The organism is Bacillus sp. M5A3_1b, assembly GCF_053345335.1.
In genome coordinates this window covers 115,344-230,686 of record NZ_JBKEZY010000001.1, presented here as the reverse complement: position 1 = coordinate 230,686, position 115,343 = coordinate 115,344, and the positions used below count along the sequence as shown (strand labels likewise).

The window sequence follows — 115,343 nt, the reverse complement described above, 5'->3', positions numbered from 1 at the left end:
AGTTTCTGCCTAAAGAGGTGGTGTTTATGGGTAATGAAGAAAACGCCTGATTTTATTCTCATCATCGTTACACTTGCGTTGTTAACAATCGGAATGGTTATGGTGTATAGTGCGAGTGCGGTTTGGGCCTCTTATAAAATGGGGGACTCATTCTTTTTTGCAAAAAGGCAATTGCTATTTGCAAGTATTGGTGTAGTGGCTATGTTTTTAATTATGAAAATTGATTATTGGGTGTGGCGTACGTATTCAAAAGTAATTTTGCTAGTTTGCTTCATTCTTCTTATTCTTGTTCTTATTCCTGGGGTAGGACTTGTTCGAGGAGGAGCGCGAAGTTGGATTGGAATCGGGGCATTTTCCATTCAACCGTCAGAATTTATGAAATTTGCGATGATTATTTTCTTAGCAAAATTTTTAGCGGAACGACAAAAATTAATTACCTCTTTTAAACGTGGTTTACTACCAGCTCTTAGTTTTGTATTTCTTGCTTTTGGGATGATTATGTTACAGCCAGATCTTGGCACAGGAACTGTAATGGTTGGGACATGTATTATTATGATATTTATCTCGGGAGCAAGGGTATTTCACTTTGCAATGTTTGGTTTGCTTGGTGTAGCAGGATTTGTAGGGCTAATTGCATCAGCACCGTATCGAATGAAACGTATTACATCATATTTAGATCCGTGGTCAGATCCGCTTGGAAGTGGATTTCAAATTATTCAATCGTTACTCGCAATTGGACCTGGTGGATTATTCGGGCTTGGACTTGGACAAAGTAGACAAAAGTTTCTTTATTTACCTGAACCGCAAACAGACTTTATATTTGCGATCTTATCCGAGGAATTAGGTTTTATTGGTGGTTCATTTGTGTTATTATTATTTAGTCTATTATTATGGCGTGGGATTCGTATAGCTTTAGGAGCGCCAGATTTATATGGTACGTTTTTAGCAGTAGGTATTGTGGCGATGATTGCGATTCAAGTAATGATTAATGTTGGTGTTGTAACAGGATTGATGCCTGTAACAGGTATTACTTTGCCGTTTTTAAGTTATGGTGGATCAAGTTTGACATTAATGTTAATGGCAGTAGGTGTATTATTAAATATAAGTCGCCATTCTCGCTACTAAACCCTGTTTTATAAGACAGGGTTTTTCGTATGTGCGCGAAGAAACATGATGTATATAGAAATAAATACGACTGAAATAAGAAAAGAGAAGCGGAGGAGTTAGTAGTGCGTGTATTAGTAAGTGGTGGGGGCACTGGAGGTCATATTTATCCGGCTCTTGCTCTAATAAGAGAAATAAAAAAATTAAATCCGGAAGCAAGGTTTTTATATATTGGTACGGAGAGTGGATTAGAGAGCACAATCGTTCCAAAAGCAGGCATACCGTTTCAATCTATTGTTATAAGTGGATTTAAGCGTAAAATATCGTTAGATAACGTGAAAACGGTGATGCGTTTCCTAAAGGGTGTACAAGATAGTAAACGATATATTCGCCGTTTTAATCCTGATATTGTGATTGGAACGGGTGGATATGTATGTGGACCAGTTGTATATGCTGCAGCAAAATTAGGTATTCCAACCATTGTACATGAACAAAATAGTGTACCTGGTGTAACGAATAAATTTTTAAGCCGCTATGTTGATAAAGTTGCGGTTTGTTTTGAAGCGGCTGCAGAACATTTTCCACAGTCAAAAGTGGTGATGACAGGGAATCCAAGAGCATCAGAAGTAATGGATCAGAATGGAATGAAAGGAAAACGTTCAGTAGGTTTATCTCTTCCTAAAAAATCGGTACTTATTTTTGGTGGAAGTCGTGGGGCTAGACCGATTAACGATGCTTTCGTAGAGGCAATTGAACAGTTTGGAAATAAAAGTTACGAAATATTGTATGTAACAGGTGAAGTTCATTATGACAAAGTGATGGAAGCAGTGAAGCAAAAAGGGAATCCGAATAATGTTATTATTAAACCTTTCATTCATAATATGCCAGAGGTACTTACAGGTGTAGATCTTGTTGTTTCAAGAGCGGGGGCAACAACACTTGCAGAATTAACCGCGTTAGGTAAGCCAAGTGTGTTAATACCGAGTCCTTACGTAACAAATAACCATCAGGAAAAGAATGCACGTTCCGTTGTCGATAAAGGAGCAGCAAAAATGTTGCTTGAAAAAGATTTAACAGCAGAAACGCTTATTCGTGATATTGATGAGATTTTATTAGATGCACAAACATTACAAAATATGAAGCTGGCTGCGGGGCAATTAGGTATTCCCGATGCAGCAAATAAGCTGTATGAAGTAATGAATAAGCTTGTAAAAAAATAACGTTAGGTGAACGCCCTGCATACTACTGTAATAAGGATACTTAGTATGGGGGAGATTGTTTATGGAGCAATTAGTAAATGAGCTTATAGAAGCAAATGTTGGTCGCGTGTTAGTGAATGAAGCGTTAGCGCGTTATACCACTATGAAAATAGGTGGACCAGCTGATATTTTAATTGTGCCAAAGCATGTTGCCAGTATTGAAAAAACGTTGCAGTTAGTAAAAAAATATAAAACAAAGTGGACTGTAATTGGTCGAGGTTCGAACCTTCTTGTATCTGATTTAGGTATAGAAGGTGTCGTTATTCGTTTAGGAGAAGGATTAGACCACTTAGAAGTCGAAAAACATAGAGTAAGAGTTGGTGGTGGGTATCCCCTTATTAAATTATCAACTTTACTTAGTCGTCAAGGGTTATCCGGCCTGGAATTTGCCAGTGGTATTCCAGGAAGTGTTGGTGGTGCAGTGTATATGAATGCAGGAGCACATAAATCGGATATATCAAACATATTATCAAAAGCTCTTATTTTGTTTGAAAACGGAACAATTGATTGGTTAACACATGAAGAAATGGAGTTTTCCTATCGTACTTCTGTATTGCAAACGAAACGTCCTGGTATTGTTTTGGAAGCTGAGTTTCAATTGCAGGTAGGGGAGCGTGAGGGAATCGTAAGCGTCATGCAAAAGAATAAAGACTACCGTCGTGAAACACAGCCGTGGAATCATCCTTGTGCAGGAAGCATATTTCGGAATCCAATCCCATACTTTGCAGGAGACTTAATAGAAAAGGCGGGGCTTCGTGGTTATCAAATAGGCGGAGCTCAAATTTCTGAAATGCATGGGAATTTTATTATTAATACTGGGGGAGCCAGTGCGCAAGATGTCTTATCTTTAATTGCATTAATAAAACAAACAATTGAGGATAAATTTGGCGTAGAAATGCATACAGAAGTAGAAATCATTGGAAGATAACGGTTATTCGTTCCGCTCATTATCATTTATGTTATAATAAGAAGATAAGAACGGCATGAGGAACATGCCGTTTTTTATGTTACGTAGGGGGATCGTACATGAAAAATAGTAAAGTGATTAAACTACAGGATCGTGTACCAAAGTTAAAAAATCAACAGAAGAAAAACAAGAAAAATGTTAATCATCGGTTGATTTTATACATATCAATTTTATTTTTATTAGTGCTCTTTTTAATTTATTTTCGGTCTCCGCTAAGCAATATCAAAAAGATAAGTGTGTTTGGAAATCATTATATGACAGATGAACAAGTGATGAAGGAATCAGGTGTGACGTATGATACAAGTTATTTCCGAGTGACGGCACATAAAGCAGAAGAAAACCTAACGAAACGAAAAGAAATTAAAGCAGTAAATGTAAAAAAACGTTTTCCAAATAAAATTGATGTTCATATTGAAGAATATTTAACGATTGGTTATATAAACAAAGATGGGAAATTACAACCGTTACTAGAGAACGGGAAAACACTTGATGTACTTCCGAACGGAAAACTTCCTGTTGCAGCACCAATTTTTGAACCTTTTAAAGAGGAAAAAATGAAGGAGTTAATTGCTGAGCTTGAAAAATTAACACCAACTATTTTAAGGTCTATTTCTGAAATTCGTTATTCACCGACGAATGCGAATGAAGATCATCTTACTTTATATATGAACGAAGGGTACGAAGTGAGCACTACGATTCAAAATTTCGCAAAGCGTATGGAAGCTTATCCGCTTATCTTAAAAACAATTGAGCCGGGTAAAAAGGTATTAATTGATTTAGAAGTAGGGGCATATACGAAAGAATTAGGAGCGGAAGAAAAAAAAGAATAGAACGATAGTTTTTACTACGTTCCTGTAGAAAAAACGAAACGAATGTTCTATTGAATGCATCTGAATTTACAAGAATGGTTCATTTGATGAAAAAGATGTAAAAATTCTTAGATTCATACTAGGATTGGTACAAGTTTCACTTTTCTATGAGTACATCTTAGTGTAGACTTATACTTGGCGGTAATCTTTACACTTGAAATAGAATTATTTCAAGATAAGCAGTTATTCAAAGTTTACTGCGATATTCTTAAATGAATGTTAAATAAAAATAAGAAAAATATAGGGTTAAAAAAGGGAAACGTATAAAGACGTTGAATATTTTTCTTATAAATAGTAAAGTTGCGATTGTTGTTCCATATATTGAGTTGTATGGTATAAATAAAGAAGGAGGTGCCAAAGAATGAACAGCAATGAAATATATGTTAGTCTTGACATCGGTACATCCAATGTTAAAGTCATCATTGGTGAAATGGTTAATGACAGCTTAAACATTATTGGTGTTGGAAATGTAAAATCAAATGGTTTAAAGAAGGGATCGATAGTTGATATAGACGAGACTGTTCGATCAATTAAAAAAGCAATTGAACAAGCTGAGCGCATGGTGGGAATCCACATTGAGCAAGTTGTAGTAGGTGTCAATGCAAACCAGGTACAGCTACTTCCTTGTCACGGAGTAGTCGCTGTTTCAAATGAAGATCGTGAAATCGGGAATGAAGATGTCTTACGCGTTCTAGATGCAGCACAAGTTGTGTCAATTGCTCCAGAGCGTGAGTTTATTGATGTGGTACCTCGACAGTTCATCGTAGACGGTCTTGACGAGATTAACGATCCACGCGGGATGATCGGTGTAAGATTAGAAATGGAAGGTACACTTATAACAGGCTCGAGAACTTTACTACATAACCTACTTCGTTGTGTAGAAAAAGCAGGTCTTGAAATAGTTGATATTTGTCTTCAACCTTTAGCGGCTGCAACAGTTGCTATATCTTCAGATGAAAAAAATAGAGGAGTAGCCCTTGTTGATATGGGGGGAGGATCTACAACTTTATCTATTTTTAAAGATGGAGAGTTACAAGCGACGAGCGTATTACCGTTAGGTGGAGACCATATAACGAAGGATATTGCGATTGGGTTGAAAACTTCAACAGACAATGCAGATCAAATAAAGTTGAAATATGGACATGCTTTTTATGATACAGCATCTGAAGAAGAGATGTTTACGGTTCCTATTATGGGAAGCGATCAAACAGAACAATATTCTCAGTTGGAATTATCGGATATAATAGAGGCTCGTGTAGAGGAAATTTTAATGTTTGTTCAAGATGAAGTGCGTAAGTTAGGAGTAAAGCAAGTAGCTTCTGGCTATGTACTAACTGGTGGAATTGCTTCTATGCCGGGTGTTCTTGATCTTGCATATGATATTTTACATGAAAATGTTCGTATAGCGACTCCTGATTATATTGGTGTGCGTGAGCCACAATATACAAGTGGAGTAGGATTAATTAAACATTCTTATCAAAAAGCTAAATTACGTGGAAAAAATGTGCAGGAAAAGCAAGAACATTTTGAACCAGTACCAGCACCAGCACCAACGCCGGTACAACAGCAACCTGCGAAACAAAAAACTCGTAATCAAAACAATAATAATCAAAATGATGAACGTATGATGTCAAAAGTAAAACGTGTATTCCGTTATTTATGGGATTAAAATTGGACACGAAAAATGAGGTTCTAGGGGGATTTCGACATGTTAGAGTTTGATACTACTCAAGATCAATTAGCGAATATAAAAGTTATCGGTGTCGGCGGTGGCGGAAACAATGCTGTAAACCGTATGATCGAACACGGTGTACAAGGTGTAGACTTTATCGCTGTGAATACTGATGCACAAGCATTAAATCTATCAAAAGCTGAAACAAAAATGCAAATTGGTGGAAAATTAACACGTGGACTTGGTGCAGGTGCAAACCCTGAAGTAGGGAAAAAAGCTGCAGAAGAAAGTAAAGAACAGATCCAAGAAGCACTTCGTGGTGCGGATATGGTCTTCGTAACTGCTGGTATGGGCGGCGGAACTGGAACTGGTGCAGCTCCAGTTGTTGCTCAAGTTGCAAAAGAATTAGGTGCATTAACAGTTGGTGTTGTGACACGTCCATTTACATTTGAAGGACGTAAACGTGCAACGCAAGCAGCATCTGGTATTGCGGCATTTAAAGAAAATGTAGATACACTTATTGTAATTCCAAACGATCGCTTATTAGAGATTGTTGATAAAAATACGCCGATGTTAGAAGCATTCCGTGAAGCAGATAACGTATTACGTCAAGGTGTTCAAGGTATTTCTGATTTAATTGCAACACCAGGTTTAATTAACTTAGACTTCGCAGACGTAAAGACAATTATGTCTAATAGAGGTTCTGCTTTAATGGGTATTGGTTCTGGTAATGGAGAAAATCGTGCTGCTGAAGCTGCGAAAAAAGCGATTTCTAGTCCATTATTAGAAACATCTATTGATGGAGCTCAAGGTGTTATCATGAACATTACGGGTGGAGCTAACTTAAGCTTATATGAAGTACAAGAAGCGGCAGACATTGTAGCTTCAGCTTCAGATCCAGAAGTAAATATGATCTTCGGTTCTGTTATTAATGAAGGATTAAAAGATGATATCGTTGTAACTGTAATTGCAACTGGTTTTGATGATAGTGCTTCGACGCAGCCACCAAAACCAATTATCCGTCCGACTGCGAATCACACGCAACAACAGCAACAGCAAGTAGCTCAACCTTCAAAACAACGTGAAGTTAAGCGTGAAATGAAACGTGAAGAGCCGGTTGTGCATGAGCGTCATACAGATTCAGATGACATCGATATTCCAGCATTCTTACGTAACCGTCGTAGACGATAAAAGAAAAGGGGCTTTTATGCTCCTTTTTTGTTTTGTACAGGGAAAAGATCTGCTAAGCAGGTCTTTTTTTATTTTATATATTTCGATTTATCCCGCTATTTGCTGGGCGCCTGATTGGTGCGGGGGGATTAAAGTTTCACTTAATATATAAGTAAAAAGATATAGTATTCTATGAAACATATACTTTTATTTTTTACCGACAGATTTTGTCTAGAAAGCACAAAATAACAAAAAAACACCTCCGCAAATTGACACACTTTCCTATTGGATATGCATTATACTAGTCTCAACTTAAAAAAAGAGGTGAATTGTTTGGTTGTTTACGCCGACGTTGTTTGGTTGTTAAACGCCTGCATTGATTTTCTTTTACTTTTATTAACAGCAACCGTGTTAAAAAAGAAGATCAAAAGATGGAGGCTTGTGTTAGGGGCATTTATAGGTTCAACCATTGTTATTTTTGCCTTTACTCCTTTTGCTTCTATGATGACACATCCAATTATGAAACTACTGTACTCGTTACTTATTGTGTATACAGCATTTGGGTTTACAACGTTTAGAAACTATGCACAAACTGTTTTTACTTTTTATTTTGTAACCTTTATGGTTGGCGGAGGGTTAATTGGGACTCATTTCTTTTTGCAAACGAATGAAATGGTAAATGGATTGGTTCAATCTCAATCAATTTCTTACGGTGATCCAATTAGCTGGTTGTTTGTTGTTTTTGGTTTTCCAGTAATTTATTATTTTTCTAAAAAGCGTATTGAAAGCGTAGAGGTTACAAAAATACACTATGACCAAATTGTGAAATTGAAAATTCAATTAGCTGAAGAGGAACTAGAACTCTCAGGTTTAATTGATAGTGGGAACCAACTTTACGACCCGTTAACAAAAACACCCGTTATGATTATGCATATTTCATCATTAGAGCATTGCTTGCCAGCTTGGTTAACAGAACAAATTTATTCCAAAACAGAGATTCCTCAAATACCAGAAAATGATTCTGGCTGGGCGACAAAATTACGCTTAATTCCTTTCAGAGCAGTAGGAGTAGAGAATCAATTTTTATGGGCAATTAAGCCAGACAGTGTGCAAATTTATCATGAAGGTAGTTCTATTGTAGTCAGCAAAGTATTGATTGGAATAAATACACAACAGTTGTCAACCAATGGAGAGTATCAATGTATTGTGCATCCGAAAATGTTAATTTCTCAAAAAATGGTAATTGCTTAATAATGGGAGGCGGGATAATATGATGAAATTAAAATTTTATTTAGTATACCTTTGGTATAAAGTATTGTTGAAATTAGGAATTAAGACCGATGAAATTTATTATATCGGTGGAAGTGAAGCGTTGCCACCACCGTTAACGAAAGAAGAAGAGGAAGTTCTTTTGAATAAATTGCCAAAAGGAGATCAGGCAGCAAGATCGTTACTGATTGAACGCAACTTACGGTTAGTTGTATATATAGCAAGAAAGTTTGAAAATACAGGGATAAATATTGAAGACTTGATTAGTATAGGAACAATTGGCCTTATTAAAGCAGTGAATACATTTAATCCGGAAAAGAAAATAAAATTAGCGACATATGCCTCACGTTGTATAGAAAATGAAATTTTAATGCATTTGCGTCGGAATAATAAAAATCGTTCAGAAGTTTCTTTTGACGAACCGCTTAACATCGATTGGGATGGGAATGAACTTTTGTTATCAGATGTATTAGGTACAGATGATGATATTATTACAAAAGATTTAGAAGCTACTGTAGATCGTCATCTTCTAATGAAAGCATTGCATCAATTAAATGATCGTGAAAAACAAATTATGGAACTTCGGTTTGGGCTTGCTGGAGAAGAGGAAAAGACGCAAAAAGATGTGGCGGATATGCTTGGGATTTCACAGTCATACATTTCGCGTTTAGAAAAAAGAATCATAAAAAGATTACGAAAAGAATTTAATAAAATGGTGTAAAGAATAAGACCAGCCGTTATCTAGGCTGGTCTTATTCTCTTTCGTTGTAGGAGAAGAGACAACGAAAATGAGAAATGAAGAGAAAACCGCATGCATAAAATCCCCTTCAAAGGAAATACTTTACACTGTACAGCAACTCCCGATAGGAGGGAACACTTTGACGAGAAACAAAGTAGAAATTTGCGGTGTTGATACAGCTAAACTTCCCGTACTAAAAAATGATGAAATGCGTAAATTATTTCGTGAAATGCAAAGTGGAGAGATAAGCGCAAGAGAGAAATTAGTGAATGGAAACTTACGTCTTGTACTGAGCGTCATCCAAAGATTTAATAACAGAGGAGAATATGTTGACGATTTATTTCAAGTTGGTTGCATCGGACTTATGAAATCCATTGATAACTTTGATTTAGGCCAAAATGTAAAATTTTCAACGTATGCTGTGCCGATGATTATTGGGGAAATACGCAGATATTTGCGTGATAATAATCCGATTCGCGTATCTCGATCATTAAGAGATATTGCGTATAAAGCGTTACAAGTAAGAGAGAAATTGATTGCAGAAAATTCAAAAGAACCAACAGCAATGGATATTGCAAAAGTGCTTGAAGTGACTCATGAAGAAATTGTTTTTGCATTAGATGCGATTCAAGATCCAGTTTCATTATTTGAACCGATTTATAACGATGGGGGAGATCCTATCTTTGTTATGGATCAGTTAAGTGATGAAAAACAAAAGGACGAGCAGTGGGTTGAAGAGCTAGCACTGAAAGAAGGGATGAAGCGTTTAAATGATCGTGAGAAAATGATTATTCGAAAACGTTTCTTTCAAGGAAAGACACAAATGGAAGTTGCAGAAGAAATTGGGATTTCTCAAGCACAAGTGTCACGTTTAGAGAAATCAGCTATTAAACAAATGAATAAGACGATTCAAGGATAAGGTTTCACCATTTATGGTGAAACCTTTTTATATGTAATATAGTTTGTCTTCGCTCATAGTAGGGAAGTTGTGCTCATATAATGAAAATAATATGGGATTAGTAGAGGGTACTTCCTGTTAATTTGAAAAACAGTGTTTTTTCAATTCGTCATATATAAGGGAGAGGATGAAAATGATAAAAATTTCGGAGTTGCAGATGAAAGAGATAATAAATGTTTCAGATGGAAAAAGGCTTGGGAATATTGGAGATATTGAAATTGATATGAACACAGGGAAGATCGGGTCTATTATTATTTCCAAACAGGCACGTATGTTAGGGATCTTTGGGAAGGATGTAGAAATTGTAATTCCTTGGGAGGAAATTATGAAAATTGGGGAAGATGTCATACTTGTTAGAGTAAATCCTGTTAATTCTGTAACAGAATCAATACAAACACCGACAATTTCATAAAGAATATTACAAATTCCTCTTTTTTTTCTGTTGGCATTATGAAAAAATAAAAGTATGGTAAAATAGACAGGAAGTACCATGCTTTTTTATGTTATTTTAATTAAAAGGAGTCACTTTATGAGACAACCATTTAAATATGTGGACGGTATACTGTATTTACAAGCGTGGAAAGAACTTGGAAACATTACTGCTGGATTTACGACAAAAGATGGTGGGGTAAGTACGGGCTCCTTTCATGCGATGAATTTAGGATTACATGTGAATGATATCGTGGAGAACGTTCATGAAAACAGACGCATTTTAGCAAATAAGTTACAAAAACCATTAGAAAACTGGATTTGCTCTGAACAAGTTCATGATCATCATGTTGAAAAAGTAGGACAACAGGAAAAAGGAAGTGGCGTCTATTCATATGAAGACGGCATTTCAAAAACAGATGGCATTTATACGACTAATAATGATGTTCTTCTAACATCATGTTACGCGGATTGTGTTCCACTCTATTTTTATGCACCATCACATGGTATGATAGGACTTGCGCATGCTGGATGGAAAGGGACTGTAAAAGAGATTGCAAAGGAAATGATTCAAAAATGGAATGCAGAAGGGATTTCAAGTGATGAAATTCATGTTGCAATTGGACCAGCAATTGGATCTTGTTGTTACGTTGTTGATGATCGAGTGTTAACAGCAGCAGAACAAGTAGTAAACGGCTCTGTCCCTTATAAAAAAATTTCTGATGGGCAGTACGCAATTAATTTAAAAGAAATTAATCGTATATTATGTGTACAATCAGGCATAAAAGAAGAGAATATTGTAATGTCATCTCTTTGTACAAGCTGTGAAGAACAACTATTTTTCTCTCATCGTCGTGATCAAGGTAAGACAGGAAGAATGTTGAGTTTCATAGGTTTTAAGGAGGAAGAAAGCAAGTGACAGTACAAAAAAATTTAACAACTGTAAATGAAGCAATTAAACAATCTTGCGTACGAGCGGGACGTTCGTTGCAAGATATTAAACTCGTTGCGGTTACAAAAACGGTAGGAATTGAAAAAACAAACGAAGTAATTGAAGCTGGAATTATCGATTTAGGTGAAAATAGAAATGAAAGTTTCTTACAGAAGTACGAACATTTCGGTTCAAAAGTGAATTGGCATTTTATTGGATCATTACAAACGAGAAAAGTAAAAGAAATCATTAATGAAATTGATTATTTACATTCGTTAGATCGTCTTTCACTTGCAAAAGAAATTCAAAAACGTGCTGATAAGAAAGTGAAATGTTTTATTCAAGTGAAAACATCATCTGAAGAATCAAAGCAAGGATTGGCAATAGAAGAAACCGTTTCTTTTATTCAAAGTTTGCAAGAATTGGATAAGATTGAAGTGGTGGGACTAATGACAATGGCTCCGTTTACAGAAGAAGAGGAAGAAATCAGACGCTGTTTTAAGGAGCTGTGTATGCTACAAACAGAGGTGCAGGAGCTAGAATTATTACATGCGCCATGTAAAGAATTATCAATGGGAATGTCTAATGATTACACGATTGCAATTGAAGAAGGTGCTACATATATTCGTTTGGGGACGATTTTAGTAGGAAAAGCGTAAAAGGAAGGAGAATCTTATTATGAGTTGGTCAAAAGTAAAATACTTCTTTTTTGATACACCGGAAGAAAAAGAAGCAGCTCAATATAGTTATGAAAAGGAGCAAACAGACATGAAGAAGCAGCAAGATCCGCCAGAACAACAAGATGTTGCGTTTCCAAAAGCGCAACCGAAACAAAATGTTGTGAGCATTGAAACGGCAAAGCAATCTTCAAAAGTTGTTTTATTAGAACCACGCACATATTCGGAAGCACAAGGGATTTCGGACCATTTAAAAGGTAGACGAGCTGTTGTGATTAATTTACAACGAATGTCTACTGATCAAGCTGTACGTATCGTTGACTTTTTAAGTGGTACTGTATACGCTATAGGCGGGGACATTCAAAAAATAGGACCGAAAACATTTATGTGTACCCCTGAAAATGTAGATATTGTTGGTGCAATTTCAGAGTTATTCGGTGAAGAAGAAGACACAAATATAAAGAGGTGGTAATACGCCATGGTAACAGTTTTAAACGTTTTAATTACTGCTATCGAGATTTACTCGTGGGCACTTATTATTTACATTCTTCTATCATGGTTCCCTGGTGCAAAGGAATCAACTTTTGGAGAAATTCTTGCGCGTATTTGTGAACCGTATTTAGAACCATTTCGCAGATTTATTCCGCCGCTTGGTATGATTGATATCTCTCCACTCGTTGCGATTTTCACGTTAAAGCTTGCTACGAATGGTTTAATAAGTATATTCAACTATTTCTTATAGTAAGAGGTTAAATACATGAGCATCTATGAACATTTCAGACCCGATGAAGAGGTCTTTGTGGATAAGGTGTTAGAGTGGAAGCGAGCAGCGGAGTACCATCAAGTGAAGTTAACAGACTTCCTTGATCCAAGACAACAACAAATTGTCACTATGGTAATAGGACAAGGGGATGTTGCTGTACAGTTTGATGGTGCAACGCCTCATGCAGAGCGTAAGAGAGCACTCATTTATCCGGACTATCTAGTAGTGAATGAAGAGGAATTTCAAGTAGAAGTATTGGAAATTGACTATCCTTCCAAGTTTTATACGCTAGAACATAGGCAAATATTAGGTACATTTATGTCTCTTGGTTTAACGAGAGAAAAATGTGGTGATATTTTGCTTCAAGAAGATCGTGCCCAAATTGTAGTCGCGAAAGAAGTTGTACCTTATATTGAGATGAACTTACAATCTATAGGGAAAGTGAAAGTCTCCTTATCACCAGTGCAAGGAGAAAAAATTCTACAGATGCAAGAAACGTGGGGAGAGAAATCTGGAACGGTTTCTTCACTTCGTTTAGATGTTATGTTAGCTGAAATGTTACATATATCCAGACAAAAAGTACAACCTTTCATAAAAAATGGTTTAGTAAAAGTTAATTGGAAAACAGTGGAGCAAACTTCTTATGAATGTTATCCAGGAGATGTTTTTTCAGTGAGAGGATATGGACGAAGTAAATTGTTTTCTGTAGAAGGTAGAACAAAGCGCGACAAATGGAGAATTTTGTATGGTATACTAAAATGATTGGTTTTTTAGAAGGAAATCCTCCTATTTTGTCGAAGAAAAGATATAATTGAAATAGGAAATTTAGATAACTACTTGGAGGTGGCGTTGTGCCGTTAACACCATTAGATATTCATAACAAAGAATTTGGTCGCGGATTCCGTGGCTATGATGAAGATCAAGTAAATGAGTTTCTTGATCAAATTATCAAAGATTATGAATTAGTCATTCGTGAGAAAAAAGCTTTAGAAGAAAAAGTTGCGCAATTAGAAGGGAAGTTAGATCATTTCTCTAATATTGAAGATACGTTAAACAAATCTATCATCGTTGCACAAGAAGCAGCGGAAGAAGTAAAACGTAATGCGCAAAAAGAAGCAAAATTAATCGTACGTGAAGCTGAAAAGAATGCAGATCGTATTATTAACGAAGCGTTAGTAAAATCAAGAAAAGTTGCCTTTGATATTGAAGAGCTAAAGAAACAAGCGAAAGTATTCCGCACTCGTTTCCGTATGTTATTAGAAACACAGCTTGAAATGTTAAACAACGATGATTGGGATAAACTAATTGAGTTAGAAGACGAAGTAGATGAACTGTTGAAAAAAGAAGAAACAGTGTAAGCTTGACGTTTTTCTCATTATTACATATAATTTTAAACAACATATTTATTAAGAAAAACGAAGATAGGGATAAGTACCTTTTTCATACCTTATATAGCGAACTGAGGATGGTGTAAGCTCAGGATAAGGAGATAATGGGAATATCACCCTGGAGTTCCGCGCTGAACAAATAGAGTAAGCGTAGGCGTATATTCGCGTTAAGAATATAAAGAGGATTGTATACATACGTATAGGATCTACTAGGGTGGTACCGCGGGAGACTTTCTCGTCCCTTTTTGGGATGAGAAGGTCTCTTTTTTATTTCGTTTTTTAAGTGTTTCTTTTATACATGTAAGGAGGAATTGAGCATGGAGTACAAAAATACATTACTAATGCCAAAAACAGAGTTCCCAATGCGTGGGAATTTACCAAAACGTGAGCCTGCAATGCAAGAACAGTGGGCTGAAATGAATATTTATGAAAAGGTACAAGAACATACGAAAGGTCGTCCTTTATTTGTACTGCATGATGGACCTCCATATGCGAATGGTGACATTCATATGGGGCATGCATTAAATAAAGTGTTAAAAGACTTTATTGTTCGTTATAAATCAATGACTGGTTACTGCGCACCATATGTACCGGGTTGGGATACACACGGTTTACCAATTGAGCAAGCTTTAACAAATAAAGGTGTAAAGCGTAAAGAAATGACAGTTGCTGAGTTCCGTAAGTTATGTGCAGAGTATGCATATGAACAAGTAGAACGTCAACGTGAACAATTTAAGCGTTTAGGTGTACGTGCAGATTGGGATAACCCATATATTACTTTAGAGCCGGCTTATGAAGCGCAACAAATTAAAGTGTTCGGTGATATGGCGAAAAAAGGTTATATCTATAAAGGGCAGAAACCAGTTTACTGGTCTCCAACGAGTGAATCGGCTTTAGCAGAAGCTGAAATTGAATACCAAGATAAAAAATCAGCATCTATTTACGTAGCATTCCCTGTAAAAGACGGAAAGAACGTATTAGAAGGTGATGAGAAATTCATTATCTGGACAACAACACCTTGGACGTTACCTGCAAACTTAGGTATTTCTGTTCACCCAGAACTTGAATACGCTATTGTAAAAGTAAATGATGAAAAATATATTATTGCTTCTGAACTATTTGAGACAGTTGCAAAAACGTTAGAGTGGGAAAATGCTGAAGTTGTGAAAACGGTAAAAGGTAGCGAACTTGAGTATACAGTTGCAAAACATCCATTCTACGATCGTGATTCATTAGTTATGCTAGGAGATCACGTAACAACAGATGCAGGTACAGGTTGTGTTCATACAGCACCAGGACACGGGGAAGATGACTTCGTTGTTGGTAAAAAGTATGGATTAGAAGTACTTTGCCCAGTTGATGATAAAGGTGTATTAACAAATGAAGCACCTGGATTTGAAGGCTTATTCTATGATAAAGCTAACAAGCCAATTACAGAAAAATTAGAAGAAGTAGGCGCGTTACTGAAGCTAGCATTCATTACGCATTCATACCCACATGATTGGAGAACGAAAAAACCAATTATTTTCCGTGCGACAGCACAGTGGTTTGCATCTATTGAAGCGTTCCGTAAAGAATTATTGGAAGCTGTTGCGGAAACAAAATGGGTACCAGCATGGGGAGAAACTCGTCTTCATAATATGGTTCGTGACCGTGGTGACTGGTGTATTTCTCGTCAGCGTGCATGGGGTGTGCCAATCCCTGTATTCTATGCAGAGAATGGTGATCCAATTATTACAGATGAAACAATTAACCATGTAGCAGATTTATTCCGTGAGCACGGTTCTAACGTATGGTTTGAGCGTGAAGCGAGAGATCTATTACCAGAAGGATTTACACATACAGGTAGCCCAAATGGTGAATTCCGTAAAGAAACAGACATCATGGATGTATGGTTCGATTCAGGTTCTTCTCACCAAGCAGTATTAGAAGAGCGCGAAGACTTACAACGTCCAGCTGATTTATATTTAGAAGGATCGGACCAGTATCGTGGTTGGTTTAACTCTTCATTATCAACAGCAGTTGCTGTAACAGGTAAAGCTCCATATAAAGGCGTACTAAGCCATGGTTTCGTATTAGATGGTGAAGGGCGTAAAATGAGTAAGTCGATTGGAAACATCGTCGTACCGAAGAAAATTATGGATCAATTAGGTGGAGATATTTTACGCTTATGGGTATCTTCTGTTGACTATCAATCTGATGTACGTATTTCAGATGATATTTTAAAACAAGTAGCAGAAGTGTATCGTAAAATCCGTAACACATTCCGTTTCTTATTAGGAAACTTAGATGACTTTAAGCCAAGTGAAAATACAGTAGCTGTAGCTGAACTTCGTGAAGTAGATCGTTACATGTTAGTGAAATTAAATGACTTAATTACAAAAGTAAAAGAAGCATATGAAACATACGACTTCGCTGCTGTGTATCATGCAATTCATAACTTCTGTACAATTGATTTAAGTTCATTCTACTTAGACTTTGCAAAAGACATTTTATACATTGAAGGTGAAAACCATGAAGATCGTCGTGCAATTCAAACTGTATTATATGATGTTCTTGTTGCATTGACGAAACTTGTAACACCAATCTTACCGCATACAGCTGATGAAGTATGGCCATACATTCCGGGTGTAACAGAAGAAAGTGTACAATTAACTAATATGCCAGAAGCTGTACAATTAGATGGTGCGGAAGCATTAAAAACAAAATGGGATGCATTTATGACGTTGCGTGATGACGTATTAAAAGCGTTAGAAGTAGCTCGTAATGAGAAAGTAATCGGTAAGTCATTAAATGCAAGTATTACGCTATATCCGACTGTAGAAATGAAAACTATGTTAGAGTCTATTAGCGAAGACTTAAAGCAATTATTCATCGTTTCTGAGTATAAACTTGGTGGTATGATGGAAGAAGCGCCAGCAGATGCGCCGAAGTATGAGCATACAGCGGTTGTTGTTGCTCAAGCAACTGGTGAAACATGTGAACGTTGTTGGGTAGTTTCAGAAACAATTGGTAAAGACGCTGAACATGAAACATTATGTGAGCGTTGTGCAACAGTTGTTAAAGAAAACTATGTAAAATAATAAAAAAACTGACTGTGCGTAAGTACAGTCAGTTTTTTTTGTTGATGATATATTAAAATAACTTTCACTCTCTTTCCTATGAAGGAAAAATGTGTGTGAGGTAAGCATAGAAATTTCGGACACACTAATCGTACATTGCAGCTGGGAGGAATGTACACGTGAATGAAATGTATATGGAAATCAAAGAAGAATTGCAATTGATGCGAAAAGAGTTACAAGAGAGGCTAGCTAAAGAGGTCATGCACAAATATGATACAGAGTTTAGCGAAGAGCTTGGATATGAAATTAAGGAAGAGATAAAGAAAAAACTCCTATTACATGATATAAAAGAGGATTTAAAAGATGTAGAACGTGCATTATTTAAAATGGAAATAGATATGTATGGTATTTGTGAAGAAACGGGGAGAGCAATTTCGGTAAAACAAATGAAGACGATGCCGACTGCCCGTACCATTCATGAATTTTTCTATGAAAAAGTAAATGTATGAATGCGCACAACGATATTATATTACCTTTTTTTAATTTATTTTATTCTTCTATAAAGGTTCATTGTGAAAAGGTTGCAGCTATGCTAAAATTTTGAGGTACACTGTCTTTGTGGGGGAAATGAAAATGATATATTATGTAATAGCGTTATTTGTCATTGCCATCGATCAAATATCGAAATGGCTAATTGTAAAGAACATGGAATTGGGTACGAGCATTCCGATTATCGATAATGTATTATACATAACATCACATCGAAATAGAGGAGCTGCCTGGGGGATTTTAGAAAATAAAATGTGGTTTTTCTACATTATTACAGTCGTTTTTGTAGTATTTATCGTAATTTATATGCAAAAATATGCGAAAACAGACAAACTTCTAGGGATTTCATTAGGTCTAATATTAGGCGGAGCAATTGGTAATTTCATTGATCGTGTATTTAGACAAGAAGTAGTGGATTTCATTCACGTGTATATTTTCTCGTACAACTATCCAGTATTCAATATAGCTGATTCAGCATTATGTATTGGTGTTGTATTAATTATTATTCAAACATTATTAGAAGGCAAGAAAACGAAGGAGTAATTGAATGAGTGAAGTAGTACAAGTAACAGTTGCAGAAGAACAAAAAAGTGAGCGAATTGATAAATTCGTTGCAGAAATAAACAGTGAATGGTCACGTTCACAAGTACAACAATGGATTAAAGATGATGTCGTTACAGTTAATGGAAAATCGGTAAAAGTGAATTATAAAGTTAAAGAAAACGATGAAATTAAAGTAACGATTCCTGATCCAGAAGAGTTAGATATCCAAGCAGAAGATATGGGCTTAGAAATTTATTATGAAGATGCAGATGTACTCGTTGTAAATAAGCCACGTGGTATGGTTGTACATCCAGCTCCAGGGCATACAAGCGGTACGCTTGTAAACGGACTTATGCACCATTGTACAGACCTGTCAGGTATTAACGGTGTAATGCGTCCTGGTATTGTGCATCGTATTGATAAAGATACATCTGGACTATTAATGGTTGCTAAAAATGATGTGGCGCATGAGTCACTTGTAAATCAACTTGTAGCAAAAACAGTAACAAGACGTTACAAAGCGATTGTACACGGTGTGATTCCGCATGATAAAGGAACGATCGATGCGCCAATTGGTCGCGATAAGAAAGAACGTCAAAGCATGACAGTTGATGAAAATGGTAAGAATGCTGTTACACACTTCCAGGTGTTAGAACGCTTTAAAGATTTTACACTTGTAGAATGTCGCTTAGAAACGGGACGTACGCACCAAATTCGTGTTCATATGAAATATATTGGCTATCCACTTGCAGGAGATCCGAAGTATGGTCCGAAGAAAACATTAGACATGAATGGACAAGCACTTCACGCAGGTATTTTAGGGTTTGACCATCCTCGTACTGGTGAATATATTCAGTTTGAGGCACCGATTCCAGAAGTGTTTGAAGACGCATTAAATATTTTACGGAAATAGTATTGACAAATCATAAGAAAACTGAGATACTGACAACAGTTAAATAATGATCCTTTAACACAGCCCCGTGAGGTTGAGAAGGTAACGGTTTGAAATACATAGGGTATGCTGTACCCTTTTTTCAAAAGTCCTCTCGCACACGCTGAGAGGACTTTTTTTATACCATTACTCTCACGCAAGAAAAAAGCTTGGAGGTGTAGAGCATGCAAGAGAAAGCTGTCGTTTTAGATGACCAAATGATTCGCCGCGCTTTAACACGAATTAGTCATGAAATCGTGGAACGAAATAAAGGTGTCGATAATTGTGTTCTTGTCGGAATTAAAACTCGTGGAATTTTTATTGCACAACGTTTGGCAGAACGAATTGGTCAAATTGAAGGAAAAGAAATGGAAGTTGGAGAGCTAGATATTACGTTATATCGTGATGATCTAACACTACAATCGAAAAATGAAGAACCACTTGTAAAAGGTTCTGATATCCCTGTAGATATTACGAAGAAAAAAGTTATCCTTGTGGATGATGTATTATATACAGGAAGAACAGTTCGAGCAGCAATGGATGCTCTTATGGATTTAGGTAGACCATCACAAATCCAACTGGCGGTTCTTGTTGATAGAGGTCATCGTGAACTACCAATTCGCGCTGATTATGTAGGAAAGAACATTCCAACATCAAGTGAAGAGCGTATCGAAGTTGATTTGCAAGAGACAGATCAACAAGATCGAGTAAGCATATACGATAAGTAAAGCCCTTTTAAATGTAGTCCTGTGAGGCTGCCAAAGGGTCTTGGCTTTCATATGTCAAATTTGGCATACGAAAGTGTAGGACTCTTTGTGCACAGGCACAAAGAGTTTTTTTATTGCAAAGATTTAAACTGAAGGAGGATGTAACAATGGAACAAAAGCCAGTGTTAGACGTTAATGAAGTACCAAAACCGGGAAAATGGTTATTTTTAAGTATACAACATTTGTTCGCGATGTTTGGATCAACAGTGCTTGTTCCGTTTTTAACAGGATTGAATCCGTCAGTAGCATTAATATCAAGTGGATTAGGAACGCTAGCGTTTCTTCTTATAACGAAAGGTCAAGTACCTGCCTATCTAGGATCATCATTCGCCTTTATCGCACCGATTATAACAGCGAAAACAGCAGGTGGACCTGGAGCAGCAATGCTTGGTGGTTTGTTTGCAGGACTTGTGTACATCTTAATCTCACTCGGAATTAAGAAGTCAGGATCAGAGTGGATTATGAAATTACTTCCGCCAATCGTAGTTGGTCCAGTCGTAATGGTAATCGGTCTAGCTTTAGCACATACAGCAGTTAACATGGCGATGAACGGTGCGGATGGCAAATATAGCTTTACACACTTTTCAGTAGCATTAGTAACATTAGCAATTACAATTATCTGCTCTATATTCGGAAGAGGGTTTTTCAGTATCATACCAGTGTTACTGGGCATTGTCGGCGGATATATCTTTGCTTACTTCCAAGGGCTAGTAAACTTAAAGCCGGTAGCTGAGGCAAAATGGTTTGTTGTACCAGATTTCACAGTACCGTTTGTAACATATACTCCGGAGTTTTCGTGGAAGATTGTACTCTTGATGGTACCAGTAGCATTAGTAACAATTTCAGAACATATCGGACATCAAATTGTACTAGGAAATGTTATTAAAAGAGATTTAATTGAAAAACCAGGTTTACATCGCTCAATCTTCGGTGATGGAATAGCAACATTGATTGCATCACTAATAGGTGGACCACCGAATACAACGTATGGTGAAAACATCGGTGTGTTAGCAATTACGAGAGCATACAGTGTATACTTATTCATCGGCTCAGCAGTGTTTGCAATCATGTTCGGATTTGTCGGTAAGATTTCTGCACTGATTCATTCGATCCCAACACCAGTTATGGGTGGTGTATCAATCTTACTATTCGGTGTAATTGCATCAAGCGGATTACGCATGATGGTAGATGATAAAACAGACCTAAGTGACAAACGAAACTTAATGATTGCATCAGTAATACTAGTAATCGGTATTGGTGGAGCGGTACTCCACGTAGGAGAATCGTTCCAAGTAGAAGGAATGGCACTAGCAGCAATTGTAGGTGTACTATTAAATCTACTACTACCAGAAACGAAACAAATAAAACAATCTAAGCAGATTGCTTCATAATAATAACCTTTTAATTCAGTCCTGTGAGACCGGAAAGGGTGGCTTCTTCCTTGCACCCTAGTCTCAAACGACTAGGGTATTTTTATGCAAAAGTTGTTATAAAAATACAAAAGTGGTAACATAAAAATCAGAAAGATGAGGGATGACGATGAGCCATTTGTTAACGATGAGTGAATTATCGGAAGTAGAAATTTCAGAAATCCTAAAAGACGCAGAAGATTTCGCGAATGGAAAAGAGAGCAAAACGACAGAGCAAACTTTTGTTGCGAACTTGTTCTTTGAGAATAGTACGAGAACGAGATTTAGCTTTGAAGTTGCTGAGAAGAGATTAGGACTTGAAGTTTTAAACTTTTCAGCGGATGCATCAAGCGTACAAAAAGGAGAAACTTTATACGATACGATAAGAACACTAGAATCAATCGGAACAAAAGCGGTGATCGTCCGCCATGAGCAAGATCGCTACTTCGATGAACTAAAAGAACAGGTAAATATCCCAATCTTAAACGCTGGAGATGGATGTGGAAATCATCCAACGCAGTGCCTACTCGATCTTCTTACAATTAAACAAGAGTTTGGAAGATTTGAAGGATTAAAGATTGCGATAGTAGGAGATATTCGTCATAGCCGAGTAGCACGTTCTAATGCAGAAGCATTAACGAAACTGGGTGCAACAATTTACTTTGCAAGTCCAGAAGAGTGGAAAGATGAAGACAGCACGTTTGGAACATACAAACCATTAGATGAACTTGTTCCAGAAGTGGATGTAATGATGTTACTTCGTGTACAACATGAGCGTCATGATCATTATGAAACAGACATTATGAAAGAGTATCATGAGAAACACGGATTAACAGTGGAAAGAGAAAAGCGTATGAAAGAAGGAAGCATTATTATGCATCCAGCTCCTGTAAACCGTGATGTTGAAATTGCAAGTGAACTTGTTGAGTGTGAGCGTTCACGCATATTTAAACAAATGGAAAATGGAGTTTACGTAAGAATGGCTGTACTAAAACGCGCCTTACCAAATGTATTAGGAGGAATGAAACATGAATTACTTGTTTAAAAATGGTCGTTATATGAATGAAGAAGGAAAAATCGTAGCAACAGATCTTCTCGTACAAGACGGTAAAATCGCTAAGGTAGCAGAAAATATTACGGCAGATAATGCTGAAGTAATCGATGTGAACGGAAAGTTAATCGCACCTGGATTAGTAGATGTACACGTACATCTTCGTGAACCAGGTGGTGAACATAAAGAAACAATTGAAACAGGTACACTAGCAGCGGCAAAAGGTGGGTTCACTACAATTTGTGCAATGCCAAATACACGCCCAGTACCAGATTGCAGAGAACATATGGAAGACTTGCAAAATCGTATTAAAGAAAAAGCGCATGTCAACGTACTACCATACGGAGCAATTACAGTACGCCAAGCTGGTTCTGAAATGACAGATTTCGAAACATTAAAAGAACTTGGAGCATTTGCCTTCACTGATGACGGTGTAGGCGTACAAGATGCTAGCATGATGTTAGCTGCTATGAAGCGTGCAGCGAAATTAAATATGGCAGTAGTTGCGCATTGTGAAGAGAATACTCTTATTAATAAAGGTTGTGTACATGAAGGGAAGTTTTCTGAGAAACACGGATTAAACGGTATCCCATCAGTATGTGAATCTGTACATATTGCAAGGGATATACTGCTTGCTGAAGCGGCAGATTGTCACTATCACGTATGTCACGTAAGTACGAAAGGTTCTGTACGCGTAATTCGAGATGCGAAACGCGCTGGAATTAAAGTAACAGCAGAAGTAACACCTCATCATTTAGTGTTATGTGAAGATGATATCCCATCAGCTGATCCTAACTTTAAAATGAACCCGCCGCTTCGTGGAAAAGAAGATCACGCAGCACTAATTGAAGGTTTATTAGATGGAACAATTGATATGATCGCAACTGATCATGCACCGCATACAGCGGAAGAGAAAGCGCAAGGAATTGAAAGAGCACCATTCGGAATTACTGGTTTTGAAACAGCATTCCCACTTCTATACACAAACCTTGTGAAAAAAGGAATTATTACATTAGAGCAGTTAATTCAATTCTTAACAGAAAAACCAGCTGATACATTCGGCTTAGAAGCAGGTCGCCTGAAAGAAGGTAGAACAGCTGATATTACAATCATTGATTTAGAACAAGAAGAAGAGATTGACCCAACAACATTCTTATCAAAAGGAAAAAATACACCATTCGCAGGTTGGAAATGCCAAGGATGGCCGGTAATGACAATCGTTGGTGGTAAGATCGCATGGCAAAAGGAGAGTGCATTAGTATGAAAAGACAACTTATCTTAGAAGATGGAACAGTATTAATTGGAAAAGGTTTCGGAGGAGAAATCGAAAAGTCAGGTGAGGTTGTATTTACAACAGGAATGACTGGATATCAAGAAACATTATCTGATCCATCATATTGCGGTCAAATCGTAACATTCACGTACCCATTAATCGGAAACTACGGCATCAACCGTGATGATTTTGAATCAATTCACCCATCTGTAAATGGTTTAATCGTAAACGAAATTTGTGATCATCCATCAAACTTCCGTAATGAAATTTCGTTAAATGATTACTTAAAAGAAAGAAATATCCCAGGGTTAGCAGGAATTGATACAAGAAAATTAACGAGAAAAATTCGTCAATACGGTACATTACGTGGACGTATATGTAACATGGATGCAGATGTAGAATACATCGTGAGCCAATTAAAAGCGACAGTATTTACAGATCACGTGAAACGCGTATCAACGAAAGATCCATACCCAAGCCCAGGCCGTGGACACCGAGTTGTACTTGTAGACTTCGGAATGAAACATGGTATTTTACGAGAATTAAATAAACGTGACTGTGATGTAATTGTAGTACCTTACAATACAACAGCAGAAGAAATTTTACGTCTTAGTCCAGATGGAATTATGTTAAGTAACGGACCTGGAGATCCAAAAGATGTACCAGAAGCAATTGAAATGTTAAAAGACATTATCGGTAAAGTTCCTTTATTCGGAATTTGCTTAGGACATCAACTATTCGCTCTAGCATCTGGTGCGAATACAAGTAAGTTAAAATTCGGTCACCGTGGTTTAAACCATCCGGTAAAACATCTTGCAACTGGAAAAGTAGCAATTACATCTCAAAATCATGGTTACGCAGTAGAAGAAGAATCAGTTAAAAATACAGCACTTGAAATTACACATGTTGCTTTAAATGATGGAACAGTAGAAGGTCTTCGTCATACGAAGTTCCCAGCATTTACAGTGCAATACCATCCAGAAGCTTCTGCAGGACCAGAAGATGCAAACGATTTGTTCGAAGATTTCTTAGCAATGATTGAAAACTTCAAGAAAGAAGGGGAAGAGTTATGCCAAAACGCCTAGACATTAACACAATTTTAGTAATCGGATCAGGACCAATTGTAATTGGGCAAGCAGCAGAGTTTGACTACTCTGGTACACAAGCTTGTCAATCTCTTAGAGAAGAAGGTTACAAAGTAATCCTTGTTAACTCTAACCCAGCAACAATTATGACAGATACTGCAACGGCAGATAAAGTATATATAGAACCATTAACACTAGAATTTGTAAGCCGTATCATTCGTAAAGAACGTCCAGATGCAATCTTACCAACATTAGGTGGTCAAACAGGCCTGAATATGGCTGTTGAACTTGCGAAATCAGGCATACTTGAAGAGTGCGGAGTTGAAATTTTAGGAACAAAATTATCAGCAATCGAGCAAGCGGAGGATCGTGATTTATTCCGTACCTTAATGCAGGAATTAAATGAACCAATTCCATCTAGTACCATTATTCATACGCTAGAAGAAGCACATGAATTTGTAAAAGAAATTGGATATCCAGTTATTGTTCGCCCAGCATTTACAATGGGGGGAACAGGTGGCGGAATCTGTAGTAATGAAGAAGAACTAATTGAAATCGTATCAGGTGGATTAAAACATAGTCCGGTAACACAATGTTTATTAGAAAAGAGCATTGCTGGTTGTAAGGAAATTGAATATGAAGTAATGCGTGATTCAAATGATAACGCGATTGTAGTATGTAACATGGAAAATATCGATCCAGTGGGGGTTCACACAGGTGATTCTATCGTTGTAGCACCGAGCCAAACATTAAGTGACCGTGAATATCAAATGTTACGAAACACTTCATTACGAATTATTCGTGCATTAGGAATTGAAGGTGGATGTAACGTTCAGCTTGCACTTGATCCATATAGCTTCCAATATTATGTAATCGAAGTAAACCCGCGTGTAAGTCGTTCATCTGCACTAGCATCTAAAGCAACTGGATATCCAATTGCGAAGCTAGCGGCAAAAATTGCAGTCGGTTTAACATTAGATGAAATTATAAATCCAGTAACACAAAAAACATATGCTTGTTTCGAACCAGCATTAGACTATGTTGTTTCAAAAATTCCACGCTGGCCATTTGATAAGTTTGAATCAGCAAACAGAACACTGGGTACACAAATGAAGGCAACTGGTGAAGTTATGTCAATCGGACGTAACTTAGAGCAATCATTATTAAAAGCGATTCGTTCTTTAGAACTTGGTGTTTATCACTTAGAGTTAGAGCATTTAAAAGAGCTTGATAAAGAGACAATGAAAAAACGCATTATAAAAGCTGATGATGAGCGACTGTTTATTGTAGCAGAAGCAATTCGTCAAGGTGTAACGAAAGAAGAAATCAACAATTGGTGTGAAATGGACTTCTTCTTCTTACAAAAAGTTGAAAACATCGTAAACATGGAACGCGAAGTAAAAGCAAATGTAGGAAATATGGAAGTATTACAATCAGCGAAAGAAATGGGCTTCAGTGACCATTACATCGCCAATGCTTGGAACAAAACAGAGCGTGAAATTTACGATATACGTAAAGAAAGCAACATAACTCCTGTTTATAAAATGGTAGATACTTGTGCGGCAGAGTTTGAATCTGCAACACCATACTACTACAGCACATATGGTGACGAGAATGAATCAGTTAGAACAGATCGTAAGAGTGTAGTAGTTCTAGGATCTGGTCCAATCCGTATCGGTCAAGGTGTTGAGTTTGACTATGCAACAGTTCACTCTGTATGGGCAATTAAAGAAGCGGGATATGAGGCAATCATTGTTAATAACAATCCAGAAACAGTTTCAACAGACTTCAGTATTTCTGACAAATTATACTTTGAACCATTAACAATTGAAGATGTAATGCACATTATCGATTTAGAAAAACCAGAAGGTGTTATCGTCCAATTCGGTGGACAAACGGCAATTAACTTAGCTGCTAAATTAGAGGCTCACGGTGTGAAAATCTTAGGAACATCACTTGAAGATTTAGACCGTGCAGAAGATCGTGATAAGTTTGAAGCAGCTCTAACACAACTTGGTATTCCGCAGCCAGTTGGTAAAACAGCAACGACTGTAGAGCAAGCGGTAGCAATTGCTGACAAAATTGGTTACCCAGTATTAGTAAGACCATCTTACGTACTAGGTGGACGCGCGATGGAAATCGTATATCGTCAAGAAGAACTGCTGCACTACATGAAAAATGCGGTTAAAGTTCACGCAGATCATCCAGTATTAATCGATCGTTACATGGTTGGTAAAGAAATTGAAGTAGATGCAATTTCAGACGGTGAGAATGTATTCATTCCAGGTATTATGGAACATATTGAACGCGCTGGAGTTCACTCTGGTGACTCAATCGGAGTATATCCACCGCAAAGCTTATCTGCAAAACTGAAAGAACAAATTATTGAACATACAATTGCACTTGGAAAAGGTTTAAACATTGTTGGATTACTAAACATTCAGTTTGTAGTATTCAAAGATGAAGTGTATGTAATTGAAGTAAATCCACGTGCGAGCCGTACAGTACCATTCTTAAGTAAAATTACAGGCGTACCGATGGCGAATGTTGCAACGAAAGTTATTTTAGGTCAAGATCTTGTAGAACAAGGATATGGAACTGGTTATCACCCAGAAGAGAAAGAAGTGTATGTAAAAGCACCGGTATTCTCATTTGCGAAGCTACGTTCAGTTGATACAACATTAGGACCTGAAATGAAATCAACAGGGGAAGTAATGGGTAAAGACTTAACACTTGAAAAAGCATTATACAAAGGGTTAGTTGCTTCAGGAATTAACATCCCAACGCACGGATCAGTAATCATCACTGTAGCGGATAAAGATAAAGAAGAAGCAATGGAAATTGCAAAACGTTTCCACGAAATCGGCTATAACTTATTAGCAACAGCTGGAACAGCACAATCGTTAGCAGAGCAAAACATTCCAGTGCAAGTTGTAAATAAAATTGATTCTGAAGAATACAACTTACTTGATATTATCCGTCAAGGAAAAGCACAGTTTGTAATCAATACATTAACAAAAGGCAAACAACCAGCGCGTGATGGTTTCCGCATTCGCCGTGAATCAGTAGAAAATGGTGTGGCTTGCTTAACATCACTTGATACAACGAGAGCAATCTTACGAGTATTAGAATCTATGACATTCTCAGCTCATTCAATGAAAGAAATTACGCAAACGAAGCGTCACGAGGTGGTACATGCATGATGCAAAAGCAAAATATGATCGTCGTTAACCAAAAAGAAATCGCAAAAAACATTTACGAATTAGTGCTTCAAGGGGATCTAGTGCAGCAAATGAACGATCCAGGGCAGTTTGTACACATTAAGGTAGCAGAGGGCATTATGCCCCTTCTGCGCCGCCCAATTAGTATTTGTAATGTCGATCAAGACAAGAACGAATTTACAATGCTATATCGTGCGGAAGGACAAGGAACAAAAACATTAGCGAAAAGAAAACAAGGCGAACTTGTAGATGTGTTAGGACCACTTGGACATGGTTTTCCTGTAGAAGAAGCGGAAGCTGGACAAACGGCTCTATTAGTTGGAGGGGGAATTGGTGTACCACCACTATATGAATTGTCACAGCGTCTTGTAGCAAAGGGAGTACGCGTTATTCACATCTTAGGTTTCCAAACGAAAGATGTTGTCTTCTATGAAGAGAAATTCGCAGAGCTTGGTGATACGTATGTTGCAACAGTTGATGGTACGCATGGTACAGAAGGCTTTGTAACAGATGTAATTGATAGCTATGGAATCGACTTTGACATTCTATACTCATGTGGACCTTTAGCGATGCTTCGTGCATTAGAAGGACGCTATAAAGAGAGAAAAGCCTACATTTCATTAGAAGAGCGTATGGGCTGTGGCATTGGAGCATGTTTTGCATGTGTATGCCATTTACAAGCAGATCCGAGTGGACATTCTTACAAGAAGGTGTGTAGCGACGGACCAGTATTTCCAATCGGGGAGGTTGTACTATGAACAGATTGCAAGTTGAATTACCAGGGTTATCATTAAAAAATCCAATCATCCCAGCATCTGGTTGCTTCGGATTTGGTCGTGAGTATGCACAGTTCTATGATTTAAGTGTACTTGGATCAATTATGATTAAAGCGACAACAGAACAGCCTCGTTACGGAAACCCAACGCCTCGTGTTGCGGAAACACCAGGCGGAATGCTAAATGCAATCGGGCTTCAAAATCCTGGATTAGAAAAGGTAATGAATTCTGAATTACCTTTTCTCGAGCAATTTGATCTTCCGATTATTGCGAATGTTGCTGGCTCACAAGCTGAGGATTATGTAGCAGTTGCGAAAGAAATTTCAAAGGCACCTAATGTTCATGCGCTAGAATTAAATATTTCTTGTCCAAACGTAAAAACGGGTGGTATCGCTTTTGGTACGAATCCTGAAATTGCTGCTGATTTAACGAAGCGAGTAAAAGAGGTTTCTGAAGTACCGGTATATGTGAAATTGTCACCGAACGTGGCAAACATTGTGGAGATTGCAAAAGCAATTGAAAATGCGGGTGCGGACGGTTTAACGATGATTAATACATTGCTTGGTATGCGTCTAGATTTAAAAACAGCTAAACCAATTTTAGCAAACCGTACAGGCGGATTATCAGGTCCTGCGATTAAGCCAGTAGCAATTCGTATGGTACATGAAGTAAGTCAAGCGGTTAACATTCCGATTATCGGAATGGGTGGTATTGAAACTGCGGAAGATGTAATTGAATTCTTCTATGCTGGCGCAAGCGCGGTTGCAGTTGGAACAGCGAACTTTATCGATCCGTTCGTATGTCCGACAATTATTGAAGAATTACCAGCATTACTAGATGAATTAGGATTTGATCACATTTCGGAATGTCAAGGAAGGAGCTGGAAACAAACATGTCACAGTCGTTAATCGTTGCACTAGATTTTCCAGGGAAACAAGATGTAGAACAATTCTTACACCACTTTGAAGGGGAAGAGCTATTTGTCAAAGTGGGTATGGAGTTATTTTACAAAGAAGGCCCTGCGATTATTACGTACTTAAAAGAAAAAGGGCATAAGATCTTCCTAGATTTAAAACTTCATGATATTCCGAATACAGTAAAAAGCGCTATGCGTAGCCTAGCTAGTCTAGATGTTGATATGGTAAATGTTCATGCTGCTGGGGGAAGCAGTATGATGAAAGCTGCGATTGAGGGATTAGAGGAAGGTACGCAAGAAGGAAAAGAGAGACCGATTTGTATTGCAGTTACACAACTAACAAGCACTTCGGAAGCTATGATGAAAAAAGAGATTGGCATTGAGAAAACGTTAGAAGAAGCGGTTGCTCATTATGCAAAACTAACGAAAGAAAGTGGACTTGATGGTGTTGTTTGTTCAACACTTGAAGTTCCGAAATTACGTGAAGTATGCGGAAATGAATTTGTAACAGTAACACCGGGGATTCGTCTTGCAAGCGATGATATAAATGACCAGGTGCGCGTAGCAACACCGAAACGTGCGAGGGAACTTGGCTCAAGCTACATCGTAGTTGGACGTAGTATTACAAAAGCGGAAAATCCGCTTGAAGCGTATAAAACAGTAAAACAACAGTGGGAAGGTGTAACAGTATGAAAAAAGAAATCGCATCGCATTTATTAGAAATTGGAGCAGTATTTTTACAACCGAATGATCCATTCACTTGGTCTTCAGGTATGAAATCACCAATTTATTGTGATAATCGTTTAACTTTATCTTATCCAAAAGTACGTCAAGCGATTGCAGCTGGATTAGAAGAGTTAATTAAAGAGCACTTCCCAACTGTAGAAGTTATTGCAGGAACAGCAACGGCTGGTATTGCGCACGCTGCATGGGTAAGCGATCGTATGGATTTACCAATGTGCTACGTACGTAGTAAAGCAAAAGGTCACGGTAAAGGGAACCAAATTGAAGGAAAAGCTGAAAAAGGTCAAAAAGTAGTAGTAGTAGAAGACTTAATTTCAACTGGCGGTAGTGCAATTACATGTGTAGAAGCACTTCGCGAAGCTGGATGTGAAGTATTAGGAATCGTATCAATCTTCACATACGAGCTAGAAGCAGGAAAAGAAAAACTAGAGGCAGCTAACGTAGCATCATACTCTTTAAGCGACTACAGTGCATTAACTGAAGTAGCAGCAGAAAAAGGTATGATCGGACAAGCTGAAACGAAAAAATTACAAGAGTGGCGTAAAAATCCAGCAAACGAAGCTTGGATCACAGCGTAACACGAAAAAAGACGACCGCGGGGGAACGCGGTCGTCTTTTTATATTATTGTTATAATTTCATGTAAAGAACAGATAGTAGGAACATCACATTTGAGTTGCAAGTTATCACGATTTAACCATATCCCTTGCATTCCAGCTGCTGTACTACTAATTGCATCTGTTTCTAATCGATCACCAATATAATAGCAATCTTTCATTGCAAGACTAGATTGTAATACAGCTCTTTGAAAAATTTCAGGGTCTGGTTTCGATTTCCCAATTTCACTAGAAGTAAATATATATTTAAAATATTGTAGAATGTTTAGAGTAGTTAACTTTTCGATTTGTTGTTCATAGTCACCATTGCTAATGATACCTAATGTGTGCCCTTCTTGCTGCAAGGCATGTAATGTATAGTGTACATCTTCAAACACGGCCCAGTTGTTCTTGTATAGTTCTATATATTGATTGAATCTGTGCTGAGATTCCTCGGGTGATAAGTTTACTCCATATGCTTTAAATAAATGATACATTCGCATCCTTTGTTGTTCTTGAAAAGATAATTCCTTGGATAAAAATTTGTTGAAATATACCTCTGATAATTCATGCCAGACTTCTGTTGCTTCTAATTCATTGCCTAAAAAATAGTATTATATATTTGAAAAAAATCTATAATACCATGTCTTTCAGCAGTCTCATAATCAAGTAAAGTTCCATCAATATCAAAGAAAATCATATTCTAATCTCCTTGCTAACAACTATTTAGCGTTTTCCGCAACTTCATATCCTCTTACAAACAATAGAGTCATATAAGAAACAATGAATGAGAAGATGCTGTACATGCCAACCCAAAAGAAAAATTTTGGAGTAAAGGCGATAACACCTATTATTAAAAAACTAGCAAACGTTACAATTGGCATTACGTAATACGTTTTCGTCTTGCGTGTTCCAATAACAGAAATGATGAAGATAAGTAATGGACAAATTAATAAGACGAAAATCAATTCATTCATAGTTATGTCCCCTTTTCTAATGGAAGTAATCTGTTTCTCGTAAACGTTTTGGAATAAATACTCTCTTAATATAATTTCGCTAACATATACATAACTCCTTTTGAAAGCCAGTAATTCATGATGAAATTTACAATAAAAAAACATAAGCAAGAGAACACTTGCTTATGTTATAGAATAAACATCGCAACGATTGTGGTGACTATTAAGCCAATCACAACCGGTAAAAAATTTCGGCGTGCAAGTTCAAATGGATCCACTTTACAAATGGCAGCGGCAGGAATAAGCGCCCAAGGAATTAAAGTCCCGCCTCCGGTCCAGATTGCAGCAATTTGCCCGAGAGCTGTTAATGTAGCTGTTCCATGCCCAAGTGCTGCTCCGAAAAGATTGGCAATCGAACCAGCAAGCGATATACCAGAAAAGCCAGATCCATCTAAACCTGTTATGACACCAACGATAGTTAATGTTCCCGCCGATACATATTGATTTAAAGGAACTGTTTGAGACAAAGCGATTCCTAAGTCGTTAATGATTCCGTGTGAACCTTTCGGTAAATAGTCCCCGATAATTTTTACAAAACCGCTATCCCCTAAATAAAAGAGTGCAGCAATTGGGATAACTGGACCAAAGATTTTAAATCCGAATTGGAGCCCTTCTATAAAATAATCGGTCGTTTTATTTAGTCCATTACCTTTGTAGGCGATGAGAGAAATGATGATAATTATAATAACAGTCGTCCCGCCGATAAGTGCAGTTGCGTCGCTTCCTTGTAGTTTAAATTGAATCATGCAAAGGATATCGATGGCATATACGATCGGAATGCAAATAGCGAGCCATTTTTTTGTCCGAGGAGATAATGAAGTGAGCGTTTTAGAAGACGCAGTTGATGGAATAGATTCTTGTATGGATAAGCCTGTATGAAATTCTTTTCGTAAGAAGAAAAACGCGACGGAAGTTGTCACAATGCCCATAACAATTACGAGAGGAACACTGGCAGAAACAACGCTGGAAACAGGAAGACCAGCAGCGTCTGCAGTTAATTTTGGTGCACCTTGAATAACGAAGTCACCAGATAAGGCGATGCCGTGTCCGAATAAATTCATAGCAATTGCCACTCCAATTGGAGGAAGACCAACGCGTACAGCGACCGGTAATAAAATAGCTCCCATTAAGGCGACAGCGGGAGAAGGCCAAAAGAAGAAAGAAATTGTCATCATTAAAAGGCCGATCATCCAATAGGCGAGGGTAGGTGTACGAATCATCTTTGTAAATGGTGAAATCATCGTGTCATTTATGCCAGTATGAACGAGTAGATTACTCATTGATACGATAATGGAGATGATTAATATAGTTGGTAATAGTTCAGTAATAGCGTAAATGAAACTTTGAAAAATACCGCTAATGGCAAGAGGGATAGAACTTGTAGCAGTTAATGCTAACAAAAAGATAAAAACGATACAAATAATCGTCGTATCTTTCCGGAGAATAAAAAAAGTAATAATAGTGAGTAAACAAAGAATATAGAGAGCGTGTAACAGCGTTAATTCAACTCCCATAACATTCACATCCTTTAGGCGTTCGTGTAGTTTATTGTATGAAAGCAGTGAAAGTATGTGAGTATAGGAAAAAGAAAAAAGTGAAATTTCATGTACTGTAATGGTAAGAACAACAAATGGATGTTACAATACAATTAATCCTAAAAATGGAATTAAAGGAGGGCTTATGCACAAAAAAATTGGATTTTGGGGATTCGTTATATCTTGTAGTCTATTAATCATTTTAAACTTGTTTACAAACAATGAATGGATCAGTATCATACCTGTTTTCGGGTTTGTATTTATCCTTTTATATAACTGGGATGATATGAAACAATATAGTAAGAAAAGTATCGGAATTATGATAGGTATCATTGTTATTTGCGCATTTTTCGTAGGGTTTATTTTAATAGAAGGGCAGAAGCAAATGGAGAAAATGTCTATTTTTCAAGAATGGATGTCTTCTGCAAAAGGTCTTTATCTTGTAATTGTCGTTGTTGTTTTTCTAAGAATTGTTATAAGCGTAGCAAGTTACATATTAAAGGGAAAGTAGAATGGGGGAGTACGATTGAGAGAGAAAATAGGGTACTATGGCGTGCTCGTTTGTTTACTATTATCAGTTGTTTCAGGGCAATTTCTTAAAAGTGAATGGGTGCCAGTTATATTATGTATAGGAGTATTGATTTTTGCACCTATGTATCGCTGGAAAGAATGGAAGGCATATAGCCGAAAAAAGAAAATTGTTTTCAGCATCGAGTTTATCATTGTAATAAGCACGATTCCATTTTTGTTATTGAAAGGAAATGAGATAATAGATGGAATTGTAATGTTTCAAGGCTGGTTATTTATTGCGAAATTGATATATTTAATATGCATTTTAATGTTGGTAGCGGTAGTCGCCAAAAAAGTAAATGAAAAGCTATTCGCTAATGAATAAAAGAAAATGCCACCCTTATTCGGTGGCATTTTCTCATTTTACTGAATGAGATTTTTGCATCTTTTTAACTAAACGAATTTGTCCGCGATGATTGATTTCATCTTCAAATACATGAAACCACTTAAAGTAGTTATTTGCTGGTTTGTCATACCAAAAGTCTGTCGTTTGAAATAGCCATTCATCAGGTAACGATTGAAAAGTCTCGATCGTTTTGGAACGTACTTCTTGTAATGTGTTTATGTAAAATTCTATAGAGTTTCCTTTTATTTTCTCGCGGCCAAGAGCTCCTAACTCAATAGCAGGTAACCAACGTTCTAATTCAGCTTCCGTTGGTTCACGGTCTTCAAAAGTATGAATCTGGTAGTAAAATTCAATAGCGGCCATATGGTACAAAAGCATGCCAATTGAGTTTGCTTCCTCATCATATAAATAATCAAGTTCTTCAATTGATAAACCTTCCACCGCTTGCATTGTTGTGTAGCGAGCGTAATTCATCATGGAAACAAGTTTGGAAAATTCAGGCTGTAAACCATCTATTTTATCAATTACAAAATTCAATTAAAATTCCCCCTCTTTAAACGATTACTCCAGAGAAAGAATTCTATGTGCAACGAAAAACTCCTTTAAAAAGGCTATGATTTTAACAAGGGATAACAATTAGTTCCCGATTTGATTTTGTAATAACTTCATATCCGTCTTTTGTAATGACAATATCATCTTCAATTCTACAACCGCCCCAGTTTGGTATGTAAATACCAGGTTCCACTGTAACAACCATACCTTCTTCTAAAGTAGCTTTACTTTCTTGGGATAAGCGGAGAGGTTCATGAATTTCTAACCCAAGACCATGACCAGTAGAGTGTCCAAAATATTGACCGTATCCATGTTCTGTAATGTAATCTCTCGTTATATCATCGATATTTTTCGCAGTTTCCCCAGGTTTAATTGCTTCCGTCCCACGTTTTAACGCTTCTCGTACAATATTGTATATCTTTTTGAATTCTTCTGACGGTTCCCCAATTGCTACAGTACGTGTTATATCGGAACAATATCCATTATAAAGTGCACCGAAATCTAATGTAACGACGTCGCCTCGTTCGATTATTTTATTTGATGCAACTCCATGAGGAAGTGAAGAACGGACGCCAGAAGCTACAATGATTTGGAAGGAAGAGGATGTAGCCCCTTTTTTTCGCATGAAAAATTCTAACTCATCTCGTACATCATTTTCACTAATTCCTGGTTTTAGAAACGTAAGGATGTGGTGAAATGCTTCGTCAGCAATATTAGCTGCGATTTTCATTGTTTCTATTTCAGGCGTGTCTTTAATAATACGAATATTTTCGATGATTTCGCACACTTGAACCATTTCCGCATGTACGTATTTTTGTAAGTTTTTATATTGTTGCAATGTCATGTTGTTTTCTTCAATTCCGAGTTTTTGAATGTTTAATTTCGATACTTGAGTTGCAATTTCTTTTTCTAAATTTCCTGTATGCATAATAATTTCAGCATCTTTTATTTGTGATTTCGCTTGATCTACATAGCGAAAATCAGTGATGAAAACAGCTTTATCCGCAGAGATTAAGACGACGCCAGCACTACCTGTAAAGCCTGTTGCATATTGGCGATTTTCTTTTTTTGTAATAAGCAATCCGTCAATTTCATAGTTTTGTAGTTGATTTTGGATTTTATTAATTTTTAAAGTCATGTTAATTCCCCCTATTCATAGTATTGAATAAAGCAAATAGCGTGCCAAAATGTATATTTGAAGAAAGGATAGTAGGGGAAACATATATTTTAGGGGAGATAAAAAATAGCCCGCAATTTGTGGGAGACTTTTTGTTCATAAAATCCAGATTGCTTCAATAAATGGCAGAGGATGAAAAAATATTGATTGGAGTTACACGTGCACTTTATTTATATGCTGTAAAAAAATTTATACAAATGTGAAATGAAACTGTCAATTTTTTTGACAATATTGAATGGATATAGCAACTAAATTGAAAAAATATAAAAAATGCGTTACTTATAAGCAACGCATTTTTTATATTTACGCTTTTAATTTCATTACAGTATCAGCATCCGGTGTTACATATACGGTTTGTTGATTGTCGTACGTAACAAAACCAAGTTTTGCACCACTCGGTTTTTTGACATGGCGTATTTTGGTGAAATCTACAGGAACAGAACTAGAATCTTTTGCTTTACTGAAATAGGCAGCGATTTTAGCTGCTTCTAACACAGTGTCTTCGGTAGGTTCAAGAGAACGAATGACAACATGAGACCCAGGGATATCTTTCGTATGTAACCAAATTTCATCACGACGGGCAAAATTCGTTGTTAAGTAATCGTTTTGTTTATTGTTCTTACCGACGAAAATTTCTGTGCCATCACTTGCTACATATTTATCTAATACTGGTTTAGTAGGCTTTTTCTTTGCGTTTTTCGTTTTACGATTGCGCACATAGCCTTCTTCAGCTAATTCCTCACGAATTTCTTCAATATCTTTTGAAGAAGCAGCTTCCATTTGTTGAAGTAAGCTATCAAAATAAAGAATTTCTTCATTTGTTTTTTCAATTTGTTCTTCTACAACAACAACTGAATTTTTTGCTTTTTGGTACTTTTGGAAATAGCGTTGCGCATTGTCAGATGGTGTTTTTAAAGGATCTAATGTAATTTTTACAGTTCCGCCATTTTCGTCGTAATAGTTAACGACTTCAATATCTTTATCACCTTTTTTCAAAGCGTACATATTGGCTGTAAGTAGTTCTCCGAATAGTTGATATTTATCTGCTTTTCCGGCATCTTGTAATGTTTTTTCTAGTTTAATGAGTTTCTTCTCATTTTTATTTTTTTCGTTTTGCATAAAGCGCTCTAAATCATAAGCTTGTTGTTTTACACGGTCGCGCTCTGCTTTTCCGAAAAAGAAACGGTCTAGCAATTCACTAACAGATGAGAATGTCTTGTCTTCTCCTGCTAAGTGCGCAAGAGGGAAAAGATAAAAGAATTCTTTCCCATTTGAAGTAGTCATAGTTGGTGAATATGTATGAGTTAGTAATGGTTTTTGTATGGAGAAAAATGCGTCCGCTAATGCTTTTTCATTTACCATACCTGCTTTTTTCACTACTTCTTTTGCGAATAACGGCGAAATTCCCGTGAAGGTGCCGACAAGCTGTTTATCCATGTTTCCAGATAGAAAGTCTAGCGGTCTAATAAATTCATCATTTGTTTCAATCTGGAGTGGGTTAATTTTATGTTGTGCTGGTGGTGCAATGTACTCCGCTCCAGCATATACAGTTCGATGTCTGTTTACCGCTAAAGAAACGTGTTTTAAGCTATCTAAAATATTGTTTGTTTTTGTGTCTACTAAAATGATGTTACTATGTCGTCCCATTATTTCAATTACTAATGTTTTTAGCGATTCGTCACCAATTTCATTTCTGCTACGAACGGTAATTTGAATAATGCGCTCTAAATCAATTTGTTCAATTTTTTCAATGAACCCACCTTCTAAATGCTTACGAAGAAGCATACAAAACATTGGCGGAAGTGCAGGTGAATCGTAATTTTGATTTGTTAAGTGTAAACGTGCATATGTCGGATGAGCGGAAAGAATTAGTTTTTGATTTTTTCCGTTTGCTCGAATATGTAATAAAATCTCGTATTTTGAAGGTTGATATATTTTGGAAATTCTTCCTGTGTAAAGAGAATTTGCAATTTCATGTGTAATTGCTCTTGTAAATAATCCATCGAATGCCATAAATGAACACTCCTTTCTAACTAAAAGTTAATTATAGCATTTTTTTGGACGAGGCTGAATAAGCTTTCAATAGAGTATGTCTGGAATCAGGAGGTCGATAGCGGGATGAACTGGTATGGAATGCGTGCACACGAAGTGGAAGAAAGAACGAATACGAATGTGAAGGTTGGGCTTACAGAGAAGGAAGCAGAAGGGCGAATAAAAAAATTTGGTACAAATGAATTAGATGAAGCCAAAAGGCCTTCTGCACTGATGGTATTTTTGGCGCAGTTTAAAGATTTTATGGTACTTGTTTTATTTGGTGCAACAATAGTTTCAGCTTTTTTAGGTGAATACATTGATTCTATTGCGATTGTTGCGATTGTTATTATCAATGGTATTCTTGGCTTTTTTCAAGAAAGAAAGGCTGAAAAGTCACTGGAAGCTTTAAAAGAGCTAGCCGCCCCGCAAGTTACTGTAATGCGGAATGGAAATTGGGTAAAAGCACCGTCTAAAGCACTTGTTTTAGGTGATATCATTAAATTTTCTAGTGGTGATCGTATTGGGGCGGATGTACGTCTTGTTGAGGCATCAAGTTTATATATCGAAGAATCAGCTTTGACAGGAGAGTCAGTACCGGTGCAGAAGAAGGTAGAAGCTCTGCAGGGGCAAGATGTTTCAATTGGTGATCAAAAAAATATGGCTTTTATGGGTACGATGATTACACGAGGAGCTGGAACAGGGGTCGTTGTAGCAACTGGTATGAATACAGCGATGGGCCAAATTGCAAATATGTTACAAAATGCAGAGCAAATGGAAACACCACTGCAAAGAAGATTAGAGCAACTCGGGAAAATATTAATTATTGTGGCTCTTATTTTGACAGCGCTTGTCGTATTAGCCGGTGTGTATCAAGGGAATGAAGTGTATCATATGTTTTTAGCAGGCGTGTCGCTAGCTGTTGCTGCTATTCCTGAAGGATTACCAGCAATTGTTACAGTAGCTTTATCGCTTGGTGTACAGCGTATGATTAAAAAGAGAGCAATTGTAAGGAAGTTACCAGCGGTAGAAACGTTAGGATGCGCTTCTGTTATATGCTCTGATAAAACAGGAACAATGACGCAAAACAAAATGATGGTAACGCATATGTGGTCAGGTGGGGAATTATGGAAAGTTACAGGTCAAGGATATGAACCTAATGGCTCTTTTTTGAAAGGTGAAAAAGAATGCGATCCAGCTAAAACAAAAGCACTGTATCAACTACTAACATTTGGTTCACTTTGTAATAACGCAAATATTATTCAAAAGAAAAAGGCGTATGTATTAGATGGAGATCCAACTGAGGGAGCACTTGTAGCTGCAGCAATGAAAGCGGGGATAACGCGTGAGGCACTGAAAGGGAAATTTGAAATTATTCGTGAATTTCCATTCGATTCAACTCGAAAAATGATGAGTGTTATTGTGCGAGATAGAGAGGGGAAAAAGTTTCTTGTTACGAAGGGAGCACCAGATGTCCTCCTGCAAATGAGTCAAACGATTTTATGGGGGGATAAGCAACAACCGTTAAGTGAGTTGTATAGAAAAGAAGTACAGGCGGCTATTCATAGTTTAGGTAGTCAAGCGCTCCGAACAATTGCAGTTGCATTTAAGCCATTAAAAGTAACAGATTCTATTGAACATGAAAGAGACGTTGAAAAAGATTTTATGTTGGTCGGGATACAGGGAATGATTGATCCGCCAAGACCAGAGGTAGAACAGGCTGTAAAAGAGTGCAGAGAAGCTGGTATTCGAACAGTGATGATTACAGGAGATCATAAAGTGACAGCAATGGCAATTGCGGAACAATTAGGGGTTTTACCACCTGGTGGACGTGTTGTTGAAGGAGTAGAACTCGCGAATATGGATGTAGAGGAACTAGAAAGTGTTGTAGAAGATACGTATGTATTTGCTCGAGTATCACCTGAACATAAATTGAAGATTGTTAAGGCGTTGCAAAATAAAGGGCATATAGTAGCGATGACAGGTGATGGAGTAAACGATGCTCCGGCTATAAAAACAGCGGATATTGGGATAGCGATGGGAATTACAGGGACAGACGTTGCGAAAGAAGCTTCTTCTCTTGTTTTACTAGATGATAATTTTGCTACGATTAAATCAGCAATTAAAGAAGGTAGAAATATATACGAGAATATACGTAAGTTTATTCGTTATTTATTAGCATCGAACGTAGGAGAAATTTTAGTCATGTTATTTGCAATGTTACTTGCATTACCGCTGCCGATGGTTCCCATTCAAATTTTATGGGTGAACTTAGTGACTGACGGATTACCGGCGATGGCATTAGGATTGGATAAGGCGGAAGGAGACGTTATGAAGAGAACGCCGCGTCATCCGAAAGAAGGGGTATTTGCTAGAGGGCTTGCCTGGAAAATTATAAGCCGTGGCTTTCTAATTGGAGCAGTGACGTTAGTGGCGTTTATTATTGCATATAATCAACATCCAAATGAACTGAAATATGCACAAACTGTGGCGTTTGCGACGTTGGTACTTGCACAACTTATTCATGTATTTGATTGCCGGAGTGAACATTCTATCTTCCACCGTAATCCGTTTGGGAACGTGTATTTAGTAGGAGCGGTTATTATTTCTTTACTGTTAATGTTAGTGGTTATATATTACCCACCACTACAACCGATCTTTAGTACAATGCCAATACAAGCGAGAGATTGGTTGTTAATTGGAGGTTTGTCATCAATTCCGACCTTCTTGTTAGTAGGTTCTTTATTAACAGGGAAAAAGGGGAAGAAGGAAAAGCCAGTATTATATAAGAAGGGATTAAACTTGAAATAGTCAATGATATGAAAATGTGATATAATTTACAGAAGGTAGTAGAGCCTTGTCTCTATTACCTTTTTCATTGAGTTATTTCATGGCTTGGATGTGATAAAAATGATTTGTAGTATGACAGGATTTGGAAGATCGAAAGTAGAAAATGATACTTTTCAAATTACAGTAGAAATGAAATCGGTGAACCACCGTTTCCTAGAGATGAGTATTCGACTTCCGAAGCAAATGATGATATTTGAAGAAAAAATTCGTAAAATAATTGCAGAACAAGTTCGGCGTGGACGCATTGAAGTGTCTATTAGTATAACGGGTGAAGGGCTTGTTGAAAGAAAATTAAGTGTGAATTGGTCGCTTCTTGAGCAGTACCGATCGATTATGGAAGATATAAAAGGAAAATTTCAATTACAAGATTCTATTACACTTCAGCAATTAATGGAAATGCCAGAAGTAACAGCGATTGAAGAAGTAGAAAATGTAAATGAACAATTTGAGAACGGTTTATATGAGGCTGTTCGCCAAGCTGCTCATATGTTAAAAACGATGAGAGATGGCGAAGGAGAACGATTACATAAAGATATAGCGTATCGTTTACAAGAGATTCACAATTGTGTAAATGCAATTATTCCGCATGTACCGATTGTTACACAAAAATATCGTGAACGATTAGAAAATCGCTTAAAAGAATTACATAATCAAGATCTAGATGAACAAAGATTGTTAACAGAAGTCGCAATCTTTGCAGAGCGTTGTGATATTCACGAAGAGTTAGTTCGTTTGCAAAGTCATTTAGAGCAATTTCGTGAAACACTGCAGATTGAAGAGCCTGTTGGAAGGAAAATGGATTTCATCGTGCAAGAGATGCATAGAGAAATTAATACGATTGGTTCTAAGGCAAATGACTTAACAATTTCAAAATATGTTGTAGAAATGAAAAATAACCTTGAAAAAATTCGTGAACAAGTACAAAATATTGAGTAGCTTTCAAAAAATATATAAAGTTATACGTGGTGGAGAAATCGGATAGACTTACTAGGAGGCGCAAACTATGGCCATGCGGTTTTTAAATATTGGATACGGAAATATTGTATCTGCTCATCGAATTATTGCTATTGTAAGTCCGGAGTCAGCTCCTATTAAACGAACAGTACAGGAAGCACGCGAACATAATGCTTTGCTTGATGCTACGTATGGGAGAAAAACAAGGGCGGTTATTGTTATGGATGATGGGCATGTGGTATTAAGTCCAATTCAGCCAGAGACGATTGCACATCGTTTGAATAATAAAGAAGATTTAAGTGAGGAAGGGTAGGTTTTACATATTTATGAGAAGTAGAAGAGGATTGCTCATCGTTCTTTCAGGACCTTCTGGGGTTGGTAAAGGAACGGTTCGAAAAGAGCTGTTTAGTCATGAGGATACACGTTTTCAGTACTCCATTTCAGTAACGACACGTAAGCCACGTGAAGGTGAAGTAGATGGTGTAGATTATTTCTTTAAAGAGAGAGAAGAATTTGAGGAAATGATTCGTAATGAAAAATTACTTGAGTGGGCTGAGTTCGTAGGTAATTATTACGGAACACCGATTGACTATGTTGAAAAAACATTACAAGAAGGAAAAGATGTATTCTTAGAAATTGAAGTGCAAGGGGCAATTCAAGTTAAGAAAGCTTTCCCAGAAGGTGTATTTATTTTCTTAGCACCTCCAAGTTTATCTGAACTAAAGAACCGTATTGTCGGCCGTGGTACAGAAACTGAAGATGTTATTGAAAATCGTTTAACGGTAGCGAAAGAAGAAATCGAAATGATGGACGCTTACGACTATGTTGTAGAAAACGATCAAGTTGAATTAGCTTGTGAAAGAATTAAAGCAATTGTGGTTGGTGAACATTGCCGCCGCGAAAGAGTAGCAAAATATTATAAAGAAATGACGGAGGGTCTATAATTATGTTAAATCCATCAATTGATTCATTATTAACAAAAATCGATTCTAAATATACACTTGTAACAGTAGCTGCAAAACGTGCGCGTGAAATGCAACTTGCTGATAACTGTGTTATCGAGCAACCTGTTTCTCATAAATGTGTAGGTAAATCATTAGAAGAAATCGATGCAGAAGTATTAAAATATGTACCAAGCGAAGGCAAAATCATCGATTAAGACATTCTTTTCGACAAATTAAAACATAGACTTTATAATTTTCTATGTAACGGTAACAACCTATTTACAAGTAGGTTGTTATTTTTTTACGATAGGGAAGAAATATTGGTACTGATGAGCTGGGAATTCTGTTTCAGTATTATAAGTTTGAAAAAGAAAGAGGACGAGCCATATGCTAAAAGGGAAAAAGATACTTCTATGTGTAACAGGAGGCATTGCGGTCTTTAAAGCGGCTGCGTTAACTAGTAAATTGACACAAGCTGGTGCTATTGTAAAAGTAATGATGAGTGAGTCGGCAATGAAGTTTGTTACGCCTCTTACATTTCAAGCACTTTCTCGCCATGACGTATATACAGATACATTCGATGAGAAGGACTCGGCTGTTATTGCACATATCGATTTAGCAGATTGGGCAGATGTAGTACTTGTTGCGCCTGCTACTGCCAATTGTATTGGGAAGTTAGCTGGTGGTATTGCAGACGATATGATTACAACTACTTTGTTAGCTACTACAGCCCCAGTGTGGATTGCACCTGCTATGAATGTGCATATGTATGAAAACAAAATTGTACAAAAAAATATGATGACGTTGAAAACGTTAGGATATACATTTATTGAGCCTGGAGAAGGTTTTTTAGCGTGTGGTTATGTTGCGAAGGGAAGACTAGAAGAACCGGAAGCAATTATTGCACGGTTAGAAGAGGCTTTTTCCGAACAAAAACCGTTGCAAGGAAAAAAAATATTAATAACTGCTGGCCCAACTCGTGAAAAGATTGATCCAGTGCGTTTTATGACCAATTTTTCTTCTGGGAAAATGGGATATGCAATTGCGGAAGTGGCAGCGAACTTAGGTGCTGATGTCATACTTGTTTCGGGACCGACAGCATTAAACCCACCATTACATGTAAATACGGTACAAGTGGAATCTGCACAAGATATGTTAGAAGTAGTTCTGCAACAGTATAAAAACGTAGATGTTGTCATTAAAACAGCAGCAGTTGCAGATTATCGCCCGAAATATGTTCATGATAATAAAATGAAAAAGAAAAATGGAGATGCTGTAATCGAACTCGAGAGAACAGTAGATATTTTAAAAACGTTAGGTGAGATGAAGGATCAACAGTTACTTATCGGTTTTGCGGCTGAAACGACAAAGGTAGAAGAATACGCAACAAAAAAATTACGTGAGAAAAATGCGAATATGATTGTTGCGAACGATGTAAAGGCACAAGGAGCTGGATTTGGTACAGATACAAACATTGTAACAATGTATAGAAAAGATGGAGAAGTTATCGAGTTACCACTTTTAACGAAGAAAGAGGTTGCTCGTGAAATATTAAAGCAAATTGAAATGATGTTAGAAGATGATCGTCTATGAAATTTGCAAGTGTAATTGTTGATGTACCTGCACGTCAGACAGATCGACCATTTGATTATATTATCCCTAAAAAGTGGGAAGATATTGTCCAGATAGGCATGCGTGTAGTAGTTCCATTTGGCCCAAGGAAATTGCAAGGCTTTATTATTGGGATTAAAGATTCGGCTGAAGTAGAAAGTAAGAAGCTAAAGACAATCCATGAAATATTAGATGTAACACCAGTTTTAAACGAGGAATTATTAAAGCTTGGATATTGGCTTACAAGCGAAACGTTATGTTATATGATTTCAGCCTTTCAAGTCATGCTTCCAACGGCGATAAAAGCTACGTATAAAAAGCGTCTACAACTTCGTAAACAAGAAGAAGTAGCACCTGAACTACTGTTTTTATTTCAGGAAAAAGAAGCGATAGATTGGGAAGCTATTGAGACGCAGCCGCATCTATACCGCACGATTCAACAAGAAATTAAAAATGGCACGATTGAAGTTGTTTATCAGGTAAAAGATAAAGTGCAAAAGAAGAAACAAAGAGTCGTTCAACCGGAGTTGCCAGAAGATAAATTGGAATTAGCAGCATTTGAACTGAAAAGTAAAAAACAACAAGATGTACTCTATTATTTTGTGGAAAATTATAAAAGTGTGCCGTTGAAAGTGATAACAGAAGAGTTGCAAATAACAGACGCTCCGATTAAAGCACTTGTTAAAAAGGGGCTAATTTCAGAAAAGTATGTGGAAGTGTACCGAAATCCGTATGACGATGATGATTTTGAACAAACGAAACCATTCCCACTTACGGAGGAACAAAAGCAAGTTATTGCACCGATTTTATCATCAATTACAAATGAAACTTACAATCCATTTTTACTATATGGTGTTACAGGAAGCGGAAAAACAGAAGTATATTTACAATCTATAGCAGCGGTGCTCGCGAAAGGGAAAGAAGCTATTGTACTTGTTCCTGAAATTGCACTAACGCCTCAAATGGTAGATCGTTTTAAAGGCAGATTTGGCTCGCAAGTTGCGGTTCTTCATAGTGCGCTGTCTGTTGGAGAAAAATATGATGAATGGCGTAAGATTTTAAGAAAAGAAGTGAAAGTTGTAGTTGGTGCACGTTCAGCTGTATTTGCTCCTTTTGAAAATTTAGGGATTATTATTATTGATGAGGAGCATGAATCGAGCTATAAGCAAGAAGATAATCCGAGGTATCATGCAAGGGATGTAGCTGTCTGGAGAGGGCAATATCATAAATGTCCTATCGTTCTTGGTAGTGCAACACCGACACTTGAATCGTTTGCAAGAGCGAAAAAAGGTGTGTATGAATTACTAACGATGGAAAAACGTATGAATAAACAAGCGTTACCAACAGTAGAGATTGTTGATATGCGTGAGGAACTTCGTGACGGGAATCGTTCCATGTTTTCGAAGGCATTACATGAAAAAATAGCAGATCGATTAGAAAAGAAAGAACAGATGGTACTCTTTTTAAATAGAAGAGGTCATTCTACATTTGTTATGTGCCGTGATTGTGGGTATGTTGTACAATGTCCGCATTGTGATATCTCGCTGACATATCATAAAATGAACCATCGTTTAAAATGTCATTACTGCAGTCACGAAGAGAATATGCCGACTGCGTGTCCTGCTTGTCAAAGTACATATATTCGTTTCTTTGGTACAGGTACACAAAAGGTAGAAGAAGAAATTACAAAACTATTTCCAGAGGCACGAGTTATTCGAATGGATGTAGATACGACAAGTCGCAAAGGAATGCATGAAAAATTATTAAAGGCGTTCGGGGAAGAAAAAGCAGATATACTACTTGGAACACAAATGATTGCGAAAGGATTAGATTTTCCTAAAGTAACGCTTGTCGGGGTTTTAACTGCAGATACGATGCTTCACTTGCCTGATTTTCGAGCGAGTGAAAAGACGTATCAGTTATTGACGCAAGTAAGTGGACGAGCAGGCAGACATGAATTGCCAGGGGAAGTTATAATTCAAACGTATACGCCAGAACATTATAGTATAGAGTTAGCAAAGAACCAACAATATGATGTGTTTTTTGACCAAGAAATGCAAATGAGACGAACAAGACAATATCCACCTTATTACTATGTTGTACTTGTAACAGTATCTCATCCAGAATTATTAAAGGCAGTGCAAGTGACGGAAAAAATTGTCGGTCATTTACGGGCGCACTGCACAGAGCAAACGATGGTGTTAGGACCGGTTGCTTCAGCAATTCCAAGGATAAAAGATAGATATCGTTATCAATGCATGATAAAATACAAACGGGAACCAAACTTAAAGAACGTGCTCAAAATGGTAAATGAACATTATCAAGCAGAAATGCAAAAAGAGCTACAAATCTCAATTGATTTTAATCCAACAATGTTAATGTAGCGGAGGGAAATATGGCAGTTTTAGAAATAGTAAAGCATCCAAATGAAGTGTTAGAAACACCATGCGAAAGAGTGATTAACTTTGATAAAAAGTTAGTGAAATTGTTGAAAGATATGCATGAAACAATGTTAATTGCGGACGGAGTCGGTTTAGCTGCGCCTCAAGTAGGTGTAAGCTTGCAAGTTGCGGTAGTTGATATCGGTGATGATACGGGGAAAATCGAGTTAATCAATCCATCGATACTAGAAAAACGTGGTGAACAAGTAGGTCCCGAAGGCTGTCTAAGCTTCCCGGGACTTTATGGTGAAGTGGAACGTGCGGATTATATTAAAGTACGTGCTCAAAATCGCCGAGGTAAAGTATTTTTACTAGAAGCAGAAGGATTTTTAGCACGTGCAATTCAACATGAAATCGATCATTTACACGGTGTGTTATTTACATCGAAAGTGACAAGATATTATGAGGAAAACGAATTAGAATAGGTATCAAAAGGAGCGGTTTTTGAATGATAAAAGTAGTATTTATGGGAACACCGGACTTTTCAGTGCCGGTGCTTCGTCGTCTTATCGAAGATGGCTATGATGTAATAGGTGTTGTGACGCAGCCTGATCGTCCGGTAGGTAGAAAAAAAGTATTAACACCTACACCTGTTAAAGTTGAAGCAGAAAAACATGGTATTCCGGTGTTACAACCGTTAAGAATTCGTGAAAAAGACGAATATGAACAAGTCTTGGCATTAGAGCCAGATTTAATTGTAACAGCTGCTTTCGGTCAGATTGTACCAAATGAAATTTTAGAAGCACCGAAGTATGGATGTATTAACGTCCACGCGTCTTTACTACCTGAACTTCGTGGTGGTGCACCAATTCATTATGCAATTATGGAAGGTAAAGAAAAAACGGGTATTACAATTATGTATATGGTAGAGAAATTGGATGCTGGTGATATCTTAACGCAAGTAGAAGTCGAGATTGAAGAGCGTGAAACGACAGGCTCTTTATTCGATAAGTTAAGTGAAGCAGGGGCACACCTTCTATCTAAAACAGTACCTTTATTAATTCAAGGTAAGTTAGAACCAATTAAACAAAACGAAGAAGAAGTAACGTTTGCATATAATATAAAACGTGAGCAAGAGAAAATTGATTGGACAAAAACAGGTGAAGAAGTATACAATCACATTCGCGGATTGAATCCATGGCCAGTCGCTTATACGACTTTGGTAGGACAAGTTATTAAAGTATGGTGGGGAGAGAAGGTCTCTATTACAGAGAAAGCTGAACCAGGTACAATAGTAGCTCTTGAAGAAGATGGATTTGTTGTTGCAACAGGGAATGAGACAGGGGTTAAAATCACTGAATTGCAACCTTCTGGTAAAAAACGTATGAGTTGTTCGCAATTTTTACGTGGCACAAAACCTGAAATTGGAACGAAGTTAGGAGAAAATGCATGAGACAAAATGTTCGTGAGTTAGCTCTTGATGGCTTAATTCAAGTAGAAAAAAGTGGTGCATACAGTAACTTACTTCTAAATAATCTAATTGAAAAAAATGCAATTGATAGAAAAGATATTGGTTTGTTAACTGAAATTGTATATGGAACGATTCAACGTCGTGACACATTAGATTATTATTTACAGCCTTTTTTAAAAAAGAAGGTTGAGGCGTGGGTAAGAGTATTACTTCGCTTATCTTTATATCAAATGATTTATTTAGACCGAGTGCCAGAAAGAGCGGCTATTCATGAAGCAGTTGAAATTGCAAAGCGTCGCGGGCATAAAGGGATTGCTGGTATGGTAAACGGGGTATTACGTTCGATTCAGAGAGAAGGGGTACCTTCTGTAGATGAAATCAAGGATCCAATAGAACGTTTGGCAATTGCAACAAGTCATCCAATGTGGCTTGTGCAAGACTGGGCTTCTGAATATGGTTTAGAGACAGCAGAGAAAATGTGTGAAGTGAACATGTTACCCCCGGTACCAACAGCGCGTGTAAATGTTGATAAAATAACAGTAGAAGAAGCAATAGAGTTGTTGGCTGGTGAAGGTATAGAAGCGAAGCGCGGCGATTTATCAGAGGATGCAATTCAAATTGAAAGAGGGAATGTAGCGCATACAGATGCGTTCAAAAAAGGTTTTCTTTCTATTCAAGATGAAAGTTCTATGCTTGTAGCACGCGCTTTAGAACCGAATGAGGGAGATGAAGTTCTTGATAGTTGTGCTGCTCCGGGCGGAAAGACAACGCACATTGCAGAGCGATTAAAAGGAACAGGTCAAGTTATGTCTCTTGATTTACATGCACACAAAGTACGTTTAATTAAACAACAAGCGGAGAGACTTGGTCTAGAAAATGTCGAAACAAAAGCACTAGATGCTAGAAAAGTGCAAGAACACTTTGCGAATGAAACATTTGATAAAATATTAGTAGATGCACCATGTTCTGGATTTGGTGTTATTAGACGTAAACCTGATATTAAGTTAGGTAAAAATAAAGGCGATAGTGAAAGATTATCGACGATTCAACTTGCAATACTAGAAAAAATAGCACCGTTATTAAAACAAGGTGGTCGCCTTGTTTATAGTACGTGCACAATAGAAAAAATAGAAAATGAACAAGTAATAAAGCAATTTTTACAAAAGCATCCTGAATTTGAATGGGATACTACGATAAAAGATCGCATGCCAGAAAAGTTAAATCCGTATATTGATGAAGGTCAAGTGCGAATTTTACCGCATTATTTTGCAACAGATGGCTTTTATATTGCTTGTTTAAGGAAGAAGGTGTAGCATCGTGGAAACGACTGTGAGAAAACAAAAGAAAAATCTAGAAACGAAGAAACCATCAATTTATTCTTTACAACTTCATGAAATGCAAGATTGGTTAAAGGAACAAGGAGAACCTAAATTCCGTGCAGGACAAATCTTTGATTGGCTATATAAAAAACGTGTAAAAAATTATGACGACATGTCGAATCTTTCTAAAGGATTACGCGATAAATTGTCGAATTCCTTTGATATTACTACTTTAAATACATTAGTAAAACAAACATCTTCTGATGGAACAATTAAATTTTTATTCCAATTATATGATGGTTATTCTATTGAAACAGTGTTAATGCGACACGAATATGGAAATTCTATTTGTGTAACAACACAGGTTGGATGCCGTATTGGTTGTACGTTCTGTGCATCTACACTTGGTGGGTTAAAACGAAACTTAGAGGCTGGAGAGATTGTAGCGCAAGTAGTAGAAGTGCAACGTGCACTTGATGAAACAGAAGAACGTGTAAGTTCGCTTGTTGTTATGGGAATTGGAGAGCCGTTTGATAATTACGACAATTTAATGTCATTCTTACGCATTGTAAACCATGAAAAAGGAATTCATATTGGTGCAAGGCATATGACAGTTTCAACAAGTGGAATTGTTCCAAAAATTTATAAGTTCGCTGAAGAAGATATGCAAATTAATTTTGCGATTTCATTGCATTCTGCAAATACAGAGTTACGTTCAAAATTAATGCCGATTAACCGTGCTTATAAGCTACCAGACTTAATGGAAGCTGTTAAATACTATGTAAATAGAACAGGGCGTCGTATTACGTTTGAATATGGCTTATTTGGAGGAGAAAATGACCAAGTTGAGCAAGCTGAAGAACTTGCTGCGCTTTTAAAAGGTGTAAAATGTCATGTAAACTTAATTCCGGTAAACTACGTACCTGAACGTGATTATGTACGTACGCCACGTGAACAAATTTTCTTATTTGAAAAAACGTTAAAAGATCGTGGAGTGAATGTAACAATTCGCCGTGAACAAGGTCATGATATTGATGCAGCCTGCGGTCAGTTACGTGCGAAGGAGCGTAAAGAAGAGACGAGGTGACGAGATGAAAGCCGTGTTTCTATCAGATAAAGGAAAAGTTCGTCAACATAATGAAGATAGTGCGGGAGTTTTTCACAATTTAGATGGAAATATTTTAGCGGTAGTAGCAGATGGAATGGGAGGTCATCGAGCTGGTGATGTAGCTAGCTCGATGACCATTCAATTATTTCATGATTATTGGAAGCAAACGCATAATATGAATGAACCAAAAAAAGTAGAAGAGTGGTTACATACGAGTGTTGGGATTATTAATGAGCGTATATATGAGTACTCTAAGCAACATGTAGAATGTAATGGCATGGGAACAACACTTATAATAGCGATTTGTACGCCAAACTTTGTGACAATAGGTCATATAGGAGATAGTCGTTGTTATATGGTATCAGAGGGAGAAATATCGCTTGTAACGGAAGATCACTCACTTGTAAATGAACTTGTAAGACATGGTGAAATTTCAAAAGAAGACGCAGAATATCACCCGAAAAAGAATGTTTTGTTAAGGGCGTTAGGAACAGAAGAAAAAGTCGGATTAGATGTTAAAACATTGGTGCTTGAGGAAGATGATCAGTTACTTCTTTGCTCGGATGGGTTATCTAACAAAGTTTCTATTGCTGATATGCAACAAATTTTACAGTTAAATGAACAGCTTGAAACTAAGGGACAACGTCTCATTCAATTGGCGAATGATCGTGGCGGGGAAGATAATATCACCCTTGTTCTTATTGATTATGCGGGTTCGACAAACGAAAGTAGGTGAAGTGCAACGTGCTGATTGGAAAACGCTTAAATGACCGTTATAAGCTGCTGAAAATGATTGGTGGTGGTGGAATGGCCAATGTGTATTTAGCTCATGATGATATACTTGGCCGAGATGTAGCGGTAAAAATATTAAGACTCGACTATTCAAATAATGAAGAGTTTATTAAACGTTTCCATCGAGAAGCGCAGTCTGTTACAACGTTGTCGCATCCAAATATTGTGAATATGTATGATGTCGGAGAAGAAGATGGTATATATTATCTTGTAATGGAGTATGTACCAGGACAAACATTGAAGCAATACATAATTGAGCGAGGGATGTTACCTATAGGAGAAGCTCTTGATATTATGGAGCAGTTAACATCCGCCATGGCACATGCCCATCATTTTGAAATTGTGCACCGTGATATTAAACCGCACAATATTTTAATTCGAGCTGATGGAGTAATAAAAGTAACAGATTTTGGAATTGCGACAGCTACAAGTGCAACAACAATTACACATACAAATTCGGTACTCGGTTCGGTACATTACTTATCACCAGAACAAGCACGCGGCGGGATAGCAAATAAACAATCAGATATTTATTCCCTAGGAATCGTTATGTTTGAGTTGTTAACAGGAAGACAACCGTTTTCTGGCGAATCTGCTGTTGCTATAGCTTTAAAACATTTACAAAGTGAAATTCCGTCTCCAAAGAGATGGAATGAAAATATTCCGCAAAGTGTTGAAAATATTATATTAAAGGCAACTGCGAAAGATCCGTTTCACCGATATCAATCTGCCAATGCGATGAAACGAGATATTGAAACTGCGCTATATCCAGAGAGGATAAATGAGCAGCCATTTTACATACCGGAAGATATGGAAGCGACAAAAGCGATTCCGATTATTCAACAAGAACAATTATTCGAAAATGTAACTGATGAAACAATTGTTTTAAAAGGAAGTAAAGTGGATGAACAGAAAAGAAAAGAAGAAACGGAATTATATAAGAAGAAAAAACGAAGTAATAAATGGATCAAAGTTTTAATTACGACATTTTTACTTTTAGCAATTGGAATAACGTTAGCGCTTACTGTTATTCCGGGATTCTTTATTCCAAAAGATGTAAAAGTCCCTGATGTGGCTGGTATGAAGTATACGACAGCAGTAAATACATTAGTTGAAAAGGGTTTTGAGGTTACGGAACCTAATATTGTATATACAGATGATGTTGAAACCGGTGATGTGATAAAAACAGACCCTGTGGCAGGTAGAGTCGTGAAAGAAAACTCTAAAATTACTATCTATCAATCAGGTGGAAAAAAGAAAAGTAAGATGAGTGATCTCACAGGAAAAGATTTTGAGAGTATAAGGAATGAATTAGAAGAAAAATATAAGCAAGTTACAATAAATTATATTGAAAATGATAGGCCAAAAGGTGAAATCGTAGAGCAAATTCCGACGCCTGATCAAATGGTAGTAGAGGCGGAACAAGAACTGAAAATTTGGGTAAGTAAAGGTCCTTATCAAATTAGACCAGGTGATTTTTCAGGATGGACTGAAAATAGCGTAAATGGTTATTTGAATGAGAGAAAACTAACCCCAGATATAAAACGAGAGTATTCCGATACTGTTGATAAAGGACTTGTAATTTCGCAATCTCCAAAACCAGGAACGCCGTTAAAAGAAGGAGATAAAGTGACGATTATCATCTCAGAGGGGCCTAAGCCGAAAATAACGAAAACAGTGAAAGTGGATAATATTTCTATTCCGTATGAGTCTTCTATAATTGGTGAGAAAAAACCGCAAACAATAGAAATTTATAAAGAAGATATGCAACAAAAAATGGATAGACCAATTGAAACTAGAACAATTTCAGAGTCGGCAACTATTTCTTTAGAATTTGTAATTCAAGAAGGTACAAAAGGACACTATAAAATTGTACGAGATGGTGTAACGATTATCGACAAAGAAGTACCATACCCAACTCAATAATAATGACTTCCGTTTTCTTTCTAGAGGGGATGGAATGTATTACTCTTGCCTGTTATGCTGTCTACATATAGTGGACTGTATAACAGGCAAAAATATATGATTCAAAAAGCTATAAAAGTGATACTGTTATAAATAATATTTTAAATTTGATGGTAGATTAAATATATTAACTTGTATATATGACGGGTTTTGAAATAAGTATTTAAAGAATTTTAAACCATTTAATATTAATGACAGCTTCACTTTATACAAAATAAAGGAGAATTATATGCCAGAAGGAAAAATTGTAAAAGCTCTAAGTGGATTTTATTATGTGCAGCATGAAGAAGGGATTACACAATGCCGTGGGCGTGGTGTTTTCAGAAAAAATAAAATTACGCCACTGGTAGGAGACCAAGTTGTCTTTCAAGCAGATAATCCAACTGAAGGATATGTGCTTGAAGTATTTGATCGGAAAAATGAACTTGTTAGGCCTCCTATTGCTAATGTTGATCAAGCAATTCTCGTTTTCTCTGCAGTAGAACCAGATTTTAATCCGGGACTATTAGATCGATTTTTAGTGCTGATTGAATATCATAACATTAAGCCGATTATTTGCATTAGTAAGATGGATTTAGTGGATGAAAAAATGAGAGAGACTGTTGAATCTTATGCAAATGACTATCGTGAAATGGGATATGATGTATTATTTACTTCTATAAATACATCGGAAAGTATTGATATTTTAAAACCATTCTTAGAAGGTTGTATTTCTGTCGTTGCAGGGCAATCTGGTGTTGGGAAATCTTCTATGCTTAACGTTTTACGTCCAGAGTTAGAATTGAAAACGAATGATATTTCCTCGCATTTAGGACGCGGGAAACATACGACAAGACACGTGGAATTAATTGCGGTTGGAAGCGGACTAGTTGCAGATACACCTGGTTTTAGTTCACTGGATTTCATAGATATAGAGGTAGAAGATCTTACATATTGTTTTCCAGAGTTGAAAGAAGCGAGCCAATACTGTAAATTTAGAGGGTGTACACATCTTTCTGAACCGAAATGTGCTGTGAAGACAGCAGTTGAAGAAGGGAAGATTACAGAATATCGTTATAAAAATTACAAACAATTCGTAGAAGAAATTAGAGAGAGAAAGCCGAGGTATTAGTTATGATTAAAATTGCACCATCGATCTTATCAGCAGATTTTTCAAAATTAGGGGAAGAGATTAAAGATGTAGAAAAAGGTGGAGCGGATTACATTCACGTCGATGTAATGGATGGACATTTCGTACCAAATATTACGATTGGACCATTAATTGTAGAAGCTATCCGTCCAATTACATCTTTACCATTAGATGTACATTTAATGATTGAAAATCCTGATAACTATATCCCGACTTTCGCAAAAGCGGGAGCAGATATTATTACTGTTCATGTAGAGGCGTGCCCTCATTTGCATCGTACAATTCAGCTAATTAAGTCTCATGGCATTAAAGCGGGAGTTGTATTAAATCCGCATACGCCAGTTTCGACGATTGAGCATGTATTAGAAGATATCGATATGGTATTGCTTATGACAGTAAACCCTGGATTTGGTGGACAGAAATTTATCCATTCTGTATTACCGAAAATTAAACAAGTGGCAGAAATGGTTAAAGAGCGTAATCTAGAAGTAGAAATTGAAGTTGATGGTGGTGTAAACACTGAAACAGCACGACTTTGTGTTGAAGCAGGAGCAAATGTACTTGTAGCTGGATCAGCAGTATACAATCAAAAAGACCGTGGTGAAGCAATTCGTGTCATTCGTGGATAATGAATGAACGAGTCTTTATCCTAGTGAAACTGCTAGTGTAGTAAGTTTTCACTATTTATAAAGGATAGAGAAAAAATATGTAAAAAGGCAATCTACCGAATGGCAGATTGCCTTTTTACAATAGAAGGGGAAGGAAACATGATTATTCATATTTTAGCGGGTGGACCTGCGGAATATTGTGCAGATTTTTCTCGATATGAAAATGAGAAAGTAGTGTGGGCGGCAGTTGATAGAGGAGTATATCGTCTATTAAAAGGAGGGATTACTCCAGCTGTTGCATTTGGAGATTACGATTCAGTTACTGAAGAGGAATTAGTATGGATGGGCCAGCAAACAAATGACTTACATATTGTTCCTCGTGAAAAAGATCAAACAGATTTAGAAATTGCGATTAATTGGGCGTTAGAACAAAATCCGACATTGATTCGTATTTTTGGTGCCACCGGTGGAAGGCTGGATCACGGTTTAGCAAATATACAGATGCTTTTAAGAGGGTTAGAAGTAGGGGTAGAAATGTGTATTGTAGACAATAAAAATGAAATAAGCGTAAAAAAAGTGGGTACACATATAATTGAAGAAAATAAAAATTTCCCTTATGTATCTTTTGTGCCGGTTACTGAAATAGTAGAAGGGATTACATTACTTGGTTTTAAGTATCCTCTAACTAATAAAACAATAGAATGGGGATCAACACTTTGTATTAGTAATGAACTCGTTGAGGAAAAAGGTACTTTTTCATTTACTTCTGGCATATTAATGGTGATAAGAAGCACTGATTAAAGAAACAATTTTGCTCCTTACATCATATAGTGAACAAGTGGAGTAATGGGGATTAGGAGGGAAACCATGAGATTTTATACAATTAAGTTACCTAAATTTCTTGGTGGAATTGTTCGTGCCATGTTAAATACCTTCAAAAAAGATTAAAAAAAGCACCTATTACCGGTGCTTTTTCCATTGTCATAGTAAAAAAAGAGCCTAGCGGCTCTTTTTTTTATTATTAAACACGTTCGATTTTGCCAGATTTTAATGCTCTAGCAGAAACGTAAACACGTTGAACTTTTCCGTCGATGCGTACGCGAACTTTTTGAAGGTTAGCGCCCCATTTACGTTTTGTAGCGTTCATTGCGTGAGAACGAGAGTTACCAGAACGAGCTTTTCTTCCAGTGATAGCACAAACACGAGCCATTTATATTTCCCTCCCTTGATACCTTACCATACGTAATTTTTCAATGTTAGTCTTTTTTGCGATGCTAAAAACACTACTATAATTTAACACAACTAAAAAGAGAATGCAACACCGTAGAAAAAAGAAATCAAGAAAAATTACTTGACACCATATGTCGATGATGAAAAGTTGAAATCAAGAAAAATTGCTTGACATATTATAGTGGTACATGTTGTATAATAACAATGGACTATTTTGCTCATCATAAAAAATGTGATTTAAAACATAAAATATGAGAGTGAAAAGAAAGAACGATGGAATTTTCTTTAAAAAGATTATATGATAGTAACTAAAGTAGTCTAGCTCACTTTCACCATTTATGAAGGGGGAAACGAGATGTCAATTGAAATTAAAACGAAGTATGGTCAAATTGATATTAGTACAGATGTAATTGCAACAATTGCTGGAGGTGCCGCAGTAGATTGCTACGGTATCGTAGGTATGGCATCAAAAAATCAGTTAAAAGATGGTTTAACAGACATTTTACGAAAAGAAAACTTCACTAGAGGTGTTATTGTTCGTAAAGATGAAGATGAAGTACATATTGATATGTATATTATTGTGAGCTATGGTACGAAAATTTCAGAAGTAGCACATAACGTGCAGACGAAAGTGAAATATACATTAGATCAAACTGTAGGACTAGCAGTAGATTCTGTAAACATCTACGTACAAGGAGTTAAAGTAATAAACTTGTAATGTGCATTAAGGAGGAAAATCTGTGTCAATTCAAAAAATTGATGGGAAACGTTTATCACAAATGATCATGCAAGGAGCGAATAATTTAACAAATAATGTTCAGCTTGTTGATGCATTAAACGTATTTCCGGTTCCAGATGGCGATACCGGTACAAACATGAACTTATCAATGACTTCAGGCGCACGTGAAGTGAAAGCAAATCCTTCACAGCATGCTGGTAAAGTCGGCGTAAGTTTAGCCAAAGGATTATTAATGGGAGCACGTGGTAACTCTGGAGTTATTTTATCTCAGTTGTTCCGTGGTTTCTCTAAATCCATTGAACAAAAAGAAGAATTAACAACAGTTGATTTTGCTGCAGCTTTAGATGCTGGGGTAGAAGCGGCTTACAAAGCGGTTATGAAACCGATTGAAGGAACGATTTTAACGGTTGCAAGAGAAACGGGTAAATATGCAGTGACAGTTGCGAAAAAACAGCGCGACTTTGTTTTGTTTATGGAAGACGTTGTGAAAGAAGCGAATGCATCGTTAAATCGTACGCCGGATTTATTACCTGTATTAAAACAAGTTGGCGTTGTAGATAGCGGTGGTAAAGGTCTTGTTGTTGTATACGAAGGATTTTTAGCTGACTTAAAAGGAGAAACCATTTCTTCTAATGTGTCTGCCCAACCATCTATGAATGACATGGTACGCGCAGAACATCACCGTAGTGTACAAAGCCAATTGAGTACAGAAGATATTAAGTATGGATATTGTACGGAATTCATGGTGAAATTAGAGCCTGAAAAAATGAAAGAACATAATTTCTCTGAACAAAAATTCCGTGAAGATATTAGTGTGTACGGAGATTCACTACTTGTTGTATCAGATGATGAGGTTGTTAAGGTTCATATTCATGCGGAACATCCTGGAGATCCTATGAATTATGGACAACGCTATGGTAGTTTAATTAAGATTAAAGTAGAAAATATGCGTGAACAGCATACTGCTTTATTAGATGAGCCTACTATGATGCCTGAGCCAACTAGCCAGTCTAAAGAGAAACAACCGTACGGTATCGTAACTGTTGCTATGGGATCTGGTATCAAAACTTTATTTGAGAGCATTGGCGCGACGAAAGTTATCGAAGGTGGCCAAACAATGAATCCAAGTACGGAGGATATTGTGAAGGCGATTGAAGAAGCGAATGCTGAAAAAATCATTATTTTACCGAACAACGGAAATATCGTGATGGCAGCAGAACAAGCAGCGTCAGTTGTGGATCAAGAAGTGATTGTAATTCGTTCAAAAACAGTTCCTCAAGGTATGGCTGCAATGTTAGCTTTTAATCCAGTTGGAACGTTAGAAGAGAACGAAGAAAACATGAAAGAAGCTTTATCTCATGTGAAAACCGGTCAAATTACGTATGCTGTACGTGATACGGAAATTGATGGTGTAGCGATTCAAAAAGATGATTTCATGTGTATTGCAGATGGAAAAATTGTATCAACAAATGCTGCAAAAGTAGGAGCTGCAAAGCAATTACTAGAAGCACTTATTGATGAAGATTCTGAAATTGTAACGATTCTACAAGGTGAAGATGCAACTGATGAAGAAGTAGCTGAGTTAGTTGCATTTGTAGAAGAGAATTTTGAAGATGCAGAAGTAGAAGTACATGCTGGAAACCAACCGGTGTATTCGTTCATCTTCTCTGTAGAATAAGAAAAAATTCGTTTTGAAAATAAATGGATTACTTACTTGCTAATGGATAAGAAGTAGTAATATGAAGTTTATTACTAGTTTTTATTCAAAAGGCTAGCATATTGAAGATAAAAAAGAGCCTTGCTGCTAATAGTGAGGCTCTTTTCTTTCGTATTGTTTATGAGGATTTGAGTAGTTTCTCTAAGAATGCCTATGATAGAATATATAGGGTGAAAGAGAGCGATTACAGATGTCAATAGTATGAATGAATCAAAGAAAATAATGTGACGGAGCGTGAGAATCTTGAATGAAGTTGTACAAGTTCCTGTTACGGATGTAAAGGGAATCGGAGGAGAAACATCTGAATTACTACACGAGATGGGGATTTATACAGTTTCTCATCTATTAGAACATTTTCCGTACCGTTATGAAGATTATGCGATGAAAGATCTTGCTGAAGTAAAGCATGATGAACGTGTAACAGTTGAGGGAAAGGTTCATAGTGCTCCTTTACTGCAATATTATGGGAAGAAGAAGTCTCGTCTTACGGTTCGTGTCCTCGTCGGTCGTTATTTAATTACAGCTGTATGCTTTAATAGGCCGTACTATAAGCAGAAGTTAAATTTAAATGAAACAGTAACGATTACTGGTAAATGGGATCAGCACCGTCAAACGATTGCGGTATCAGAGCTTCATTTTGGACCAGTTGTACGTCAACAAGAAGTAGAGCCTGTATACTCAGTGAAAGGGAAACTTACAGTAAAACAGATGCGCCGTTTTATTGCCCAAGCGTTCAAGGAGTATGGAGAATCTATAGTTGAAGTGTTACCTGATGGATTGCTAAGTCGATATAAATTATTGCCGCGTTATGAAGCGCTTCGGGCGTTGCATTTTCCAGCAGGACAGGAAGATTTAAAACAAGCACGTCGCCGTTTTGTATATGAGGAGTTTTTCTTATTCCAGCTAAAAATGCAAACATTACGGAAAATGGAGAGGGAAAATTCGAAAGGGACGAAAAAAGAAATTCCTTCAGCAGAATTACAAGAGTTTATTGATGCACTTCCGTTTCCATTAACTGGTGCACAGCGTCGGGTAGTAGATGAAATTATGAAAGATATGACATCTCCTTATCGGATGAATCGTCTGTTGCAAGGTGATGTAGGTTCTGGGAAAACAGTCGTTGCAGCGATTGGCCTTTATGCAGCGAAGTTAGCACATTATCAAGGTGCTTTAATGGTTCCTACAGAAATTTTAGCAGAGCAACATTATCAATCGCTTGCAGAGACGTTCTCGCACTTTGGTATGAATGTTGAATTGTTAACCAGTTCTGTTAAAGGTGTAAGGCGTCGAGAGATTTTGGCAAAATTAGAACAAGGAGAAATAGATATCCTTGTTGGAACACATGCTTTAATTCAAGATGAAGTTATCTTTCATAGGTTAGGTCTCGTTATTACTGATGAACAACATCGATTTGGTGTAGCGCAGCGACGAGTTTTAAGGGAGAAAGGTGAAAGTCCGGATGTTTTATTTATGACGGCGACGCCAATTCCGCGTACGTTAGCAATTACTGCATTTGGAGAGATGGATGTTTCTATAATCGATGAGATGCCAGCTGGTAGAAAGGTAATTGAAACATACTGGGCAAAACATGATATGTTAGATCGAGTTCTCGGTTTTGTGGAGAAGGAGATAAAAAAAGGAAGACAAGCATATGTTATTTGTCCCCTTATTGAAGAATCTGAGAAACTTGATGTACAAAATGCGATTGACTTACATAGTATGCTGACTCATCATTATCAAGGGAAATGTCAAGTCGGATTAATGCATGGCAGACTCTCATCTCAAGAAAAAGAAGAGATAATGGGACAATTTAGTGAAAATAAAGTGCAAATTCTTGTGTCGACAACAGTTGTTGAAGTAGGTGTGAACGTACCGAATGCGACTGTAATGGTTATTTATGATGCAGAGCGTTTCGGTTTATCGCAGCTCCATCAGCTCAGGGGACGTGTTGGGCGTGGTAGTGAACAATCATATTGTTTATTAATCGCGGATCCAAAATCGGAAACGGGAAAAGAGCGAATGCGTATTATGACCGAAACGAATGATGGATTTGTATTGTCAGAAAAAGATTTAGAGTTAAGAGGTCCTGGAGATTTCTTTGGAAGTAAGCAAAGTGGTTTACCAGAATTCAAGGTTGCTGATATGGTACATGATTATCGAGCGTTAGAAACAGCTAGACAAGATGCGGCGTTACTAGTAGAATCAGAAGCGTTTTGGCATAATGATCAGTATGCTTCGCTGCGTACTTATCTTGACGGGACAGGTGTGTTCCAAGGAGAGAAGCTCGATTAAAGGGAGGCAACGAAAGTTTTTGTTGCATTCTACTTTTAATGATTATATACTACTGTTAGTACCTAGTCATAAAAATGGATGGTGCGGTATGAAAAAAAGAAGAAGTAAAAAAGAAAGACAACAATTATTACAACAAACAATAGAAACGAATCCTTTTATTACGGATGAAGATTTAGCAGAAAAATTTCAAGTGAGTATACAAACCGTACGTCTTGACCGTATGGAATTATCTATTCCTGAATTAAGAGAAAGAATTAAACATGTAGCTACAAAGCAACATGAAGAAGATGTGAAATCTTTACCGTTAGAAGAGGTTGTCGGAGAAATTATCGATATAGAATTAGATAGACATGCGATTTCTATCTTTGAAGTGAAGGTAGAACACGTATTTAAAAGAAATCAGATTGCCCGTGGGCATCATTTGTTTGCACAAGCAAACTCACTAGCTGTTGCGGTTATTGATGAAGAATTAGCTTTAACTGCAAAGTCTACCATTCGATACATTCGTCCTGTAAAATTAGGAGAGCGTGTTGTTGCAAAAGCGCGCGTTGAAGATGTAGAGAATGATAAAGGACGGACCGTTGTCAAAGTGCGTAGCTTTGTTGGAGAAGAACTTGTTTTTACAGGCACTTTTGAAATGTATCGATCTAGTAATTATAGTGAGGAAGGTAACAACTTATGAAAATCGCAATAGATGCAATGGGCGGCGATCATGCTCCAAAGGCTGTCGTATTAGGAGCAATGAAAGCTATTAAGGAATATTCTGATTTACATATTACGTTAGTAGGGAAAGAAGAGGAAATTCGTCAATACTTAACGAGTGAAGAACGAATTACTATACTTCATACAGATGAAAAAATCGAATCGACAGATGAACCAGTAAGAGCGGTTCGACGAAAAAAACAAGCCTCAATGGTACTAGCAGCGCAGCAAGTGAAAGACGGCGTAGCGGATGCTTGTATATCAGCTGGTAGTACAGGAGCTTTAATGGCGGCTGGATTGTTCGTTGTAGGTCGTATGGAAGGAATTGAGCGACCAGCTTTATCCCCTACAATGCCAACGATTGATGGAGAAGGTTTTGTTATGTTAGATGTTGGAGCGAACGTTGATGCAAAACCAATTCATTTATATCAATATGCAGTAATGGGATCTGTATACGCTGAGAAAGTAAGAGGAATTAAAAATCCTCGTGTTGGACTTTTGAACGTTGGAACAGAGGATGGCAAAGGGAACGAGCTTTCAAAACAAGTCTTTGCAATGCTTAAGGATGCCCCAATTCATTTTGTTGGGAACGTTGAATCAAGAGATTTATTGCAAGGTGTAGCAGATGTTGTTGTATGTGATGGTTTTACAGGGAATGTAGCGCTAAAATCATTAGAAGGAACAGCACTTGCGTTATTTTCTATGTTAAAAGAGCAGTTAATGAGTTCGTTTACGAGCAAATTAGCAGCAGCGGTATTAAAGCCAAAACTTATGGTATTAAAAGATAAAATGGATTATTCGGAGTATGGAGGAGCGGCATTATTTGGATTGAAAGCTCCAGTCATTAAGGCTCACGGTTCTTCCAATGACCAATCAATATTTAGTGCGATTCGTCAAACGAGAGAAATGGTAGCGAAAGAAGTTATTCCTACTATTTCAAGCGTAATGGAGAAAGAGCCACTCCAATAAGAGGAGGATTTGAAATGGGAAAACTAGCATTTCTTTTTCCGGGCCAAGGTTCACAGGCAGTTGGAATGGGTAAACAGTTAGCGGAGAATAATAAAGAGGTTGCAAATGTGTTTGCGAAAGCAGATGAGGTGTTGCAAGATTCACTTTCAGAAGTGATTTTTGAAGGGCCGCAGGAAAAGCTTACGTTAACGACAAATGCGCAGCCGGCCTTATTAACAACGAGTTTTGCTATTTTGACAGCTTTGAAAGAGTATGATATTACACCAGACTTTGTTGCAGGGCATAGTTTAGGTGAATATAGCGCTCTTGTAGCAGCGGGTGCAATAACTTTTGAAGACGCTGTATATGCTGTAAGAAAACGTGGGGAATATATGGAAGAAGCTGTTCCTGGTGGAGAAGGTGCAATGGCGGCTATTTTAGGTGCTGATCCACATATGCTGAAACAAGTTACAGAAGAAGTAACAAGTGAAGGATATGCAGTGCAAATCGCTAATATGAATAGTACGAAGCAAATTGTGATTTCTGGAACAAAGCAAGGAGTTGAGATTGCTTCTCAAAGAGCGAAAGAAAATGGTGCAAAGAGAGCAATTCCGCTTAAGGTAAGTGGACCGTTCCACTCTTCGCTTATGAAGCCAGCAGCGGAGAAGTTCCAAAGTGTCTTAAAAGAAATTACAATTCAAGATACGAATATTCCTGTTATCGCAAATGTAACAGCAGACGTTATTACAAGTGGTGCACTTATTCAAGAAAAGCTAATTGAACAGCTCTATTCGCCTGTCTTATGGTACCCGTCCATTGAAAATATGGTGAATCAAGGGGTAGATACATTTATTGAGATTGGACCTGGGAAAGTGCTTGCTGGACTTATGAAGTCAATTGATTCATCAGTGAAAGCATATGCGATATACGATGAAGAGACATTAAAAGATACCATTTCAAATTTGAGAGGAGAAAACTGATGTTAAAAGGGAAAGTAGCATTAGTAACTGGCGCTTCACGTGGAATTGGTCGTGCGATTGCGATTGATTTAGCGAAACAAGGGGCAAATGTTGTAGTAAATTATGCTGGTAATGAGCAAAAGGCGAATGAAGTAGTTGATGAAATAAAGAAATTAGGTTCGGATGCACTTGCAGTAAGAGCAGATGTTGCAAATGCTGAAGACGTTACAAATATGGTGAAACAAACTGTAGATACATTTGGACAAGTTGATATTCTTGTAAATAATGCAGGTGTAACAAAAGATAATTTATTAATGCGTATGAAAGAAGAAGAATGGGATACAGTTATTAATACAAATCTAAAAGGTGTATTCTTATGTACGAAGGCAGTATCTCGATACATGATGCGCCAGCGTCATGGACGTATTATTAATATCGCTTCTGTTGTTGGAGTGACAGGTAATCCAGGACAAGCAAACTATGTTGCTGCTAAAGCGGGTGTAATTGGATTAACAAAAACATCAGCAAAAGAATTAGCGAGCCGTAATATTACTGTAAATGCAATTGCTCCAGGTTTTATTGCGACTGATATGACGGATATATTAGATGAAAATATAAAAGCCGAAATGCTAAAGTTAATTCCTGCAGCCCAGTTTGGTGAAGCGCAAGATATCGCAAATACTGTAACGTTTTTTGCTTCTGATCAAAGCAAATATATTACAGGGCAAACGTTAAATGTTGATGGCGGAATGGTAATGTAATAAAAGAATTGATTTCAACTAGTTTTTTTGGCCAATATTTAATATAATATTTGAGGGGAGGTGAATGGAATGGCAGATGTTTTAGAGCGTGTAACAAAAATCATCGTTGATCGTTTAGGTGTAGAAGAAACTGAAGTAGTACCAGCTGCGAGCTTTAAAGAAGATTTAGGCGCAGACTCCCTAGATGTAGTAGAACTTGTAATGCAATTGGAAGATGAATTCGAAATGGAAATTTCTGATGAAGATGCTGAAAAGATTGCTACTGTTGGCGATGCTGTGACTTACATAGAGAGTCATCTATAATGCTTAAGTGAAGTCCCGTTTTTTTAGCGGGGCTTCTCGGCTTATATCTGGAGGGACTTATGCCGTACCGAAAACATAGAGAAAAAAAATACGAAACAAAATATCGTGAAGCGTTTAAAGTATTTCAAGAAGAGATAGGTATTACGTTTTCAGATGAAAAATTATTGATTCAAGCATTTACGCATTCATCGTATGTGAATGAGCATCGAAAAAAACCGCATGAAGACAATGAGCGTCTCGAATTCCTTGGAGATGCAGTATTGGAACTTACTGTGTCACAGTATCTGTTTCAAAAATATCCGACAATGAGCGAAGGAGAGTTAACGAAACTACGTGCAGCTATTGTATGTGAACCATCTCTTGTTCGTTTTGCAAACGAGTTGTCATTTGGTAGCCTTGTTTTATTAGGAAAAGGTGAGGAAATGACAGGTGGACGTGAACGACCAGCTTTATTAGCGGATGTCTTTGAAGCGTTTATTGGTGCCCTTTATCTTGATCAAGGGTTAGAAACAGTATGGGGCTTCTTAAAAGAAATTGTATACCCTAAAATTAATGAAGGTGCTTTTTCTCATGTGATGGATTATAAGAGTCAATTACAAGAGTTGATTCAGCGTGATGGTAGTGGCAATATTGAGTATCAAATTTTGCAGGAAAAAGGACCGGCCCACAATCGAGAATTTGTGTCACGTGTTACGTTAAATAACGTGGCTTTAGGTCTTGGTAGTGGTAAGTCGAAAAAAGAAGCAGAGCAACAAGCTGCTGCAGAAGCATTGAAAAAATTAAAAGAACAACTATAAGGAATCCCCCTTTGAATGAGGGGGATTCCTTATGCATAGAATGAAACTTTCTTTTTGTTTGTGAATAAAAGGAAGGGAAATCCGTATAATAGCTTGTTTTTGTATAGACAACAGTTATAACAACGGAGAATAGGAGGAAGGCCTTTCGTGTTTTTAAAAAGATTAGAAATAGCAGGGTTTAAGTCTTTTGCTGAGCGTGTATCTGTTGATTTTGTCCCAGGTGTAACTTCCGTAGTAGGACCTAATGGAAGTGGGAAAAGTAATATTACTGATGCGATTCGCTGGGTACTTGGTGAACAATCTGCAAAATCATTACGTGGTGCAAAGATGGAGGATATTATTTTTGCAGGCAGTGATACGAGAAGAGCAGTTAATGTTGCTGAAGTAACAATAACTTTAAATAATGAAGATCAACGTTTACCGATTGAATATAATGAGGTGTGTGTAACGCGTCGTGTATCTCGTTCTGGTGATAGTGATTTTTATATTAATAAACAATCATGTAGATTGAAAGATATTATCGATTTATTTATGGACTCTGGTATGGGAAGAGAAGCTTTTTCGATTATTAGCCAGGGGAAAGTTGAAGAGATTTTAAGTAGTAAATCAGAAGAACGTCGTGGTGTATTTGAAGAAGCTGCGGGAGTGCTGAAATACAAACTTCGTAAAAAGAAAGCTGAAGTGAAATTAGCAGACACACAAGAAAACTTAAATCGTGTACAAGATATCATTCACGAATTAAGTAGTCAAGTAGAACCTTTAGAAAGACAAGCTTCTATTGCGAAAGATTATCTCGAGAAAAAAGAAGAATTAGAGAAAGTAGAAGCGGCGCTTATTGTACATGAAATTGAAGAATTACATGAGAAATGGGAAGCGCTTCGAAATCAGTTTGGGCATAATAAAAACGAAGAAGTTAAAATGTCAACGCATTTACAAAAAGGTGAAGAAGAGCTTGAGGAATTACGAGGACAATTACAAGCAGTAGATGAGTCTGTAGATTCCTTACAAGAAGTGCTGCTTCTTTCTAGTAAAGAGCTAGAAAAGTTAGAAGGACAGCGCGAGTTATTAAAAGAGAGAAAACAAAATGCAACGACGCATTGTGCACAACTCGAACAGTTAATTGTTGAATTAACAGAGAAAGCTACAAGTTATGATGGTGAAATTGAATCCAGTACAGAAGTGTTGATGCAATTTGTAAATCAAGTAAAAGAGCTGGAGACAAAATTGCATGATAATGAGCTACTGCTTGCAACTTTTGCTGACAATTTAGAGGAACAAATTGAGAATTTAAAAGGTGACTATATTGAACTTTTAAATCAACAAGCTAGTCATCGTAATGAGTTATCTATGATTGAAGAACAATCTAAACAACAAAACTCAAAAAATGAACGACTCGATGAAGAAAATGCAAAGTATGTAGAAATACGCATGGAAATTACAGCGAAAAAGACAAAACTTGTGGAAAGTTATGAACAAGTGAAAGAAAAAGTAGCTGGTATCCTTTCGAATATACAAAAGACAGAAGCGGCACTTGGGAAATGCAAGACGCAGTATAGTGAAAATGAAACAAAACTGTATCAAGCGTATCAATTTGTACAACAGGCACGTTCTCGAAAAGAAATGCTAGAAGAGATGCAAGAGGATTACTCTGGTTTCTATCAAGGGGTACGTGAAGTATTAAAAGCTAGAGAAGATAGGTTGCAAGGTATCGAGGGTGCTGTTGCAGAACTGCTAACGGTACCGAAAGAATATGAAATTGCAATGGAAATTGCTCTAGGTGCAGCGATGCAGCATATTGTCGTACAAAAAGAAGAACATGCTCGTAATGCAATTACGTTTTTAAAACAAAATAAACATGGACGAGCAACGTTTTTACCGCAAGCTGTTATTAAAAGTAGATCGTTATCATTTGAACAATTACGTATTGTAAATCAACACCCATCGTTTGTAGGTGTGGCGGCAGAACTTGTGCAATATAACAATAAATATGAAAATGTAGTTTCAAATTTATTAGGTACTGTTATTGTTGCGAAAGATTTGCGTGGGGCGAATGAGTTGGCGAAACAACTGCAATACCGTTATCGCATTGTAACAATCGAAGGTGATGTAGTGAACCCTGGTGGTTCTATGACTGGTGGAGCGGTAAAACAGGCGAAATCTTCTTTATTAGGACGTCAACGTGAGCTAGAAGAGTGGACGAACAAGTTAACTGATATGGAAGAAAAAACGACAAAGTTAGAAAACTTTGTTAAAGCAGTAAAGCAAGAGATTCAAGAAAAAGAAGTGAAAATACGGGAACTAAGGCAAAGTGTAGAAGCAGAGCGTGTAGATGAACAGAAATTAAGAGAAGAAATTAGTCGCTTAGAATTAGAAGAACATCGTATTAATGATCGTTTATCTATTTACGATTTAGAGATTGAAGGATTCTTACAAGATCAAGTGAAAATACAGGGACGTAAAGAAGAGCTAGAAAAGATTTTAGCAACGCTTCAAGCGGAGATTACGGAATTAGATAGCAAAATTATCGCTTTAACAAAACAAAAAAGTGAGCAGCATTCTTCGAAGGAAAAAGTGCAAAAAGAAATGACTGAGTTAAAAGTGTTGGCGGCTGAAAAGCAACAACGCTTATCTAATCAAAAAGAAAAAGTTGAACGATTGACGAAGGAAAAAGAAGAAACGGATGCAACGCTTGTCAAAACGAAAGAGGATTTAGCATTCTTAAAACAAGAAATGACATCTAATTCAAGTGGTGAAGAACAGATTACGAATATGATTGAGAAGAAAGCATATGATCGTAATCAAACTTCAGAGTTAATTCGCTCTCGTCGTGAACAACGCGTATCGTTACAAGAGAGAGTAGAACATTTAGAACGTAATCTGAAAGAAACAACAGGTAAACATAAATACATTCTTGAGATGCTGAAAAATCAAGAAGTAAAAATAAACCGACTTGATGTAGAGTTAGAAAATAGATTACAACATTTACGTGAAACATATACGATTTCATTTGAAGCAGCAAAACTGAAGTATACAATGATGATGCCTGCAGAGGATGCACGTAAAAAGGTGAAACTAATTAAATTATCCATCGAAGAGCTAGGCACAGTGAACTTAGGGGCAATTGAAGAGTATGAGCGTGTAGCAGAGCGTCATACATTCTTACTAGAGCAAAAAGATGACCTAGAAGAAGCGAAAGCGACATTGCACCAACTTATTACCGAAATGGATGAAGAAATGAAAAAACGTTTTTCTACTACGTTTGAAGGAATTCGAATGGAGTTTCAATCGGTATTCTCTGAATTATTTGGAGGCGGTAGAGCGGATTTAGTCATGACGAATCCAGAGGACTTATTAAATACTGGTATTGATATTGTAGCGCAACCGCCAGGGAAGAAACTGCAAAACTTAGGTTTACTTTCTGGTGGGGAGCGTGCTTTAACAGCGATTGCGCTGTTATTCGGTATTTTAAAAGTGCGCCCAGTCCCATTCTGTGTATTAGATGAGGTAGAGGCGGCTCTTGATGAGGCGAATGTTGCCCGTTTTGCGCAGTATTTAAAGAGATTTAGTGATGAGACACAGTTTATTGTCATTACACATAGAAAAGGTACAATGGAAGAGTCTGACGTATTGTACGGTGTCACAATGCAAGAGTCAGGGGTATCTAAACTTGTTTCGGTTCGTTTGGATGATGGAGAAGAACTAGTTGCAAGTAATTAGGAAGGATGGGACAGTATGAGTTTTTTTAAAAAATTAAAAGAAAAAATTTCAAAACAAACAGATACGGTAACAGAGAAATTTAAACATGGATTAGAAAAAACGAGAAATTCGTTTGCAGATAAAGTAAATGATTTAGTTTATCGTTATCGTAAAGTAGATGAAGATTTCTTTGAGGAATTAGAAGAAATTTTAATTGGTGCAGATGTCGGAGTTTCGACGGTAATGGAATTAATTGATCAATTGAAAGAAGAAGTGCAACGTCGTAACATCCAAGATCCAAAAGAAGTACAAGCTGTTATTTCAGAAAAATTAGTAGGAATTTACAAAGGCGACAGTGAATTTAGTAACGAAATTAATATGCAAGAGGATCAATTAACAGTTGTTTTATTTGTCGGTGTTAACGGTGTAGGGAAAACGACGACGATTGGTAAACTAGCACATAAATTCAAATCAGAAGGTAAGTCTGTCCTATTGGCGGCAGGAGATACATTCCGCGCAGGAGCGATTGAACAATTAGAAGTATGGGGCGATCGCGTTGGTGTAGAAGTGATTAAACAAGGGTCAGGATCTGATCCAGCGGCGGTTATGTATGACGCTGTACAAGCCGCGAAAGCACGTAAAGTAGACGTATTACTATGTGACACAGCAGGACGCTTACAAAATAAAGTAAACTTAATGAAAGAGTTAGAGAAAGTGAAACGTGTAATTGAGCGTGAAGTACCGGGGGCTCCTCACGAAGTATTACTTGTTATTGATGCAACAACAGGACAAAACGGTTTAAGTCAAGCGAAGACATTCCGTGAAGCAACGAATGTTACTGGTATTGTTTTAACGAAGTTAGATGGAACTGCTAAAGGTGGTATTGTATTAGCGATTCGTAACGAAATGGATGTACCAGTGAAATTTGTTGGATTAGGAGAGCAAATGGATGACTTGCAGCAGTTTGATCCAGAACAATATGTGTATGGTTTATTTGCGAACTTAGTAGAAACAGAAGAAGTGTAAGTGAAAGAAGCGGTCTTTTCCGCTTCTTTTTCTATAAAAATATGTGATGTTAAGAAAAAAACTTGACACTCTTTTGTACTCCATGTAAACTAATTCATGTAAAGGGAAATCACTTAACAAAGGATGATCCAACATGCTCGAGAAAACAACGAGAATGAACTATTTATTTGATTTTTATCAATCGTTGTTAACGCAAAAACAAAGAAGTTATATGTCGCTTTATTATCTAGATGATTTATCTCTTGGTGAAATTGCGGAAGAATTTGATGTAAGTCGCCAAGCCGTGTATGATAACATTAAACGGACTGAAGCGATGCTTGAAGAATATGAAGATAAATTAGTATTACTTCAAAAGTTTCAAGAGCGACAGCGACTTGTTGCAAAGCTAAAACAGCTAATCAGCGAAGAAGAGCATGTGAATGAAGAAATGAAACAAGTTGTTGAAGCTATCGAAAAATTAGATTAGGAGGGCGGCAATATGGCATTTGAAGGATTAGCCGACCGACTTCAACAGACAATGCAAAAAATCCGCGGCAAAGGAAAAGTTTCTGAAGCCGATGTGAAAGAAATGATGAGAGAAGTTCGTCTAGCTCTTTTAGAAGCGGACGTTAACTTTAAAGTAGTAAAAGATTTTGTAAAGCGTGTGTCTGAACGTGCTGTCGGACAAGATGTAATGACAAGTTTGACACCTGGACAACAAGTAATTAAAGTCGTACAGGAAGAACTTACAGAACTTATGGGCGGAGAGCAAAGCAAAATTGCTGTTGCTAATAGGCCACCGACTGTTATAATGATGGTTGGTCTGCAAGGTGCGGGTAAAACAACGACGACAGGTAAGCTTGCGAATTTGCTTCGTAAAAAGCATAATCGTAAACCAATGCTTGTTGCAGCGGATATTTACCGTCCAGCAGCGATTAAACAGCTTGAAACATTAGGGAAGCAATTGGACATGCCTGTATTCTCTTTAGGAGATCAAGTAAGTCCTGTTGAAATTGCGAAACAAGCGATTGCAAAAGCAAAAGAAGATCATCACGATTATGTTTTAATTGATACAGCAGGTCGCCTGCATATTGATGAAGAACTAATGGATGAATTAGCGAAAGTGAAAGAAGTTGCGAAACCGGATGAAATTTTCCTTGTTGTCGATGCGATGACGGGACAAGACGCGGTAAATGTTGCACAAAGTTTCCATGAACAGTTAGGTTTAACAGGTGTTGTATTAACGAAATTAGATGGTGATACGCGCGGTGGTGCGGCATTATCTATTAAGGCGGTAACAAATACACCGATTAAATTTGTTGGTATGGGTGAAAAACTAGATGCGATTGAAGCGTTCCATCCAGAGCGTATGGCATCCCGTATTTTAGGGATGGGAGACGTCTTAACATTAATTGAAAAAGCGCAAGCTACAGTTGATGAAGAGAAAGCAAAAGAACTTGAGCAAAAAATGCGTACGCTTTCGTTTACGCTTGACGATTTCCTAGAACAACTTGGACAAGTGCGTCAACTTGGACCGCTTGATGAATTGTTAGGAATGCTTCCTGGTGCAAATAAAATTAAAGGTCTGAAAAATGCGCAAGTTGATGAAAAACAAATTGGGCATATTGAGGCAATTATTCGTTCTATGACTAAATTAGAGCGAGAACAACCGGAAATAATCAATGCTAGTCGCAAAAAGCGCATTGCCAAAGGTAGCGGTACAACGGTACAAGAAATCAATCGTTTAATCAAGCAATTTGATGATATGAAAAAGATGATGAAAACGATGACGGGAATGCAAAAAGGTAAGAAAAAAGGACTAGGTGGATTGAAGTTTCCATTCATGTAAGGAAAAAAGATGGCTCTGTTAAGAAAAAATACTTTACAAAGCAATAGTCTTTTTGCTAATATAATTATCTGTGTGAAATAAATTCGGAGGTGCTTTATAAATGGCAGTTAAAATTCGTTTAAAACGTATGGGAGCTAAAAAAACTCCTTTCTATCGTGTAGTTGTTGCAGATTCTCGTTCTCCTCGTGACGGACGTTTCATTGAGGAAATCGGTACTTACAATCCGGTTGCTCAACCAGCTGAAGTTAAGATCAACGAAGAAGCAGCATTAAAATGGTTAGGAAATGGTGCTAAACCATCTGATACAGTTCGTAACTTATTCTCTAACCAAGGTATCATGGAGAAATTCCACTTATCTAAACAAGGTAAGTAATTGAGGCAATGACTATGAAGAAGTTAGTCGAGACGATTGTCAAGCCTCTTGTCGATCATCCTGAAGATGTAAAAGTTACACAGGAACTTTACAACGGAGAGATAAAGTATCGATTAACTGTACATCCTGAGGATGTTGGAAAAGTCATTGGAAAGCAAGGGAAAGTTGCGAAAGCAATTCGAATGCTCTTGTATTCAGTGGGACATCATAATGATGAAAAAGTAACACTGGAAATTCAATAAACGTAAAAAGGGCGAGGAGTTATTTCCTCTCCCTTTTTTAACATTTAAAGAGAAGTTGCATGTTCCATATGTGAAATGGAGATGCTTAATTTATATAGAAACCAGGGGTGACATACTATTTATGACAAAATGGTTTAACGTAGGAAAAATTGTAAATACTCATGGCGTAAGAGGAGAAATACGTGTTATTTCTCGTACTGATTTTCCAGAAGAGCGATATAAAGTAGGAAACACGTTATACATAAGTAATGAGAAAAGTACAGACTACCTTCCAGTGAAAGTAACTTCTCATCGTCAACATAAGACATTTGATCTATTAACATTTGAAGGATACAATAATGTAGATGAAGCAGAGAAGTTTAAAGGTTCTTTAATAAAAGTACCAGAAGAGCAGTTAGGTGAACTAGCTGAAGGCGAATACTACTACCATGAAATTATTGGTTGCAATGTTGTAACGGAAGAAGGAGAAGCGTTAGGAACAATAAAAGAAATTTTATCTCCTGGTGCAAATGATGTTTGGGTAATTAAACGTCCAAAAGGCCAAGATCTATTAATTCCTTATATTGATGATGTTGTACTTCAAGTTAACATTGAGAATAAATTAGTAACCATTCATGTAATGGAAGGGCTATTATAATGAAAATTGACATTTTAACATTGTTTCCAGATATGTTTACGGGTGTGTTTGGATCTTCAATTTTAAAGAAAGCACAAGAAAAAGAAGCGGTAGAGCTTCGTGTTGTCAATTTCCGCGATTATACAACGAGTAAGCATAATAGCGTAGATGATTATCCGTATGGTGGTGGCGCTGGGATGGTATTAACCCCCCAGCCCATCTTTGATGCAGTGGAAGAGTTAACGAAGGAAACAGAACGTAAACCGAGAGTTGTCCTAATGTGTCCACAAGGAGAGCGTTTTACGCAGAAGAAGGCAGAAGAACTTGCTGAAGAAGAGCATGTTATTTTTGTGTGTGGTCATTATGAAGGGTACGATGAACGAATTCGTGAGCATCTCGTAACGGATGAAATTTCTATCGGTGACTACGTATTAACCGGCGGAGAGTTAGCCTCTATGGTTATTACGGATAGTGTCGTGCGTCTCCTCCCGGGAGTGCTAGGAAATCATGCTTCACAAGTCGAGGATTCGTTTAGTACAGGTTTATTAGAACATCCTCATTATACACGTCCAGCTGATTTTCGTGGTATGAAGGTACCGGATGTACTAATGTCAGGAAATCATAAAAATATTGATGAATGGCGACACAAAGAATCACTACGTCGTACGTACACGCGTAGACCGGATTTACTGGAAGAACGAGAATTATCTAAGCAAGAAGCGAAATGGTTAGAACAAATTAAAGAAGACAAGTAAGGGCTTGATATATTTTCTATTGCAACAGTCCTAGCAATATGCTATTATAACACTTGTGCTACTGAAATCAGTGGCCGTATTAACGATGTTCCGCTGTAATTTATTAAGACTTTATAAGAGCATCTGTTTAAAGGAGAGAATTTAATATGCAACAATTAATCGCAGAAATTACTCAAGGCCAATTAAAAACTGACCTTCCTTCATTCCGTCCTGGAGACACTTTACGTGTACACGTAAAAGTAGTTGAGGGAACTCGTGAAAGAATTCAGCTTTTCGAAGGTGTTGTAATTAAACGTCGTGGTGGCGGAATCAGTGAAACATTCACAGTTCGTAAGATTTCTTACGGTGTAGGTGTTGAGCGTACATTCCCAGTTCACACGCCAAGAATCGCGAAACTTGAAGTACTTCGTCGTGGTAAAGTACGTCGTGCTAAGTTATACTACTTACGTAACCTTCGCGGTAAAAAAGCACGTATTAAAGAAATTCGATAAGACATGTATGGGAGCTTGTAAATACACAAGCTCCCTTTTTCCAATCTATATAAAATTTTGATATAATACGAGCAGCTTACATAATCGTGGAGGGGAAACGCATGAAAAAAGAAAAGAGTTCACTTTGGGAATGGATCAAAGCAATTTTGATTGCTGTTGTATTAGCGGGTGTTATTAGACAGTTTTTCTTTGCTCCAATTCTCGTAGATGGAGTATCGATGGCGTCTACTTTACATGATCGCGATCGAATGATTGTCAATAAAATTGGTTATCACATAGGAGATCCGAAACGATTTGATATTATCGTATTCCGAGCAACGGAAGATAAAGATTATATTAAGCGCATTATCGGCCTGCCAGGCGATGAAATAGAGTATCGTAATGATAAACTATATGTTAACGGAAAGGCTTATGAGGAGCCGTATTTAGACAAGCAAAAAAAACAAATTGCTGACGGACCGCTTACATATGATTTTACTCTTGAAGAAATGACAGGGAAGAAAACTGTTCCAGAAGGTCAATTATTTGTTTTAGGCGATAATCGTCGTTTTAGTAAAGATAGCCGTTCGATTGGTACAATTTCAATGGACCAAGTGATTGGAAAAGCAAATATACTATATTGGCCGTTAAAAGATGCTCGTATTGTGAAATAAAAGAAAAAGAAGGTGGCAACATGGTAATTCAATGGTTCCCGGGACATATGGCAAAGGCTAGACGCCAAGTAACAGAAAAATTAAAGTTAATTGATGTTGTAATTGAGCTTGTAGATGCTCGATTACCTTTATCTTCTCGAAATCCAATGATCGATGAGATTATTACACATAAGCCGAGGCTTGTTGTTTTAAATAAAGCGGATATGGCAGATGATCGTTTAACAAAGCAATGGATTGCATATTTTAAAGAAAAAGGCCAAATGGCAATTTCAATTAACGCACAAGCTGGACAAGGTATGAAGGAAATTGCAGCGGCTTGTAAAGTGTTGGTGAAAGAAAAATTTGATAAAATGGTTGCAAAAGGTATTAGACCGAGAGCAATTCGTGCATTAATTGTAGGTATACCGAATGTTGGTAAATCTACGTTAATTAATAAGTTGGCGAAGAAAAATATTGCTAAAACAGGAGATCGTCCTGGTGTAACAACAGCTCAACAATGGATTAAAGTTGGGAAGGAAATGGAACTGTTAGATACACCGGGTATTTTATGGCCTAAATTTGAAGATCAATTGGTGGGTCTTCGTTTAGCGACAACAGGCGCAATTAAAGATTCAATTTTAAATTTACAAGATGTTGCTGTTTACGCTTTACGTTTTATGGAAAAACATTATCCAGAACGTTTGAAAGATCGATATAATTTAAATGAAATTCCAGAAGATATTGTGGAGTTATTTGATGCAATTGGAAAAAATAGAGGCTGTTTAATGGGCGGCGGAATGATTGATTACGATAAAACATCTGAGCTTATACTTCGTGAGCTTCGTGGTGGGAAACTTGGGAAAATGACGTTTGAAACACCAGAAGAGTTTGCGGAGCAAGTAGAAGGTGTTGAAAAAGTAGAAGAAGTATAAGACGTGCGTTTGTACGTCTTTTCTTTTTTGTATATAAAAGGAGTGTGCGTGAATGCAAAAAGTGACTATTCAAGAAGCGGAACATTTACTGCAAAAAATTATGAGTGAAGAGGACGACCGCTTTCAAATATTAATGAAAGATGAGCGAAAAGGGGTACAAAAGCTCATTTTGAAGTGGCATAAACAAAAAGAGTTAGCGCAGAAAGAAAAAGAAAAGTTTTTCGAAATGTCCAAGTATGAGATTGCATTACGTGAAAAAGGGCTCACATTTATTGCAGGTATAGATGAAGTAGGGCGTGGGCCGCTAGCTGGGCCTGTCGTGACGGCAGCTGTTGTCCTTCCGGAAGATTTTTATATTCCAGGGTTAAATGACTCGAAAAAGCTGAGTGAGGCGAAGCGAGAGCGTTTTTATGATGAAATTAAAGCACAAGCAATTGCAATTGGAGTTGGAATTGTATCACCACAAGTTATTGATGAGATAAATATTTATCAAGCGACGAAACAAGCGATGTTAGATGCTGTTGCGAATTTATCTTGTGCACCAGAACATTTATTAATTGATGCGATGAAACTTCCTACACCAATTCCGCAAACATCCATTATTAAAGGTGATGCGAAAAGTATTTCTATTTCAGCTGCATCCATTATTGCGAAAGTAACGAGAGATCGTATGATGAAAGAGCTTGGAGAAAAGTATCCTGCATACGGATTTGAACAACATATGGGATATGGCACAAAACAACATTTAGAAGCGATTGAAGCGCATGGAGTATTAGAAGAACATCGTAAATCGTTTGCACCAATTAAAGATACGATTCAAAAATAAGCTGCGAATATGCAGCTTATTTTTTTATTTTGGTATATGAACATTATTATTTTCAAAAAAGAATAAAGCGATTTCAGTTTTCTGACACTTTATTGTAGACAGCGTGCCAATCATCTTATACAATGGCAATGTAATGTTTTTTAAACATTAAAAAACTTTTCGAGTAAAACAGGAAAACAGGGGAGGATGGGACCATGAATATCCATGAGTACCAAGGTAAGGCAGTCCTTAAAAGCTATGGGGTTAGCGTTCCGAACGGGAAGGTTGCATTTACAGTAGAAGAAGCTGTAGAAGCAGCGAAAGAATTAGGAACGGATGTATGTGTAGTAAAAGCACAAATTCACGCTGGTGGACGCGGCAAAGCTGGCGGAGTAAAAGTTGCAAAAAATTTAGATGAAGTTCGTACATATGCAGAGAGCATTTTAGGAACTACACTTGTGACACATCAAACAGGTCCTGAAGGTAAGGAAGTAAAACGCTTACTTATCGAAGAAGGTTGCGATATTAAAAAAGAATATTATGTTGGTCTAGTTTTAGATCGTGCAACTTCTCAAGTTGTTTTAATGGCATCTGAAGAAGGTGGAACAGAAATTGAAGAAGTAGCAGAGCAAACACCTGAAAAGATCTTTAAAGAATATATTGATCCAGCAGTAGGCTTACAAGGCTTCCAAGCGCGCCGAATCGCGTTTAACATCAATATTCCAAAAGAGCTTGTAGGACAAGCTGTGAAGTTTATGATGGGCTTATACCGTGCGTTTATCGAAAAAGATTGCTCTATCGCGGAGATCAATCCACTTGTTACAACAGGTGACGGTAAAGTTATGGCATTAGATGCGAAATTAAACTTTGATTCTAATGCTTTATATCGCAATAAAGACATTTTAGAACTTCGTGATCTTGATGAAGAAGATTCAAAAGAAATTGAAGCTTCTAAATATGACTTAAACTACATTCCTTTAGATGGAAATATCGGTTGTATGGTTAATGGTGCAGGTTTAGCGATGGCTACAATGGATATCATTAAACATTACCATGGCGATCCAGCTAACTTCTTAGATGTTGGTGGCGGTGCAACAGCTGAAAAAGTTACAGAAGCATTCAAAATTATCCTTTCTGACAAAAATGTAAAAGGTATCTTCGTTAACATTTTTGGTGGCATTATGAAGTGTGATGTTATCGCAGAAGGTGTTATTGAAGCGACGAAACAAGTAGGTCTTGAATTGCCTTTAGTTGTACGTCTTGAAGGTACAAACGTAGAGTTAGGTAAGAAAATTTTAAATGAGTCTGGCTTAAATATTGTTGCAGCAGAATCTATGGCAGACGGTGCACAAAAAATTGTTTCACTAGTGGGCTAATAGAAAGCGGGGGAGAAAAATGAGCGTATTAGTTAATAAAGATACAAAAGTTATTGTTCAAGGTATTACAGGTTCTCAAGGTTTATTCCACACAAAACAAATGATTGAATACGGTACGAAAATTGTCGGTGGTGTAACGCCAGGTAAAGGTGGCACTGATATTGAAGGTGTACCAGTATTTGATACTGTAGAAGATGCAGTGAAAGCAACAGGCGCAAACGCTTCAGTTGTATACGTTCCACCCGCTTTTGCGGCTGATGCAATTATGGAAGCAGTTGATGCAGAAATCGATTTAGTAGTATGTATTACTGAAGGTATTCCTGTATTAGATATGGTAAATGTAAAGAGATATATGGCGGGTAAACATACACGTTTACTTGGACCAAACTGTCCTGGTGTTATTACGCCTGATGAATGTAAAATTGGTATTATGCCAGGGTACATTCATAAAAAAGGCCATGTAGGTATCGTATCTCGCTCTGGTACATTAACGTATGAGGCTGTACATCAGTTAACACAAGAAGGTATTGGCCAATCTACTGCTGTAGGTATCGGCGGGGACCCAGTTAACGGTACGGACTTTATAGATGCGTTAAAAGCATTTAATGAAGATGAAGAAACACATGCTGTAATTATGATTGGTGAAATTGGTGGTACAGCGGAAGAAGAGGCGGCTGAATGGGTGAAAGCTAATATGACAAAACCTGTTGTAGGCTTCATTGGTGGCCAAACAGCGCCTGCTGGCAAACGTATGGGCCATGCTGGTGCAATCATTTCTGGTGGTAAAGGAACTGCTGCTGAAAAGATTAAAACGATGGAAGCTTGTGGTATTAAAGTAGCGGAAACTCCAGCCGTTATGGGTGAAACACTAATCTCTGTCTTAAAAGAAAAAGGTCTATTTGAGACTTGTAAAAACTACTAATCTGTTGAAAGACACCTTCTTGCTTGAAGGTGTCTTTTTACGCAATTCTTGTTTACATAATAAAAATTATGGGTAAGGAGAATTAAGATGAAAAGAGAACGATTATTACATCTTCATTATTTTTTAGCAGATCATTGGAAGGCAATGGAAAGACTACTATATGTCGATCCTGAATTGAAGGGAATATACACGTTTAATACAAAACAAATGGAATACTACACTGGAATATCCTCGAAAAAATCTTTAGAATTAGTAAATTTTCTTCAAAGTTCAAATCTCCCACAATATATATCTTATTTAGAGAAAAATCGAATCTTCTATATGACTATATGGGACGAAGATTATCCACAATTATTACGTGAAATACAGGATCCCCCATTTGTATTATATGGAAAAGGAGAGAAGTGTTTTCTCAGTAAAGCGAATAAATTAGCAGTTATTGGAACGAGAGAACCAATTTTATATGGACATGAGAGTTTAAAATTTATTTTACACCCATTATTAGAAAGGGAATGGCTTATTGTCAGTGGGTTTGCAAGAGGGATAGATACAATGTCTCATGAAATTACAGTAAGACGGCATTGCCCGACTATTGCAATACTAGGACATGGATTATCGTATATGTATCCAAAAGAGAATAGACATTTATATGAAACGTGGAATGAATATATATTGTTATTAACAGAGTATCCGCCGCACTATGCACCGAAAAAATGGTATTTTCCAAAAAGGAACCGGATTATTAGTGGTATAAGTAAGGGTGTTTTAGTTGTAGAAGCGAAATCAAGAAGTGGAACACTTATTACTGCGGACCTTGCTTTAGAGCAAAATAGAGAGGTATTTGCACTTCCTGGACCTATATTTATAGATAGTGCATCAGGAACGAATCATCTGATTCAACAAGGAGCAAAACTAGTAAGAAATGCAGAAGATATCTTGGAAGAAGTTTTAAATTAACTTTATATTTTTATGTTTTTATTAAACAATTATTGACAAATGGTAGATAGGCACTGTATGGTATATTCATTCTTGATTGACAAAAACAAGAGAAATCAATAAGATTGATGAAGACTTGAATCCACCTCTTAAGGAGGCACTAGCATGTCAGATTACCTCGTAATCGTGGAGTCGCCTTCTAAGGCGAAGACCATTGAGAAATATTTAGGGAAAAAATACAAAGTTGTCGCGTCTATGGGACACGTTCGCGATTTACCTAAAAGCCAAATGGGGATAGAAGTAAAGAACAACTTCACCCCGAAGTATATTACCATTCGTGGTAAAGGTCCCGTCTTAAAAGATTTAAAATCAGCGGCCAAAAAAGCAAAGAAAGTCTATCTCGCGGCCGATCCAGACCGCGAAGGGGAAGCGATTGCTTGGCATTTAGCCAATACGTTAAATGTGGACGTTGAATCAGATTGCCGAGTTGTGTTTAATGAGATTACAAAAGATGCAATAAAAGAATCATTTAAACATCCTCGTGCGATTAATATGGATTTAGTAGATGCACAGCAAGCAAGGCGTATACTAGATCGTCTTGTTGGTTACAATATTAGTCCTTTATTATGGAAGAAAGTAAAAAAAGGATTAAGTGCAGGACGCGTACAATCTGTAGCAGTTCGTTTAATTATCGAACGTGAAAAAGAAATTCAAATCTTTGAGCCTGAAGAATTCTGGACAATTAAGACAGAATTTGTGAAAGGGAAAGACACATTTGAAGCAAGTTTTTACGGTGTAGATGGTGAAAAAGTTCAATTAACGAATGAAACGCAAGTGAATGAAATAATTGAACAGATGAAAGATAATGCGTTTTCAGTTGAAAATGTAACGCGAAAAGAGCGAAAACGTAATCCTGCATTACCGTTTACAACATCTTCCTTGCAACAAGAGGCAGCGCGTAAGTTAAACATGCGAGCAAAGAAAACAATGATGCTCGCGCAGCAATTGTATGAAGGTATAGATCTTGGAAAGCAAGGGACTGTAGGTCTTATTACGTATATGAGAACTGACTCAACACGTATCTCAGAAACAGCTCAAACAGAGGCGCGTACTTACATTACTGAGGCGTTTGGTGCGGAATACATAGGGACAGAAAAGAAGAAAGAAACGAAAAAGTCGAACGCGCAAGATGCGCATGAGGCAATTCGTCCTACTTCGGTAATGAGAAGGCCAGAGGAACTAAAGAGTTTCTTAAGTCGTGATCAACTTCGGTTGTATAAACTGATTTGGGAGCGATTTGTTGCAAGTCAAATGGCGTCTGCTATAATGGATACTGTGACAGCTAGACTCATTAATAACAATGTTCAGTTCCGTGCAAGTGGATCGGTTGTAAAGTTTCCAGGATTTATGAAAGTGTATGTAGAGTCGAAAGATGACGGGGCTGAAGAAAAGGATAAAATGTTGCCACCTTTAGAAGTAGGGGAAACGGTATTTTCGAAGGATTTAGAACCGAAGCAACACTTTACACAACCTCCGCCGCGCTATACAGAGGCTCGTCTAGTAAGAACACTTGAAGAGCTTGGAATTGGAAGACCGTCGACTTACGTGCCGACACTTGAAACGATTCAAAAACGTGGATACGTAGGTTTGGATAATAAACGCTTCGTTCCAACTGAACTTGGTGAAATAGTAATTGAACTTATTTTAGAGTTTTTCCCAGAAATTATTAACATTGAATTTACTGCTAACATGGAGCAAAGTCTTGATGAAGTAGAAGAAGGAAATGCGAATTGGGTAAAAATTGTTGATGATTTCTACGTAGGCTTTGAACCGCGTTTAGAAAAAGCGGAAAAAGAAATGCGTGAAGTGGAAATTAAAGATGAACCAGCTGGGGAAGACTGTGAATTGTGTGATCACCCAATGGTCTTTAAAATGGGTAAATACGGGAAATTTATGGCTTGTTCGAATTTCCCAGATTGTCGTAATACAAAACCGATTGTGAAAGAAATCGGTGTTACTTGTCCGAAGTGTGATAAAGGTCAAATTATTGAACGCCGTAGTAATAAAAAGAAACGTCTTTTCTATGGATGCGGTACGTATCCAGAGTGTGACTTTGTATCTTGGGATAAACCAATTGGTCGTAAATGTCCGAAGTGCGAAGGTATGCTTGTAGAGAAGAAGTTGAAAAAAGGCGTGCAAGTACAATGTATTTCGTGTGATTATGAAGAAGAACAACAAATGTGAGCGTAACTGCTCACATTTTTTTCGGGAAGAAAAGGAAAGGTGATAAATATGACAACACAAGTAGTAAACGTCATTGGCGCAGGTCTTGCAGGAAGTGAAGCAGCTTACCAAATTGCAAAACGTGGTGTCCAAGTAAAATTATATGAAATGAGACCGGTAAGGCAAACGCCAGCTCATCACACAGATAAATTTGCAGAGTTAGTATGCAGTAACTCGCTTCGCGCAAACACATTAACAAACGCTGTTGGTGTTATTAAAGAAGAAATGCGTTTAATGGACTCTGTTATTATTCGTGCAGCTGATGAGTGCTCTGTACCAGCAGGAGGGGCTTTAGCTGTAGATCGTCATGAATTTGCGGCAAAGGTAACGGAGTATGTGAAAAACCATCCGAACGTAACTGTGATGAATGAAGAAATTACTGAAATTCCAGAAGGACCTACTGTTATCGCGACAGGTCCACTTACGTCTCCTGATCTTGCTGCACAATTAAAAGAATTAACAGGCGAAGATTATTTTTATTTCTATGATGCTGCAGCACCGATTGTTGAGAAAGACAGCATTGATATGAATAAAGTATATTTAAAGTCTCGTTACGATAAAGGGGAAGCTGCATATTTAAACTGCCCAATGACGGAAGAGGAATTTGACCGTTTTTACGAGGCTTTAATTGCTGCTGAAACAGTACCTTTAAAAGAATTTGAAAAAGAAATTTTCTTTGAAGGCTGTATGCCGGTAGAAGTTATGGCAAGTAGAGGAAGACAGACGCTAGTATTTGGACCGATGAAACCTGTTGGATTAGAAGATCCGAAAACAGGAAAAACGCCATATGCTGTTGTTCAGTTACGTCAAGATGATGCAGCAGGAACGTTATACAATATCGTAGGTTTCCAAACGCATTTAAAGTGGGGACCACAAAAAGAAGTGTTACAGTTGATTCCAGGACTGGAAAACGCAGAGATTGTACGTTATGGTGTAATGCATCGTAATACGTTTATTAATTCACCTAACTTGCTTCGTCCAACATATCAATATAAACAACGTGATGATTTATTCTTCGCTGGTCAAATGACTGGAGTAGAGGGATATGTTGAATCAGCGGCGTCAGGATTACTAGCGGGTATTAACGCTGCTCGACTTGTGAAAGGTGAAGAGCCGGTTGTATTACCGCCTGTAACTGCAATGGGAAGTATGGCGAATTATATTACTGCGACAAACGCGAAAAACTTCCAGCCGATGAATGCAAACTTCGGTTTGTTTGCACCGTTAGAGAAGAAAGTTAAGAGGAAAGCAGAACGAAATGAAGCATATGCAACACGCGCTTTAGAAACAATTCAAAATTTTGTAAATATTTAGTTAAATTTCTTGCAAAGGCTACTAAGTTGTGATACGATTTAGTAGCCTTTATTGAGGTGAATTGTGTGAATGTGAAGAAATTGTTACAATTATTCGTTGGATATTTACAAATCGAAAGAAATTATTCAAAATATACAATTGCAAGTTATCAAAATGATTTAGAACATTTTGTGCAATTTATGGAGCGAGAAGGCATATCCTCTTTTTTAGATGTTACATACGCGGATGTTCGTTTGTACTTAACGACGTTGCACGATGAAAAGTTAGCCCGTAAATCTGTCGCAAGAAAAGTATCAAGCTTACGAAGTTTATATCGTTTTTTGATGCGTGAAGGTTATCGGAAAGATAATCCGTTTGCACTTGCGTCACTCCCCAAAAAAGAATTGTCAATCCCAAAGTTTTTATATGCTGAAGAATTAGAGGAATTATTTGAAGTTGCTGATACGGAAACACCGCTAGGTCAAAGGAATCAAGCTTTATTAGAGTTGATGTATGCGACTGGAATCCGTGTGAGTGAATGTGTCAATTTACAACTTACCGATATTGACTTCGCGGTGGGAACAATTTTAGTAATGGGAAAAGGAAAAAAACAAAGGTATATTCCGTTCGGAAGCTATGCGCAAGATGCTTTAATTACTTATATAGAGAACGGGAGAAAACAGTTGGCTCACAAAACTGAAGAACACTCTCATATGGTATTTTTAAATGCGAAAGGCACGCCGCTAACAAGTCGAGGGGTACGCTATGTATTAAACGAGCTCATTAAGAAGGCTTCACTGACAATGCGGATAAGTCCCCATATGTTAAGGCATACATTTGCTACTCATATGTTAGATGAAGGGGCAGATTTACGTACTGTACAGGAGCTACTCGGTCATGAGAATTTGTCGACGACACAAATTTATACGCATGTCTCTAAAGAAAGATTGCGTTCGGTCTACATGAAGCATCACCCGCGGGCATAAATTGCTTTTAAAGCTATAAAAACATATAAAGGAGTTTTTTCTATGGGAAATTTCCACGCTACAACGATATTTGCAGTTCATCATAATGGAGAATGTGCAATGGCTGGAGATGGTCAGGTGACAATGGGAAATGCAGTTGTAATGAAACATACAGCTCGTAAAGTCCGTAAACTTTTCCAAGGGAAAGTTTTAGCTGGCTTTGCAGGTTCCGTTGCTGACGCATTTACTCTTTTTGAAATGTTTGAAGGGAAATTAGAAGAGTACAATGGGAACTTGCAGCGTGCTGCAGTTGAGATGGCAAAACAATGGCGTGGCGACAAAATGTTACGTCAGCTAGAAGCGATGCTCATTGTCATGGATAAAACAACTATGCTTCTTGTTTCAGGTACAGGAGAAGTGATTGAACCAGATGATGGGATTTTAGCGATTGGATCTGGTGGGAATTATGCGCTTTCTGCAGGTCGTGCTTTAAAGCAATATGCAAGTGAACATTTAACAGCGAAGCAAATTGCGAAAGCGAGTTTAGACATTGCTGGCGATATTTGTGTTTATACAAACCACAATATAATTGTGGAAGAATTGTAGAATCGTAAGGGAGGCATTTTATATGCATTTACATTTTACTCCGCGTCAAATTGTGGAAAAATTAGATCAATACATTATTGGTCAAAAAGATGCGAAGAAAGCGGTTGCTGTAGCTTTAAGAAATCGATATCGTCGAAGTAAATTAGCTGAAAATCTACGTGATGAAATTGCACCTAAAAATATTTTAATGATTGGACCGACAGGTGTTGGTAAAACAGAGGTAGCACGACGAATGGCGAAACTCGTTGGAGCACCTTTTATTAAGGTTGAAGCTACCAAATTTACAGAAGTTGGATATGTAGGTAGAGATGTAGAATCGATGGTACGTGACCTTGTGGAAACATCAGTTCGTATCGTGAAAGAAGAAATGGTAATTAAAGTACAAGACAAAGCAGAAGAACAAGCGAACCAACGTCTTGTTGAAATTTTAGTGCCGAGTCCGGAGAAACAATCTGGATTTAAAAACCCATTAGAAATGCTATTTGGCGGTGCTCAAAATTCGAATCAAACATCTGATGCACAGGAAGATGTTGAAATCGAAAAGAAACGTCAAGATGTGGAAAGAAAGCTTGCTGCAGGACTTCTTGAAGATGAAATTGTATCGATTGAAGTGACTGAGCAACAGTCTTCCATGTTCGATATGTTACAAGGAACTGGCATGGAACAAATGGGAATGAATTTCCAGGATGCATTAGGGAGTTTTATGCCGAAAAAAACAAAAAAACGTAAACTTTCTGTGAAAGAAGCAAGAAAACTCTTGACAAATGAGGAAGCACAGCGCTTAATTGATATGGATGAAGTTACACAAGAGGCTGTTTATCGTGCTGAACAGCTCGGGATTATTTTTATCGATGAAATTGACAAAATTGCTGGTAAGCAGTCGAATAGCGTAGATGTATCACGTGAAGGTGTGCAACGTGACATTTTACCAATTGTAGAAGGATCGAATGTTGCGACAAAATACGGATCAGTAAAAACGGATTATATTTTATTCGTTGCAGCTGGAGCGTTTCATATGTCTAAACCGTCGGATTTAATTCCGGAACTGCAAGGGAGATTTCCGATTCGAGTAGAATTAACAAAATTATCGACAGATGATTTTGTTAAAATATTAATCGAGCCTGACAATGCGTTAATTAAACAATATATGGCTTTATTAGCGACTGAAGGTATAGAAATTGAATTTTCAGACGAAGCTATTCGTAAGATTGCTGAGATTGCTTATCAAGTTAATCAGGATACAGATAATATTGGAGCAAGAAGACTTCATACGATTATGGAGAAACTCCTTGAAGATTTATCGTTTGAAGCATCTGAAATTACGTTAGAGAAAATAACGATAACACCTCAATACGTTGAGGAGAAATTAGCAACGATTGCTAAAAATAAAGATGTGAGCCAGTTTATTTTGTAATAGTGTCATCAGGTGACTCGCCCTAGTTTCCAAGTGATGAAAAAATATGTAAGTAACATGTAGGAGGAACTTTTGAAATGGAATTATTAGCAAAAACAAGAAAATTAAATGCGTTATTACAGAGCGCAGCAGGAAAGCCTGTAAACTTTAGAGAAATGTCTGACACAATGTGTGAAGTAATCGAAGCGAACGTATTCGTAGTAAGCCGTCGTGGTAAATTACTAGGTTATGCAATTCACCAACAAATTGAGAATGAGCGTATGAAACAAATGCTTGCAGAGCGTCAATTCCCGGAAGAATACACGCAAAGCTTATTCAACATTACAGAAACATCTTCAAACTTAGATGTAAACAGTGCTTACACAGCATTCCCAGTAGAAAATAGAGAATTATTTGGTCAAGGTTTAACTACAATCGTACCAATCGTTGGTGGCGGTGAGCGTCTAGGCACATTAGTGTTAGCTCGTCTTGGTCAAGAGTTCTTAGACGATGATTTAATCCTTGCTGAATACAGTTCAACTGTAGTAGGTATGGAAATCTTACGTGAAAAAGCAGAAGAAATCGAAGAGGAAGCACGTAGTAAAGCTGTTGTTCAAATGGCGATTAGCTCATTATCTTACAGTGAGTTAGAAGCGATTGAGCATATCTTCGAAGAATTAAATGGAACAGAAGGTTTACTTGTTGCAAGTAAAATTGCTGATCGCGTAGGAATTACTCGCTCTGTAATCGTAAATGCACTACGTAAATTAGAAAGTGCTGGTGTTATTGAATCTCGCTCTTTAGGTATGAAAGGAACATACATTAAAGTGCTAAACGACAAGTTTCTACAGGAACTTGCTAAATTAAAAACAAACTAATTTATAAAACTCTCCTCGTTTTTTGAGGAGAGTTTTTTGTGTGTAAAAGATTAATGGTGTCTGTAAAAAGCGTCATAATCGTGTTCTTTGGAAAAGCTATGAGTTGAATTTCACTTTTTTGCTTAAAAGAAATGCAGGTTGGTAATACTAGAATTCGAGTGTGAACAAAGAAAGTTTTACATTGTTCGCATTTTCGACTTGATTGTAATATTTCAGTATGATATAGTAAGCAGTGGTGTCAGTACAAAGTACACACGTTTGCTGATTTAAGTGTTGGTGCTACGTTTGTAGTTTCGCTTAGAGATGAAGTAAACGGAGGATATCAAAAACCATTTAGGAGGAACTATATTATGTCAGTAATTTCTATGAAGCAATTGCTTGAAGCTGGTGTTCATTTCGGACATCAAACTCGTCGTTGGAACCCAAAAATGAAGCGTTACATTTTCACAGAGCGTAACGGTATCTACATCATCGACTTACAAAAAACTGTGAAAAAAGTTGAGGAAGCTTACAGAACGATGCGCGACATCGCTGCTGAAGGTGGAGACATTTTATTCGTAGGTACTAAAAAACAAGCACAAGAAGCTATTAAAGAAGAAGCAACTCGTGCTGGTATGTACTTCGTTAACCAACGTTGGTTAGGTGGAACTTTAACAAACTTCCAAACAATCCAAAAGCGTATCAAGCGTCTTAAAGACATCGAAAGAATGCAAGAAGATGGTACTTTCGAAGTACTTCCTAAGAAAGAAGTTGTTCAACTTAAAAAAGAGTTAGAGCGTCTTGAGAAATTCTTAGGCGGTATTAAAGATATGAAAGGTCTTCCAAGTGCATTATTCATAGTAGACCCTCGTAAAGAGCGTATTGCAGTTGCTGAAGCACGCAAATTACACATTCCAATCATCGGTATCGTTGATACAAACTGTGATCCAGACGAAATCGATCACGTTATCCCAGCAAACGATGATGCAATTCGTGCTGTAAAACTTCTTACATCTAAAATGGCAGACGCGATCCTTGAAGCAAAACAAGGTGAAGAAACTGTTACTGCGTAACAAATTTGGAAAGGTGATAAGGGGTTCGGCCTTTTATCACCTTTTTTAAGGTATAAACACCTTTATAAAAGGTATAAATACATATTTTAGGAGGATGAAAAATATGGCAATCACTGCACAAATGGTAAAAGAACTTCGTGAAAAAACAGGCGCAGGTATGATGGACTGCAAAAAAGCTTTAACTGAGACTAATGGCGACATGGAGAAAGCAATTGACTTCTTACGTGAAAAAGGTATTGCAAAAGCTGCTAAAAAAGCAGACCGCATCGCTGCTGAAGGCTTAACTTTCATCGAAACAAACGGTAACGAAGGTTTAATCTTAGAATTAAACTCTGAAACTGATTTCGTTGCGAAAAACGAAGGTTTCCAAGCATTAATTAAAGAATTAGCTGCACACTTATTAACTAACAAACCAGCTAACATTGAAGAAGCTATGGCTCAAACAATCGAAGGCGGCAAAACAGTAGAAGAGCACATCAACGAAGCAATCGCTAAAATTGGTGAAAAACTTACACTTCGTCGTTTCGAAATCGTATCAAAAACTGATGCGGATGCATTCGGCGCTTACCTACACATGGGTGGACGTATTGGTGTATTAACAGTTCTTGAAGGTTCTACTGACGAAGCTGCTGCTAAAGATGTAGCAATGCACATCGCAGCAGTTAACCCTAAATACATCGACCGCGATGCTGTAACAGCTGAAGAAGTTGAGCATGAGCGTCAAGTATTGACACAACAAGCTTTAAACGAAGGCAAGCCTGAAAAAATCGTTGCAAAAATGGTTGAAGGCCGTCTAGGCAAATTCTTCGAAGAAATTTGCTTACTTGACCAAGCATTCGTTAAAAACCCTGATATGAAAGTTCGTCAGTTCGTTGAGTCTAAAGGCGGAACATTAAAAGGATTCGTTCGCTACGCTGTTGGTGAAGGTATCGAAAAACGCGAAGACAACTTTGCTGAAGAAGTAATGAACCAAGTAAAAGGTAGCAACTAATAAAGATTAGGGAACACATTGTGTTCCCTTTTTTAAAATAAAGATGTAAGCAATTGGAGGTTCATTATGAGTAAACCGAAATATAATCGTGTCGTATTAAAGCTAAGCGGAGAAGCGTTAGCTGGCGAACAAGGATTTGGAATTAACCCGTCTGTTATTAAATCAGTTGCAGAACAAGTGAAAGAAATTGCAGAACTTGATGTAGAGGTTGCTGTTGTTGTTGGTGGCGGAAACATTTGGCGTGGAAAAATCGGAAGTGAAATGGGAATGGATCGTGCTGGAGCAGATTACATGGGTATGTTAGCAACAGTTATGAACTCATTAGCTCTTCAAGATAGCCTAGAGAATGTTGGAATTCAAACTCGTGTTCAAACTTCAATCGAAATGCGTCAAGTAGCAGAGCCTTACATTCGTCGTAAAGCAATTCGTCATCTAGAGAAAAAACGTGTTGTGATCTTTGCAGCAGGTACAGGTAACCCATATTTCTCTACAGATACAACGGCAGCACTACGTGCAGCGGAAATCGAAGCAGACGTTATCTTAATGGCGAAAAACAATGTAGATGGCGTATATAATGCAGATCCATCTCTTGACCCAACAGCTACGAAATACGAAACACTTACTTACTTAGATGTATTAAAAGAAGGTTTAGGTGTAATGGATTCAACAGCTTCTTCTTTATGTATGGACAATGATATTCCATTAATTGTATTCTCGGTTATGGAAAAAGGTAACATTAAACGTGCCGTTTTAGGCGAAAATATCGGAACAGTTGTAAGGGGGAAATAAATATGGGACAACAAGTATTGAAGTCTTCAAATGAAAAAATGGAAAAAGCAGTTGCTGCTTACTCTCGTGAATTGGCAACAGTTCGCGCAGGTCGTGCAAGCTCGTCTGTATTAGATAAGGTACAAGTTGATTACTATGGTGCACCAACACCTGTTGTGCAATTAGCGAACATTACAGTTCCAGAAGCACGTTTACTTGTAATTCAACCTTATGATAAAACTTCTATCGGTGATATTGAAAAAGCAATCTTAAAAGCAGATTTAGGCTTAAATCCTTCTAATGATGGAACTGTAATTCGTATTGCATTCCCTGCATTAACAGAAGAGCGTCGTCGCGATCTTGTAAAAGTTGTGAAAAAATATGCTGAAGAAGCAAAAGTTGCTGTTCGTAACGTACGTCGTGACAGTAACGATGATCTTAAGAAGCTTGAAAAAGCTGGCGATATTACAGAAGATGATTTAAGAGGATATACTGAAGATATCCAAAAAGAAACAGATAAATATATTGCAAAAGTTGACGAAATCGCAAAAAACAAAGAAAAAGAAATCATGGAAGTGTAATAGCGATACCTTCGCAAATATGACCCTCTTCTTAAGGGGGTCTTTTTACACTTTTAGGCATACGTCTGCTTGCTGGAGGGTATGAATGATGTTTAAAAACTTTCCTTTTTTTAAAAGTAAAAAGGTCGCATCGTTTGATCATCTCGTTGAAAAAGTGAAAAAAGGATACATCCCAGAACATATTGCCATCATTATGGATGGTAATGGAAGATGGGCAAAGAGGAGAGCGATGCCTCGTATTGCGGGACATCATGAAGGCATGCAAGTTGTAAAGAAAATCACAAAATTTGCAAGCAAACTTAATGTGAAAGTGTTAACTCTTTATGCTTTTTCAACTGAGAACTGGAAAAGACCGAAAAAGGAAGTTGACTATTTAATGAGGCTTCCAGAAGAATTTCTAGGTACATTTTTACCAGAATTGATTGAAGAGAACGTACAAGTCCGAGTGATAGGACAACAAGATCGTCTTCCTACGCACACACGCAGAGCGATGGAAAAGGCCATGGAAGATACGAAAGAGAATACGGGATTAATTCTTAATTTCGCGTTAAACTATGGAAGTCGAGATGAGATCGTTTCTGCTGTGCAACATATGGTGAAAGATAGTGAGGAAGGAAAAATTCGTGTTGAAGATGTAAGTGAAGAAATGCTTTCTTCCTACTTAATGACGAGTTCTTTACCTGATCCAGAGTTGTTAATTCGTACGAGCGGAGAGCTACGTATTAGTAATTTCATGTTATGGCAAATTGCATATTCGGAGTTTTGGTTTACAGATGTGTATTGGCCAGATTTTACCGAGGAACATTTGCTAAATGCGATTACAGACTTTCAACATAGAGGGCGCAGATTCGGAGGCGTGTAGAAAGAGAGGGTTTGGTAGTGAAACAGAGAATTATTACTGGAGTGGTTGCTGCCGCGCTATTCATTCCCATCGTAATTTACGGTGGCGTGCCTTTTACGGTTTTAGTGTATGCACTTGCTTCTATAGGTTTATATGAATTAATTCGTATGAATAAGCTTACGCTTATTTCAATACCAACAGTTTTAGCTGCAGTATTATTATGGGTTATTTTAATTCCAAGTAGTGCATCAGAACTGTTTACTTGGATTGGATTAGGTAAATTAGAAATCACATTTGTGATTGTTTTATTACTTTTATCATATACAGTCCTTTCTAAGAATACATTTACTTTTGACCATGCTTCCTTTTTACTAATGGCAACAACATATGTTGCAATGGGATTCTTATATTTGAATGAAACGAGAATTTTAGGAATTAAATATGTGTTTTGCGCATTATTTGTTATATGGGCTACCGATTCAGGCGCATATTTCGTAGGGAAAGCATTAGGAAAAAGAAAATTATGGCCAGAAATTAGTCCGAATAAAACGATTGAAGGTTCATTAGGCGGCATCGTTTGTGGGATTGTTGTGGCACTTGTTTACAATATGTTCTTCCCAGTTGAGGCTAATGTAGGGATTTTAATTGTGTTGACAATTATCATTTCTATTTTTGGACAAATTGGTGATTTAGTACAATCTGCATTTAAACGTCATTATGGCGTAAAAGATTCAGGTACAATTTTACCTGGACATGGTGGTATATTAGATCGAACAGATAGTTGGTTATTTGTTTTACCAATTCTCTACTTCTTATTACAATACAATTAATAAATGAACGAGGGGTTGGAGTCATGAAAAACATTAGTTTATTAGGTGCAAGCGGATCAATTGGTACACAAACTTTAGATGTATTACGCTCGCACCCAGACCAATTCCGTCTCGTTGCTTTTTCTGTAGGGAAAAATATTGACTACGCAGTAAAGGTAATTCAAGAATTTTCTCCGCAAATTGTCTCTGTGCAAAGAGAGGAAGATGTTTTAAAATTACAAGCTGTCTCTGGTAATACAAAAATTGTATATGGTAGTGAAGGGCTTTTAGAAGTAGCATTACATCCAGATGCAGAGATTGTAGTAAATGCTGTTGTAGGTAGCGTAGGGTTGTTACCAACACTTCGTGCAATTGAGGCGAAAAAAACAATCGGAATTGCAAACAAAGAAACGTTAGTAACCGCAGGGCATCTTGTAATGGAAGCAGCACGAAAACATAATGTTTCGTTACTTCCAGTAGACAGTGAACATTCAGCTATTTTTCAATGCTTGAATGGTGAAAATGAAAAAAGAATTTCTCGACTAATTATTACGGCTTCTGGTGGAAGTTTCCGTGATAAAACGAGAGATGAATTGCATCATGTGACCGTAGAAGATGCGCTTCGACATCCAAACTGGTCAATGGGTTCGAAAATTACAATTGATTCTGCTACAATGATGAATAAGGGGCTAGAAGTAATTGAAGCACATTGGCTTTTTGGTATCCCTTATGAGCAAATCGATGTTGTTTTACATAAAGAAAGTATTATTCATTCTATGGTTGAATTTGAAGATCGTAGTGTGATGGCACAGCTTGGCTCACCTGATATGCGAGTACCAATTCAATACGCACTTACATATCCTGATCGATTACCTCTTTCAGACACAAAGCAGTTAAATTTATGGGAAATGGGAACATTGCATTTTGAGAAAATGAACCAAGAACGTTTCCGTTGTTTGCGTTTTGCGTATGAAGCTGGAAAAACAGGTGGAAGTATGCCAGCTGTAATGAATGCAGCGAATGAAGTAGCTGTTGAAGCGTTTTTACAAAAGAGAATTGGTTTCTTAACAGTGGAAGACCTCATTGAAAAAGCAATGAACCATCACAATGTCATTGCACGTCCGAGCTTAGAGGAAATTCTGGAAATTGATGCAACCACAAGACGGTTTGTGATGGAACAAATTTAGCAAAGGTGGTATGGAATTGAATACAGCGATTGCCTTTATATTAATTTTCGGTGCACTCGTATTTTTCCATGAGCTAGGGCATCTATATTTCGCAAAAAGAGCAGGTATTTTATGCCGTGAGTTTGCGATTGGTTTTGGTCCGAAAATATTCTCATTTGAAAAGAATGAAACGGTGTATACGATTCGATTACTGCCCCTTGGTGGCTATGTAAGAATGGCTGGCGAGGATGCAGACACAGTTGAGTTAAAGCCTGGAAAAAAGGTTGGCCTTGTATTAAATGAAAAAGACGAAGTTGCGAAATTAGTTTTTGATGGATATGAAAAGTATCCAAATGTTCGTGTCATTGAAGTCGAACAAGCTGATTTAGAGCATAATTTAACAATTTCGGGCTATGAAGAGTACGAGGAAGAGCTTCAAACATTCCGAGTGAATGAAAAGGCTCGTATTATTACTGCTGGTGAAGAAATACAAATTGCTCCGTATAATAGGCAATTCGGCTCCAAGAAATTGGGTCAACGTGCCTTAACAATCTTTGCAGGTCCTGCAATGAACTTCATTTTAGCATTTGTTATTTTTGTGATTCTTGGATTTGTACAAGGTGTTCCTGTTGACAAGCCAATGGTCGGAAAAGTAATGGAGAATAGTGCAGCCGAGCAAGCCGGATTAAAAGAAAATGATACAATTCAAGCAATCGATGGGAAAAACACAAGTACATGGAAAGATGTTGTTACCATTGTACGTGAAAACCCAAATAAAGAAATTACGTTACAAGTAAAGCGTGATAATGAACAGTTTAATGTAAAAGTAACGCCAACACTTGATAAAGAAGGAAAAGACGAAGTAGGTAGAATTGGTGTTTACTCTCCAGTAGAGAAAACAGTAATGGGTTCTATTAAATCAGGATTTGAACAAACATACCAATGGACAAAACTAATTTTTGATTCACTTGTGAAATTAGTAACTGGTCAATTCTCTATTAATGAGTTGTCAGGTCCAGTAGGAATTTATAATCTAACAGATCAAGTCGTAGATTATGGATTTACGCGTGTATTAAGTTTAGCAGCAGTTTTAAGTATTAACCTTGGTTTATTTAATTTACTACCAGTCCCTGCTTTAGACGGTGGACGTTTGTTCTTCTTCTTAATTGAAGCGTTACGAGGGAAACCAATTGACCGCCAAAAAGAAGGAATGGTTCACTTTATTGGTTTTGCATTATTAATGTTACTTATGTTAGTTGTAACTTGGAATGACATTCGTAAGTTTTTCTTGTAAAATAAAGTGAAACTTATAATGAAATAGAGCTCGTAGAATAAAATCCCTCACCTAACTCGAGGTGAGGGGTTTTACTGCGTGTAAGAGTAAAATGAAGAGGTGCGAATAAATGAAACAAAGTATGGTATTCAGTCCTACGTTACGTGAAGTTCCAGCTGATGCGGAGATTAAGAGTCATCAGTTATTACTTCGTGCAGGTTTTATGCGTCAAAATGCTTCTGGTATTTATAGTTTTCTACCATTTGGATTAAAAGTACTACACAAAGTAGAACGTATCGTTCGAGAAGAAATGGAGCGCGCAGGAGCTGTAGAATTATTAATGCCAGCGATGCAAGCTGCAGAATTATGGCAAGAATCAGGCCGTTGGTATTCTTACGGATCTGAATTAATGCGTATGAAAGATCGTAACGCTCGTGAATTCGCATTAGGAGCGACACATGAAGAAGTAATTACGGATCTTGTACGTGATGAAGTGAAATCATATAAAAAATTACCGTTAACATTGTACCAAATTCAAACGAAATTCCGTGATGAACAAAGACCTCGTTTCGGTTTATTACGTGGAAGAGAGTTTCTAATGAAAGATGCATACTCTTTCCATGCTACACAAGAGAGTTTAGATGAAGTATACGATCGCTTATACAAAGCATACTCTAACATTTTTGCTCGTTGTGGCTTGAATTTCCGTGCAGTTATTGCTGACTCTGGAGCAATGGGCGGAAAAGATACGCATGAATTTATGGTATTATCTGAAGTTGGTGAAGATACAATTGCATACTCTGATACATCTAATTATGCAGCAAACATCGAAATGGCTCCTGTGGTAGCTACGTATACGAAGAGTGATGAAGCAGAAAAGGCACTTGAAAAAGTAGCAACACCAGATCAAAAAGCAATTGAAGAAGTATCTGCATTCTTAAACATTGAAGCTGACAAGTGCATTAAGTCTATGGTATTTAAAGTAGATGAGAAATTAGTAGTTGTACTTGTTCGTGGTGATCATGAAGTAAACGATGTAAAAGTGAAAAATGTATACGGCGCTTCAGTTGTTGAGCTTGCTTCTCATGAAGAAGTGAAAGAGTTATTAAACTGTGATGTTGGTTCTTTAGGACCGATTGGTGTAACAGGTGATATCGAAATTATCGCAGATCATGCTGTAGCATCAATTGTTAACGGATGTTCAGGAGCGAACGAAGAAGGGTTCCATTATGTAAATGTAAATCCAGAACGTGACTTTAAAGTAAGTCAATATACAGATTTACGCTTCATTCAAGAAGGAGACCAGTCTCCAGATGGAAATGGAACAATTCTTTTCGCACGCGGAATTGAAGTTGGCCATGTATTCAAATTAGGAACTCGTTATAGTGAAGCAATGAACGCAACATTCCTAGATGAAAACGGAAAAACACAACCACTTATTATGGGTTGTTACGGTATCGGTGTATCTCGTACAGTGGCAGCAATCGCAGAGCAGTTTAATGATGAGAACGGTTTAGTTTGGCCAAAAGCTGTTGCACCGTTCCATGTGCATGTAATTCCAGTAAATATGAAATCTGATGCGCAACGTGAAATGGGTGAAAACATCTACAACTCATTACAAGAGCAAGGGTACGAAGTATTACTAGATGATCGTGCAGAACGTGCAGGTGTTAAATTTGCAGATGCAGATTTATTCGGCCTTCCAGTTCGCGTGACAGTTGGTAAAAAAGCAGACGAAGGTATTGTAGAAGTGAAAGTACGTGCTACAGGCGAGTCTGAAGAAGTGAAAGTAGAAGAACTTCAAACATATATTGCAAATATTTTAAAATAAGAAGAGGTACCTCGTAATGAGGTACCTTCTCTTTCTTTGTAAACGTATTTTGTAAAAGAAGAAGGGAGAAATCTTTCTTTGTAGTACGTTTCAATTTATAATAGCAAATGGAAGGAGAGTGCTTATGTCTTTAACAAATGAACAACAAGAGCGATTTCAAATTTTGCTCCAGCAGTTGCAAATACCAGACGACCTTATAAATCAATATTTACAAGGTGGTGGCATTGAAAGGCTCGTTATTGATAAAACGAATAAAAGTTGGCATTTTGATTTACAAGTGCCACGAATTTTGCCTACAGAATTATATGAATTGCTAGAAACAAAGCTTAAGCAATCATTTTCTCATATTGCAAGAACAACATTTGCATTAGAAACAGAGAATAAACAATTTACAGAAGAAGAAGTGAGGGCGTATTGGCCACTTTGTACGGAACGAATTACATTTTCACCTATGTTTGCTTACTTAAAAAAGCAGCTTCCGCAGGTGAATGGAGTGAAGTTGCTAATAAATGTGAATAATGAGCTCGAATCTACTGCTTTAAAGAAAAACGTTGCGAAACCAGTAGGGGATCAATACGAAACTTTTGGATTCCCGCGTTTTCAGTTAGACACACATATACAGCAAAATACAGAAGAAATGCAAAAGTTTCGTGAGCAAACGCAGCAAGAAGATCGTGAACGTGTTATACAAGCTATGGAAGAAATGGCAAAGAAGCAAGCTGAAGAAAGTAGCGTTGTGCATGAAGGACCGGTTGTACTCGGATATCTTATTAAGCCGGATGAAGAGATTACACCGATGCGAGAAATTCAAGATGAAGAAAGAAGAAAAACAGTTCAAGGGTATGTCTTCCATGTAGAAACGAAAGAGCTACGTAGTGGCCGTACGTTATTAACTTTAAAAATAACAGACTATACGGATTCAATTATGATCAAAATGTTCTCGCGTGACAAAGAAGATATTCCAATGCTGCAATCCTTGAAAAAAGGAATGTGGGTGAAAGCGCGTGGTTCTGTTCAAAATGATACATTCGTTCGAGATTTAGTAATGATTGCAAATGATATAAATGAAATAACAGGACCGTCTCGTAAAGATAAAGCGCCAGAAGGTGAAAAACGTGTAGAGCTGCATCTTCACACACCGATGAGCCAAATGGACGCTGTTACTCCTGTTTCTAGACTTGTTGCCCAAGCAGGTAAATGGGGACATGAGGCAATCGCTGTTACAGACCATGCTGTTGCGCAGTCTTTCCCAGAGGCATATTCTGCGGGTAAAAAGGCTGGGGTTAAAGTTATATATGGTGTAGAGGCGAATTTAGTTAATGATGGTGTACCGATTGCATATAACGAAGCGCATCGTTTACTTGCAGAGGAAACTTATGTTGTTTTCGACGTTGAGACGACAGGTTTATCAGCTGTATATGATACTGTTATCGAGTTAGCGGCTGTAAAAGTAAAAGGTGGCGAAATTATTGACCGCTTTGAATCTTTCGCAAATCCACATCAACCATTATCTGCGACGATTATTGAATTAACAGGTATTACAGATGATATGTTAACGGATGCACCAGAAGTGGACGAAGTGTTTAAAAAGTTTGAAGAATGGATGGGCGACCATACACTTGTTGCTCATAACGCAAGTTTTGATATGGGCTTTATTAACGTAGGTTTTAAAAAGGCTGGACTAGAAAAAACGAATAATCCTGTTATTGATACGTTAGAACTTGCAAGATTCTTATTCCCGGAAATGAAAAACCATCGATTAAATACGATGTGTAAAAAGCTTGATATTGAATTAACGCAACATCACCGTGCGATTTATGATACAGAAGCAACGGGATACTTACTTGTGAAAATGTTAAAAGATGTGATTGAAAAGGGATTTGAATATCACGATCAATTAAATGATAGCATGGGGCAAGGGGATGCGTATAAGCGTGGACGTCCAAGTCATATGACGTTACTTGCGACATCAGATGTAGGGTTGAAAAATTTATATAAACTTGTTTCCTATTCTCACCTAAATTACTTTTACCGTGTACCACGAGTACCAAGGTCACTATTAAAAAAATATCGTGAAGGAATTTTAGTAGGAACGGCTTGTGATAAAGGTGAAGTGTTTGAGGCGATGATGCAAAAAGCTCCTGAAGAGGTAGAAGAAATTGCGCAGTTCTATGATTACATTGAAGTAATGCCTCCAGAGGTGTTACGTCATTTAGTAGAGCGTGAACTTGTTCGAGATGAGGGACAATTAAAAACAATTATTTCTAACTTAGTAAAACTAGGTGAGACGTTAGATAAACCAGTTGTTGCTACAGGAAACGTGCATTATATAGATCCAGAGGATGCAATGTATCGCAAGATTTTAGTCAGTTCGCAGGGCGGAGCCAATCCGTTAAACCGACATTCATTACCACCTGTACATTTCCGTACAACGGATGAAATGTTAGAGTGTTTTTCATTCTTAGGTGAAGACGTAGCGAAAGAAATTGTTGTAACGAATACACAAAAGATTGCATCATTAATTGGTGATGTTCATCCAGTGAAAGATGATCTATATACACCGAAAATTGAAGGTGCAGATGATGAGACGCGTGATATGAGTTATAAAATGGCGCGTAGCATTTATGGTGAAGAGTTACCTGAAATTGTAGAAGCACGTTTAGAAAAAGAATTAAAAAGTATTATTGGGCATGGATTTGCCGTAATTTATTTAATTTCACATAAGCTTGTGAAAAAATCGTTAGTAGACGGATATTTAGTAGGTTCGCGTGGATCGGTGGGTTCATCATTCGTTGCAACGATGATGGAAATTACAGAAGTAAACCCATTACCACCACACTATGTATGTCCGAAGTGTAAGCAATCAGAATTCTTTAATGATGGTTCTGTAGGTTCTGGTTTTGACTTGCCGGATAAAGAATGTCCTGCATGTAATGTTCCATACGTGAAAGATGGACATGATATTCCGTTCGAAACGTTCCTTGGATTTAAAGGAGATAAGGTACCCGATATCGATCTGAACTTCTCCGGGGAATACCAACCACGTGCCCATAACTATACGAAAGTACTGTTCGGTGAAGATTATGTATACCGTGCGGGTACAATAGGTACAGTTGCGGAAAAAACGGCTTATGGATATGTAAAAGGTTATGCAAATGATCATAATTTAACGATTCGAAATGCAGAGATTGACCGCTTAGTAGCAGGATGTACGGGCGTAAAACGTACAACCGGACAGCATCCAGGTGGTATTATCGTTGTGCCAGATTACATGGATATCTTTGATTTCTCACCAATTCAGTTTCCGGCAGATTCAATAGGGGCTGAGTGGAGAACGACACACTTTGATTTCCACTCCATTCATGATAATTTATTGAAACTTGATATACTAGGACACGATGATCCTACTGTTATTCGTATGTTACAAGATTTAAGTGGTATTGATCCGAAAACAATCCCAACAGACGATCCGGAAGTAATGAAAATTTTCTCAGGACCGGAATCGTTAGGGGTAACGGAAGAACAAATTAACTGTAAAACAGGTACACTTGGTATACCAGAGTTTGGTACGAAATTCGTAAGGCAGATGTTAGAAGAGACGAAACCTACGACATTCTCTGAGTTAGTCCAAATCTCTGGACTATCACATGGTACAGACGTATGGCTTGGTAATGCAAACGAGTTAATTTATAACGGTACATGTACGCTGAGTGAAGTTATCGGTTGTCGTGATGACATCATGGTATATTTAATCTATCAAGGTTTAGACCCATCGTTAGCCTTCAAAATCATGGAGTCAGTTCGTAAAGGTAAAGGTGTACCGGAAGAATGGGAAGATGACATGAAAAGTAATAATGTACCAGGTTGGTATATTGATTCATGTAAGAAAATAAAGTACATGTTCCCTAAAGCCCATGCGGCTGCTTACGTACTTATGGCTGTACGTATTGCATACTTTAAAGTACATTTCGCGCTTCTATTCTATGCGGCATACTTTACAGTTCGTGCAGACGACTTTGATGTAGAGGCGATGGCGAAAGGTTCAGCATCTATACGTGTAAGAATTGATGAAATTGCGCAAAAAGGTTTGGATGCAGCGCCGAAAGAAAAAAGTTTATTAACAGTACTAGAAATGACACTTGAAATGTGTGAGCGTGGATACTCATTCCAAAAGGTTGATTTATACCGTTCGCATGCAACAGAATTTATTATTGATGGGGATACTTTAATTCCTCCATTTAATGCAGTGCCTGGACTTGGTACAAACGCAGCTTTAAGTATTGTAGAAGCACGCAAAAATGGAGATTTCTTATCAAAAGAAGATTTACAGCAGCGCAGTAAGGTTTCGAAAACAATTATTGAGTATTTAGATAGTCAAGGTTGCTTAGGCGATTTACCTGATCAAAACCAGTTATCACTGTTCTAATAGGTAGGAAAATTCTTTGCAAATCAACATTTGCTATGGTATACTATTAACCGAGATAACCATGTCATGTATATTGTGTAAAAAAAAGAGTGGGGAAACCCACTCTTTCGTGTTACTATCTACGTTTTATTGATGTGGAGAGGTAAGAAATTTCTGTCGTATATACATATTTTGTTACAAGTTTTACTTCTTAAATTTGGTAATACTAAGACAGATATTCCCTGCTTAACGGCAGGGGCTTTTGTTAGCTAACGAGAAAGAATAAGATGGACCGTTTTTATGGACGGGGTCTTTTCTTGTAAATGGTACATGGCGGCAGGAAGGAGGCTGTTTATGGATAAGAAAGTCACAGAAGTTGTAGAAGCATTTGCGCAGCCAATCGTTGAAGAGTTAAATCTTGAACTTGTAGATGTAGAGTATGTGCAAGAAGGACAAGACTGGTTCTTACGCGTATTCATCGATTCTGAAAAGGGAGTCGACATTGAAGAATGCGGTGCGGTAAGTGAACGTTTAAGCGAAGCTTTAGATAAAGAGGATCCAATTCCTCATCTTTACTTTTTGGATGTATCATCTCCTGGAGCGGAACGCCCATTAAAGAAAGAGAAAGACTTCCAGCAAGCGGTAGGAAAACAAGTGGCAATTAAAACATATGAGCCGATTGATGGTGAAAAAATGTTTGAAGGAAAGCTACTTTCCTACGATGGTACTACAATTACATTATTATTAACAATTAAAACACGTAAAAAAGAAATCCAAATTTCAATGGATAAAGTTGCAAATGCGCGACTTGCTGTTACGTTTTAGTTAGAAGGGGGATCTTCATGAGCACTGAGTTGTTAGATGCCTTGCTCGTATTAGAGTCAGAAAAAGGAATTAGCAAAGATATTATTATTGATGCGATTGAAGCAGCGTTAATCTCTGCTTATAAACGCAATTTTAACCAAGCACAAAACGTTCGTGTGAGCTTTAACCCAGAAGTGGGAACAATTCAAGTTTTAGCACGTAAAGACGTTGTTGATAATGTGTTTGATCCACGTCTTGAAATTTCTGTTGAAGAAGCAAGACAAATTAATCCAAACTATCAAGATGGTGACGTACTAGAGATTGAAGTAACACCAAAAGATTTCGGTCGTATTGCAGCACAAACTGCAAAACAGGTTGTAACACAACGAGTGCGCGAAGCAGAGCGTGGTGTTATTTACTCTGAGTTTAGTGACCGTGAAGAAGATATCATGGTGGGTATCGTACAACGTCAAGATGCTCGTTTCATCTATGTAAGCTTAGGGAAAGTAGAAGCTTTATTACCTGTAAGTGAGCAAATGCCAAACGAACAGTACAAACCACATGATCGTATTCGCGTATTCATTACGAAAGTAGAAAAAACAACGAAAGGACCACAAATTTACGTATCACGTACACATCCTGGTCTTTTAAAACGTTTATTCGAAATGGAAGTTCCTGAAATTTATGATGGAACTGTTGAAATTCGTTCTGTAGCACGCGAAGCAGGCGATCGCTCTAAAATTTCTGTACATGCAGAGAACATTGATGTTGATCCAGTAGGTTCTTGTGTAGGACCGAAAGGACAACGTGTACAACGCATTGTAGACGAACTAAAAGGCGAAAAGATTGACATCGTTCGCTGGTCAAATGATCCAGTAGAATATGTTGCAAATGCTTTAAGCCCATCACAAGTTGTTAAAGTGCTTGTAGATGAAGAAGAAAAAGCAACAACAGTTGTTGTTCCAGACCACCAACTTTCATTAGCTATTGGTAAGCGTGGACAAAATGCACGTCTTGCAGCTAAATTAACAGGTTGGAAAATTGATATTAAGAGTGAGTCTGATGCGAAACAACTTGGTATTGTAACAGAAGAAGATAGCGTAATCGCATTCGGATTCGATTCAGTTGAAGACGAAATCGAATAGAGGTGATGAGTATGAGCAATCGAAAAGTTCCGTTACGAAAATGTGTTGCAACGCAAGAAATGAAATCAAAACGAGAGCTCGTTCGCATTGTTCGTTCCAAAGAGGGAGAAGTGTCCATTGATTTAACTGGAAAGAAATCAGGACGAGGTGCTTATTTATCAAAAGATAAAGAAAGTATTCTTCAAGCCCAAAAGAAAAATGTTTTGGAACATCATCTAAAAGCGAAAATCGACGGTTCTCTATACGAAGAGCTTCTTGAGCTTGTTGAGAAGGAGTCGAAATAAGTGTCCGATTGGAAATCGTTTTTAGGACTAGCAAACCGGGCTCGGAAAATTATTTCGGGTGAAGAACTTGTTTTAAAAGAAGTACGAAGTGGCAAAGCAAAACTTGTATTGCTATCTGAAGATGCGTCAGCAAATACTACAAAACGCATCACGGATAAAGCGACGTATTACAACGTACCAATGAGAAAGGTCGAAAATCGACAACAATTAGGGCATGCGATTGGGAGAGACGAGCGAGTCGTTGTAGCTGTGTTAGATGAGGGCTTTGCGAAAAAGCTGCGTAGCATGCTCGATACAAATTACCGGGGGTGAAGGTATGAGTAAAATTCGAGTGCATGAATATGCAAAACAACATAATATCTCAAGTAAAGATCTTATGACAAAACTAAAAGAAATGAATATCGAGGTTTCGAATCATATGACAATGTTAGAAGATGAAGTAGTAAATAAATTAGATAATGCGTATCAAACTGAAAAACCTTCTGTTGCAGATGAGTTTGAAGTAGAAGAAAAAGTTGTTCGTAGTAAAAAGAACAGCAATAAGAAAAAGAAAAAAGGCAAGGGAAATGAAGACAAACGTCAAGATAACTTTGCTGGAAGACAACAAACACAAACTGTAGAAACACCAGATAAAGTTACTTTCTCTGGAAGTCTTACAGTAGGTGAGCTTGCTAAAAAATTAAGCAAAGAGCCATCTGAAATTATTAAGAAGCTCTTTATGCTTGGAATTATGGCAACAATTAACCAAGACTTAGATAAAGATACAATTGAGTTAATTGCTACTGATTATGGTATTGAAGTAGAAGAAGAAGTAGTTGTAAGTGAAACTGAATTTGAAACATTCATCGATGAGCAAGATGATGAAGAGAACTTAAAAGAGCGTCCAGCTGTAGTTACAATTATGGGGCACGTTGACCATGGTAAAACAACTTTACTTGACTCTATCCGTAATTCAAAAGTAACTGCAGGCGAAGCAGGTGGAATTACTCAGCATATTGGTGCATACCAAGTTGAAGTAAATGACAAGAAGATTACATTCTTAGATACGCCTGGTCACGCGGCATTTACAACGATGCGTGCTCGTGGTGCGCAAGTAACGGATATTACAATCCTTGTTGTTGCAGCTGATGACGGTGTTATGCCACAAACAGTTGAAGCAATTAGCCATGCGAAAGCAGCTGGAGTACCAATTATTGTAGCTGTGAATAAAATGGATAAACCAGCGGCAAATCCTGATCGTGTAATGCAAGAATTAACAGAATATGAATTAGTTCCAGAAGCTTGGGGCGGAGATACAATTTTCGTACCAATTTCTGCAATTCAAGGTGAAGGAATTGACAACTTATTAGAAATGATTCTTCTTGTAAGTGAAGTAGAAGAATATAAAGCAAATCCAAACCGCTATGCAACTGGTACTGTAATCGAAGCACAGCTTGATAAAGGTAAAGGAACTATCGCGACATTACTTGTTCAAAACGGTACACTTCGAGTTGGAGATCCAATCGTTGTTGGTACTTCATTCGGACGTGTTCGTGCAATGGTAAGTGATATTGGTCGTCGTGTAAAAGTTGCTGGTCCATCAACTCCTGTTGAAATTACAGGTTTAAACGAAGTACCACAAGCGGGAGATCGTTTCATGGCATTCGCTGATGAGAAGAAAGCTCGTCAAATCGGTGAATCACGTGCACAAGAAGCGTTACTTGCTCAGCGTGGTGAAAAATCTAAATTAAGCCTTGAAGATTTATTCCAACAAATCCAAGAAGGCGATGTAAAAGAAATTAACTTAATTGTAAAAGCAGACGTACAAGGTTCTGTAGAAGCAATGGCAGCGTCACTTCGTAAAATTGATGTTGAAGGTGTTAAAGTTAAAATTATCCATACAGGCGTAGGTGCGATTACAGAATCTGATGTTATTTTAGCTTCTGCATCTAATGCAATTGTAATTGGATTTAACGTACGCCCTGACGTGAATGCGAAGCGTACAGCTGAATTAGAGAATGTTGATGTTCGTTTACACCGTATTATCTATAAAGTAATCGAAGAAATCGAATCAGCAATGCAAGGTATGCTGGATCCAGAATTCGAAGAAAAAGTAATCGGTCAAGCGGAAGTACGCCAAACATTCAAAGTAACAAAAGTTGGAACAATCGCAGGTTGTTACGTAATTGACGGTAAAATTACACGTGATAGTGGCGTGCGTATTATCCGTGATGGCGTAGTAATTTTCGAAGGACAACTTGATACGTTAAAACGTTTCAAAGATGACGTAAAAGAAGTTGCACAAAACTATGAGTGTGGTATTACAATCGAGAGATATAATGATCTTAAAGAAGGGGACATCATTGAAGCGTACATTATGGAAGAAGTGAAGCGATGATTATCGCTTCACTCTCATTCGAGTGTATGATTTACGATGTGCATTCTTTAAAAGAGAAACGAGCAATTTTGCAACGGGTGCTAACTCGTGTGAAGCAGCGTTATAATGTAGCTGTTTCAGAAGTAGGGCATCAAGATGTATGGCAACGTACAGAAATTGCAATTGTTTCTGTATCCTCTAATCGTGTTATTTGTGAAAAAGAAATGAATCGTGTACTCGAGTATATCGATTCATTTCCTGAAATTGAACGTACAATAACACAATTGGAATGGTATTGAATGAGGTGAAGAGTTATGAAATTACGTGCAAACCGTGTAGGCGAGCAAATGAAAAAAGAATTAGGCGACATCATCAGTCGTAAAATTAAAGATCCACGTGTTGGATTTGTTACAGTAACAGATGTACAAGTGAGTGGAGATTTACAAATTGCTACAGTATATATTTCTGTTTTAGGTGATGAGGAACAGAAAGAAAGTACATTAAAAGGTTTAGCGAAGGCAAAAGGTTTCATTCGTTCAGAAATTGGCCAGCGTATTCGTCTTCGTAAAACACCGGAAATTTCCTTTGAGTTTGATGAGTCTATCGGATATGGTCATCGAATTGATACACTTTTACATCAAATTAATAAAGACGGTAAACGTGAAGAATAATGGATAGACATTTGTCTATCCATTTTTTCAATGCAAAATTAATTTTGGATAATTACTATGAAAGAATTATGATGAGGTGAACATATATGGAAGGTGTAGTATTATTACATAAGCCAAAAGGCATGACATCACATGATTGTGTATTTAAATTAAGAAAGATATTGCGTGAGAAACGAATTGGTCATACAGGAACATTAGATCCAGATGTAACAGGAGTATTACCTATTTGTGTAGGACGAGCAACGAAGATTGCACAATTTTTAACAAGTGAGACGAAAACATATGAAGGTGAAGTAACGCTTGGATTTTCAACGACAACTGAAGATGCTTCTGGTGAAGTTGTTGAAACGAAAAATGTAGATCGTGTTATTACTCGTAAGGAAGTAGAAGGGGCTCTTGCTGCATTAACAGGTACGATTGAACAAATGCCTCCGATGTTTTCAGCTGTAAAAGTTAACGGAAAAAAATTATATGAATATGCAAGAGCAGGACAAGAAGTTGAACGTCCAGTTCGTACAATTACAATTCATGAATTTGTATTACTAGATGACCGTGAAGTGTTTGAGGGGGAAAATATTTCATTCCGTTTCCGTGTAACGTGTAGTAAAGGGACATATGTAAGAACGTTAGCAGTAATGATTGGTGAAAAACTTGGTTTCCCATCACATATGTCTCACCTTGTAAGAACAGCTTCTGGTGAGTTTTTATTAGAAGATTGCATATCATTTGAAGAAATTGAAGAAAACGTGCAAAATGGAACAGTAGAGTCTATCTTCATTTCAATTGATGAAGCATTAAGTAAGTTTCCGAAAATGGTTGTAGATGAAAAGCAAGCAGAGAAAATAAAGAATGGTATGTTCTTAAAAAATGAATTGCAAATAACGGCGCCATTTATAACAGTGTTTGATACAAATAATCGTTGCCTTGCAATTTATGAGCACCATCCAAAACACCCTGGTATGCTAAAGCCGATGAAAGTACTTGTGAATAATCAAGAACTAAAGCTATAATGAATTATTGGAAGGATTATTACAGAAAAAGGTGAATTCAAGCGTGAAACTTATTCATTTAACTCATCCACATGAACAAAATAAATTAGAATTACCACCTACTGTAATGGCATTAGGATTTTTTGATGGCATTCATTTAGGACATCAATGTGTGATTCGAACTGCGAAACAAATAGCTGATGAACGAGGATATAAAAGTGCAGTTATGACATTTTATCCGCACCCATCTGTTGTTTTAGGAAAAAAGGAAGCGCATGCGGAGTATATTACACCAATGTGTGATAAAGAAAAAATAATCGAAAACTTAGGGATCGATATATTATATGTTATTAAATTTGATGAATCGTTTGCAGGCTTATTGCCACAACAATTTGTAGATGATTATATTATTGGTTTGAATGTAAAGCATGTAGTAGCAGGGTTTGATTATTCATATGGACGTTTAGGAAAAGGAAAGATGGAGACTTTACCATTTCATGCAAGAGGGGAGTTTACACAGACTGTGATTGAAAAAGTTGAATTTCAAGAAGAGAAAGTAAGTTCTACAGCATTACGAAAGTTAATTCGAAATGGCGAAATGGAACAAATTCCATCTATTTTAGGTAGAGCATATACAGTAGGAGGAACGGTTGTACACGGTGATAAGCGTGGACGTCAAATTGGTTTTCCCACAGCTAATATAGGTTTAAGTGATGAGTATCTATTACCACCTGTAGGTGTTTATGCAGTGAGATTAAAAGTTCAAGATGAATGGTACGATGGTGTATGTAATATTGGATATAAACCAACTTTTAAAGAAGATGAGCGTCAATTATCTATTGAAGTGCACTTATTTGAATTTAACAAAGACATATATGATCAAAATGTTACAGTAGAGTGGCATATGCGTATAAGAGAAGAAAAGAAATTCAATGGCATCGATGAGTTAGTTGAACAAATTGCAAAAGATAAGAAAATAGCACAAGTATATTTTGCGAACGAAAAGAATATACTTGCTTTTTCAAATGAAAAGTAGTATTCTATGTTATGTACTTTATGACAACCATTGCTTGGCATTGCGACTCACCGACGCTTGCTAGGTAATTGGGGGTTTAATTAATAGGAGGTGAAATAGGATGGCTTTAACACAAGAGCGTAAAAATGAAATCATTGCACAATTTAGAACTCATGAGACTGATACTGGTTCTCCAGAGGTTCAAATTGCTGTCCTAACGGAGCAAATTAACACTCTAAACGAGCACTTACGTACTCACAAGAAAGATCATCATTCACGTCGTGGTCTATTAAAGATGGTTGGTAAACGTCGTAACTTACTAACTTACCTTCGTAATAGCGATATCACACGTTACCGTGAATTAATCACAAAGCTTGGCTTACGTCGATAGTCAAAGAAGCGGGAATATTCCCGCTTTTTTGTTAGGTAAAAATATATCTTCTACCCTTTATAGCTTACCTCATTTTCGGTAATACTAGAGGTAGAATATTGTGATATACTATCCATTTACATAGAAGAATTGAATACTTTAAATTGAGAGGGGTACTTAAATGAGTCAAGAAAAGCAAGTCTTCTCGATAGATTTAGCTGGTCGTCAGCTAACAGTTGAAACAAGTCAGCTTGCGAAGCAAGCGAACGGAGCAGTATTAGTAAGATATGGCGATACAGCGGTTCTATCTACAGCAACTGCATCAAAAGAACCAAAAAATGTAGATTTCTTCCCACTTACAGTAAATTATGAAGAGCGTTTATATGCAGTCGGAAAAATTCCTGGCGGTTTCATTAAACGTGAAGGTCGTCCGAGTGAAAAAGCAATTTTGGCAAGTCGTTTAATCGACCGTCCAATTCGTCCGCTTTTCGCAGATGGTTTCCGTAACGAAGTACAAGTTGTCAGCATAGTAATGAGTGTTGATCAAGATTGTTCTTCTGAAATGGCAGCTATGCTTGGTTCTTCATTAGCGTTATCGATTTCAGATATTCCATTTGAAGGCCCAATCGCGGGTGCAACAGTTGGTCGTATTAACGGCGAATTCGTTATTAATCCAACAGTAGAACAGCAAGAACAAAGTGATATTCACCTTGTTGTAGCTGGTACGAAAGATGCAATTAACATGGTTGAAGCAGGAGCAGATCAAGTGCCTGAAGAAACAATGTTAGAAGCAATTATGTTTGGACATGACGAAATTAAACGTCTAATTGCATTCCAAGAAGAGATTGTACAAGCTGTAGGTAAAGAGAAATCAGAAGTGAAACTTTATGAAGTTGACGCTGATCTTAATCAAGCTGTACGTGAAATGTCTGAGAAGGATATGCATTCTGCAATTCAAGTACATGAGAAACATGCACGTGAAGATGCAATTAACGAAGTGAAAAAGCGTGTAATTGAGCATTACGAAGCGCAGGAAGCTGACGCTGATACATTAGGACAAGTAAGTGAGATTTTATATAAAATTGTAAAAGAAGAAGTACGTCGTCTTATTACAGTTGAAAAAATCCGCCCAGATGGCCGTAAAGGTGACGAAATCCGTCCATTAGCATCAGAGGTTGGTATTTTATCTCGTACACACGGTTCTGGTTTATTCACACGTGGACAAACACAAGCATTAAGTATTTGTACATTAGGTGCATTAGGCGATGTACAAATTTTAGATGGTCTTGGTGTAGAAGAATCAAAACGTTTTATGCACCATTACAATTTCCCATCATTTAGTGTTGGTGAAACAAGACCGATGCGTGGACCAGGTCGTCGTGAAATTGGTCACGGTGCACTAGGAGAACGTGCTCTTGAGCCTGTAATTCCATCTGAAAAAGATTTCCCATATACAGTACGTCTTGTATCTGAAGTTTTAGAATCAAATGGTTCTACTTCACAAGCAAGTATTTGTGGTAGTACTTTAGCAATGATGGATGCTGGTGTTCCGCTTAAAGCTCCAGTTGCAGGTATTGCAATGGGGCTAGTTAAAACTGGTGAGCATTACACAATTTTATCTGATATTCAAGGTATGGAAGATCATTTAGGTGATATGGACTTTAAAGTAGCAGGTACAGCAAAAGGTGTAACTGCACTGCAAATGGACATTAAAATCGATGGTTTATCTCGTGAAATTTTAGAAGAGGCATTACAACAAGCAAAAGTTGGTCGTGTTCACATTCTAAATCATATGTTATCTGTTATTGCAGAGCCACGTACTGAATTATCAGCTTATGCTCCAAAGATTATTACAATGACAATTAACCCAGATAAAATCCGTGACGTTATTGGGCCGAGCGGTAAACAAATCAATAAAATTATTGAAGAAACTGGCGTTAAAATTGACATCGAGCAAGATGGTACAGTATTCATTTCTTCAATAAATCAAGAAATGAATGACAAAGCTAAGAAAATTATCGAAGATATCGTTCGCGAAGTACAAGTAGGTGAAATCTACGAAGGAAAAGTGAAACGTGTTGAGAAATTCGGTGCTTTCGTTGAATTATTCAGCGGTAAAGACGGATTAGTTCACATTTCTGAACTTGCACTTGAGCGCGTAGGTAAAGTAGAAGACGTTGTGAAAATCGGTGATGTAATTACAGTTAAAGTTATCGAGATTGACAAGCAAGGTCGCGTGAATCTATCTAGAAAAGTATTGCTAAAAGAAGAGCAAGAAAAAGAAGCTGCTAAAGAAGAAAATAAACAAGAGCAGCAATAAGTAAAAGCCAGTTAAACTGGCTTTTTTTGTTATGTAAAAAATATGATTTACATATATTTTTATGTCAGTATAGGTATAGTTTTCATTATAACGCTCAAATTAACAAAGATAAGAAGAAAAAAGGTTTTTATATAGTTAATGGGAGGGTTTATATGAAAGCTCGTGTATTGGCATACATATGTATATTCTTTTTATATGTCAGTGTAGGCTCTTATTCCGTTTTTGCACAGGATAACTTATATGAAGAAATTCAAAAACATGCAAAACAATATGAGATTGCACCTCAAGATGCGATGATTGATAAAATATGGAAATCAACACCAGGATATAATGGAAGACAAGTTGATATCGAAGCATCCTATAATAATATGAAGAAACTAAAGAAATTTGATCAAAGAAATCTTGAATTCAAGGAAGTATCACCGAGTGTCCACTTAGAAGATTTATCACCAGCCCCAATTTATAGGGGACATCCAAATAAAAAGATGGTGGGATTAACAATAAATGTGGCGTGGGGAAACGAGTATTTGCCTCGTATATTAGAAATATTGAAAAAACATGATGTGAAAGCGACTTTCTTTTTAGAAGGACGTTGGGTGAAGGAAAATTTGCGATTTGCCAAAATGATTGTTGATGCAAATCAAGAAGTCGGAAATCATTCTTACACACACCCTAATATGAAAACGCTATCTTCTGATGAAATCCGAGATCAGTTACAAAAAACAAATCGAATGATCGAAGCAGCTACGAATCAAAAGGTAAGATGGTTTGCTCCGCCGAGTGGAAGTTTTCGGGATGAAGTCGTGAAAATTGCAGATGATTTCCAAATGGGAACGATTATGTGGACTGTAGATACAATTGATTGGAAGCGACCGGATCCAGATGTACTATTGCAGAGAGTGATGAGAAAAATACATCCAGGTGCTATCGTATTAATGCATCCAACGTCATCTACAGCAGAAGCATTAGATACAATGATTACAAAATTGAAGGAACAAGGATATAAAGTAGGGAATATAACAGAATTACTGGATGAAAAACGTGTGGATTAAATACATTTGCATGACATTCATCCTTAAACTTGTTATCATTAAATAATAGCACTTATTTAGAGAAACTGGCAGTAGGAGGAAAGTTTTTGATTAAAAAATATACTTGTAAAAATGGTGTAAGAATTGTTATGGAGAATATACCAACTGTAAGATCGGTTGCGATTGGTATTTGGATCCATGCGGGATCAAGAAATGAAAATGAAAAAAATAACGGGGTTTCCCACTTTTTAGAGCATATGTTCTTTAAAGGAACAGAAACACGTAGTGCACGCGAAATTGCAGAATCATTTGATAGCATTGGTGGGCAAGTGAATGCTTTTACTTCAAAAGAATACACTTGTTATTATGCAAAAGTGCTAGATGAGCATGCTAAATATGCTTTAGATGTATTAGCAGATATGTTCTTTAATTCAACATTTGATGAGGAAGAACTGAAAAAAGAGAAGAATGTCGTATGTGAAGAAATTAAAATGTACGAAGATGCTCCAGATGATATTGTGCATGATATGTTAACGAAAGCAACATATGAAACGCATCCGCTTGGATATCCTATTTTAGGAACAGAAGAAACGCTTGATACGTTTACAGGTGATACGCTACGCCAATATATCAAGGATCATTACACACCTGAAAATGTCGTTGTTTCAGTTGCAGGAAATATTGATGAAGCCTTTTTACAAACAGTAGAGCAATATTTCGGTAGTTATGAAGGAACAACAAATCGTGAACAAGTACATAGCCCAATTTTCCATTTTAATAAGGTAGCACGTAAAAAGGAAACAGAACAAGCTCATTTATGTTTAGGATATAAAGGCTTACAAATGGGACACGAAGATATTTATAACTTAATTGTATTGAATAACGTTTTAGGCGGTAGTATGAGTAGCCGTTTATTCCAAGAAGTACGTGAGCAACGCGGGTTAGCCTATTCAGTATTTTCTTACCATTCTTCTTATGAAGATACAGGTATGTTAACGCTGTATGGTGGAACAGGTAGCCAACAATTAGATACACTGTATGAAACAATGCAAGAAACATTAGAAACATTGAAAAATACAGGTATTACAGAAAAAGAGCTTATTAATAGTAAAGAGCAATTAAAAGGAAACTTAATGTTAAGTTTAGAAAGTACGAATAGCCGTATGAGCCGTAATGGTAAAAATGAATTGCTACTTCGTAAGCATCGTTCACTTGATGAGATTATTGAAAGTGTAAACACAGTAACAAAAGAAAATGTTGATGAGTTAATTCGTAACATGTTTACAGATGAATTCTCTGCAGCATTAATTAGTCCAGATGGAAAACTTCCAAAAGGAATAAAACTATAATTACTTTATATGAAGTATGTAAAAATAACCGTATCTCTTTTAAATGAGATACGGTTATTTTTTTTGGATATACAGAATAGGTACTAATTATAGATAACTTAAATTCATAATTCGGTAGGGGGAGAGTGTATGCGATTAAGTGAATTAAGTGGCAAAGAAATCGTAAATTTAGAAAGAGCAGAAAAAATGGGAGTTTTAGGTTATGTGGATTTAGAGATTGATGAGAAGGATGGCCAAATACAGGCTCTTATCATACCGGCTGGGAAATGGGGAGGTTTTAAAAAGGAACCACAAGAAGTAAGAGTCACGTGGAGCCAAATTAAGAAAGTAGGGCACGATATGATCCTTTGTGATATTACGGATCATTCAAAATCGAAGTGAAAGGTGGCCATTTTGGTCATCTTTTTTTGTTCATTCTCCTCTGAGTAAAAGCTCACATGAATCGAGCGTTTACCGGAAATCAATTTCCCGTATAATGTCCTCTCATATGTCGAATGTTGAGATGGAGGTCTAACTGCATACAAATAGCGGGATAAATCATACGTGCTTTTGTTTTTCAATCACCTAAAACTCGTACATTACATATGATGTGGAGGAAAAAGAAAAAGTAGGCACTTTTCTTATAAATGACAGAAAAAGAAGGTGAATTAGGGAATGTTGACTGAGATGCATATTGCTGTCATAGGAGGAGATGCAAGACAGCTAGAAGTAATTCGCAAGCTAGTTGAATTGGATGCGAAACTTTCATTGATAGGGTTTGATCAGTTAGATCATGGCTTCACAGGGGCAGCAAAAGAAAGTATACAAAATTTAGATTTCACTTCTGTAGATGCAATTATTTTGCCAGTTGCAGGTACAAATGCCAAGGGAGAAGTAGATACTATTTTTTCAAACGAAAAAGTTTCTATAACGAAAGAACAAATTGAAAATACACCAGAACACTTTACTATATATTCAGGTATTGGTACGCCTTACTTGGAAAATCTCGTATCTACTACAAACCGCAAACTTGTTAAATTATTTGATCGTGATGATGTGGCAATCTACAATTCTATACCAACTGTAGAAGGTACATTAATGATGGTAATTCAACATACCGACTATACAATTCATGGTTCCAATGTAATGGTTTTAGGATTTGGTAGAACAGGGATGAGTGTTGCCAGAGCATTTCAATCATTAGGAGCCCATGTCAAAGTTGGAGCAAGACGATCGGAACATATTGCACGTATTACAGAAATGATGTTTTCTCCTTTTCATATGCAAAATATTGAGAAAGAAGTAGGAAATATCGATATTGTCATTAATACAATTCCGCATC

At 37.2% G+C, this 115,343-nt stretch carries 110 protein-coding genes, 1 pseudogene and 1 other annotated feature (1 of these 112 only partly in view); of the genes and pseudogenes, 104 read left to right on the top strand and 7 right to left on the bottom strand.

The features are described 5' to 3' along the window. Positions 1-33 precede the first annotated feature (33 nt). The 30 genes from spoVE (at position 34) to pyrE (ending at position 31,100) form a co-directional block, all read left to right on the top strand. Complete coding sequence (spoVE, locus tag ACLBWW_RS01090) at positions 34-1,125, top strand: stage V sporulation protein E (RefSeq protein WP_000753516.1); 1,092 nt, start codon at positions 34-36, stop codon at positions 1,123-1,125. A gap of 104 nt (positions 1,126-1,229) precedes the next feature. Further along, positions 1,230-2,324, top strand: coding sequence for an undecaprenyldiphospho-muramoylpentapeptide beta-N-acetylglucosaminyltransferase (gene murG / locus ACLBWW_RS01085; RefSeq protein ID WP_001265424.1), 1,095 nt, complete (start codon positions 1,230-1,232; stop codon positions 2,322-2,324). Between the two features lie 61 nt (positions 2,325-2,385). Beyond that, positions 2,386-3,291 (top strand): UDP-N-acetylmuramate dehydrogenase, encoded by a 906-nt coding sequence (gene murB, locus ACLBWW_RS01080; protein WP_048546089.1) that lies wholly within the window; start codon positions 2,386-2,388, stop codon positions 3,289-3,291. Positions 3,292-3,389: 98 nt separating this feature from the next. Beyond that, positions 3,390-4,160, top strand: coding sequence for a cell division protein DivIB (divIB, locus tag ACLBWW_RS01075; protein WP_000798232.1), 771 nt, complete (start codon positions 3,390-3,392; stop codon positions 4,158-4,160). A gap of 400 nt (positions 4,161-4,560) precedes the next feature. Next, positions 4,561-5,868 carry a cell division protein FtsA gene (gene ftsA, locus ACLBWW_RS01070; protein WP_048546087.1) on the top strand — a complete coding sequence of 436 codons (1,308 nt, stop codon included), beginning with the start codon at positions 4,561-4,563 and terminating at the stop codon, positions 5,866-5,868. Between the two features lie 39 nt (positions 5,869-5,907). Beyond that, a complete protein-coding gene (gene ftsZ, locus ACLBWW_RS01065; protein ID WP_000888983.1) occupies positions 5,908-7,062 on the top strand; it encodes a cell division protein FtsZ in 1,155 nt (384 codons plus the stop codon). A 312-nt stretch (positions 7,063-7,374) separates the two neighbouring features. Next, positions 7,375-8,292 (top strand): sigma-E processing peptidase SpoIIGA, encoded by a 918-nt coding sequence (gene spoIIGA / locus ACLBWW_RS01060; RefSeq protein WP_141547872.1) that lies wholly within the window; start codon positions 7,375-7,377, stop codon positions 8,290-8,292. 19 nt (positions 8,293-8,311) lie between these two features. Further along, positions 8,312-9,031 (top strand): RNA polymerase sporulation sigma factor SigE, encoded by a 720-nt coding sequence (sigE, locus tag ACLBWW_RS01055; RefSeq protein WP_000976947.1) that lies wholly within the window; start codon positions 8,312-8,314, stop codon positions 9,029-9,031. 157 nt (positions 9,032-9,188) lie between these two features. Next, complete coding sequence (gene sigG / locus ACLBWW_RS01050; RefSeq protein WP_000197753.1) at positions 9,189-9,968, top strand: RNA polymerase sporulation sigma factor SigG; 780 nt, start codon at positions 9,189-9,191, stop codon at positions 9,966-9,968. Between the two features lie 172 nt (positions 9,969-10,140). Continuing rightward, positions 10,141-10,419 (top strand): YlmC/YmxH family sporulation protein, encoded by a 279-nt coding sequence (locus ACLBWW_RS01045; RefSeq protein WP_048546082.1) that lies wholly within the window; start codon positions 10,141-10,143, stop codon positions 10,417-10,419. 117 nt (positions 10,420-10,536) lie between these two features. Further along, the gene (gene pgeF / locus ACLBWW_RS01040) at positions 10,537-11,355 is read left to right on the top strand and encodes a peptidoglycan editing factor PgeF (RefSeq protein WP_046956465.1); all 819 of its coding nucleotides are present in this window, start codon (positions 10,537-10,539) and stop codon (positions 11,353-11,355) included. Then, positions 11,352-12,026, top strand: a complete 675-nt coding sequence (locus ACLBWW_RS01035) for a YggS family pyridoxal phosphate-dependent enzyme (protein WP_000218035.1) — start codon at positions 11,352-11,354, stop codon at positions 12,024-12,026. Before pgeF ends, ACLBWW_RS01035 begins: the two co-directional genes overlap by 4 nt. Before the next feature lie 19 nt (positions 12,027-12,045). Further along, positions 12,046-12,516 (top strand): cell division protein SepF, encoded by a 471-nt coding sequence (locus ACLBWW_RS01030; RefSeq protein WP_000119131.1) that lies wholly within the window; start codon positions 12,046-12,048, stop codon positions 12,514-12,516. Between the two features lie 6 nt (positions 12,517-12,522). Beyond that, positions 12,523-12,786: a YggT family protein gene (locus tag ACLBWW_RS01025; RefSeq protein ID WP_000259082.1), complete on the top strand. Its 264-nt coding sequence runs from the start codon at positions 12,523-12,525 to the stop codon at positions 12,784-12,786. A 15-nt stretch (positions 12,787-12,801) separates the two neighbouring features. After that, the gene (locus ACLBWW_RS01020) at positions 12,802-13,569 is read left to right on the top strand and encodes a YlmH family RNA-binding protein (protein WP_048546079.1); all 768 of its coding nucleotides are present in this window, start codon (positions 12,802-12,804) and stop codon (positions 13,567-13,569) included. A gap of 89 nt (positions 13,570-13,658) precedes the next feature. After that, a complete protein-coding gene (gene divIVA / locus ACLBWW_RS01015) occupies positions 13,659-14,165 on the top strand; it encodes a septum site-determining protein DivIVA (protein WP_001131609.1) in 507 nt (168 codons plus the stop codon). A 51-nt stretch (positions 14,166-14,216) separates the two neighbouring features. Beyond that, positions 14,217-14,441: a binding site (T-box leader), on the top strand. A 71-nt stretch (positions 14,442-14,512) separates the two neighbouring features. Then, positions 14,513-17,278 (top strand): isoleucine--tRNA ligase, encoded by a 2,766-nt coding sequence (gene ileS2 / locus ACLBWW_RS01010; protein ID WP_048546077.1) that lies wholly within the window; start codon positions 14,513-14,515, stop codon positions 17,276-17,278. Between the two features lie 158 nt (positions 17,279-17,436). Further along, positions 17,437-17,766, top strand: coding sequence for a hypothetical protein (locus ACLBWW_RS01005; protein WP_001004658.1), 330 nt, complete (start codon positions 17,437-17,439; stop codon positions 17,764-17,766). A gap of 124 nt (positions 17,767-17,890) precedes the next feature. Next, positions 17,891-18,349, top strand: coding sequence for a lipoprotein signal peptidase LspA (lspA, locus tag ACLBWW_RS01000; RefSeq protein ID WP_000642186.1), 459 nt, complete (start codon positions 17,891-17,893; stop codon positions 18,347-18,349). A 4-nt stretch (positions 18,350-18,353) separates the two neighbouring features. Beyond that, complete coding sequence (locus ACLBWW_RS00995; RefSeq protein ID WP_048546074.1) at positions 18,354-19,262, top strand: RluA family pseudouridine synthase; 909 nt, start codon at positions 18,354-18,356, stop codon at positions 19,260-19,262. A gap of 203 nt (positions 19,263-19,465) precedes the next feature. Further along, positions 19,466-20,008 (top strand): bifunctional pyrimidine operon transcriptional regulator/uracil phosphoribosyltransferase, encoded by a 543-nt coding sequence (pyrR, locus tag ACLBWW_RS00990; protein ID WP_001156490.1) that lies wholly within the window; start codon positions 19,466-19,468, stop codon positions 20,006-20,008. Between the two features lie 146 nt (positions 20,009-20,154). Further along, positions 20,155-21,438: a uracil permease gene (uraA, locus tag ACLBWW_RS00985; protein ID WP_048546072.1), complete on the top strand. Its 1,284-nt coding sequence runs from the start codon at positions 20,155-20,157 to the stop codon at positions 21,436-21,438. Positions 21,439-21,586: 148 nt separating this feature from the next. Beyond that, positions 21,587-22,501 carry an aspartate carbamoyltransferase gene (pyrB, locus tag ACLBWW_RS00980; protein WP_048546070.1) on the top strand — a complete coding sequence of 305 codons (915 nt, stop codon included), beginning with the start codon at positions 21,587-21,589 and terminating at the stop codon, positions 22,499-22,501. Further along, positions 22,485-23,771: a dihydroorotase gene (gene pyrC, locus ACLBWW_RS00975; RefSeq protein ID WP_001108374.1), complete on the top strand. Its 1,287-nt coding sequence runs from the start codon at positions 22,485-22,487 to the stop codon at positions 23,769-23,771. Before pyrB ends, pyrC begins: the two co-directional genes overlap by 17 nt. Further along, positions 23,768-24,865, top strand: a complete 1,098-nt coding sequence (locus ACLBWW_RS00970; RefSeq protein WP_048546068.1) for a carbamoyl phosphate synthase small subunit — start codon at positions 23,768-23,770, stop codon at positions 24,863-24,865. The genes pyrC and ACLBWW_RS00970 overlap by 4 nt, the downstream gene beginning before the upstream one ends. After that, on the top strand, positions 24,850-28,068 hold the full coding sequence (carB, locus tag ACLBWW_RS00965; RefSeq protein ID WP_098047864.1) for a carbamoyl-phosphate synthase large subunit: 3,219 nt from the start codon (positions 24,850-24,852) through the stop codon (positions 28,066-28,068). The genes ACLBWW_RS00970 and carB overlap by 16 nt, the downstream gene beginning before the upstream one ends. Continuing rightward, the gene (pyrK, locus tag ACLBWW_RS00960; protein ID WP_048546065.1) at positions 28,065-28,844 is read left to right on the top strand and encodes a dihydroorotate oxidase B electron transfer subunit; all 780 of its coding nucleotides are present in this window, start codon (positions 28,065-28,067) and stop codon (positions 28,842-28,844) included. The genes carB and pyrK overlap by 4 nt, the downstream gene beginning before the upstream one ends. Further along, a complete protein-coding gene (gene pyrD / locus ACLBWW_RS00955; protein ID WP_001081053.1) occupies positions 28,841-29,770 on the top strand; it encodes a dihydroorotate oxidase B catalytic subunit in 930 nt (309 codons plus the stop codon). The genes pyrK and pyrD overlap by 4 nt, the downstream gene beginning before the upstream one ends. After that, the gene (pyrF, locus tag ACLBWW_RS00950; RefSeq protein ID WP_048546062.1) at positions 29,755-30,471 is read left to right on the top strand and encodes an orotidine-5'-phosphate decarboxylase; all 717 of its coding nucleotides are present in this window, start codon (positions 29,755-29,757) and stop codon (positions 30,469-30,471) included. Before pyrD ends, pyrF begins: the two co-directional genes overlap by 16 nt. Further along, positions 30,468-31,100: an orotate phosphoribosyltransferase gene (gene pyrE, locus ACLBWW_RS00945; protein WP_000711449.1), complete on the top strand. Its 633-nt coding sequence runs from the start codon at positions 30,468-30,470 to the stop codon at positions 31,098-31,100. The genes pyrF and pyrE overlap by 4 nt, the downstream gene beginning before the upstream one ends. A gap of 39 nt (positions 31,101-31,139) precedes the next feature. Here pyrE and ACLBWW_RS00940 read toward each other — a convergent pair. From ACLBWW_RS00940 to ACLBWW_RS00930, 3 genes and pseudogenes are all read right to left on the bottom strand, one after another. After that, positions 31,140-31,816 (bottom strand): annotated as a pseudogene (locus ACLBWW_RS00940) (HAD family hydrolase). 22 nt (positions 31,817-31,838) lie between these two features. After that, on the bottom strand, positions 31,839-32,093 hold the full coding sequence (locus ACLBWW_RS00935; protein WP_048546061.1) for a YbeF family protein: 255 nt from the start codon (positions 32,091-32,093) through the stop codon (positions 31,839-31,841). A 167-nt stretch (positions 32,094-32,260) separates the two neighbouring features. Continuing rightward, positions 32,261-33,646 carry a membrane protein gene (locus ACLBWW_RS00930; protein WP_048546056.1) on the bottom strand — a complete coding sequence of 462 codons (1,386 nt, stop codon included), beginning with the start codon at positions 33,644-33,646 and terminating at the stop codon, positions 32,261-32,263. Between the two features lie 100 nt (positions 33,647-33,746). Between ACLBWW_RS00930 and ACLBWW_RS00925 the strand changes: the two genes are divergently transcribed. Next, complete coding sequence (locus ACLBWW_RS00925) at positions 33,747-34,178, top strand: YoqO family protein (protein WP_176374054.1); 432 nt, start codon at positions 33,747-33,749, stop codon at positions 34,176-34,178. A gap of 15 nt (positions 34,179-34,193) precedes the next feature. Next, positions 34,194-34,562: a YoqO family protein gene (locus ACLBWW_RS00920; RefSeq protein ID WP_048546051.1), complete on the top strand. Its 369-nt coding sequence runs from the start codon at positions 34,194-34,196 to the stop codon at positions 34,560-34,562. A gap of 33 nt (positions 34,563-34,595) precedes the next feature. On the opposite strand, the gene ACLBWW_RS00915 is transcribed toward ACLBWW_RS00920, so the two are convergent. The 3 genes from ACLBWW_RS00915 to ACLBWW_RS00905 all read right to left on the bottom strand — a co-directional run bounded on the left by ACLBWW_RS00915 (position 34,596) and on the right by ACLBWW_RS00905 (position 38,325). Next, on the bottom strand, positions 34,596-35,120 hold the full coding sequence (locus ACLBWW_RS00915) for a DinB family protein (RefSeq protein WP_048546049.1): 525 nt from the start codon (positions 35,118-35,120) through the stop codon (positions 34,596-34,598). A gap of 82 nt (positions 35,121-35,202) precedes the next feature. Beyond that, positions 35,203-36,273, bottom strand: a complete 1,071-nt coding sequence (locus tag ACLBWW_RS00910) for a M24 family metallopeptidase (protein WP_048546047.1) — start codon at positions 36,271-36,273, stop codon at positions 35,203-35,205. 342 nt (positions 36,274-36,615) lie between these two features. Next, the gene (locus tag ACLBWW_RS00905) at positions 36,616-38,325 is read right to left on the bottom strand and encodes an Rqc2 family fibronectin-binding protein (RefSeq protein ID WP_447613887.1); all 1,710 of its coding nucleotides are present in this window, start codon (positions 38,323-38,325) and stop codon (positions 36,616-36,618) included. Positions 38,326-38,430: 105 nt separating this feature from the next. On the opposite strand from ACLBWW_RS00905, the gene ACLBWW_RS00900 reads away from it, so the two are divergent. The 17 genes from ACLBWW_RS00900 (at position 38,431) to spoVM (ending at position 56,423) form a co-directional block, all read left to right on the top strand. Continuing rightward, entirely contained in the window at positions 38,431-41,154 is a 2,724-nt protein-coding gene (locus ACLBWW_RS00900; protein ID WP_048546043.1) for a calcium-translocating P-type ATPase, SERCA-type, read from the top strand. Positions 41,155-41,253: 99 nt separating this feature from the next. Beyond that, positions 41,254-42,129 carry a YicC/YloC family endoribonuclease gene (locus ACLBWW_RS00895; protein ID WP_048546041.1) on the top strand — a complete coding sequence of 292 codons (876 nt, stop codon included), beginning with the start codon at positions 41,254-41,256 and terminating at the stop codon, positions 42,127-42,129. Between the two features lie 67 nt (positions 42,130-42,196). Beyond that, a complete protein-coding gene (gene remA, locus ACLBWW_RS00890) occupies positions 42,197-42,460 on the top strand; it encodes an extracellular matrix/biofilm regulator RemA (protein WP_001251456.1) in 264 nt (87 codons plus the stop codon). A gap of 13 nt (positions 42,461-42,473) precedes the next feature. Then, positions 42,474-43,091 (top strand): guanylate kinase, encoded by a 618-nt coding sequence (gene gmk, locus ACLBWW_RS00885; protein ID WP_001257740.1) that lies wholly within the window; start codon positions 42,474-42,476, stop codon positions 43,089-43,091. Positions 43,092-43,093: 2 nt separating this feature from the next. Further along, on the top strand, positions 43,094-43,306 hold the full coding sequence (gene rpoZ / locus ACLBWW_RS00880) for a DNA-directed RNA polymerase subunit omega (protein ID WP_000933965.1): 213 nt from the start codon (positions 43,094-43,096) through the stop codon (positions 43,304-43,306). A 172-nt stretch (positions 43,307-43,478) separates the two neighbouring features. Further along, entirely contained in the window at positions 43,479-44,684 is a 1,206-nt protein-coding gene (gene coaBC / locus ACLBWW_RS00875; protein WP_048546039.1) for a bifunctional phosphopantothenoylcysteine decarboxylase/phosphopantothenate--cysteine ligase CoaBC, read from the top strand. Further along, entirely contained in the window at positions 44,681-47,086 is a 2,406-nt protein-coding gene (priA, locus tag ACLBWW_RS00870) for a primosomal protein N' (RefSeq protein WP_048546037.1), read from the top strand. Before coaBC ends, priA begins: the two co-directional genes overlap by 4 nt. Before the next feature lie 11 nt (positions 47,087-47,097). Further along, positions 47,098-47,568, top strand: coding sequence for a peptide deformylase (gene def, locus ACLBWW_RS00865; RefSeq protein ID WP_000279468.1), 471 nt, complete (start codon positions 47,098-47,100; stop codon positions 47,566-47,568). A 23-nt stretch (positions 47,569-47,591) separates the two neighbouring features. After that, entirely contained in the window at positions 47,592-48,536 is a 945-nt protein-coding gene (fmt, locus tag ACLBWW_RS00860; RefSeq protein ID WP_098047857.1) for a methionyl-tRNA formyltransferase, read from the top strand. After that, positions 48,533-49,867, top strand: a complete 1,335-nt coding sequence (gene rsmB / locus ACLBWW_RS00855; protein ID WP_048546031.1) for a 16S rRNA (cytosine(967)-C(5))-methyltransferase RsmB — start codon at positions 48,533-48,535, stop codon at positions 49,865-49,867. Before fmt ends, rsmB begins: the two co-directional genes overlap by 4 nt. 4 nt (positions 49,868-49,871) lie before the next feature. After that, positions 49,872-50,960 (top strand): 23S rRNA (adenine(2503)-C(2))-methyltransferase RlmN, encoded by a 1,089-nt coding sequence (rlmN, locus tag ACLBWW_RS00850; protein ID WP_000450539.1) that lies wholly within the window; start codon positions 49,872-49,874, stop codon positions 50,958-50,960. Between the two features lie 4 nt (positions 50,961-50,964). Further along, entirely contained in the window at positions 50,965-51,717 is a 753-nt protein-coding gene (locus ACLBWW_RS00845) for a Stp1/IreP family PP2C-type Ser/Thr phosphatase (RefSeq protein WP_000648694.1), read from the top strand. An 8-nt stretch (positions 51,718-51,725) separates the two neighbouring features. Next, positions 51,726-53,699, top strand: coding sequence for a serine/threonine protein kinase PrkC (gene prkC, locus ACLBWW_RS00840; RefSeq protein ID WP_048546028.1), 1,974 nt, complete (start codon positions 51,726-51,728; stop codon positions 53,697-53,699). Positions 53,700-53,967: 268 nt separating this feature from the next. Further along, positions 53,968-54,849 carry a ribosome small subunit-dependent GTPase A gene (rsgA, locus tag ACLBWW_RS00835; RefSeq protein ID WP_001113945.1) on the top strand — a complete coding sequence of 294 codons (882 nt, stop codon included), beginning with the start codon at positions 53,968-53,970 and terminating at the stop codon, positions 54,847-54,849. A 2-nt stretch (positions 54,850-54,851) separates the two neighbouring features. After that, on the top strand, positions 54,852-55,496 hold the full coding sequence (gene rpe / locus ACLBWW_RS00830; RefSeq protein WP_000589963.1) for a ribulose-phosphate 3-epimerase: 645 nt from the start codon (positions 54,852-54,854) through the stop codon (positions 55,494-55,496). Between the two features lie 99 nt (positions 55,497-55,595). Next, positions 55,596-56,276 carry a thiamine diphosphokinase gene (locus ACLBWW_RS00825; protein WP_048546025.1) on the top strand — a complete coding sequence of 227 codons (681 nt, stop codon included), beginning with the start codon at positions 55,596-55,598 and terminating at the stop codon, positions 56,274-56,276. A 66-nt stretch (positions 56,277-56,342) separates the two neighbouring features. Then, positions 56,343-56,423: a stage V sporulation protein SpoVM gene (spoVM, locus tag ACLBWW_RS00820; RefSeq protein WP_001213599.1), complete on the top strand. Its 81-nt coding sequence runs from the start codon at positions 56,343-56,345 to the stop codon at positions 56,421-56,423. A gap of 73 nt (positions 56,424-56,496) precedes the next feature. Here spoVM and rpmB read toward each other — a convergent pair whose 3' ends face one another. Beyond that, positions 56,497-56,685 (bottom strand): 50S ribosomal protein L28, encoded by a 189-nt coding sequence (rpmB, locus tag ACLBWW_RS00815; protein WP_000124776.1) that lies wholly within the window; start codon positions 56,683-56,685, stop codon positions 56,497-56,499. A gap of 375 nt (positions 56,686-57,060) precedes the next feature. Here rpmB and ACLBWW_RS00810 point away from each other — a divergent pair, with 375 nt between their 5' ends. The 55 genes from ACLBWW_RS00810 to dpaA form a co-directional block, all read left to right on the top strand. Then, complete coding sequence (locus ACLBWW_RS00810) at positions 57,061-57,423, top strand: Asp23/Gls24 family envelope stress response protein (RefSeq protein WP_000021109.1); 363 nt, start codon at positions 57,061-57,063, stop codon at positions 57,421-57,423. 22 nt (positions 57,424-57,445) lie between these two features. Then, positions 57,446-59,122, top strand: coding sequence for a DAK2 domain-containing protein (locus ACLBWW_RS00805; RefSeq protein ID WP_000027123.1), 1,677 nt, complete (start codon positions 57,446-57,448; stop codon positions 59,120-59,122). A 282-nt stretch (positions 59,123-59,404) separates the two neighbouring features. After that, positions 59,405-61,453 (top strand): ATP-dependent DNA helicase RecG, encoded by a 2,049-nt coding sequence (recG, locus tag ACLBWW_RS00800; protein ID WP_001006889.1) that lies wholly within the window; start codon positions 59,405-59,407, stop codon positions 61,451-61,453. Between the two features lie 88 nt (positions 61,454-61,541). Beyond that, on the top strand, positions 61,542-62,135 hold the full coding sequence (gene fapR / locus ACLBWW_RS00795; protein ID WP_048546022.1) for a transcription factor FapR: 594 nt from the start codon (positions 61,542-61,544) through the stop codon (positions 62,133-62,135). Continuing rightward, a complete protein-coding gene (gene plsX, locus ACLBWW_RS00790) occupies positions 62,132-63,124 on the top strand; it encodes a phosphate acyltransferase PlsX (RefSeq protein ID WP_098047855.1) in 993 nt (330 codons plus the stop codon). The genes fapR and plsX overlap by 4 nt, the downstream gene beginning before the upstream one ends. Positions 63,125-63,138: 14 nt before the next feature. Further along, the gene (gene fabD / locus ACLBWW_RS00785; protein ID WP_048546019.1) at positions 63,139-64,083 is read left to right on the top strand and encodes an ACP S-malonyltransferase; all 945 of its coding nucleotides are present in this window, start codon (positions 63,139-63,141) and stop codon (positions 64,081-64,083) included. Beyond that, a complete protein-coding gene (gene fabG, locus ACLBWW_RS00780) occupies positions 64,083-64,823 on the top strand; it encodes a 3-oxoacyl-[acyl-carrier-protein] reductase (RefSeq protein ID WP_048546017.1) in 741 nt (246 codons plus the stop codon). Before fabD ends, fabG begins: the two co-directional genes overlap by 1 nt. Before the next feature lie 69 nt (positions 64,824-64,892). After that, complete coding sequence (acpP, locus tag ACLBWW_RS00775; RefSeq protein WP_000786062.1) at positions 64,893-65,126, top strand: acyl carrier protein; 234 nt, start codon at positions 64,893-64,895, stop codon at positions 65,124-65,126. A gap of 59 nt (positions 65,127-65,185) precedes the next feature. Continuing rightward, positions 65,186-65,923 (top strand): ribonuclease III, encoded by a 738-nt coding sequence (rncS, locus tag ACLBWW_RS00770; RefSeq protein ID WP_001146867.1) that lies wholly within the window; start codon positions 65,186-65,188, stop codon positions 65,921-65,923. Positions 65,924-66,070: 147 nt separating this feature from the next. Continuing rightward, positions 66,071-69,640, top strand: coding sequence for a chromosome segregation protein SMC (gene smc, locus ACLBWW_RS00765; RefSeq protein WP_048546015.1), 3,570 nt, complete (start codon positions 66,071-66,073; stop codon positions 69,638-69,640). A 15-nt stretch (positions 69,641-69,655) separates the two neighbouring features. Continuing rightward, entirely contained in the window at positions 69,656-70,645 is a 990-nt protein-coding gene (gene ftsY / locus ACLBWW_RS00760) for a signal recognition particle-docking protein FtsY (protein ID WP_000007644.1), read from the top strand. 133 nt (positions 70,646-70,778) lie between these two features. Then, entirely contained in the window at positions 70,779-71,111 is a 333-nt protein-coding gene (locus tag ACLBWW_RS00755; RefSeq protein WP_000891061.1) for a putative DNA-binding protein, read from the top strand. A 12-nt stretch (positions 71,112-71,123) separates the two neighbouring features. Then, positions 71,124-72,473 carry a signal recognition particle protein gene (gene ffh, locus ACLBWW_RS00750; protein WP_048546014.1) on the top strand — a complete coding sequence of 450 codons (1,350 nt, stop codon included), beginning with the start codon at positions 71,124-71,126 and terminating at the stop codon, positions 72,471-72,473. A 100-nt stretch (positions 72,474-72,573) separates the two neighbouring features. Beyond that, entirely contained in the window at positions 72,574-72,846 is a 273-nt protein-coding gene (rpsP, locus tag ACLBWW_RS00745) for a 30S ribosomal protein S16 (protein WP_000268750.1), read from the top strand. A gap of 14 nt (positions 72,847-72,860) precedes the next feature. Beyond that, positions 72,861-73,088: a KH domain-containing protein gene (locus ACLBWW_RS00740; protein WP_000737397.1), complete on the top strand. Its 228-nt coding sequence runs from the start codon at positions 72,861-72,863 to the stop codon at positions 73,086-73,088. A 121-nt stretch (positions 73,089-73,209) separates the two neighbouring features. Then, the gene (rimM, locus tag ACLBWW_RS00735) at positions 73,210-73,725 is read left to right on the top strand and encodes a ribosome maturation factor RimM (protein ID WP_048546010.1); all 516 of its coding nucleotides are present in this window, start codon (positions 73,210-73,212) and stop codon (positions 73,723-73,725) included. Beyond that, a complete protein-coding gene (gene trmD / locus ACLBWW_RS00730) occupies positions 73,725-74,459 on the top strand; it encodes a tRNA (guanosine(37)-N1)-methyltransferase TrmD (RefSeq protein ID WP_098079062.1) in 735 nt (244 codons plus the stop codon). The genes rimM and trmD overlap by 1 nt, the downstream gene beginning before the upstream one ends. 146 nt (positions 74,460-74,605) lie before the next feature. Beyond that, positions 74,606-74,950: a 50S ribosomal protein L19 gene (gene rplS, locus ACLBWW_RS00725; protein ID WP_001186518.1), complete on the top strand. Its 345-nt coding sequence runs from the start codon at positions 74,606-74,608 to the stop codon at positions 74,948-74,950. Positions 74,951-75,051: 101 nt separating this feature from the next. Next, complete coding sequence (lepB, locus tag ACLBWW_RS00720; RefSeq protein WP_000711857.1) at positions 75,052-75,603, top strand: signal peptidase I; 552 nt, start codon at positions 75,052-75,054, stop codon at positions 75,601-75,603. A 20-nt stretch (positions 75,604-75,623) separates the two neighbouring features. Next, positions 75,624-76,514, top strand: a complete 891-nt coding sequence (gene ylqF, locus ACLBWW_RS00715; RefSeq protein WP_048546006.1) for a ribosome biogenesis GTPase YlqF — start codon at positions 75,624-75,626, stop codon at positions 76,512-76,514. Positions 76,515-76,566: 52 nt separating this feature from the next. Further along, entirely contained in the window at positions 76,567-77,340 is a 774-nt protein-coding gene (locus ACLBWW_RS00710) for a ribonuclease HII (RefSeq protein WP_048546004.1), read from the top strand. A gap of 194 nt (positions 77,341-77,534) precedes the next feature. Further along, positions 77,535-78,695 (top strand): ADP-forming succinate--CoA ligase subunit beta, encoded by a 1,161-nt coding sequence (gene sucC, locus ACLBWW_RS00705; RefSeq protein ID WP_001020778.1) that lies wholly within the window; start codon positions 77,535-77,537, stop codon positions 78,693-78,695. 19 nt (positions 78,696-78,714) lie between these two features. Then, positions 78,715-79,617 carry a succinate--CoA ligase subunit alpha gene (gene sucD / locus ACLBWW_RS00700; protein ID WP_000115178.1) on the top strand — a complete coding sequence of 301 codons (903 nt, stop codon included), beginning with the start codon at positions 78,715-78,717 and terminating at the stop codon, positions 79,615-79,617. An 87-nt stretch (positions 79,618-79,704) separates the two neighbouring features. Next, positions 79,705-80,574, top strand: a complete 870-nt coding sequence (dprA, locus tag ACLBWW_RS00695; protein ID WP_048546002.1) for a DNA-processing protein DprA — start codon at positions 79,705-79,707, stop codon at positions 80,572-80,574. A gap of 144 nt (positions 80,575-80,718) precedes the next feature. Beyond that, a complete protein-coding gene (gene topA / locus ACLBWW_RS00690; protein WP_001286953.1) occupies positions 80,719-82,797 on the top strand; it encodes a type I DNA topoisomerase in 2,079 nt (692 codons plus the stop codon). A gap of 48 nt (positions 82,798-82,845) precedes the next feature. Further along, positions 82,846-84,150, top strand: a complete 1,305-nt coding sequence (gene trmFO / locus ACLBWW_RS00685) for an FADH(2)-oxidizing methylenetetrahydrofolate--tRNA-(uracil(54)-C(5))-methyltransferase TrmFO (RefSeq protein ID WP_000211997.1) — start codon at positions 82,846-82,848, stop codon at positions 84,148-84,150. 65 nt (positions 84,151-84,215) lie between these two features. Then, complete coding sequence (gene xerC, locus ACLBWW_RS00680; RefSeq protein WP_001101235.1) at positions 84,216-85,115, top strand: tyrosine recombinase XerC; 900 nt, start codon at positions 84,216-84,218, stop codon at positions 85,113-85,115. 42 nt (positions 85,116-85,157) lie between these two features. Then, positions 85,158-85,700: an ATP-dependent protease proteolytic subunit HslV gene (gene hslV / locus ACLBWW_RS00675; protein ID WP_000526271.1), complete on the top strand. Its 543-nt coding sequence runs from the start codon at positions 85,158-85,160 to the stop codon at positions 85,698-85,700. A 22-nt stretch (positions 85,701-85,722) separates the two neighbouring features. Then, entirely contained in the window at positions 85,723-87,114 is a 1,392-nt protein-coding gene (hslU, locus tag ACLBWW_RS00670) for an ATP-dependent protease ATPase subunit HslU (RefSeq protein WP_000550070.1), read from the top strand. Between the two features lie 77 nt (positions 87,115-87,191). After that, a complete protein-coding gene (gene codY / locus ACLBWW_RS00665) occupies positions 87,192-87,971 on the top strand; it encodes a GTP-sensing pleiotropic transcriptional regulator CodY (RefSeq protein ID WP_000421290.1) in 780 nt (259 codons plus the stop codon). A gap of 350 nt (positions 87,972-88,321) precedes the next feature. Then, positions 88,322-89,023: a 30S ribosomal protein S2 gene (gene rpsB, locus ACLBWW_RS00660; protein WP_048546000.1), complete on the top strand. Its 702-nt coding sequence runs from the start codon at positions 88,322-88,324 to the stop codon at positions 89,021-89,023. 103 nt (positions 89,024-89,126) lie between these two features. After that, positions 89,127-90,014: a translation elongation factor Ts gene (gene tsf / locus ACLBWW_RS00655; protein ID WP_048545999.1), complete on the top strand. Its 888-nt coding sequence runs from the start codon at positions 89,127-89,129 to the stop codon at positions 90,012-90,014. A gap of 66 nt (positions 90,015-90,080) precedes the next feature. Then, complete coding sequence (gene pyrH, locus ACLBWW_RS00650; RefSeq protein WP_048545997.1) at positions 90,081-90,803, top strand: UMP kinase; 723 nt, start codon at positions 90,081-90,083, stop codon at positions 90,801-90,803. A gap of 2 nt (positions 90,804-90,805) precedes the next feature. Beyond that, on the top strand, positions 90,806-91,363 hold the full coding sequence (gene frr / locus ACLBWW_RS00645) for a ribosome recycling factor (RefSeq protein WP_000531506.1): 558 nt from the start codon (positions 90,806-90,808) through the stop codon (positions 91,361-91,363). Positions 91,364-91,448: 85 nt separating this feature from the next. Next, the gene (gene uppS, locus ACLBWW_RS00640) at positions 91,449-92,225 is read left to right on the top strand and encodes an isoprenyl transferase (RefSeq protein ID WP_000971311.1); all 777 of its coding nucleotides are present in this window, start codon (positions 91,449-91,451) and stop codon (positions 92,223-92,225) included. A gap of 17 nt (positions 92,226-92,242) precedes the next feature. Beyond that, positions 92,243-93,034 carry a phosphatidate cytidylyltransferase gene (gene cdsA / locus ACLBWW_RS00635; protein ID WP_048545995.1) on the top strand — a complete coding sequence of 264 codons (792 nt, stop codon included), beginning with the start codon at positions 92,243-92,245 and terminating at the stop codon, positions 93,032-93,034. A gap of 23 nt (positions 93,035-93,057) precedes the next feature. After that, complete coding sequence (gene dxr / locus ACLBWW_RS00630; RefSeq protein ID WP_000790363.1) at positions 93,058-94,200, top strand: 1-deoxy-D-xylulose-5-phosphate reductoisomerase; 1,143 nt, start codon at positions 93,058-93,060, stop codon at positions 94,198-94,200. Between the two features lie 16 nt (positions 94,201-94,216). After that, on the top strand, positions 94,217-95,473 hold the full coding sequence (gene rseP, locus ACLBWW_RS00625; protein ID WP_001090238.1) for an RIP metalloprotease RseP: 1,257 nt from the start codon (positions 94,217-94,219) through the stop codon (positions 95,471-95,473). Between the two features lie 109 nt (positions 95,474-95,582). Beyond that, positions 95,583-97,283 (top strand): proline--tRNA ligase, encoded by a 1,701-nt coding sequence (locus ACLBWW_RS00620; RefSeq protein ID WP_048545992.1) that lies wholly within the window; start codon positions 95,583-95,585, stop codon positions 97,281-97,283. A 124-nt stretch (positions 97,284-97,407) separates the two neighbouring features. Then, positions 97,408-101,709, top strand: coding sequence for a PolC-type DNA polymerase III (locus ACLBWW_RS00615; RefSeq protein ID WP_048545990.1), 4,302 nt, complete (start codon positions 97,408-97,410; stop codon positions 101,707-101,709). Between the two features lie 333 nt (positions 101,710-102,042). Further along, positions 102,043-102,513, top strand: coding sequence for a ribosome maturation factor RimP (rimP, locus tag ACLBWW_RS00610; RefSeq protein ID WP_000359099.1), 471 nt, complete (start codon positions 102,043-102,045; stop codon positions 102,511-102,513). Between the two features lie 17 nt (positions 102,514-102,530). Continuing rightward, on the top strand, positions 102,531-103,637 hold the full coding sequence (gene nusA / locus ACLBWW_RS00605) for a transcription termination factor NusA (RefSeq protein ID WP_000102596.1): 1,107 nt from the start codon (positions 102,531-102,533) through the stop codon (positions 103,635-103,637). A gap of 11 nt (positions 103,638-103,648) precedes the next feature. Then, positions 103,649-103,921 (top strand): RNase P modulator RnpM, encoded by a 273-nt coding sequence (gene rnpM, locus ACLBWW_RS00600; RefSeq protein ID WP_000071127.1) that lies wholly within the window; start codon positions 103,649-103,651, stop codon positions 103,919-103,921. Continuing rightward, the gene (locus ACLBWW_RS00595; RefSeq protein WP_001286521.1) at positions 103,922-104,233 is read left to right on the top strand and encodes a YlxQ family RNA-binding protein; all 312 of its coding nucleotides are present in this window, start codon (positions 103,922-103,924) and stop codon (positions 104,231-104,233) included. A 4-nt stretch (positions 104,234-104,237) separates the two neighbouring features. After that, the gene (gene infB / locus ACLBWW_RS00590) at positions 104,238-106,298 is read left to right on the top strand and encodes a translation initiation factor IF-2 (protein WP_000036353.1); all 2,061 of its coding nucleotides are present in this window, start codon (positions 104,238-104,240) and stop codon (positions 106,296-106,298) included. Next, positions 106,295-106,576 carry a DUF503 domain-containing protein gene (locus ACLBWW_RS00585; RefSeq protein ID WP_000582364.1) on the top strand — a complete coding sequence of 94 codons (282 nt, stop codon included), beginning with the start codon at positions 106,295-106,297 and terminating at the stop codon, positions 106,574-106,576. The genes infB and ACLBWW_RS00585 overlap by 4 nt, the downstream gene beginning before the upstream one ends. Positions 106,577-106,591: 15 nt before the next feature. After that, positions 106,592-106,948: a 30S ribosome-binding factor RbfA gene (gene rbfA, locus ACLBWW_RS00580; protein ID WP_000776445.1), complete on the top strand. Its 357-nt coding sequence runs from the start codon at positions 106,592-106,594 to the stop codon at positions 106,946-106,948. 86 nt (positions 106,949-107,034) lie between these two features. Beyond that, positions 107,035-107,958 carry a tRNA pseudouridine(55) synthase TruB gene (gene truB / locus ACLBWW_RS00575; RefSeq protein WP_048545987.1) on the top strand — a complete coding sequence of 308 codons (924 nt, stop codon included), beginning with the start codon at positions 107,035-107,037 and terminating at the stop codon, positions 107,956-107,958. 43 nt (positions 107,959-108,001) lie between these two features. Then, complete coding sequence (gene ribF, locus ACLBWW_RS00570; RefSeq protein ID WP_048545985.1) at positions 108,002-108,973, top strand: bifunctional riboflavin kinase/FAD synthetase; 972 nt, start codon at positions 108,002-108,004, stop codon at positions 108,971-108,973. A 100-nt stretch (positions 108,974-109,073) separates the two neighbouring features. Next, a complete protein-coding gene (gene rpsO, locus ACLBWW_RS00565) occupies positions 109,074-109,343 on the top strand; it encodes a 30S ribosomal protein S15 (protein ID WP_001229392.1) in 270 nt (89 codons plus the stop codon). A 160-nt stretch (positions 109,344-109,503) separates the two neighbouring features. Continuing rightward, positions 109,504-111,642 (top strand): polyribonucleotide nucleotidyltransferase, encoded by a 2,139-nt coding sequence (gene pnp, locus ACLBWW_RS00560; protein ID WP_046957398.1) that lies wholly within the window; start codon positions 109,504-109,506, stop codon positions 111,640-111,642. A gap of 152 nt (positions 111,643-111,794) precedes the next feature. Further along, positions 111,795-112,694: a polysaccharide deacetylase family protein gene (locus tag ACLBWW_RS00555; RefSeq protein WP_048545983.1), complete on the top strand. Its 900-nt coding sequence runs from the start codon at positions 111,795-111,797 to the stop codon at positions 112,692-112,694. An 86-nt stretch (positions 112,695-112,780) separates the two neighbouring features. After that, entirely contained in the window at positions 112,781-114,022 is a 1,242-nt protein-coding gene (locus ACLBWW_RS00550) for a M16 family metallopeptidase (protein WP_000593006.1), read from the top strand. A 129-nt stretch (positions 114,023-114,151) separates the two neighbouring features. Continuing rightward, on the top strand, positions 114,152-114,403 hold the full coding sequence (locus ACLBWW_RS00545) for a YlmC/YmxH family sporulation protein (protein WP_048545981.1): 252 nt from the start codon (positions 114,152-114,154) through the stop codon (positions 114,401-114,403). 273 nt (positions 114,404-114,676) lie between these two features. Beyond that, positions 114,677-115,343, top strand: partial view of a dipicolinic acid synthetase subunit A gene (dpaA, locus tag ACLBWW_RS00540; protein ID WP_000954740.1) — the 5' portion only. It continues 236 nt past the right edge of the window; only the first 667 of its 903 coding nucleotides appear in the window; its start codon is at positions 114,677-114,679; its stop codon lies beyond the right edge, outside the window.

What these genes read in the sequence shown, in the direction of transcription:
- spoVE (WP_000753516.1), top strand. Translation starts at nt 34, where the DNA reads ATGAAGAAAACGCCTGATTTTATTCTCATCATCGTTACACTTGCGTTG.
- murB (WP_048546089.1), top strand. Translation starts at nt 2,386, where the DNA reads ATGGAGCAATTAGTAAATGAGCTTATAGAAGCAAATGTTGGTCGCGTG.
- divIB (WP_000798232.1), top strand. Translation starts at nt 3,390, where the DNA reads ATGAAAAATAGTAAAGTGATTAAACTACAGGATCGTGTACCAAAGTTA.
- ftsA (WP_048546087.1), top strand. Translation starts at nt 4,561, where the DNA reads ATGAACAGCAATGAAATATATGTTAGTCTTGACATCGGTACATCCAAT.
- ftsZ (WP_000888983.1), top strand. Translation starts at nt 5,908, where the DNA reads ATGTTAGAGTTTGATACTACTCAAGATCAATTAGCGAATATAAAAGTT.
- sigE (WP_000976947.1), top strand. Translation starts at nt 8,312, where the DNA reads ATGATGAAATTAAAATTTTATTTAGTATACCTTTGGTATAAAGTATTG.
- ACLBWW_RS01045 (WP_048546082.1), top strand. Translation starts at nt 10,141, where the DNA reads ATGATAAAAATTTCGGAGTTGCAGATGAAAGAGATAATAAATGTTTCA.
- pgeF (WP_046956465.1), top strand. Translation starts at nt 10,537, where the DNA reads ATGAGACAACCATTTAAATATGTGGACGGTATACTGTATTTACAAGCG.
- ACLBWW_RS01030 (WP_000119131.1), top strand. Translation starts at nt 12,046, where the DNA reads ATGAGTTGGTCAAAAGTAAAATACTTCTTTTTTGATACACCGGAAGAA.
- ACLBWW_RS01025 (WP_000259082.1), top strand. Translation starts at nt 12,523, where the DNA reads ATGGTAACAGTTTTAAACGTTTTAATTACTGCTATCGAGATTTACTCG.
- ACLBWW_RS01020 (WP_048546079.1), top strand. Translation starts at nt 12,802, where the DNA reads ATGAGCATCTATGAACATTTCAGACCCGATGAAGAGGTCTTTGTGGAT.
- ileS2 (WP_048546077.1), top strand. Translation starts at nt 14,513, where the DNA reads ATGGAGTACAAAAATACATTACTAATGCCAAAAACAGAGTTCCCAATG.
- lspA (WP_000642186.1), top strand. Translation starts at nt 17,891, where the DNA reads ATGATATATTATGTAATAGCGTTATTTGTCATTGCCATCGATCAAATA.
- ACLBWW_RS00995 (WP_048546074.1), top strand. Translation starts at nt 18,354, where the DNA reads ATGAGTGAAGTAGTACAAGTAACAGTTGCAGAAGAACAAAAAAGTGAG.
- pyrR (WP_001156490.1), top strand. Translation starts at nt 19,466, where the DNA reads ATGCAAGAGAAAGCTGTCGTTTTAGATGACCAAATGATTCGCCGCGCT.
- uraA (WP_048546072.1), top strand. Translation starts at nt 20,155, where the DNA reads ATGGAACAAAAGCCAGTGTTAGACGTTAATGAAGTACCAAAACCGGGA.
- pyrB (WP_048546070.1), top strand. Translation starts at nt 21,587, where the DNA reads ATGAGCCATTTGTTAACGATGAGTGAATTATCGGAAGTAGAAATTTCA.
- pyrC (WP_001108374.1), top strand. Translation starts at nt 22,485, where the DNA reads ATGAATTACTTGTTTAAAAATGGTCGTTATATGAATGAAGAAGGAAAA.
- ACLBWW_RS00970 (WP_048546068.1), top strand. Translation starts at nt 23,768, where the DNA reads ATGAAAAGACAACTTATCTTAGAAGATGGAACAGTATTAATTGGAAAA.
- carB (WP_098047864.1), top strand. Translation starts at nt 24,850, where the DNA reads ATGCCAAAACGCCTAGACATTAACACAATTTTAGTAATCGGATCAGGA.
- pyrK (WP_048546065.1), top strand. Translation starts at nt 28,065, where the DNA reads ATGATGCAAAAGCAAAATATGATCGTCGTTAACCAAAAAGAAATCGCA.
- pyrD (WP_001081053.1), top strand. Translation starts at nt 28,841, where the DNA reads ATGAACAGATTGCAAGTTGAATTACCAGGGTTATCATTAAAAAATCCA.
- pyrF (WP_048546062.1), top strand. Translation starts at nt 29,755, where the DNA reads ATGTCACAGTCGTTAATCGTTGCACTAGATTTTCCAGGGAAACAAGAT.
- pyrE (WP_000711449.1), top strand. Translation starts at nt 30,468, where the DNA reads ATGAAAAAAGAAATCGCATCGCATTTATTAGAAATTGGAGCAGTATTT.
- ACLBWW_RS00935 (WP_048546061.1), bottom strand. Translation starts at nt 32,093, where the DNA reads ATGAATGAATTGATTTTCGTCTTATTAATTTGTCCATTACTTATCTTC.
- ACLBWW_RS00930 (WP_048546056.1), bottom strand. Translation starts at nt 33,646, where the DNA reads ATGGGAGTTGAATTAACGCTGTTACACGCTCTCTATATTCTTTGTTTA.
- ACLBWW_RS00925 (WP_176374054.1), top strand. Translation starts at nt 33,747, where the DNA reads ATGGTAAGAACAACAAATGGATGTTACAATACAATTAATCCTAAAAAT.
- ACLBWW_RS00910 (WP_048546047.1), bottom strand. Translation starts at nt 36,273, where the DNA reads ATGACTTTAAAAATTAATAAAATCCAAAATCAACTACAAAACTATGAA.
- ACLBWW_RS00905 (WP_447613887.1), bottom strand. Translation starts at nt 38,325, where the DNA reads ATGGCATTCGATGGATTATTTACAAGAGCAATTACACATGAAATTGCA.
- ACLBWW_RS00900 (WP_048546043.1), top strand. Translation starts at nt 38,431, where the DNA reads ATGAACTGGTATGGAATGCGTGCACACGAAGTGGAAGAAAGAACGAAT.
- ACLBWW_RS00895 (WP_048546041.1), top strand. Translation starts at nt 41,254, where the DNA reads ATGATTTGTAGTATGACAGGATTTGGAAGATCGAAAGTAGAAAATGAT.
- remA (WP_001251456.1), top strand. Translation starts at nt 42,197, where the DNA reads ATGGCCATGCGGTTTTTAAATATTGGATACGGAAATATTGTATCTGCT.
- gmk (WP_001257740.1), top strand. Translation starts at nt 42,474, where the DNA reads ATGAGAAGTAGAAGAGGATTGCTCATCGTTCTTTCAGGACCTTCTGGG.
- rpoZ (WP_000933965.1), top strand. Translation starts at nt 43,094, where the DNA reads ATGTTAAATCCATCAATTGATTCATTATTAACAAAAATCGATTCTAAA.
- coaBC (WP_048546039.1), top strand. Translation starts at nt 43,479, where the DNA reads ATGCTAAAAGGGAAAAAGATACTTCTATGTGTAACAGGAGGCATTGCG.
- priA (WP_048546037.1), top strand. Translation starts at nt 44,681, where the DNA reads ATGAAATTTGCAAGTGTAATTGTTGATGTACCTGCACGTCAGACAGAT.
- def (WP_000279468.1), top strand. Translation starts at nt 47,098, where the DNA reads ATGGCAGTTTTAGAAATAGTAAAGCATCCAAATGAAGTGTTAGAAACA.
- fmt (WP_098047857.1), top strand. Translation starts at nt 47,592, where the DNA reads ATGATAAAAGTAGTATTTATGGGAACACCGGACTTTTCAGTGCCGGTG.
- rsmB (WP_048546031.1), top strand. Translation starts at nt 48,533, where the DNA reads ATGAGACAAAATGTTCGTGAGTTAGCTCTTGATGGCTTAATTCAAGTA.
- ACLBWW_RS00845 (WP_000648694.1), top strand. Translation starts at nt 50,965, where the DNA reads ATGAAAGCCGTGTTTCTATCAGATAAAGGAAAAGTTCGTCAACATAAT.
- rsgA (WP_001113945.1), top strand. Translation starts at nt 53,968, where the DNA reads ATGCCAGAAGGAAAAATTGTAAAAGCTCTAAGTGGATTTTATTATGTG.
- rpe (WP_000589963.1), top strand. Translation starts at nt 54,852, where the DNA reads ATGATTAAAATTGCACCATCGATCTTATCAGCAGATTTTTCAAAATTA.
- ACLBWW_RS00825 (WP_048546025.1), top strand. Translation starts at nt 55,596, where the DNA reads ATGGCAGATTGCCTTTTTACAATAGAAGGGGAAGGAAACATGATTATT.
- spoVM (WP_001213599.1), top strand. Translation starts at nt 56,343, where the DNA reads ATGAGATTTTATACAATTAAGTTACCTAAATTTCTTGGTGGAATTGTT.
- rpmB (WP_000124776.1), bottom strand. Translation starts at nt 56,685, where the DNA reads ATGGCTCGTGTTTGTGCTATCACTGGAAGAAAAGCTCGTTCTGGTAAC.
- ACLBWW_RS00810 (WP_000021109.1), top strand. Translation starts at nt 57,061, where the DNA reads ATGTCAATTGAAATTAAAACGAAGTATGGTCAAATTGATATTAGTACA.
- fapR (WP_048546022.1), top strand. Translation starts at nt 61,542, where the DNA reads ATGAAAAAAAGAAGAAGTAAAAAAGAAAGACAACAATTATTACAACAA.
- plsX (WP_098047855.1), top strand. Translation starts at nt 62,132, where the DNA reads ATGAAAATCGCAATAGATGCAATGGGCGGCGATCATGCTCCAAAGGCT.
- fabD (WP_048546019.1), top strand. Translation starts at nt 63,139, where the DNA reads ATGGGAAAACTAGCATTTCTTTTTCCGGGCCAAGGTTCACAGGCAGTT.
- fabG (WP_048546017.1), top strand. Translation starts at nt 64,083, where the DNA reads ATGTTAAAAGGGAAAGTAGCATTAGTAACTGGCGCTTCACGTGGAATT.
- acpP (WP_000786062.1), top strand. Translation starts at nt 64,893, where the DNA reads ATGGCAGATGTTTTAGAGCGTGTAACAAAAATCATCGTTGATCGTTTA.
- rncS (WP_001146867.1), top strand. Translation starts at nt 65,186, where the DNA reads ATGCCGTACCGAAAACATAGAGAAAAAAAATACGAAACAAAATATCGT.
- ftsY (WP_000007644.1), top strand. Translation starts at nt 69,656, where the DNA reads ATGAGTTTTTTTAAAAAATTAAAAGAAAAAATTTCAAAACAAACAGAT.
- ACLBWW_RS00755 (WP_000891061.1), top strand. Translation starts at nt 70,779, where the DNA reads ATGCTCGAGAAAACAACGAGAATGAACTATTTATTTGATTTTTATCAA.
- ffh (WP_048546014.1), top strand. Translation starts at nt 71,124, where the DNA reads ATGGCATTTGAAGGATTAGCCGACCGACTTCAACAGACAATGCAAAAA.
- rpsP (WP_000268750.1), top strand. Translation starts at nt 72,574, where the DNA reads ATGGCAGTTAAAATTCGTTTAAAACGTATGGGAGCTAAAAAAACTCCT.
- ACLBWW_RS00740 (WP_000737397.1), top strand. Translation starts at nt 72,861, where the DNA reads ATGAAGAAGTTAGTCGAGACGATTGTCAAGCCTCTTGTCGATCATCCT.
- rimM (WP_048546010.1), top strand. Translation starts at nt 73,210, where the DNA reads ATGACAAAATGGTTTAACGTAGGAAAAATTGTAAATACTCATGGCGTA.
- trmD (WP_098079062.1), top strand. Translation starts at nt 73,725, where the DNA reads ATGAAAATTGACATTTTAACATTGTTTCCAGATATGTTTACGGGTGTG.
- rplS (WP_001186518.1), top strand. Translation starts at nt 74,606, where the DNA reads ATGCAACAATTAATCGCAGAAATTACTCAAGGCCAATTAAAAACTGAC.
- lepB (WP_000711857.1), top strand. Translation starts at nt 75,052, where the DNA reads ATGAAAAAAGAAAAGAGTTCACTTTGGGAATGGATCAAAGCAATTTTG.
- ylqF (WP_048546006.1), top strand. Translation starts at nt 75,624, where the DNA reads ATGGTAATTCAATGGTTCCCGGGACATATGGCAAAGGCTAGACGCCAA.
- ACLBWW_RS00710 (WP_048546004.1), top strand. Translation starts at nt 76,567, where the DNA reads ATGCAAAAAGTGACTATTCAAGAAGCGGAACATTTACTGCAAAAAATT.
- sucC (WP_001020778.1), top strand. Translation starts at nt 77,535, where the DNA reads ATGAATATCCATGAGTACCAAGGTAAGGCAGTCCTTAAAAGCTATGGG.
- sucD (WP_000115178.1), top strand. Translation starts at nt 78,715, where the DNA reads ATGAGCGTATTAGTTAATAAAGATACAAAAGTTATTGTTCAAGGTATT.
- dprA (WP_048546002.1), top strand. Translation starts at nt 79,705, where the DNA reads ATGAAAAGAGAACGATTATTACATCTTCATTATTTTTTAGCAGATCAT.
- topA (WP_001286953.1), top strand. Translation starts at nt 80,719, where the DNA reads ATGTCAGATTACCTCGTAATCGTGGAGTCGCCTTCTAAGGCGAAGACC.
- trmFO (WP_000211997.1), top strand. Translation starts at nt 82,846, where the DNA reads ATGACAACACAAGTAGTAAACGTCATTGGCGCAGGTCTTGCAGGAAGT.
- hslV (WP_000526271.1), top strand. Translation starts at nt 85,158, where the DNA reads ATGGGAAATTTCCACGCTACAACGATATTTGCAGTTCATCATAATGGA.
- hslU (WP_000550070.1), top strand. Translation starts at nt 85,723, where the DNA reads ATGCATTTACATTTTACTCCGCGTCAAATTGTGGAAAAATTAGATCAA.
- codY (WP_000421290.1), top strand. Translation starts at nt 87,192, where the DNA reads ATGGAATTATTAGCAAAAACAAGAAAATTAAATGCGTTATTACAGAGC.
- rpsB (WP_048546000.1), top strand. Translation starts at nt 88,322, where the DNA reads ATGTCAGTAATTTCTATGAAGCAATTGCTTGAAGCTGGTGTTCATTTC.
- tsf (WP_048545999.1), top strand. Translation starts at nt 89,127, where the DNA reads ATGGCAATCACTGCACAAATGGTAAAAGAACTTCGTGAAAAAACAGGC.
- pyrH (WP_048545997.1), top strand. Translation starts at nt 90,081, where the DNA reads ATGAGTAAACCGAAATATAATCGTGTCGTATTAAAGCTAAGCGGAGAA.
- frr (WP_000531506.1), top strand. Translation starts at nt 90,806, where the DNA reads ATGGGACAACAAGTATTGAAGTCTTCAAATGAAAAAATGGAAAAAGCA.
- uppS (WP_000971311.1), top strand. Translation starts at nt 91,449, where the DNA reads ATGATGTTTAAAAACTTTCCTTTTTTTAAAAGTAAAAAGGTCGCATCG.
- dxr (WP_000790363.1), top strand. Translation starts at nt 93,058, where the DNA reads ATGAAAAACATTAGTTTATTAGGTGCAAGCGGATCAATTGGTACACAA.
- ACLBWW_RS00620 (WP_048545992.1), top strand. Translation starts at nt 95,583, where the DNA reads ATGAAACAAAGTATGGTATTCAGTCCTACGTTACGTGAAGTTCCAGCT.
- ACLBWW_RS00615 (WP_048545990.1), top strand. Translation starts at nt 97,408, where the DNA reads ATGTCTTTAACAAATGAACAACAAGAGCGATTTCAAATTTTGCTCCAG.
- rimP (WP_000359099.1), top strand. Translation starts at nt 102,043, where the DNA reads ATGGATAAGAAAGTCACAGAAGTTGTAGAAGCATTTGCGCAGCCAATC.
- nusA (WP_000102596.1), top strand. Translation starts at nt 102,531, where the DNA reads ATGAGCACTGAGTTGTTAGATGCCTTGCTCGTATTAGAGTCAGAAAAA.
- rnpM (WP_000071127.1), top strand. Translation starts at nt 103,649, where the DNA reads ATGAGCAATCGAAAAGTTCCGTTACGAAAATGTGTTGCAACGCAAGAA.
- infB (WP_000036353.1), top strand. Translation starts at nt 104,238, where the DNA reads ATGAGTAAAATTCGAGTGCATGAATATGCAAAACAACATAATATCTCA.
- ACLBWW_RS00585 (WP_000582364.1), top strand. Translation starts at nt 106,295, where the DNA reads ATGATTATCGCTTCACTCTCATTCGAGTGTATGATTTACGATGTGCAT.
- rbfA (WP_000776445.1), top strand. Translation starts at nt 106,592, where the DNA reads ATGAAATTACGTGCAAACCGTGTAGGCGAGCAAATGAAAAAAGAATTA.
- truB (WP_048545987.1), top strand. Translation starts at nt 107,035, where the DNA reads ATGGAAGGTGTAGTATTATTACATAAGCCAAAAGGCATGACATCACAT.
- rpsO (WP_001229392.1), top strand. Translation starts at nt 109,074, where the DNA reads ATGGCTTTAACACAAGAGCGTAAAAATGAAATCATTGCACAATTTAGA.
- pnp (WP_046957398.1), top strand. Translation starts at nt 109,504, where the DNA reads ATGAGTCAAGAAAAGCAAGTCTTCTCGATAGATTTAGCTGGTCGTCAG.
- ACLBWW_RS00555 (WP_048545983.1), top strand. Translation starts at nt 111,795, where the DNA reads ATGAAAGCTCGTGTATTGGCATACATATGTATATTCTTTTTATATGTC.
- ACLBWW_RS00545 (WP_048545981.1), top strand. Translation starts at nt 114,152, where the DNA reads ATGCGATTAAGTGAATTAAGTGGCAAAGAAATCGTAAATTTAGAAAGA.